Below are 114,454 nucleotides of genomic sequence, written 5' to 3'. Positions count from 1 at the left end.
GCTGCTCAGCGTTGCCAGCTCTGCATTCGCCGCACCGATGTCCGAAAAACAGCTGGCTGAGGTGGTGGAACGTACCGTTACGCCGTTGATGAATGCGCAGGCCATCCCGGGTATGGCGGTGGCGGTGATTTATCAGGGTCAGCCGCACTACTTTACCTTCGGTAAAGCCGATGTTGCGGCAAACAAACCCGTTACCCCACAAACCTTGTTCGAGCTGGGCTCTATAAGTAAAACCTTCACCGGCGTATTGGGTGGCGATGCCATTGCTCGCGGTGAAATATCGCTCGGCGATCCGGTGACAAAATACTGGCCTGAGCTGACGGGCAAACAGTGGCAGGGCATTCGCATGCTGGATCTGGCAACCTATACCGCAGGCGGTCTGCCGTTACAGGTACCGGATGAAGTCACGGATAACGCCGCTCTGCTGCGCTTTTATCAAAACTGGCAGCCGCAGTGGAAGCCGGGCACCACGCGTCTTTACGCCAATGCCAGCATCGGTCTTTTTGGCGCGCTGGCGGTCAAACCTTCCGGCATGAGCTATGAGCAGGCCATAACGACGCGGGTCTTTAAGCCACTCAAGCTGGACCATACCTGGATTAACGTTCCGAAAACGGAAGAGGCGCATTACGCCTGGGGATACAGCGACGGTAAAGCGGTCCACGTTTCGCCAGGAATGCTGGATGCGGAAGCCTATGGCGTGAAAACCAACGTGCAGGATATGGCAAGCTGGGTGATGGTCAACATGAAGCCGGACTCGCTTCAGGATAGTTCACTCAGGAAAGGCATTGCCCTGGCGCAGTCTCGCTACTGGCGCGTGGGGGCCATGTATCAGGGGTTAGGCTGGGAAATGCTTAACTGGCCGGTCGATGCCAAAACCGTGGTTGAAGGCAGCGACAATAAGGTGGCGCTGGCACCGTTGCCTGCGAGAGAAGTGAATCCACCGGCGCCCCCGGTCAACGCGTCCTGGGTCCATAAAACAGGCTCTACCGGTGGGTTTGGCAGCTACGTGGCATTTATTCCTGAAAAACAGCTCGGCATTGTAATGCTGGCGAATAAAAGCTATCCGAACCCGGCACGCGTTGATGCGGCATACCGTATTTTGAGCGCGCTGTAGTAAACATTGCCGGGTGGCGCTAACGCTTACCCGGCCTACAAAATCCCAGGGGTGGACGCCCGGCGAAACACACCGCATAAAAACCACATTTTCCTTGCCGTCATCTACACTTAACAAAAAACAGTAAGGAAACTCCTATGCGCATTCTGCCTGTTATCGCCGCGGTGACAGCCGCGTTTTTAGTGGTTGCCTGTAGTTCCCCTACCCCTCCGCCTGGCGTTACCGTCGTCACGCCTTTCGATGCACAACGCTTCCTTGGAACATGGTATGAAATCGCGCGCCTCGACCATCGGTTTGAGCAGGGCTTAGAGAAGGTCACTGCGAATTACAGCCCGATGGATGATGGCGGTATTCAGGTGATCAACCGGGGCTATAATCCCGATCGGGAGATGTGGCAGCAGTCGATTGGGAAAGCGTACTTCACGGGCGACCCGCGACGGGCCGCGCTCAAAGTCTCTTTCTTTGGCCCGTTTTATGGCGGCTATAACGTGATCGCGCTCGACAGAGAGTACCGTCACGCGCTGGTCTGCGGGCCGGATCGCGACTATCTGTGGATACTTTCCCGCACGCCAGCTATTTCGTCAGAAATGAAACAGCAGATGCTGGACGTCGCGACCCGGCAAGGGTTTGATGTGTCAAAACTCATCTGGGTAAAACAACCCCATTAATGGGTGCTGAGCTTCAGCCCAATAATCCCGGCCACAATCAAGGCGAGGCTGGCGATACGCGCCAGACTCGCTGACTCTCCCAGCAGCAGAATGCCGGTGATGGCGGCCCCCACCGCACCAATGCCCGTCCAGACGGCATAAGCCGTTCCCACAGGCAGCGAGCGCATCGCCCAGGATAACAGCATAATACTCACGATCATGGCGGTGACGGTAATGACGCTGGGCGTCAGACGGGTAAATCCGTGGGTGTATTTGAGACCAATCGCCCATACCACTTCGAGCAGGCCAGCAATAAAAAGAATGATCCAGGACATTTCAGGCTCCTTAACTTAATTCAAGTTGGGGCCGTCCCCGGTGAAAGAAACGCTTACGGGTCGTCCCGTAAGGCAGAGATTACGCCCCATATTGTGGTTAGCGTGCTATTTTTTTTCAATCATTTTTTGCTGAACACGTTAAGGCAAGAAATAGCCGCAGTATGGCGCGTAGTTCCGGCATTTAGCACTCATCCGACTTCTCTATGATGATGTGCTTTCTGATGGCAGGAAGCCAAACCACTAGCCGACTGCGAATAAAATATGTTCAAAATTCTCTTGATTGACCGTTGTCACTTCACCCGCACGGGGTTTGAAGCATGGCTCAATCATTCCGGTTTGTTCCCGGGACACTACGTTGTGACCGGGCTAAATAATCTGTTCCTTGCCAGGGAACACATTCTGCAATGGAAACCTACGCTGGTTATCGCCGATCTTTACGGCTTCAGGCAGGATATTCACCATTTTCAGCAGCTCTCATCGTTGCTGAACGCCAGTGAACGTTTACCGTTTATTTTGCTGCAATCGGGAGAGGAGCGCGGCATGACCGACTGGCTCGGACAGTTCCCGGTGTGGTCGTCGCTGTTGAAAAACGCCAGTCTCGAAGAAGTGGCGACGACTATCAACGACGCATTAATCTCGCGCGCCAGCGCTGACAGGCCAACGGCGGCTGCCCCCTTGCTGACCCGGCAGGAAGAGAAGGTCCTGACATTGTGGATGGACGGTGCAAGCAATCAAAAAATTGCCGCTCACCTGAGTATCAACGGAAAAACGGTCTATACCTACAAACGCAATATCCGCATGAAACTGCATATGGATACACGTTTTTCTCCGTTCTTATCCCTGCAGGAATCAGAAAGCTGACGGTACGAAACCCGGCAGGTCTCGTACCGTATGTTAATTACTGCTGAGCTTTTGTGGCCGCACCAGAGATTGCGCTACCACCTTCAGAAATATCCTGACCGACGCCACGCGTGGTATTACAGGCCGTTAATACTGAAGAAAGTACCAGAACTGAAAAGATCGCTGCAATTGTCTTCTTAACCATAATATCTTCCTTTTATAGCCAAAGTTGTTTTGTGTATAGCAACTTAAGAATAGACAAAATCCCGCCGATTGACGGAAAAGGAAGCGTTTTTAGGAAAATTAGAAGAACTTAACTGGCGGCGTGAGAAATGATATGACCGAGATCCTGGATATCTTGTCCCATTCCACGCGTGGTGTTACAGCCGGAAAGCAATGCACTGGAAAGCGCTAACAGAAGCAGAATTTTAACAGTACGTTTCATCATCCCTGCCTGCAAAAATCAGGCGCAGCGGGCGCTGCGCCTTCAATCATGACGTAAATTACTTCACGCGGGATACGTATTCGCCGGAGCGGGTATCCACTTTGATCACTTCGCCAGTCTGTACGAACAGTGGCACTTTAACCACGGCGCCGGTAGACAGTTTGGCTGGTTTACCGCCGGTACCTGCGGTATCACCTTTCAGACCTGGATCGGTTTCAACGATTTCCAGTTCTACGAAGTTTGGTGGGGTCACAGCGATAGGCTGGCCGTTCCACAGGGTCACGATGCACTCAGCCTGATCCAGCAGCCATTTAGCGCTGTCACCTACCGCTTTCTCATCAGCAGACAGCTGTTCGAAAGTGGAGTTGTTCATGAAATGATAGAACTCACCGTCGTTGTACAGGTAGGTCAGGTTCATATCAACAACATCAGCGCCTTCAGCGGAGTCAGTAGACTTGAAGGTTTTCTCAACACGGGTACCGGTCAGCAGACGGCGCAGCTTAACGCGTGCGAATGCCTGGCCTTTACCTGGTTTAACGAATTCGCTGGCTTCAACCGCGTACGGTTCGCCGTCCATCATGATTTTAAGACCAGCACGAAAATCGTTGCTATAGTACGTTGCCATAAGGCCCTCTAAATTTGTTAACTGGTAGCTAAGCCACAAAATGGCGCATATTGTAACCCTAAACACCCCGTCCAGAGAAGATTGGTTATCGCAACTTGCCGATGTAATCACCAGTCCTGATGAATTGCTGCGTCTTTTAGACCTCGATCAGCACCCAGAGTTGCTTGCAGGCCGCGAGGCAAAGCGCCTTTTCGCCCTGCGCGTTCCCCGTGCGTTTGTGGCACGAATGGAGAAAGGCAACCCCGACGATCCACTTTTAAAACAAACGCTTACTTCGCAGGATGAGTTTATCACCGCGCCGGGATACAGCACCGATCCGCTGGAAGAGCAGAACAGCGTGGTGCCTGGTTTACTGCACAAATATCTCAACCGTGCCCTGCTGCTGGTAAAGGGCGGCTGTGCGGTAAATTGTCGTTATTGCTTCCGTCGGCACTTCCCTTACGCCGAAAATCAGGGCAATAAACGCAACTGGCAGGTCGCGCTGGACTATATTGCCGACCATCCGGAGCTGGATGAGATTATTTTTTCCGGCGGCGACCCGCTGATGGCAAAAGATCACGAGCTGGACTGGCTGCTGACACAGCTTGAAGCCATCCCGCACATCAAGCGCCTGCGCATTCACAGTCGTTTACCGATTGTCATTCCGGCACGGATCACCGATGGGCTGGTGTCACGCCTGGAGCAGTCAAGATTGCAGGTGCTGCTGGTGAACCATATCAACCACGCGAACGAAATTGACGATGATTTTCGCGCGGCGATGGCGCGTCTGCGTAAAGCGGGCGTAACGTTGCTGAACCAGAGCGTGCTGCTGCGAGGCGTCAATGACAGCGCCCGCGTGCTGGCTGACCTGAGCAATGCCCTGTTTGATGCCGGAGTGATGCCCTATTACCTGCACGTGCTGGATCGCGTTCAGGGCGCGGCCCATTTCATGGTGACGGATGAAGAAGCCCGGCAGATTATGCGCGAACTGTTAACGCTGGTTTCAGGCTATATGGTGCCGAAGCTGGCACGCGAGATTGGCGGAGAGCCGAGCAAGACGCCGCTGGATTTGCAGCTGCGGCAACACTAAAAGGCAGGTGGCGCTACGCTTACCTGCCCTACGGGGTCCGGGCGCAGCGCCATCAGCAAGTTAACTCAGTTTGGGCACTTGTAGACCTGGCCGTTCATCTGGCTGGCGGTCGGCACGAAGCTGGACAGCATACTCTGCGTTGGGCTGCTCACGCCGTAAATCACGTTCCCGCCCATTGCCGCAGCCTGGTTACGCAGGGCATTCGCCGCACCGCGCATCGAGCCACCTTCTTCGCCATGCTGACCTGACATCCAGTTGCTTTGCTCACCGGTTGCCGTGCCTAACAGCTGGCATTCACTGCCAGGCTTATCTTCCACAAAGCGAACGCCCTGGCCCGCTGCCGACAGCTCATTGCTGGAGCTACAACCCGCCAGCAGCAATGCTGCCCCTACAATCCCTGCACAGACTTTTACGCGCATGTTATTCCTCGTTTTCAATAAGCTGGACAGTAGTTGTCCGTGTGTAAATCTTATACCTAAAAGATGACCAAAAGAAAAACCCCCGAGCATCTCTGCCCGGGGGTTTTTCACATTCTACGACGTAGAACGCATGATTACATCATGCCGCCCATACCGCCCATGCCGCCCATGCCAGCAGCACCTAAGTCAGGCGCATCGCCTTTAGGCAGGTCGGTCACCATGCACTCGGTGGTGATCATCAGACCAGCAACAGAGGCCGCGTACTGCAGAGCAGAACGGGTTACTTTCGTTGGATCCAGGATACCGAAGTCGATCATGTTACCGTATTCTTCAGTTGCTGCGTTGTAACCGTAGTTACCTTCGCCCGCTTTCACGTTGTTCGCAACTACAGATGGCTCTTCACCGGCGTTAGAAACGATCTGACGCAGAGGGGCTTCCATTGCGCGCAGCGCAACTTTGATACCTACGTTCTGGTCTTCGTTCTGAGCGGTCAGGCCAGCCAGTTTAGCGGCAACACGCACCAGCGCGACACCACCACCAGCAACCACGCCTTCTTCTACCGCAGCACGGGTCGCGTGCAGGGCATCGTCAACGCGAGCTTTTTTCTCTTTCATTTCAACTTCGGTCGCAGCACCGACTTTGATTACCGCAACGCCGCCTGCCAGTTTCGCTACGCGCTCCTGCAGTTTTTCACGGTCGTAATCGGAAGTCGCTTCTTCGATCTGCTTACGGATCTGACCTACGCGGCCCTGAATAGCGGCTTCTTCACCCACGCCATCGATGATGGTGGTGGTGTCTTTGTTGATCACAACGCGTTTCGCCTGGCCCAGGTCTTCCAGGGTCGCTTTTTCCAGCTCCATACCGATCTCTTCGGAGATGACGGTACCGCCGGTCAGGGTAGCGATATCCTGCAGCATCGCTTTACGGCGATCGCCGAAGCCAGGTGCTTTAACCGCAGCCACTTTCACGATGCCGCGCATGGTGTTAACCACCAGCGTTGCCAGCGCTTCGCCTTCAACGTCTTCAGCGATGATAACCAGCGGTTTGCCTGCTTTCGCAACGGCTTCCAGTACCGGCAGCATTTCGCGGATGTTGGAGATTTTCTTGTCAGCCAGCAGAATGAACGGGCTTTCCAGCTCAACAGCACCAGTTTCTGGCTTGTTGATGAAGTATGGGGACAGGTAACCGCGGTCGAACTGCATACCTTCAACCACGTCCAGTTCGTCTTCCAGACCGGTACCGTCTTCAACGGTGATCACGCCTTCTTTACCGACTTTGTCCATCGCTTCAGCGATCAGTTTACCTACGGTTTCGTCGGAGTTAGCGGAGATAGTACCAACCTGAGCAATGGCTTTAGAGTCAGAGCAAGGTACGGACAGCGCTTTCAGTTCTTCAACAGCGGAGGCGACAGCTTTGTCGATACCACGTTTTAGATCCATTGGGTTCATGCCCGCAGCAACGGCTTTCAGACCTTCGGTGATGATTGCCTGCGCCAGAACGGTCGCGGTGGTGGTACCGTCGCCTGCAGCGTCGTTCGCTTTAGAGGCAACTTCTTTCACCATCTGCGCGCCCATGTTTTCGAACTTGTCTTCCAGCTCGATTTCACGAGCTACAGAAACACCATCTTTGGTGATGGTTGGCGCGCCGAAGGATTTATCCAGCACTACGTTACGGCCTTTCGGGCCCAGGGTCACTTTAACTGCATCTGCCAGTACGTTTACGCCGCGGAGCATTTTTACACGAGCGTCGTTACCGAATTTTACGTCTTTAGCTGCCATGTTCTTATTTCCTCAAATTCTCGTGCGTAAATTACGCTTCAACAATTGCCAGAATGTCGCTCTCGGACATGATCAACACTTCTTCATTGTCGATCTTCTCGGATTTCACGCCGTAGCCATCGTTGAAAATTACGATGTCACCAACTTTAACGTCCAGCGGCTGCACAGTTCCGTTTTCCAGGATGCGGCCCTTACCGACAGCGATGATTTCGCCACGCGTTGATTTGGCTGCTGCAGAACCGGTCAGAACGATGCCGCCAGCAGACTTGGTTTCAACTTCTTTACGTTTGACGATCACACGATCATGTAACGGACGAATACTCATTGATAGCTCTCCTTTGAGAAAGTCATTATCAGTTATGGATGACGCCGGCCCGCATGCGGTTTTCCGACTAGTGCCCTGAGAGATGGGGATAGCTTTTTACCCCTTCAAGGGGGAGTTGAAAAAAAAATTTGCGAAAGTGTTACCATCGCCTCTCTTTTGGTACTGGCAGGGCGATGTCAATGAGTGGACTCAAGCAGGAGTTGGGGCTGGCGCAGGGCGTTGGCCTGCTCTCAACCTCCTTGTTAGGTACGGGCGTGTTTGCCGTACCCGCACTGGCGGCGCTGGCGGCAGGAAATAACAGCCTGTGGGCGTGGCCGGTATTGATTGTGCTGGTTTTCCCGATAGCCATTGTGTTTGCCATTCTGGGGCGGCATTTCCCCAGCGCGGGCGGCGTGGCGCACTTTGTCGGTCTGGCCTTTGGCGCACGGCTGGAGCGTGTGACCGGCTGGCTGTTTCTCTCCGTCATTCCGGTTGGCCTCCCGGCGGCGCTGCATATTGCGACAGGTTTTGGGCAGGCGCTGTTTGGCTGGCATCACGAGCAGCTGTTGCTGGCCGAGCTGGGGACGCTGGCTATCGTCTGGTGGGTGGGTTCACGCGGCGCCAGCTCCAGCGCCAACCTGCAGACGCTGGTTGCGGTGCTGATTGTCGCGCTTGTGGCCGCTATCTGGTGGGCGGGCGATATCACCGTAAAGGAGATACCCTTCCCGGCGGTAACAGACGTCGACCGCTCGCAGCTTTTTGCCGCCCTCTCCGTCATGTTCTGGTGTTTTGTCGGTCTGGAAGCCTTTGCCCATCTGGCGTCGGAATTTAAGCAGCCTGAACGTGATTTCCCCCGTGCGCTGATGATCGGCCTGCTGCTGGCGGGTACGGTCTACTGGGCGTGTACCGTGCTGGTATTGCACTTCCACGCGTTCGGCGCGGATCTCGCCGCCGCGGCATCGCTGCCGGGGATCGTGGTTGAACTGTTTGGCGTGAAGGCGCTGTGGATTGCCTGCGTCATCGGCTATCTGGCCTGTTTTGCCAGCCTCAACATTTATATCCAGAGCTTTGCCCGTCTGGTGTGGTCGCAGGCGCTGGATAAACCTGATAACCGCCTCGCGCGCCTGTCTAAACGCCAGCTGCCGCTGAATGCCCTGAATGCCGTACTGGGCTGCTGCGTGCTGAGTACGCTGTGCATTTACGCCCTGAAGATCAATCTGGATACGCTGCTGGTTTACGCCAACGGCATTTTTATTATGATCTACCTGCTGTGCATGCTGGCGGGATGCCGTTTGCTGAAAGGCCGTTATAAAGCACTGGCGGTTGTTGGGGGACTGCTGTGCCTGCTGTTGCTGGCGATGGTGGGATGGAAGAGTTTGTACGCCATCGTCATGCTGGCGGTGTTGTGGGTATTTTTACCGAAGCGCGATACGCGCCTGTAGAGCCCGGTAAGCGAAGCGCCACCGGGCAAATCAATCACCGATCGTCTTTATGGTCTAAACGGTCGTGCTGTTCATCCTTGCGCTGATACTCCCCTTCAAACGTGTCGCCTGGCCCGGTGCTGAACCCACCGCCGGGCATACGGCTAAAGCGCAGATGCGGCAGCAGCTTCATGGTCAGGTGCTTTTGCACCGGCGGCAGAAGCAGCAGAAGGCCGAGGAAATCGGTGAAGAACCCCGGCAGAATCAGCAGCAGCCCCGCAATAATCAACGATACGCTTTTGATCATCTCCGCCGCCGGGCTTTCGCCTGCGGCCATCTTCTGCTGCATTATCAGGAAATTTTTGAAACCCTGATTACGCACCAGCGACATGCCGATGACGGAGGTGAAAATCACCAGAATCAGCGTCAGCAGGACGCCCAGCACATGGGCAACCTGGATGAAAATGGAAATCTCAATGTAAACATAGAGAAAGAAAGCAATAAACGGTATCCAGCGCACTGGCATCTCCTGTGTGGCAGAGGCCATCGGGCCCCTGTCTGAATGTGTTCGCGACGCGCGTTTGTATGAGATGGTGACGGTTAGCGAAAATTCAATCAGTTTGCACGGATATTTTTTTTGGAAATATTAAAGCGGTGACCCATTTCACAGATTAATAATTATCATGGAATCGGCTCGATAATAAGTGATCCAGCTTACGGCAATTCGCTATCATCAGCATATGATCTCGAGCATCTGGCTGATTGAGGGAATAATCGTCGGCCAGAAAATATTCAAAACCACATATATACTGTGTGTTTAGTACAATCCATCGGCAGCTTGAAAAGAAGGTTCACATGTTAAACAACATTCGTATCGAAGAAGACTTGTTGGGTACCAGGGAAGTTCCAGCGGATGCCTACTACGGTGTTCACACTCTGAGAGCGATTGAAAACTTCTACATCAGCAACAGCAAAATCAGCGACATCCCTGAGTTTGTTCGTGGCATGGTGATGGTGAAGAAAGCCGCAGCACTGGCCAACAAAGAGCTGCAAACCATTCCTAAAAGCGCGGCAAATGCGATTATCGCAGCCTGCGATGAAGTGCTGAACAACGGCAAATGCATGGACCAGTTCCCGGTTGACGTCTATCAGGGCGGCGCGGGCACCTCCGTCAACATGAATACTAACGAAGTACTGGCAAACATTGGCCTGGAGCTGATGGGTCACCAGAAAGGTGAATACCAGTACCTGAACCCGAACGACCACGTTAACAAATGCCAGTCCACCAACGACGCCTACCCAACCGGCTTCCGTATCGCGGTGTATGCTTCCGTGGTGAAACTGGTGGATGCGATCAACCAACTGGGCGATGGCTTCCAGCGTAAAGCGGTTGAGTTCCAGGACATCCTGAAAATGGGTCGTACCCAGCTGCAGGATGCGGTGCCGATGACACTCGGACAGGAATTCCACGCGTTTAACGTACTGCTGAACGAAGAGACCAAAAACCTGCTGCGCACCTCCGAGCTGCTGCTGGAAGTGAACCTGGGCGCCACCGCCATCGGTACGCGTCTGAACACCCCGGATGGCTATCAGCAGCTGGCGGTACAGAAGCTGGCTGAAGTGTCCAACCTGCCGGTTGTGCCTGCAGAAGATCTGATTGAAGCGACATCAGACTGCGGCGCTTACGTCATGGTACACAGCGCTCTGAAACGTCTGGCAGTGAAACTGTCCAAAATCTGTAACGACCTGCGCCTGCTCTCTTCCGGTCCGCGCGCTGGCCTGAACGAAATCAACCTGCCAGAACTGCAGGCGGGTTCATCCATCATGCCGGCCAAGGTTAACCCGGTTGTGCCAGAAGTGGTGAATCAGGTTTGCTTCAAAGTCATCGGTAACGATACAACCGTTACCATGGCCTCTGAAGCGGGTCAGCTGCAGCTGAACGTGATGGAGCCAGTGATTGGCCAGGCGATGTTTGAATCTATCCACATCCTGACCAACGCCTGCTACAACCTGCTGGAAAAATGCATTAACGGCATCACAGCGAATAAAGAAGTCTGTGAGGGTTATGTCTATAACTCCATCGGGATCGTCACCTACCTCAACCCGTTCATCGGTCACCACAACGGTGATATCGTCGGTAAGATTTGCGCCGAAACCGGTAAGAGCGTACGTGAAGTAGTGCTGGAGCGCGGGCTGTTGACCGAAGCGGAGCTGGACGATATCTTCTCGGCCCAGAACCTGATGCACCCGGCATATAAAGCAAAACGATATACCGATGAAAGCGAACAGTAACCGTTCAGGCTAGGCTTCTTAAGGCACGTCACTTGTGACGTGCCTTTTTTCTTTTTAGGTGTTACCAAAATACAACAATTCAATATCAACTTGTTAATAAGCAAGGAAGGTCCTTATGTTTGGAGCAGAACTCGTCATCGTCTTGTTGGCGATTTATTTGGGAGCAAGGCTCGGGGGTATCGGCATCGGTTTTGCTGGTGGTCTCGGGGTGCTCGTTCTTACCCTTATCTTTCAGATTAAACCCGGCGCAATCCCGTTCGACGTTATCGAAATCATCATGGCAGTTATTGCCGCTATCGCCGCCATGCAGGTGGCAGGCGGTATGGACTACCTGGTGAGCCTGGCGGAGCGCATGCTGCGCCGCCACCCTAAATACATTACCTTCCTTGCTCCGCTGGTGACCTGGTTTATGACCATTCTCGCCGGTACTGGCCACACCGCTTTCTCCACGTTACCGGTGATTACCGAAGTGGCAAAAGAACAGGGTATCCGTCCGTCGCGTCCGCTCTCCATTGCCGTCGTCGCGTCCCAGATCGCCATTACCGCCTCGCCGATTTCCGCTGCGGTGGTCTTCTTCGCCGGTATTCTGGAGCCGATGGGCGTGAGCTACCTGACGCTGCTGGCGATCTGTATCCCGGTGACGCTGATTGCGGTGATGATTACCGCCGTTCTGTGCAACTTCCTCGGCGCTGAACTGAAGGACGATCCGGTTTATCAGGAGCGTCTGGCAAAAGGTGAAGTGAGCCTGCGCGGCAGCCAGGTCTTCGAACTGAAGCCACATGCGAAGCGCTCCGTGCTGCTGTTCCTGATCGGTATCGTCGCCGTCATGTTCTATGCGACCGCCATCAGCGATACCGTGGGCCTGATCCAAAACCCGGTCCTGCCGCGTAACGAAGCGATTGTGGTGTTCATGCTGACCATCGCGACGCTGATTAGCATCACCTGTAAAATTGATACCAGCGAAGTGCTGAACGCCAGCACCTTCAAATCCGGTATGAGCGCCTGCGTGTGCGTGCTGGGCGTGGCGTGGCTCGGTGATACCTTCGTGAAAGCGCACATCAGCGACATTCAGACCGTAGCAGGCGACCTGCTGCACAACTATCCGTGGCTGCTGGCGGTGGTGCTGTTCTTTGCCGCTACCCTACTTTATTCCCAGGCGGCGACCACCAAAGCGCTGATGCCTGCGGCACTGATGCTGGGCGTTACCCCGCTGACGGCGATTGCCTCTTTCGCGGCGGTTTCTGCCCTGTTCGTTCTGCCAACCTACCCAACGCTGCTGGCGGCGGTGGAGATGGACGACACCGGCTCAACCCGTATCGGCAAGTATGTGTTTAACCACGCGTTCCTGATCCCGGGCGTGGTCGCCATTTCGCTTTGCGTGATACTTGGCTTTATCATCGGCGGCGTGGTGCTGTAAACGGTGAGTGGTTGTAAAAATAGTTAAAATCGGGCCGCTCTGCGGCCCGTTTCATTAATGACCAATCGCCTTGCGTGATATAGTGAAGACTTTCGTGATGAGGAGGTCGACTTGTGAACACGCCTGATGCTGTTGTCGTACTGTGTACCGCCCCTGATGAAGCCTCTGCCCAGGACCTCGCCGCCAAAGTGTTGGCCGAAAAGCTGGCTGCCTGCGTGACGCTCCTCCCCGGCGCTACCTCTCTTTACTATTGGGAAGGCAAGCTGGAGCAAGAGTACGAAGTTCAGATGTTGCTCAAAACTAATCTGGCGAATCAGCAGGCTCTCCTGGACTGCCTCAAATCTCATCATCCATACCAAACCCCGGAGCTGCTGGTCCTGCCAGTAGTTCATGGCGATAACGACTATCTCTCATGGCTCAACGCTTCTTTACGCTGATCCTGCTGCTGTGCAGCACGTCAGCTTTTGCCGGGTTGTTTGACGCGCCCGGCCGCTCGAACTTTATTCCTGCCGACCAGGCGTTCGTTTTCGACTTTCAGCAAAACCAGCACGATCTTAATCTTACCTGGCAGGTGAAAGAGGGCTATTACCTCTATCGCAAGCAGGTGAGCATTACGCCTGCTCAGGCCAGCGTGGACGCATTACGGTTGCCCGCTGGCGAATGGCACGAGGACGAGTTCTACGGCAAGAGTGAAATCTACCGCCAGCGCTTAAGCATCCCCGTCACGGTGAATCAGGCGGATAAAGGTGCGACGCTGACCGTCACCTATCAAGGGTGCGCGGATGCCGGATTCTGCTATCCACCTGAAACAAAGGTGGTTCCGCTTAGTGAAGTGAAAGCGTCAGCCACGGTTCTTCCTCTTCCTTCGGGCGAGAAGCGTGAAGCTCCCGCTGACCTTCCGTTCTCCGCGCTGTGGGCCTTACTGATTGGTATTGGCATTGCCTTTACCCCCTGCGTGCTGCCGATGTATCCGCTCATCTCTGGCATCGTGCTGGGCGGTAAGCAACGGCTTTCCACCGCACGCGCTCTGCTGTTGGCCTTTATTTACGTGCAGGGTATGGCCCTGACCTACACGGCACTCGGCCTTGTGGTTGCCGCTGCCGGGTTACAGTTCCAGGCCGCACTGCAGCATCCTTACGTCCTTATTGGCTTGTCGGTGGTCTTCATCCTGCTGGCACTGTCGATGTTCGGCCTGTTTACCCTGCAGTTACCCTCGGCTTTGCAGACACGCTTAACGCTGATGAGTAACCGTCAGCAGGGAGGCTCGGCAGGCGGCGTGTTTGTAATGGGTGCCATCGCCGGTTTGATTTGCTCCCCTTGCACCACCGCACCGCTGAGCGCCATCCTGCTCTATATCGCCCAGAGCGGCAATATGTGGCTCGGCGGGGGTACGCTGTACCTCTACGCGCTGGGCATGGGCCTGCCGCTGATTCTGGTCACAGTTTTCGGTAATCGACTTCTTCCGAAGAGCGGCCCTTGGATGGAGACGGTGAAAACCGCGTTTGGCTTTGTGATTCTCGCGCTGCCTGTATTCCTGCTGGAACGCATTACGGGTGACGTGTGGGGCACTCGCCTCTGGGCGATGCTCGGCGTAGCATTCTTCTCCTGGGCGTTTATTGTCAGTCTGGGGGCAAAAAAAGCGTGGATGCGCCTGGTGCAAATCCTCCTGCTCGCCGCCGCGCTGGTGAGCGTGCGTCCTCTTCAGGACTGGGCGTTCGGCTCGCCGGTAGGCCAGACGCAGGCGCATTTGAACTTCATCCAGATTAAGAACGTTGATGGGCTCAACAGCGCGCTCGCACAGGCAAAAGGCAAACCGGTGATGCTCGATCTTTATGCTGACTGGTGCGTCGCCTGCAAAGAATTTGAGAAATACACCTTTAGCGATCCAGAGGTGCAAAACGCCCTGAAAGAGACTGTTCTGCTCCAGGCGAACGTGACAGCCAATAATGCGCAGGATAAGGCCCTGCTGAAGCAGCTTAACGTGCTCGGGCTTCCCACCATTCTGTTCTTCGATAAGCAGGGCCAGGAGCAGCCAGGGCAGCGTGTAACCGGGTTTATGGATGCAGCGGCATTTAGCGCGCATTTGCGCAATCGCCAACCGTAAACAACACTTTAAACGGGACAAACCGTTGGGAATAGCGGAGGAGATAACCGTGCAACGTGAAGACGTACTGGGACAAGCCCTGCAATTACTTGAGATTCAAGGGATCGCCAGCACCACGCTTGAGATGGTAGCCGACCGTATCGATTACCCCCTGGATGAACTTAAGCGCTTCTGGCCAGATAAAGAAGCGCTACTCTATGATGCCCTGCGCTATCTCAGCCAGCAGGTTGATGTCTGGCGCAGACAGCTGATGCTGAATGAAGAACTGACTGCGGAGCAAAAGCTGCTGGCGCGCTATACCGCCCTGACGGAATGTGTCAGCAACAACCGCTATCCGGGTTGTTTGTTCATCGCCGCCTGCACTTATTTTCCTGACCCTGGGCATCCTATCCATCAGCTAGCGGATCAGCAAAAACGGGCCGCGCATGACTTTACCCACGAACTGCTGACCACGCTGGAAGTCGATGACCCTGCGATGGTGGCTAAACAAATGGAGCTGGTGCTGGAAGGTTGCCTCAGCCGCATGCTGGTGAACCGTAGCCAGGCCGATGTGGATACGGCGCACCGCCTGGCGGAAGATATTCTGCGCTTTGCCCAGTGCCGTATGGGCGGAGCACTGACCTAAGCCAGCATGCCCGCCCAGGCGGAGACGAGCAGACACAGCGCCATCAGGCGCTGAAACCGCACCATCGCCACGGTGGTGCGAAAAATTCGGTTCACCGCTTTACCCAGCCACGCCCAGCACATCAAACAGGCTATTGAGATAAGCAGAAACCATAGCGCCATTAACGCAATATCCCGCAATGCATGGTCGCCAGCAGGGGTAAACAGACTGACGACTGCCAGCGCCATCATCCAGGTTTTGGGATTCACGATCTGCAGCAGCGCCGCCGCCTGAGCGGTGAATCGGATACGGTTCTCGGCGGAAAGACGGGTGGCCGGGGCGCGAAACAGCTGCCAGCTCATCCAGCTTAGCCACAGCACGCCTGCCCAGCTCATTATCTGACGTATCAGAGGATACTGACGCAGCACTTCTCCTGCGCCCGCGCCTGATAGCAGCACGATCGCACTGGCCGCTATACACCCGCCCAGAATCGCAGGTACGGTATTTTTTACGCCAAAGTGCTGGCTGTTCGTCAGCACCAGAATATTGGTTGGCCCCGGCGTAATGGAGGCGACAAATGCGAACAACAGAAAGGGTATCAAACTCACAGGTAGCTCCTTTTTATTAGAGCCATGAATGTGCCGTTATTTTTTGGAAACGTCTGGAAGGTTTGTGCACAACCGGCGGTAGTGTGCAGGAGAGATACGGTAAGCACGCTGAAACCATCGCCCCAGATGGCTTTGATCGGCAAAACCCACTGCGGCAGCCACATCAACGGGCTGGTCACCGCGCGCCAGCAGTTGTCGGGCCTTTGCCAGACGCAGCTGAATAAGCCATGCGTGGGGCGCCAGGTTGAACTCGCGCTTGAAACAGCGCGTCAGGGTAAAGCGATCCGTGCCCGTCTCGCGCGCAAGGTCTGACAGCCCCACATTCTCGCCGATATGGGCATAGAGATAGTCCCGCGCACGATGCGCCACGGCAGCGCTTTGTAACTGCGACGGCAGTTTCTTACGCCAGTGACAATGGGCGGTGATCCGGGAGAGCAGATTGTCCATTGTGCTCTGCTGAACGATTTTCATCTCGTCATTATGCAGGCTAGAGAATGTCTCACCGATAGCACGCACCAGCTGCGGCTCCCGCGTCAGCGTTTGAGCAAAGTGGAGTGAATAACTCCCGGGAGTCGATTCGTAAAGCCCCTGTAGCGCACCGGTAAGCCAGTGCTCATCAAGATAGAAGGTCAGATAGGTAAAACCGCCCTCTACAGGCGCATCTCCGTCGTGAATTTCTCCAGGCTCGAGGAGAAATGCGTCGCCCGGCTGGCTACAATGACGCTCACGGCGACAGTGAAACTGCTGCGTGCCGGAGAGGGTTATCCCTACCAGATAGCTATCGTGCCAGTGCGGATCAAAGGCATGCCCTTCGAAATGCGCTTTAATCGTCTCAATACCCGTATCTGCATGCTGACGCAGTTCGAGCCAGTCATTCGTCATACTGCCCTCCTCTTACTCTCAGCATTGCCGTATCACACAGGTACTGTCTGGAAGATTTGTGCATTTTCACGGCGAAAGCGGACAGATTGCCGCAAACTTAAGCAGTTGAACAGCTTTTCCCGAAATAATGTTGACGATCGAGCGTGATTGCGGTTTAATGCGCTCCGTTGCCCGGATAGCTCAGTCGGTAGAGCAGGGGATTGAAAATCCCCGTGTCCTTGGTTCGATTCCGAGTCCGGGCACCACTATTTAGAAAACCCAGCCTATGGCTGGGTTTTTGCTTTTCTGCGTTTATAAATCCCTTCTTTAGTAATCTTGTTTCTCTTTGCCGTTGGATCCCGCTTACCGGGCCTGTGGATTTCCAGGACAGATAAGGCGAAGCCGCCATCCGGCATGTTTTCTGACGCACAAAGCAAAAAACCCCGCACCTTTCGGTACGGGGTTCTTCTTATTTGATGCCTGGCAGTTCCCTACTCTCACATGGGGAGACCCCACACTACCATCGGCGCTACGGCGTTTCACTTCTGAGTTCGGCATGGGGTCAGGTGGGACCACCGCGCTAAAGCCGCCAGGCAAATTCTGTTAAATCTGTATCAAAGCTGAAATTTGATTGTCTGTTTCTCATCCGCCGAAACAGCTTCGGCGTTGTAAGGTTAAGCCTCACGGTTCATTAGTATCGGTTAGCTCAACGCATCGCTGCGCTTACACACCCGACCTATCAACGTCGTAGTCTTCAACGTTCCTTCAGGACCCTTAAAGGGTCAGGGAGAACTCATCTCGGGGCAAGTTTCGTGCTTAGATGCTTTCAGCACTTATCTTTTCCGCATTTAGCTACCGGGCAGTGCCATTGGCATGACAACCCGAACACCAGTGATGCGTCCACTCCGGTCCTCTCGTACTAGGAGCAGCCCCCCTCAATTCTCCAGCGCCCACGGCAGATAGGGACCGAACTGTCTCACGACGTTCTAAACCCAGCTCGCGTACCACTTTAAATGGCGAACAGCCATACCCTTGGGACCTACTTCAGCCCCAGGATGTGATGAGCCGACATCGAGGTGCCAAACACCGCCGTCGATATGAACTCTTGGGCGGTATCAGCCTGTTATCCCCGGAGTACCTTTTATCCGTTGAGCGATGGCCCTTCCATTCAGAACCACCGGATCACTATGACCTGCTTTCGCACCTGCTCGAGCCGTCACTCTCGCAGTCAAGCTAGCTTATGCCATTGCACTAACCTCCTGATGTCCGACCAGGATTAGCTAACCTTCGTGCTCCTCCGTTACTCTTTGGGAGGAGACCGCCCCAGTCAAACTACCCACCAGACACTGTCCGCAACCCGGATTACGGGTCTACGTTAGAACACCAGCCATTAAAGGGTGGTATTTCAAGGATGGCTCCACGCAGACTGGCGTCCACGCTTCAAAGCCTCCCACCTATCCTACACATCAAGGACCAGTGTTCAGTGTCAAGCTATAGTAAAGGTTCACGGGGTCTTTCCGTCTTGCCGCGGGTACACTGCATCTTCACAGCGAGTTCAATTTCACTGAGTCTCGGGTGGAGACAGCCTGGCCATCATTACGCCATTCGTGCAGGTCGGAACTTACCCGACAAGGAATTTCGCTACCTTAGGACCGTTATAGTTACGGCCGCCGTTTACCGGGGCTTCGATCAAGAGCTTCGCGTTGCCGCTAACCCCATCAATTAACCTTCCGGCACCGGGCAGGCGTCACACCGTATACGTCCACTTTCGTGTTTGCACAGTGCTGTGTTTTTAATAAACAGTTGCAGCCAGCTGGTATCTTCGACTGATTTCAGCTCCACCCGCAGGGGCTTCACCTACATATCAGCGTGCCTTCTCCCGAAGTTACGGCACCATTTTGCCTAGTTCCTTCACCCGAGTTCTCTCAAGCGCCTTGGTATTCTCTACCTGACCACCTGTGTCGGTTTGGGGTACGATTTGATGTTACCTGATGCTTAGAGGCTTTTCCTGGAAGCAGGGCATTTGTTACTTCAGCACCGTAGTGCCTCGTCATCACACCTCAGCGTTAAAAAGGTACCGGATTTACCTGGAACCTCCGCCTACATGCTTAAACCGGGACAACCGTCGCCCGGCTAACATAGCCTTCTCCGTCCCCCCTTCGCAGTAACACCAAGTACAGGAATATTAACCTGTTTCCCATCGACTACGCCTTTCGGCCTCGCCTTAGGGGTCGACTCACCCTGCCCCGATTAACGTTGGACAGGAACCCTTGGTCTTCCGGCGAGCGGGCTTTTCACCCGCTTTATCGTTACTTATGTCAGCATTCGCACTTCTGATACCTCCAGCATGCCTCACAGCACACCTTCAACGGCTTACAGAACGCTCCCCTACCCAACAACACATAGTGTCGCTGCCGCAGCTTCGGTGCATGGTTTAGCCCCGTTACATCTTCCGCGCAGGCCGACTCGACCAGTGAGCTATTACGCTTTCTTTAAATGATGGCTGCTTCTAAGCCAACATCCTGGCTGTCTGTGCCTTCCCACATCGTTTCCCACTTAACCATGACTTTGGGACCTTAGCTGGCGGTCTGGGTTGTTTCCCTCTTCACGACGGACGTTAGCACCCGCCGTGTGTCTCCCGTGATAACATTCTTCGGTATTCGTAGTTTGCATCGGGTTGGTAAGCCGGGATGGCCCCCTAGCCGAAACAGTGCTCTACCCCCGAAGATGAGTTCACGAGGCGCTACCTAAATAGCTTTCGGGGAGAACCAGCTATCTCCCGGTTTGATTGGCCTTTCACCCCCAGCCACAAGTCATCCGCTAATTTTTCAACATTAGTCGGTTCGGTCCTCCAGTTAGTGTTACCCAACCTTCAACCTGCCCATGGCTAGATCACCGGGTTTCGGGTCTATACCCTGCAACTTAACGCCCAGTTAAGACTCGGTTTCCCTTCGGCTCCCCTATACGGTTAACCTTGCTACAGAATATAAGTCGCTGACCCATTATACAAAAGGTACGCAGTCACACCACGAAGGTGCTCCCACTGCTTGTACGTACACGGTTTCAGGTTCTTTTTCACTCCCCTCGCCGGGGTTCTTTTCGCCTTTCCCTCACGGTACTGGTTCACTATCGGTCAGTCAGGAGTATTTAGCCTTGGAGGATGGTCCCCCCATATTCAGACAGGATACCACGTGTCCCGCCCTACTCTTCGAGTTCACAACCTGTGTGCTTTCGTGTACGGGACTGTCACCCTGTACCGTGCGACTTTCCAGACGCTTCCACTAACACACAAGCTGATTCAGACTCTGGGCTGCTCCCCGTTCGCTCGCCGCTACTGGGGGAATCTCGGTTGATTTCTTTTCCTCGGGGTACTTAGATGTTTCAGTTCCCCCGGTTCGCCTCGTTAACCTATGTATTCAGTTAACGATAGTGTGACGAATCACACTGGGTTTCCCCATTCGGACATCGCCGGGTCAAAGGTTCATATCACCTCGCCGGCGCTTTTCGCAGATTAGCACGTCCTTCATCGCCTCTGACTGCCAGGGCATCCACCGTGTACGCTTAGTCGCTTAACCTCACAACCCGAAGATGTTTCACTTCATGATTGCGAAAATTTGAGAGACTCGAACACACCTTAAAGATGTGTCGTTTCAATTTTCAGCTTGATCCAGATTTTTAAAGAGCAAAACTTCTTAATGCACTCAAAAGTACATTCAGAAGTTCATCATTCATCAGACAATCTGTGTGAGCACTGCAAAGGCAGGTTCTTTAAGGTAAGGAGGTGATCCAACCGCAGGTTCCCCTACGGTTACCTTGTTACGACTTCACCCCAGTCATGAATCACAAAGTGGTAAGCGCCCTCCCGAAGGTTAAGCTACCTACTTCTTTTGCAACCCACTCCCATGGTGTGACGGGCGGTGTGTACAAGGCCCGGGAACGTATTCACCGTAGCATTCTGATCTACGATTACTAGCGATTCCGACTTCATGGAGTCGAGTTGCAGACTCCAATCCGGACTACGACGCACTTTATGAGGTCCGCTTGCTCTCGCGAGGTCGCTTCTCTTTGTATGCGCCATTGTAGCACGTGTGTAGCCCTACTCGTAAGGGCCATGATGACTTGACGTCATCCCCACCTTCCTCCAGTTTATCACTGGCAGTCTCCTTTGAGTTCCCGGCCGGACCGCTGGCAACAAAGGATAAGGGTTGCGCTCGTTGCGGGACTTAACCCAACATTTCACAACACGAGCTGACGACAGCCATGCAGCACCTGTCTCAGAGTTCCCGAAGGCACCAATCCATCTCTGGAAAGTTCTCTGGATGTCAAGAGTAGGTAAGGTTCTTCGCGTTGCATCGAATTAAACCACATGCTCCACCGCTTGTGCGGGCCCCCGTCAATTCATTTGAGTTTTAACCTTGCGGCCGTACTCCCCAGGCGGTCGACTTAACGCGTTAGCTCCGGAAGCCACGCCTCAAGGGCACAACCTCCAAGTCGACATCGTTTACGGCGTGGACTACCAGGGTATCTAATCCTGTTTGCTCCCCACGCTTTCGCACCTGAGCGTCAGTCTTTGTCCAGGGGGCCGCCTTCGCCACCGGTATTCCTCCAGATCTCTACGCATTTCACCGCTACACCTGGAATTCTACCCCCCTCTACAAGACTCTAGCCTGCCAGTTTCGAATGCAGTTCCCAGGTTGAGCCCGGGGATTTCACATCCGACTTGACAGACCGCCTGCGTGCGCTTTACGCCCAGTAATTCCGATTAACGCTTGCACCCTCCGTATTACCGCGGCTGCTGGCACGGAGTTAGCCGGTGCTTCTTCTGCGGGTAACGTCAATTGCTGAGGTTATTAACCTCAACACCTTCCTCCCCGCTGAAAGTACTTTACAACCCGAAGGCCTTCTTCATACACGCGGCATGGCTGCATCAGGCTTGCGCCCATTGTGCAATATTCCCCACTGCTGCCTCCCGTAGGAGTCTGGACCGTGTCTCAGTTCCAGTGTGGCTGGTCATCCTCTCAGACCAGCTAGGGATCGTCGCCTAGGTGAGCCGTTACCCCACCTACTAGCTAATCCCATCTGGGCACATCTGATGGCAAGAGGCCCGAAGGTCCCCCTCTTTGGTCTTGCGACGTTATGCGGTATTAGCTACCGTTTCCAGTAGTTATCCCCCTCCATCAGGCAGTTTCCCAGACATTACTCACCCGTCCGCCGCTCGTCACCCGAGAGCAAGCTCTCTGTGCTACCGCTCGACTTGCATGTGTTAGGCCTGCCGCCAGCGTTCAATCTGAGCCATGATCAAACTCTTCAATTTAAGTTTGATGCTCGTGAATTAAACTTCGTAATGAATTACGTATGTTCACTCAGAGACTTGGTATTCATTTATTGTCCGAAGACATTAAGAATCCATGTCACTTTGAGTGCCCACACAGATTGTCTGATAAATTGTTAAAGAGCAGTGCAACGCGGCTTTCGCTCACCGTTGCGAGGTGGCGTATATTACGCTTTCCTCTTTCAGAGTCAACCCGTTATTTCAGGATTTTTTCTCTTCAACCGACTGGGCTGTTTGTGAAGTGATTCACATCCGCCGTGTCGATGGAGGCGCATTATAGGGAGTTCCCGAACGACCGCAACCGAAAAGTTGCAAAAAAATGACTGACTGCTGCATTCCCCAGCAAAACCCCGCCTTATACCCTTTTATGCACAAAGTTATCCACAATCATGCACGGATCCTGACGCGCTCCCACGAATTGAGCGGCAAGATCAACTATACTAGCGGCAAATACTTTCCTCTGTGCAGGCCCACCCTCATGACCACACAACGCCTCCCCCGTGACTGGCGTCTCCCTACCGCTGGGTTGATGCTGCTGGCAATTCTCTTTGCCAGTTTTACCCTGCATGCGCACTGGAACGCTTTTATCCAGTGGTGTCTCGCCACGCAAATTACGCTGCACCGTTATCTGGTGATGTATCTGCTGCAGCTGAATAACCATCAGTACAGCGGCGGATTATGGCTGTTAACGGGGGCTTTCCTTTATGGTGTCCTTCACGCCATCGGACCCGGGCATGGAAAATTCATTGTTACGACTTATCTGACTACCAATAAGGAAAGCGAGCTGGCCGCCCGGGTCGTCCCCTTCCTGGGCAGCCTGATGCAGGGCGTGAGCGCCATTCTGTTTGTCTTTATTCTGGCGGTTGGGTTTAACCTCGCCTCAGGGGATATCAGTACCAGCCGCTGGTATGTGGAAAAGATAAGCGCAGTGCTTATTGGCGCATTCGGCGCATTTGTCATTTACCAGGCGCTGAAGAGTCTGCGCCCGCGCAGGATGTCTGTATCTGCCATCAAGCCAATTCATCAGCACGATGAACACTGTGGCTGCGGCCATCACGGCGTAGGCACAGACCTGACGCAGGGCGACTGGAAAACCCGTCTGGGCGTGATTCTGGCGATTGGGGCACGCCCGTGCAGCGGGGCGATCATGATTCTGATGTTTTCGAACGCGCTGGGTATTGTCACCTGGGGGGTGGCCGCAGTCATGACCATGTCTTTGGGCACCGCGCTTTCTATCGTGGGACTTTCCCTGGCTGTACGGTACGCCCGCGAACGCACGGTGAGCTGGTTCGGAGAAAGCGCCTCATTAAGATGGCTGGTGCCGGCAGTCAAAATAGCCGGAGGGATAGTCCTGATCCTGTTCGCGACGGTGCTGTTCCTGACGGTGATCCCCATCAGTGCCAATGGCGACTACATCGCAGCCGGATGCTAATAAAAGAAAACCCGCCGTTGGCGGGTTTCTTTATTACTCGTTGATGCGTGGATGCTGATCCACCAGTCGGGAGCGTTTTTTCTGCAGCTCTTCAATCTCTGCGTCAATATCCTCAATCTTCTGCTCTACGTTGTCGTAGTGCTCACGCAGGATCTCTTTCGCTTCCTGGATATCCGATGCCGCAGGCGTTGCGCCTTTCAGAGGACGATTCGCCGTCTCCTTCATGGTAATACCGGTAATCAAGCCAATCACCGCGATCACCATCAGGTAATAAGCCGGCATCATCAGGTTCTGCGTGCTCTCTACCAGCGAAGCGGCAAGCGTCGGGGTCAGACCGGCAATCAGCACCGAGATGTTAAAGGCCGCGGCCAACGCGCTGTAGCGAATGTGGGTTGGGAACATCGCGGGCAGCGTTGAGGCCATCACCCCGATAAAGCAGTTAAGGATCACCGCCAGCATCAGCAGACCGGCAAAAATCAGCCCCAGCACATCGCTGTTAATCAGAATAAATGCCGGGATTGCCAGAGCAAACAGCGCGACGCTTCCCAGGATAATGAACGGTCGACGGCCAAAACGGTCACTCAACAGGCCCATAATCGGCTGCACAAACAGCATACCGACCATGATGGCGATAATAATCAGCACACCGTGATCTTCCGAGTAGTGCAGGTTATGCGACAGATAGCTCGGCATGTAGGTCAACAACATGTAGTAGGTCACGTTGGTCGAAATCACCAGACCAATACAGGTCAGCAAGCTGCGCCAGTGCTTAGTGGCAATCTCTTTGAACGATACCTTTGGACCATCCTGCAGCCCTTCGCGGTCACCCTGCTCCAGCTTATCGACGTGCTGCTGGAACGCAGGCGTCTCTTCAAGAGCATGACGCAGGTAGAGACCAATAATCCCCAGCGGCAGTGCCAGGAAGAATGGGATACGCCAGCCCCAGTCGAGGAAGTTCTCTTCCCCCACTACGGTTGAAATCAGCACCACCACGCCCGCGCCCAGAACAAACCCGGCAATGGAGCCGAAGTCCAGCCAGCTTCCCATAAAGCCGCGCTTACGGTCAGGAGAATACTCGGCAACAAAGATCGAGGCGCCGGTATATTCACCGCCCACGGAGAAGCCCTGAGCCATCTTACAAATCAGCAGCAGAATCGGTGCCCAAATGCCGATGGTGGCGTAAGACGGTATAAGGCCGATACAGAATGTACTGATCGACATAATGACGATGGTGATGGCAAGGATCTTCTGACGACCATATTTATCGCCGAGCATACCGAAGAACAGACCGCCCAGCGGGCGAATCAGGAAGGGAACGGAGAACGTACCCAGTGCGGCAATCATCTGCAGGCTGGGATCGGCCCCGGGGAAGAACACTTTACCTAACGCATAGGCCACAAAGCCGTAGACACCAAAATCGAACCATTCCATCGCATTACCGAGCGAGGCTGCGGTAATCGCTTTACGCAGCTTTGCGTCATCAATAATGGTGACGTCGCGAAGCGTGATGGGTTTAATCTTTTTCCTTCTCAGCATAGCTATCCTCGTTGACTCGGCCCTGTCTGTTTCACAGTCCAGTTTGCGTTCTGTGAACCATGGGATCCGCTCCATGCGAATCGCCTTATTCAAGCGTAGCAGGTTTACTTACATTGACGTTTTACGTCGATACAACCGAACCTGTTGACGCCTGCCTGGGCAGTTAATGACCTTTTTACCCTACCAGCGTTTATATTTGTGATCAACTTCACACATATTTTCGCGTCTGGTCAACTCAGTCAAATTTTTGTCAAGAAGCGCCAATAAGCACTTCCTTAACCAACCTAACGATCGTCCTGACGCGCGTCATTATTTCTTTCCTGACAGAAAAACAAACCACGTTAATTCACATCGGCTTTACATAAATTTTCACCTACAGGAACCGGCCTAAAAATTTACATTGAATATGTGACAAAGATAACTAAAACGATGTTTTATTTTCATTGAATCGTTATTCCAATGATCGCATGATAAATCCGAATTCAGCGTTTTAGGTGTTTCTGAATGAAGTTAATCGGAAGCACACATTTAATTATGTTACAGGATTATCGAAAAAAGACCGCCAGCAAAAAAGATCAATTCATTGAAATTATTGACCATTTTCTAACACCTGTCACCCGCCCTGCGGGATCCGATGTGAGGTTTGTCTATGAAAATTAAAGCCACGATAGAACGTATACCCGGCGGCATGATGCTGGTTCCGCTGGTACTGGGCGCCATCCTGAATACCCTTGCCCCTGATACCGGGGCTTATTTTGGCGGTTTCACAAAAGGCATGATAACGGGCACGGTTCCCATTCTTGCCGTCTGGTTTTTTTGTATCGGCGCATCCATTAATTTGCGGGCGACGGGTACCGTATTACGGAAATCCGGCACGCTGGTGATAACCAAAATAGCGGTAGCCTGGGCGGTAGCAATGATATGCGCGATGTTCATCCCGGAGAATGGAATTCAGACCGGGTTCTTCGCGGGATTATCGGTCCTGGCGATTGTCTCGGCGATGGATATGACTAACGGTGGATTGTACGCCAGCCTGATGAACCAGTACGGGACGAAAGAGGAGTCCGGCGCATTTGTGTTGATGTCTCTGGAGTCCGGCCCATTAATGACGATGCTGATCCTGGGGTCTGCTGGCCTGGCCTCGTTTGAACCCCACCACTTTGTCGGCGCGATCCTGCCCTTCCTGGTCGGTTTCGCCCTTGGCAATCTCGATCGCGATCTGCGTGATTTCTTCAGCAAAGCCACGCCGGTGCTGATCCCGTTCTTCGGCTTCGCGCTGGGCAACACCATCAATCTGAAGGTCATCCTCGATACCGGCCTGCTGGGTATTGTGCTGGGTGTCTCCGTAATTATCATTACCGGTATTCCGCTGATTATTGCTGACCGCGTAATCGGAGGAGGAAACGGTACGGCCGGCGTCGCCGCCTCTTCAGCCGCAGGGGCTGCCGTCGCAAACCCGGTGATTATTGCCCAGATTAACCCGGCCTTCGAACCGGTCGCCGCTTCAGCGACGGCACTGGTTGCCGCGAGCGTAATTGTCACCGCGATTCTGGTCCCCATCATCACGGCGCTGTATGCGAAACGCTACGCAAGTGCCCCCGAGCAGGATATCGAAAGAAAAGCGGTAGAACTCCGCCATTAACACACCGCACCAAACCATCCCCTCTCCCCTGCGGGGAGAGGGTTAGGGTGAGGGGTAAGGGATTTACCCAAAAATCTCTTCCACCATCCCGTCCACCAGCCGTTTTGCCGAACAGAGCCTCGGCATGCCCAGCGCGACGGTCTGCCAGTTTTGCGTCACTGACCAGCTCACCGGATGTTGATCCGCCTGACACCAGTCCCCCAGCCAGCCCAGCATGTCTTTATGATCGATTAAACCCGGCGAGGCTGGCGTTGTCAGCCACTGGTGATAGAAATGGCGGGTCGTGGGGGACGCGTTGATACCCCGTGCCAGATAGTTAGCCGCCATGCTGCGCAGGTTATCCTTAAGCATTGCCGCCACATCTTCATTCGCGAGGCGGCATGCGTCACCAAATGCCCCCCAGCGCAGCTCTTCCAGGACGATAAAACAGCGCCCGGCCAGGGACCAGCCATCATAATGCCCGGCCCGCCAGCGGGTAAAAATCTGCTCGCTATGCTCACCCGCCTGCACCGTCAGCCCGCGCTGGGTTAGCGCCTTCTCTTTATATGCTGCGCGTTGGGTAAAATGAGAAGCGAGTTCAGCGTACTGCTGCATCAGCCCGGGGGACTGCTGGGCGCGCGGGTGAGCCAGCTGGCGCAAAGCAATCAGTTTCTCTGCCATCAGCGTCAGCGCGAGATGACCCGGGTCAAGCATGCCTGCCAGTTTTTCCGCCAGCCCCAGGCGCAGCGCCGCATTTTCATTGAGCATACCCGCCATCGCCCAGGGGCGTAGCCGGGTATGCGTCATGATTTCCTGAGTCAAACGCTCACGAAACTGAAGCTGTTGTGGTCCCAGGTGAGGAAGACGCGCCGCGTCCACTCCCTGCACCAGATCGACCATAAATTTTGGATTAATACACTCCAGCGTTCGCCCGGGGCCGTCCAGTAGTGGTGTTGTCATGGTTGCTCTGCCGCGAATAGAGTTTGAATATCATCGCGTAACAGTCGGGTATCTTCCTGTATCCACGTCGCAGTAGTGATGCTTTGCTTCAACAGCTGGCAGAGCGCTCGGGTTGAATGCTCATTCTGTTGACGCACTGCGAGGCTATCACGCAAGCTTTCCTGTAACCCGGTCAGGCACAACGAAAATTCTGCAAAGAACGTTGCCATTCCTGCCGTAACAGAGACATCGACCTGCGCGGACAAAGCTTTACGTATTTGTTCACAAAACAGCTCAATATGTTGCTTAAATTTGTCATGTAGCTGCGCAATATCGATAACATAGCGCGTGCGCGTTTCCACATACTCATCCCAGCCCCAGCCCGGATTATTGAGCCATCGAGAGACCGTTTCTCGCATGCTGCTCCCGCCAGATGACGGCCCTGCCTGGCTGTCATCCTGCGCTATCGCATCATTAAACAGCGCCCGCGTATTAAAGTTAAGCTGGTGAGCCTGAAACGCCGGGAAACTGATTCGCGCCCGAAAACCCGCATGGCTCAGATGCTCTTTAATACGTGCTTCGATAGGTCGCATGGCTTCGTTCAGGGAACGCGCCAGCGTAGACTCAAGCTGGTCGAAGCGTAACGCCAGCTCCCGGCAGATTTTCGTCTGTGCATCCAGCATCACCTGCTCGCAGGAGGAGCGTAATTTACTTAGCGCAATCTGCGCCTGCCCTTCATCGTCCAGAACCAGCTGCTTCAGCACGTCACCGCGAAGGTTCTGCCGTTCGGTGCCTGGCAAATCAAGAATCGGGTGCGTGCTGAATACCTGGTCAATGGCCTGGTGAAGCGCGGTTTTTTGGGATCCCATAAAGTCTGCCGTGGCGTTCAGCGCCTCCTCAACTTCATGTTTCACCTCATCGCTCACCACGCACTGACGCGTCTGCAAAAGCGCCATGTCCTCTTCCAGACGAGCGATATTCAGCTCCAGCGCCTCAAAGGCCACCGTTAGCCCCTGATAGCGGAAATCGAGATACTCGCGGGCATTTTGCGCGTAGTTGAGCAGCTTATGCGAGGCCGAACGCAGCGCGTATAGCGAGGCGTTAGCATAGGCGGCGTGAATCAGTTTGCGTATCGGTTGCTCGAAGAGCGAATCTTCCCAGAGCAAATCGGCAGAATGTCGGATATGGTCGATATCGTCCAGGTCCGCCGTACGCCAGCGACGTCCGAGTGCCGCTTCGGCAAAATCCTGCACCCAGGGTTGCTCCTGATGATCCGGCAGTTGTCCGGAAGTACTCAGCTCGTAGCGCGCGCGGTTCGCCAGATACGCCCACATGGACGAAACGGGATAAATCTGGCCGGGCGAAATATTGCCTTTCATTAAAGTGCCGGAGATCATCGCCCGGATCTGTTCTTCATCGTCGCTATTGCGATCTTTCTGATCGAATTTATTAACCAGCGCATACAGCGGGACCGATTTTCCCGCTGCGGAAATGGCCTGGCGGACTTCTTCATCAGAGATGGATTTAAGCTGGGTATAATCCATCACGGCCAGCACCGCCGATGCGCGGGAGAGCTGCTCGCTGAGCATTTTTTGCAGATGCGGCTGTCCGGCCTCGTTCGGCCCGGGCGTGTCGAGCAGCGTCAGCTGTCCGAGGTGAGCATCCAGACCTGCAAGATGCACGAACTCCACTTCAATTACCGGGATATGTTCGATAGCCGCATATTCAGAGAACGGAAACTCCACACCTAACGCCTGGGAAAGCCTTACCAGGTCGTTGAGGCTTTTCAGACAATGAAATATCGGCTGCGCGCCCAGGTGATGCTTCTCAAAAGCCTCTCCTTTTTCAATGCGCTCCAGCAGCGTATTCATGTCTTTATCAATTTCCAGATGCTGGGCCAGCTTCCCGCGATCGTAATCGCATAGCTTTTTCTGGAGCAGTTGGATCAATTCATCAATGGGCGAAGCATGTGAGAAATGCAGCACCGGCTCCTTCTGACCCGGCGTGTGGCGAATCAGGGTAGGAAGCGCCGTCATTGGACGATTGCGGTTCGGTAACACTTCGGTACCCACAATCGCATTAATGGTGGTCGATTTCCCCGCTTTCATAGTGCCAACAATAGCCAGAACCATTTCCAGCCGGGTTATTTTACGTAATTCATTATTCAGCATCGCCTGCTGCGCTTCGACACCGCGCACACTAAAATGCAAAGGTAAAACGTTGTTCTTTTCACCCGTAATAGCAGCCGCGGTGCTCTCCAGCATCGCGGTCGGCATTGATTTCAAGGTATCGAGGTTTTGCTGGGCGAGCTGTAGCAAACGTTCAGCTTCCTGGCTTAATTCAAAAATGGTCTGTGTGTGCATGATAAAAGCCTTTCCTTAACGCAAATTTATTACTTTTATTAAGCCACTGGTATTAATTATGTTGTTCAGGCTTATATGATCACGTGTGGAAAACATGTTCGCCGAAATATAACTGATTGATGATAATCAGAAATAATTCGCCATCCTTGCATGGCGTGTATAGCTCCCCTCCTGGCCTGACGGCCAAAGGAAAAAAGCGTAGCCCAATTTTAAGAAACTTCAGGATATATCATCATTATTTCCCCCCTAAAAAGAGAGGTAATACCCCACTGCCATAAGATATGTAGAGCAGCGAAGTCCGGAGATAAATAACAATGTGTCGCTTCACCTTATCCGAAATGAAGGAACGTAGCAATTTGCTGCAATAAAATATTCGATATATTTATCGTCATTTCTTCCCACCGTGTTAATGAGGTAAGCATCGCTTAACTGACTGACAGGAAGTGTCACTCCCGATACGCTTTTTGCATTTTTTTAATTAACAATGTCACCGACAAACGTGTGGATTTGCGCTATACTTGCCGCCTTTTTCGGCACCCTGCCGTCATTTAGCTGGCACTTTCCGGCGCGTTTACACTTTTTGAGGATACCGATATGTCACTTCCACACTGCCCAAAATGCAATTCTGAATACACCTATGAAGACAATGGCATGTTCATCTGCCCGGAATGCGCTCACGAATGGAATGATGCCGAACCATCACACGACGCTGATGCACTTGTCGTAAAAGATGCGAACGGCAATCTGCTGGCGGACGGTGACAGCGTTACCGTCGTTAAGGACCTGAAGGTGAAAGGCAGTTCTTCCATGCTGAAAATCGGCACCAAAGTGAAGAATATCCGTCTGGTTGAAGGCGATCATAATATCGACTGCAAAATTGACGGTTTCGGTCCAATGAAACTGAAATCTGAATTCGTGAAAAAGAACTGATTTTTCACCTGCAGGCCCGGTAAGCGCAGCGCTGCCGGGCGCTTTTGCCGAATGCGCTACGCTTATCCGGCCTACAAAAAAAGAACTAAACTTAATGGGCTTTTCTTACGTGAGGTAAAGATTATGCCGTTAAGTCCCTACATATCTTTCGCCGGCAACTGCGCAGAGGCCACCGCCTTCTATCAGCAAGCCGTCGGCGCAGAACTTCTCTATAAAATCACCTTCGGCGAAATGCCAAAAAGCGATAACAGCGATGAAGGCTGTCCGTCCGGTATGCAGTTTCCGGATTCGGCTATCGCCCACTCCAACGTCCGCATTGCGGGCAGCGATATTATGATGAGCGACGGGATGCCGCCCGGCAGCAATGTGCAGTACGCGGGCTTCACGCTGGTTCTCGATACCCAGGACGTCAATGAAGGCAAACGCTGGTTCGACAACCTCGCCGCGGGCGGGAATATCGAAATGGCGTGGCAGGAGACCTTCTGGGCGCACGGTTTCGGCAGAGTCACCGACAAATACGGCGTGCCGTGGATGATTAACGTCGTTAAATCGTAGGCCGGATAAGCGCAGCGCATCTGGCAATCGCACCCGGTGGCGCTGCGCTGACCGGGCCTACGGTGATTGTCATCAAACTCCGCTCAACTCTTCAAACTCCCGCAACCTGCACTTAACCCAAATGTCACATTGATGCGCCAGCATGAGGCCACATTTATCGTGAGGCCCAGCACATGCAAACCGTCATCCGCGTCGAGAAACTGAGCAAGACCTTCAATCACAATAAGGCTCTGCATGCCGTTGATCTGACCGTCCAGCAGGGCGAAATGGTGGCGCTGCTGGGGCCATCCGGCTCAGGTAAATCTACCCTTCTGCGTCATTTAAGCGGTCTTATCACCTGCGATAAAACGCCGGAAAGTCGCGTCGAGCTGCTGGGTAATACCGTGCAGCGCGCGGGGCGTCTCGCGAGCGATATCCGCAAGAGCCGCGCCCAGACGGGCTACATCTTCCAGCAGTTCAACCTGGTGAACCGCCTGACTGTACTGGAGAACGTGCTGATTGGCGCGCTCGGCAGCACCCCGTTCTGGCGCACCTGTCTGCGCTGGTTCTCCCCTTCGCAGAAGCAGGAAGCCTTACAGGCGTTGACCCGCGTCGGCATGGCGCATTTTGCCCACCAGCGCGTCTCCACCCTGTCCGGTGGACAACAGCAGCGCGTCGCCATTGCCCGCGCCCTGATGCAAAAAGCGCAAATCATTCTTGCTGACGAACCCATCGCCTCGCTGGACCCGGAGTCCGCCCGCATCGTGATGGAAACTCTGCGCGACATTAACCAGAACGACGGCATTACCGTGGTGGTCACGCTGCATCAGGTGGATTACGCCCTGCGCTATTGCGAACGCATCGTCGCCCTGCGTCAGGGACACGTGTTCTTTGATGGCGCGAGCCATCAGTTTGATAACGAACGTTTTGACCATCTCTACCGCAGCATTAACCGCGTCGAAGAGAACGCGCAGGCTGCTTAATTAAACCCGATCCGAGGAAAGTACATGAGCTACAAAGCCGTTGCCGCGCTGGCCTTTACCAGCATGTTCAGCATCAGCACCCTGTTAAGCCCAGCGTATGCGGAAGAGCAGGAAAAAGCGCTGAACTTCGGCATTATTTCGACGGAATCACAGCAAAACCTGAAGCCTCAGTGGGAACCGTTCCTGAAAGATATGGAAACCAAGCTGGGGATCAAAGTGAACGCCTTCTTCGCCCCGGACTATGCGGGCATCATCCAGGGGATGCGCTTTAATAAAGTGGACATCGCCTGGTACGGCAACCTCTCCGCCATGGAAGCGGTGGACCGCGCGAACGGCCAGGTCTTTGCCCAGACCGTCGCGGCAGATGGCTCCCCGGGCTACTGGAGCGTGCTGATCGTCAACAAAGACAGCCCGATCAACAACCTCAACGACATGCTCGCTAAACGCAAAGAGCTGACCTTCGGCAACGGCGACCCGAACTCCACCTCGGGTTACCTTGTCCCTGGCTACTACGTCTTCGCCAAAAACAACGCCTCCGCCAGCGACTTCAAGCGCACGGTGAACGCCAGCCACGAAACCAACGCCCTGGCCGTGGCCAACAAGCAGGTGGATGTCGCCACCAACAACACCGAGAACCTCGACAAGCTGAAGACCTCCGCACCGGACAAGCTGAAAGAGATCAAGGTTATCTGGAAATCCCCGCTGATCCCCGGCGACCCGATCGTGTGGCGTAAAAACCTGTCCGAAAGCACCAAGGACAAGGTGTACGACTTCTTTATGACCTATGGCAAAACGCCGGAAGAGAAAGCGGTCCTGGAGCGTCTTGGCTGGGCACCGTTCCGCCCGTCAAGCGACCTGCAGCTGGTCCCGATTCGCCAGCTGGCGCTGTTTAAAGAGATGCAGGGCGTGAAGGACAACAAAGGGCTGAAGGACGAGGAAAAGACCAGCAAAGTGGCCGCGATTCAGGCCCAGCTTGAAGACCTTGACCGCCTGACCGCCGCGCTCGGCGCGATGACCAGCGTGAATAAAGCGGTGCAGTAGTGCCTTTCTCCCCCTCACCCTAACCCTCTCCCCATAGGGGAGAGGAGACTGCACGGTGCGGTCTTTTCCCCCTCGCCCCTTTGGGGAGAGGGTCGGGGTGAGGGGACATAAATCAAAGGAGCCAACATGCAAACCATCACCCTCCCACCGCCAAAGCGCAGCTGGTTCTCGCTCATAAGCTGGGCCATCCTGCTGGCGGTGCTGGTTATCTCCTGGAAGGGCGCGGAAATGGATCCGCTGCTGCTCTTCAAAGACGCTGGCAACATGGCGACCTTCGCCGCCGACTTCTTCCCGCCGGACTTCAGCCAGTGGCAGGATTACCTCAGCGAAATGGCGGTCACCCTGCAAATCGCCGTCTGGGGCACCGCGCTGGCCGTCGTTCTCTCTATTCCGTTTGGCCTGATGAGCGCCGAAAACATCGTGCCGTGGTGGGTATACCAGCCCATGCGCCGCCTGATGGACGCCTGCCGCGCCATCAACGAAATGGTCTTTGCAATGCTGTTCGTGGTCGCCGTCGGCCTGGGTCCGTTCGCGGGCGTCATGGCGCTGTTCATCCACACCACCGGCGTGCTCTCCAAGCTGCTTTCCGAGGCGGTCGAAGCCATCGAGCCTGGTCCGGTGGAAGGTATTCGTGCGACCGGCGCCAACAAAATCGAGGAGATCCTCTACGGCGTTCTGCCTCAGGTGATGCCGCTCCTGATCTCCTACTCCCTGTACCGCTTTGAGTCCAACGTCCGCTCCGCCACCGTCGTTGGCATGGTCGGCGCTGGCGGGATTGGCGTCACCCTGTGGGAAGCGATTCGCGGTTTCCAGTTCCAGCAAACCTGCGCCCTGATGGTGCTCATCATCGTTACCGTCAGCCTGCTGGATTTCCTCTCTCAACGTTTGCGTAAGCACTTCATCTGAGAAGCGAGGCTTTGTTTTCTATGCACTTATCCAGACATCCGACCAGTTACCCCACACGCTGGCAAGAGATTGCGGCAAAGCTCGAAGTGGAGCTGCGCACGCACTACCGCTGCGGGGACTACCTGCCCGCCGAGCAGCAGCTTGCCGATCGCTATGAAGTGAACCGACACACCCTGCGCCGCGCCATTGACCAGCTGGTCGAGCGCGGCTGGGTCCAGCGCCGTCAGGGCGTGGGCGTGCTGGTGCTGATGCGCCCGTTCGACTACCCGCTTAACGCCCAGGCGCGCTTTAGCCAGAACCTGCTGGATCAGGGCAGCCACCCGACCAGCGAAAAGCTGCTCTCGGTATTGCGCCCGGCCTCCAGCCACGTGGCGGACGCGCTGGGGATTCAGGAAGGCGACGACGTCATTCACCTGCGCACGCTGCGCCGCGTCAACGGCGTGGCGGTGTGCCAGATAGACCACTACTTCGCGGATCTCGCCCTCTGGCCCGTGCTGCAGAATTTCTCCAGCGGCTCGCTGCATGATTTTCTTCAGGATGCGACAGGCATTGCGCTCAAGCGCACCCAGACGCGCATCAGCGCCCGCCGCGCGCAGGCGAAAGAGAGCAAAGTGCTCGAAATCCCCAATATGGCCCCGCTGCTCTGCGTGCGCACCCTCAACCACCGTGACGGCGAGATCGACGCGACGGAATACTCCGTCAGCCTGACCCGCGCCGACATGATCGAATTCACCATGGAGCACTGAATGCACTTCGACACCGCCACCCGACAGCGCTGGATGTGCGTGCTGGCCCACAGCCAGCCTGCTGCGCTGTCTGCCCGCATGAACGCCCTTAGCCTGGCACCCGGGTACGACATCCTCCGCGCGCCGGAGATCGGCCTTGTGCAGATTCAGGCGCGTATGGGCGGTACCGGCGAGCGCTTTTTCGCCGGGGATGCCACCCTCACCCGCGCAGCGATCCGCCTGCACAGCGGCACGCTGGGCTACAGCTACGTGCTGGGGCGTGATAAAGCCCACGCCGAGCGCTGCGCGGTCATCGACGCGCTATTACAGGAACAACCCCATTTCCAGACGTTAATGGAAACCCTTATTGCCCCGCTGGAAGCCGACCGCGCCGCACGTATTGCCGCACGTCAGGCCGAAGTGAACACCAGCCGGGTCGACTTCTTTACGCTCGTTCGCGGAGACAACGCATGACGCTTCAACCTGCTTTTACCCTGGCCGTCCAGGATGCCCAACACAGTTTTCGTCGTCTGCTGAAAGCGATGAGCGAGCCGGGCGTGATTGTCTCGCTGCACCAGCTCTCCCAGGGCTGGCTGCCCCTGAATCTGGCCACCACCAGTGTGCTGCTGACCCTGGCCGACAACGATACTCCGGTATGGCTTTCGGGCACCCTCTCGAACGACATCGCCAGCCAGAACCTGCGTTTTCACACCAGCGCCCCGCTGGTTGAACAGCCGCAGCAGGCAATCTTTGCCGTGGCCGACGAACAAATCAGCCATGAACAGCTGAATGCCCTGAGCGAAGGCACCGCCGTCGCGCCGGAGACCAGCGCCACGCTGATTTTGCAGGTCTCAAGCCTCAGCGGCGGCCGTATGCTGCGCCTGACGGGAGCAGGAATCGCCGACGAGCGCATGGTCGCGCCGCAGCTGCCGGAGTGCATCATTCACGAGCTGACCGAGCGCCCGCACCCGTTCCCGCTGGGCATTGACCTGATCCTGACCTGCGGCGAGCGCCTGCTGGCAATCCCGCGGACCACCCACGTGGAGGTGTGCTGATGTACGTTGCCGTCAAAGGGGGCGAGAAGGCCATCGCCGCCGCCCATGCGCTGCAGGCGCACAGACGACGGGGTGATGAACAGCTGCCCGAGCTGAGCGTCGCCCAGATTGAACAGCAGTTAAACCTCGCGGTCGACCGGGTGATGACCGAAGGTGGCATTGCCGACCGCGAGCTCGCGGCGCTGGCCCTGAAGCAGGCCAGCGGCGATAACGTGGAAGCGATCTTCCTGCTGCGTGCCTACCGCACCACGCTTGCCAAACTGGCGGTCAGCGAGCCGGTGAATACGGCGGAGATGCGCCTGGAGCGCCGCATTTCTGCCGTTTATAAAGATATCCCCGGCGGCCAGCGGCTGGGTCCTACCTATGACTACACCCATCGCCTGCTGGATTTTACCCTGCTGGCGAACGGCGAAGCGCCGCAGCTCAGCACCTCTGACGCCGAACAAGAACCGTCTCCGCACGTCTTCAGCCTGCTGGCGAAACAGGGCCTGGCGAAAACGGAAGAGGATTCCGGCGCGCAGCCGGACGATATCACCCGCACGCCGCCGGTTTACCCGTGCTCGCGTTCGTCCCGCCTGCAGCAGCTGATGCGCGGCGACGAAGGCTATCTGCTGGCGCTGGCCTACTCCACCCAGCGCGGCTACGGGCGCAACCACCCGTTTGCCGCCGAAATTCGCAGCGGCTACATCGACGTTGAAATCGTGCCGGAAGAGCTGGGTTTTGCGGTGAACGTCGGCGAACTGCTGATGACCGAATGCGAAATGGTGAACGGTTTTGTCGCCCCCGAAAATGAAGACCCGCACTTTACCCGCGGCTACGGGCTGGTGTTTGGCCTCGGCGAACGCAAGGCGATGGCCATGGCGCTGGTCGACCGCGCCCTGCAGGCGCCTGACTACGGCGAACACATCGCTGGCCCGGCGCAGGACGAAGAGTTCGTGCTGGCCCACGCGGATAACGTCGAGGCCGCGGGCTTCGTCTCGCACCTCAAGCTGCCGCACTACGTCGATTTCCAGGCCGAACTGGAACTGCTGAAACGCCTGCAACGGGAGCGCAAAAATGGCTAACTTAAGCGGCTACAACTTTGCCTATCTGGATGAGCAAACCAAACGCATGATCCGCCGCGCCATTCTGAAAGCGGTGGCGATCCCGGGCTATCAGGTACCGTTCGGCGGCCGCGAAATGCCAATGCCCTACGGCTGGGGCACGGGCGGTATTCAGATCACCGCCAGCGTGATCGGTGAGGCGGACGTGCTGAAGGTGATCGACCAGGGCGCCGACGACACCACCAACGCCGTGTCGATCCGCAACTTCTTTCAGCGGGTAACGGGCGTCGCGACCACGGAAAAAACCGAAGACGCGACGCTGATTCAGACCCGCCACCGCATTCCGGAAACCCCGCTGGCTGAAGATCAGATTTTGATTTTCCAGGTGCCGATCCCGGAGCCGCTGCGCTTTATCGAGCCGCGTGAAACCGAAACCCGCACCATGCACGCCCTGGAAGAGTACGGGGTCATGCAGGTGAAGCTGTATGAGGATATCGCCCGCTTCGGCCATATCGCCACCACCTATGCCTACCCGGTGAAGGTCAACGGGCGCTACGTCATGGACCCGTCGCCGATCCCAAAATTCGATAACCCGAAGATGGACATGATGCCCGCCCTGCAGCTGTTCGGCGCCGGACGCGAAAAGCGTATCTACGCCGTCCCGCCTTACACGCGTGTCGAAAACCTGGATTTCGACGATCACCCGTTTACGGTGCAGGAGTGGGACGAGCCGTGCGCCATCTGCGGCTCCAAACACAGCTATCTGGATGAAGTGGTGCTGGATGACACGGGCAAACGGATGTTTGTCTGCTCCGACACCGATTTCTGCCGCCAACAGAGCGAGGCGAACGGCCAATGAAACCGCTGCTTTCGGTTAACAACCTGACCCACCTGTATGCGCCGGGCAAAGGCTTTAGCGACGTGTCGTTCAAGCTGTGGCCGGGAGAAGTGCTGGGGATTGTCGGCGAGTCCGGCTCAGGCAAAACCACCCTGCTGAAGTCCATCTCCGCGCGCCTGACGCCGCAACACGGCGAGATACTCTATCAGGGACACTCCCTCTACGGCATGAGCGAGGCCGAGCGCCGCCGCCTGCTGCGCACCGAGTGGGGCGTGGTGCATCAGCACCCGATGGACGGCCTGCGCCGTCAGGTCTCTGCGGGGGGCAATATCGGCGAACGCCTGATGGCTACCGGCGCGCGCCACTACGGCAACATCCGCGCCACGGCGCAGCGCTGGCTGGAGGAAGTTGAAATCCCCGCCTCGCGTATCGATGACCTGCCGACGACCTTCTCCGGTGGGATGCAGCAGCGCCTGCAGATCGCCCGCAACCTGGTGACCCATCCGAAGCTGGTGTTTATGGATGAACCCACCGGCGGGCTGGACGTCTCCGTGCAGGCGCGCCTGCTCGACCTGCTGCGCGGTCTGGTGGTAGAGCTGAACCTGGCGGTGGTGATTGTCACCCACGATCTGGGCGTTGCGCGCCTGCTGGCGGACCGCCTGCTGGTGATGAAGCAGGGTCAGGTGGTGGAAAGTGGGTTAACCGACCGCGTGCTCGACGATCCCCACCATCCGTACACCCAGTTGCTGGTGTCGTCCGTGTTGCAGAACTGAGGTTACTGCTGCCGGGTGGCGCTGCGCTTACCCGGCCTACGAATAGCGCACCTTGTAGGCCGGGTAAGGCAAAGCCGCCACCCGGCAACACGAACACCGCACCTTGTAGGCCGGGTAAGGCGAAGCCGCCACCCGGCAACACGAACACCGCACCTTGTAGGCCGGGTAAGGCGAAGCCGCCACCCGGCAAAACAAATCACGAGGCCAACATGATCCACGTACAAAACGTAAGTAAAACCTTTGTGCTCCACCAGCAAAACGGCGTGCGTCTGCCGGTGCTGCAAAATGCCTCTCTGGAGGTTAATCGCGGCGAATGCGTGGTGCTGCATGGCCACTCCGGCAGCGGAAAATCGACCCTGCTGCGCTCCCTCTACGCCAACTATTTACCCGACGAAGGCCATATTCATATTCGCCACGGCGATGAATGGGTCGACCTGGTACAGGCTCCCGCGCGGAAGGTGCTGGACGTGCGCCGCACCACGATCGGCTGGGTGAGCCAGTTTCTGCGGGTGATCCCGCGGATCTCCGCCCTGGACGTGGTCATGCAGCCGCTGCTGGATCTCGGCGTGCCGCGCGAAACCTGCGCCGCCAAAGCCGCCAGCCTGCTGACGCGCCTCAATGTGCCCGAGCGCCTCTGGCACCTTGCCCCGTCGACCTTTTCCGGCGGCGAACAGCAGCGCGTCAATATCGCCCGCGGCTTTATCGTCGACTACCCGATACTGCTGCTTGATGAGCCCACCGCCTCGCTCGACGATAAAAACAGCGCGGCCGTAGTGGCGCTGATCGAACAGGCCAAAGCGCGCGGGGCGGCGATCGTCGGGATCTTCCACGACGAGACCGTTCGCACCCGCGTCGCGGACAGACTGCACCCGATGGGGACTCCAGTATGATTATCAATAACGTCAAGCTAGTGCTGGAAAATGAAGTCGTTGATGGCTCGGTTGAAGTCCATGAAGGCGTTATTCGCGCCTTTGCGGAAACCCAAAGCCGTACCCCTGAAGCGATGGACGGCGACGGCGGCTGGCTGCTGCCGGGGCTGATCGAACTGCATACCGATAATCTGGACAAGTTCTTCACGCCACGTCCGAAGGTGGACTGGCCCGCCCATTCAGCGATGAGCAGCCACGACGCGCTGATGGTCGCCAGCGGCATCACAACCGTACTGGACGCGGTGGCCATCGGTGACGTGCGCGACGGCGGCGATCGTCTGGAAAACCTGGAGAAGATGATCAACGCCGTGGAGGAGACGCAAAAACGCGGCCTTAACCGCGCCGAACATCGTCTGCACCTGCGCTGCGAGCTGCCGCATCACACTACACTGCCGCTGTTTGAAAAGCTGGTAGGCCGCGAGCCGGTCTCGCTGGTCTCCCTGATGGACCACTCGCCGGGGCAGCGCCAGTTCGCCAATATTGAGAAGTATCGCGAATACTATCAGGGCAAATACTCGCTCAACGACGCAGAGATGGCCCGTTACGAGGAAGAGCAGCTGGCGCTTGCGGCACAGTGGTCGCAGCCTAACCGTCTCAGGATTGCCGCGATGTGTCGGGACCGTAATATCGCGCTGGCCAGCCATGACGACGCTACACACGATCACGTTCTCGAATCCCACCAGCTTGGCAGCGTGATCGCCGAATTTCCAACCACGTTCGAGGCGGCTGAAGCCTCCCGCAGGCACGGCATGAACGTGCTGATGGGCGCACCGAATATCGTGCGCGGCGGCTCGCACTCCGGCAACGTCGCGGCAAGCAAGCTTGCCTCTCTTGGCCTGCTGGATATCCTCTCGTCCGACTACTACCCCGCCAGCCTGCTGGATGCGGCGTTCAGGGTTGCCGACGACGAGAGCAACAGCTTTACGCTGCCGCAGGCGATTCGCCTGGTGACGAAAAACCCGGCCTCGGCGCTTAACCTTCACGATCGCGGAGAAATTGCCGAAGGGAAACGGGCGGATCTGGTACTCGCCCACCGCAGGGGCGAGCATGTTCATATCGACCACGTCTGGCGTCAGGGAAAGAGGGTGTTCTGATGGGAAGACTTATCTGGTTAATGGGGCCCTCCGGCTCCGGTAAGGACAGCCTGCTGTCCGCCTTACGGCAGCAGGAGCATCCGCAGCTGCTGGTGGCGCACCGCTACATTACCCGGGCGGCCAATGCGGGAAGTGAAAACCATATCGCTCTGAGCGAGCAGGAGTTTTTTACCCGTGCCGGGCAAAACCTGCTGGCGCTGAGCTGGCACGCTAACGGCTACTACTACGGGATCGGCATTGAGACCGATCTGTGGCTGCATGCGGGGTTCGACGTGCTGGTTAACGGCTCGCGGGCGCATCTTCCGCAGGCGCGCGCACGCTATGGAGCAGCCCTGCAGCCGGTCTGTCTGCAGGTTTCGCCGGAGGTCCTGCGCAGCCGGTTGCAGAGCCGGGGGCGTGAATCCGCCCGTGAGATCGACCAGCGGCTTGAACGTGCAGCCCGCTATACCCCGTCCGACTGCCACGTCCTCAATAACGACGGAAGTTTGCTACAGTCAGTCGAGACCTTTTTATCGCTTATCCGTCAGAAGGAGAAACAGCATGCCTGACTCCAGGCTTCGCCCCGCTACCGCCGACGATGCGCAAATCGTTTACGCGTTAATCTGCGAGTTAAAGCAGGCCGAGTTCGATCGCCAGGCGTTTCACTCGGGCTATCTTGCCAATCTGCAGGATCGCAATGTGCGCTATCAGCTTGCCGTACTGGACGGGCAGGTCATCGGCATGATCGGCCTGCACCTGCAGTTTCACCTCCATCACGCGCGCTGGATCGGCGAGATTCAGGAGCTGGTGGTGATGCCGCAGGCGCGTGGGTTAAAGGTAGGAAGTCAGCTGCTGGCCTGGGCGGAAGGGGTGGCACGAGAGGCCGGCGCGGAGCTGACCGAACTTTCCACCAGCGTGAAGCGCGTGGACGCCCATCGTTTTTACGTCCGTGAAGGATATACGCAGAGCCATTTCCGATTCACCAAACCGCTGTAGAGGTGCGTTATGAGTCTGACAATCACGTTAACAGGAACCGGAAGCGCGCAACTCGTGCCGGTCTTTGGCTGCGACTGCGCGGCGTGTCGCCGGGCGCGCCTGCAGGATAACTATCGCCGTCGTCCCTGTAGCGCGGTGGTCAAATTCAACGATGCGGTGACCCTGCTGGACGCGGGCATTCCGCACCTGATGGACGACTGGCCCGCAGGCAGCTTTCAGCAGTTTTTGCTGACCCATTACCATATGGATCACGTTCAGGGGCTCTTCCCCCTGCGCTGGGGCGTGGGCGCGACGATTCCTGTTTACGGTCCGCCGGACGAAGCAGGATGCGACGACCTGTTTAAACATCCGGGGATCCTGGATTTCAGCTACACGGTCGACCCCTTTGTCATGTTTGAGCTTCAGGGTATGCGGGTCACGCCGCTGCCGCTCAACCATTCGAAACTGACCTTCGGGTATTTGCTGGAGTCGGCCCACAGCCGCGTGGCCTGGCTGTCCGACACCGCCGGGCTGCCGGAAAAAACGGTGAAGTTCCTGCTCAACAATCAGCCGCAGGCGATGATTATCGACTGCAGCCACGAACCGCGCGACGAGACGCCGCGAAACCATTGCGATTTAAATACCGTGATGGCGCTAAACGAGGTGATTGGCTGCCCGCAGGTGATCCTGACGCACATCAGCCATCAGTTTGACGTGTGGATGATGGATAACCCGCTGCCCGACGGCATTGAAGCGGGGTATGACGGGATGGTGTTGGTGCTGGACTAGGTTTTCTCCCTCTCCCGTGGGAGAGGGTTGGGGTGAGGGCAACAGGCCGCACTTAACCTCGATCGTAATCGTCTTCTAACCTGCGCTCATCCTCTTCTAACCGACGCCTGTCGTCATCCAGCTGGCGCTGGCGCTCGTCTAAACGGCGGCGGCGGTCTTCGAGCTGCCGACGACGATCGTCGTACTGTCGACTGTCAATCTGACGGCTGCGGTCATAACGATCGTCGTCGTCATTGCTGCGGCTGCTGCTGGGGTTGTAGGCATCGTTGATCGCCTGCTGAATGTTGCCAATAGCATCATCAACAATGTCAGCATGAGCCAGTTGGCTGGTGAGTGACAGCAGACCAAATAACAGAGCAGTTGAGTAACGTTTCATAAGGCCAGACTCGCAGGTGAACTGGCTTTACGATAATCAACGGCAGAAAACGGGGGTAGCGGAGGAATCTCAAATTACCATGACCTTCCGCAGGGCCTGCGCCAGCTGCGCCCGCGTAAACGGCTTGCGCAATAACGGAACGTCCGGCAGCTGAGGATTATGCGTGGGTCGTAAATCCTGGCCGCTGATCAGCAGCACCGGAAGCTGCGGATAGTGACTGCGTACATGGCTAATCACCTCGGCCCCGCTCAGGCTTCCGGGCAACATCAGGTCGCTGATAAACATGCCAATATCCGGCGACGCCGCCAGCATGCTCAGTGCCTGCTCGCCGTTGTCCGCTTCCAGCGTCAGATAGCCAAGCTGATGAAGCTGCTCGCACAGGGTTTGACGGACATCCGCTTCATCCTCCAGCACCAGCACCAGACGCTCGCTCTCGACGGAAGCGGTGGCTGACAGCGCTTCATCCACTGCAGCGGCGGGCAGCACCGAGCGCGGGAGGTGAAGCCGCACGGTCGTTCCCTGTCCCGTCGCGCTTTCAATCTCCACGCGACCGCCGGACTGGCGCACAAAGCCGTAGACCATCGACAGGCCTAACCCGCTTCCGCTTCCGGTCTGTTTGGTGGTGAAGAACGGTTCAAAGACCCGGGATTTGACCTCCTGCGACATGCCGCTGCCGCGGTCAATGACCTCCAGCGCCACCATATCCTGCCTGCGCCCGTCGCTGCGGGTGACGCGCTGATTCCAGGTGCGAATTTTAATCACCCCGCTTTGCCCTTCCATCGCATCGCGCGCGTTCATCACCAGGTTGATGATGGCGTTTTCCAGCTGGCTGACGTCAATCCACGCGGGCCATGCCGGGGATTGCGCTTCAATTTCCAGGGTCAGGGTGGCGGGCAAGGAGTGACGCAGGAGTTCCCGGAGGTTCTCCAGCAGCGGCAGCATCTCTACCGCATGCGGCGTCAGGGATTGCTTGCGGGAAAATGCCAGCAGGCGCTGCGTCAGTAAGGCACCACGCTCGGCCGCCTTCAGCGCCCGGCTGATGCGCGGCGCGTCTTTTGATTCAGGGTCGGTGAGCTCAAGACTGCCGATGATCACCGCCAGCAGGTTGTTAAAATCATGCGCCAGCCCGCCCGTCAGCTGCCCTACGGCTTTCATTTTCTGGCTGTGCAGCAGCGCCTCTTCCAGCCCCTGACGCTCAATACGGTCGATCTCCATCTGCGTAGTTTTTTCTTTCAGCAGGCGCGTGGTGTGCTCAAGCGAGGCGGTGTTGCGGGCAAAAACGTTAAACGCGCGCGCCAGCTCGCCCAGCTCATCGCGCCGCTGGAGGGCGGGAACGGACACATCCTGCTCGCCGTGAGCAAGGCGCGACATCGCCCGGGAAATCGCCGTCAGGTTGGAGGCCAGATTGCGATAAATATACCAGCAGGCACACCCGGTGATGATCAGCGCCAGCACGGCGAAAATGGTGATAAATACGCTGATGGATTGCAGTTCGTGATGGCTCTGGGCGGTGCGAAGCCGGGAGGCCTGCGCCACCTGCTCCACGTACTGATTGATGTCGCCGTTGAGGATCGCCACCAGCGCCTTGATGTGGAACATATACCAGCTTATCGCCAGATCGCTCTCCTCCAGCTGCTTCGACAGCGGGGCGAGCTTACCTAGCTCGGCGTTAAAATCTGGCAAAACCGCCTTCACTACCGGCTGTGCGGCATCCCGGGGCAGCATCGCGGCTACGGCGTCCAGTTGCTGAACGGTCGCGCGCGGCGAGGGGGTGTCGATGGCAGCGGCGATCAGCCGGTCCATCTCCATCAGCTGCTGCGCATCCGGTACGTTGCTGTCAGAACGGCGGTTGATGTCCTGCAGATGGTGCAGGTAGCTCTGGCTTTGATACAGCGAACTCAGCAGCGCGTTACGTTCAAGATGGCGTCGCTGTCCGCGCTCCAGCATCTCCGTCACGCTCTGCTGTAATTCATTGCTTCTTTGAATAATACGCGCCACCAGGGCCGGCTCCTGCTGCGCCAGCGGCGCCTCCGCAAGCTGCTCCAGCGAATGGCGCAGGGCCATTTGCGTCTGCTTCAGGCGCTCGGCTTCCCCTTTATACTCGAGCGCCCCCACCACCTGCGAGAGCCGCACCGCCGCCGTCGCCACGTTGGCGGTATCGCGGGCCAGGTTCATGCTGCCGGTCATGTCGTCCAGCGTTTGCTGCTGCACCTGCTCCTGGATTTGACTGGCGTGACGAAAGCCAAGCACCGCCACGCCGCTCACCATCAGCGTCACGGCGACCACCAGCAGATTGAAAATCAGCAGGCGGCCTCGGGCGCTGGCGAAGAACGGGGGGCGTGATGGCATGGATTGAGGCTCCTTTGCGGTTTGGTGTCCCCTCACCCTAACCCTCTCCCCAAAGGGGCGAGGGAATGATTTGCTCCCTCTCCCTTTCAGGGAGAGGGCCGGGGTGAGGGTAATTCAATAACTGTGATCCACATTAGCTATTCATAACTATGACAAATATGAACAGCTTCTGACATTTTGCATTTACGCACCTGTGATGAAGTGCAGAAATCGGCATTCACAGGAGATCCGCCATGAGCAGAACCCCGGTATTAGAGATGCGCAGCATTGCCAAAACGTTTGGCAGTTTCCACGCGCTCAAGGGTGTGGATTTGACGGTTTTTCCCGGTGAGATCCACGCGCTGATGGGCGAAAACGGCGCGGGAAAAAGCACGCTGATGAAAATCCTCGCGGGGGCCTATACCGCGACCAGCGGCGAGATCCTGATCGACGGTCAGCCGTTTCACATTAAAGGGCCGAAAGATGCGCTGGCCGCAGGCATTACCCTGATTTATCAGGAGATGCAGCTCGCGCCCAATCTGACCGTAGCCGAAAATATCTTCCTCGGCAGCGAGCTGTCGCGCGGCGGGATGGTGCAGCGCAAAGAGATGGCTGCCCAGGCGCAGGCGGTGATTGACCGCCTCGGCGCACAGTTCAGCGCCACCGATCTGGTGATGAAGCTGACCATAGCCGAACAGCAGCAGGTGGAAATTGCCCGCGCGCTGCACCGCAACAGCCGCATTCTGGTGATGGATGAACCCACCGCCGCCCTCTCCTCGCGGGAAACGCATCGCCTGTTTGAACTGATTTTGCGCCTGCGCGATGAAGGGATGGCAATCATCTATATCAGCCACCGCATGGCGGAAGTGTATGAACTCTCTGACCGCGTCAGCGTCCTGCGCGACGGGCAGTACGTCGGCAGCCTGACGCGCGACAAGCTCAACGCCTCCGAGCTGGTGCGCATGATGGTGGGCCGCCCGTTAAGCGACCTGTTCAACAAAGAGCGTGATATTCCCCTCGGCAGCCCGCGTCTCAACGTCCACCACCTCACCGACGGTAAAAAAGTACAGCCCTGCAGCCTGCAGGTGCGTTCCGGTGAAATCGTCGGGCTGGCGGGGCTGGTCGGGGCCGGACGCTCCGAGCTGGCGCAGCTGATTTTCGGCGTGCGTAAAGCCACCGGCGGCATGATTGAGGTCGACGGCGAGCCGGTGGTGATCCACTCCCCGCGCGCGGCCATCGAAAACGGGATCGGTTTTCTCACCGAGAACCGCAAGGAGCAGGGGCTGTTTCTGGAGCTGGCGGCGCAGGAGAACATCACAATGGCGACGCTGGAGCGCGACGCCACCTTCGGCATGTTAAACCGCAAAAAAGCGCAGGCCATCTCCGATGACGCCATTGCCCTGCTTAACATCCGCGTGCCGCACGCTCAGGTGCGCGCGGGCGGGCTCTCGGGCGGCAACCAGCAGAAGCTGCTGATCTCCCGCTGGGTCGCCATCGGCCCGCGCATTCTGATTCTGGACGAACCCACGCGCGGCGTGGACGTCGGCGCGAAAAGCGAGATCTACCGCATCATGAACCAGATGGCGCGCAAAGGGGTGGCGATTTTAATGATCTCCAGCGAGCTGCCGGAAGTGGTGGGGATGAGCGACCGGGTGTACGTGATGCGCGAAGGCAGCATTGCGGGAGAGCTCCACGGGCGCGACATCTCTCAGGAAAACATCATGACGCTGGCAACCGGCGTGAACGACACTCATCATCAGGCGGTGTAACCATGACACATTCAACCAGTCCGCAGCAGGTGGCGAAATCCGCCTCCGCAAAAAAAATGCTGATGAGCGATCTGATGCAAACGGTCGGTATCCTGCCGATTCTGATCCTGATTGTGGCGGTATTTGGCTTTATCGCCCCTAACTTTTTCACCGAGAGCAACCTGCTCAACATTACCCGCCAGGCGTCGATCAACATCGTGCTGGCGGCGGGAATGACCTTCATCATTTTAACCGGCGGGATTGACCTCTCCGTGGGCTCTATTCTGGGCACCACGGCGGTGGCCGCGATGGTGGTATCGCTCATTCCCGAATTCGCCGGGCTGTCCATTCCCGCCGCGCTGATGCTCGGCATGGTGCTGGGCCTGTTTAACGGCGCGCTGGTGGCCTTTGCCGGGCTGCCGCCCTTTATCGTCACGCTCGGCACCTACACGGCGCTGCGCGGCGCGGCGTACCTGCTGGCCGACGGCACGACGGTCATTAACTCGAACATCAACTTCGAGTGGATCGGCAATAACTATCTCGGCCCAATTCCCTGGCTGGTGGTGATCGCCCTGGCGGTCATCGTGGTGTGCTGGTTCATCCTGCGCCGTACCACGCTCGGCGTTCACATCTACGCCGTGGGCGGCAACATGCAGGCGGCGCGACTGACCGGCATCAAGGTCTGGCTGGTGCTGCTGTTTGTCTACGGCATGAGCGGCCTGCTCTCCGGCCTTGGCGGCGTCATGAGCGCCTCGCGCCTCTACAGCGCCAACGGCAACCTCGGCACGGGTTACGAGCTGGATGCGATTGCGGCGGTGATCCTCGGCGGCACCAGCTTCGTCGGCGGGATCGGCACGATCACCGGCACGCTGGTCGGCGCGCTGATCATCGCCACCCTCAACAACGGCATGACGCTGATGGGCGTCTCCTACTTCTGGCAGCTGGTGATCAAAGGGGCGGTGATCATCATAGCGGTGCTGATCGACAAATACCGTACCCGACACCATCAAAGTGCATAACAACAACACCCTACAGCTTCGAGGAAAACCATATGCGTTTGAAACCGTTAGTAACTGCGCTCTGTGCTGGCGCACTGCTTGCCGCAACGCCGTTTGCGCAGGCAAAAGATCTGAAGTCCATCGGCGTGACGGTGGGCGACCTGGCCAACCCGTTCTTCGTGCAGATCACCAAAGGTGCCGAGCTGGAAGCGCGCAAGCTGGCGGGGGATAACGTCAAGGTGACGCTGGTCTCCAGCGGTTACGATCTGGGCCAGCAGGTGGCGCAGATCGACAACTTCATCGCCGCGAAGGTGGACATGATCATCCTCAACGCCGCAGATTCCAAAGGGATCGGTCCGGCGGTGAAGCGCGCGAAGGACGCCGGGATCGTGGTCGTGGCGGTTGACGTCGCGGCGGAAGGGGCTGATGCCACCATCACCTCCGATAACACCCAGGCGGGTGAGATGGCCTGTAAGTACATTACCGATCGCCTGAAAGGCAAAGGCAACGTGGTGATCATCAACGGACCGCCGGTCTCAGCGGTGCAAAACCGCGTGGAAGGTTGCCAGACGGAATTCAAAAAACATCCGGATATCAAGGTGCTTTCGGATAACCAAAACGCCAAGGGCAGTCGTGAAGGCGGTCTGGAAGTCATGACCTCCCTGCTGGCGGCCAATCCGAAGATCGACGGCGTGTTTGCGATTAACGATCCGACGGCGATCGGCGCCGATCTGGCCGCGAAGCAGGCGCAGCGCAATGAGTTCTTTATCGTCGGCGTGGATGGTTCACCGGACGGTGAGGAAGCGCTGAAGCGCGAAAACTCCCTGTTTGTCGCAACCCCGGCGCAGGATCCGCAGGTTATGGCGGCAAAAGCGGTGGAGATCGGCTATGACATTCTACAGGGCAAACCTGCGCCGAAAGCGCCTGTGCTGATCCCGGTGACGATGATCGATAAAAAGAACGTCGGTACCTATAAGGGTTGGACGGTTAAGTAACCCCTCACCCCGGCCCTCTCCCCAAAGGGGAGAGGGTGGTCAAGTTCCCTCTCCCCTTTGGGGAGAGGGTTAGGGTGAGGGGGAAGGTTTTGCACGTAACTCAAGGAGTCCCCATGAAACGCTCCGACATCAATGAAATTCTCGGCCACACGCGACAGTTCTTTTCCATGCATGACGTGCATCTCCCGCCGTTTGCCAGCTTTCCGCCAACGAAATGGCAGCAGCTTGACCAGGCCGCATGGCAGGAGGTGTTCGACCTCAGGCTCGGCTGGGACGTGACGGCGTTCGGCGGCAACAGCTTTGCCGCTGAGGGCCTGACGCTGTTTACGCTACGCAACGGCTCGCCCAACGGCGTGCCTTATGAAAAAGGCTATGCCGAAAAAATCATGCACGTGCGCGACGGCCAGGTGACGCCGATGCATTTTCACTGGCGCAAGCGGGAAGACATTATCAACCGGGGCGGCGGGAATCTGATTATTGAGTTATGGAATGCCGGGGCGCATGAAGAGACGGAAAACACCGACGTGACGGTCACCGTCGACGGCTGCCGTCAAACCCACGCGCCCGGCAGCCAGCTGCGCCTCACGCCAGGGGAAAGCATCTGCCTGACGCCCGGTCTTTACCACAGCTTCTGGGGCGAACGCGGCTTCGGCGACGTGCTGGTCGGGGAAGTGTCCTCGGTCAATGACGACGAGCACGATAACCACTTTTTGCAGCCCGTTGCCCGCTATAACAACATAGAAGAAGACGAGCCGGCGCTGCTGGTGCTGTGCAACGAGTACAACCTGTTTCGGATATAAGGGGTGAATGATGCCATTGATTTCTCTTGCCGACGGTCTTGCGCACGCCAGACAACACCGCTATGCGCTGGGCGCGTTTAACGTGCTCGACTCCCACTTCCTGCGCGCGCTGTTCGCCGCCGCAAAGCAGGAGCGCTCGCCGTTTATCATCAATATCGCCGAAGTGCATTTTAAGTACGTGTCGCTGGATTCCCTTGTCGAAGCGGTGAAGTTCGAAGCCGCCCGTCACGACATTCCCGTGGTGCTCAATCTCGACCACGGCCTGCATTTCGAGGCGGTGGTGCGCGCCCTGCGCTTAGGGTTCAGCTCGGTGATGTTCGACGGCTCTACGCTGAGCTACGAGGAGAACATTCGCCAGACGCGGGAAGTGGTGAAGATGTGCCACGCGGTGGGCGTCTCGGTGGAGGCGGAGCTGGGTGCAGTCGGGGGTGATGAAGGCGGCGCGCTTTACGGACATGCGGATGAAGCCTTCTTCACCGATCCGCAACTGGCGCGTGAATTTGTTGATTCAACCGGCATCGACGCGCTGGCCGTCGCCATCGGCAACGCACACGGCAAGTATAAAGGCGAGCCGAAGCTCGATTTCCCGCGCCTGGACGCCATTCGCCAGCAGACCGGGCTGCCGCTGGTTTTACACGGCGGCTCCGGGATTAGCGATGCCGACTTCCGCCGTGCCATCGAGCTGGGCATTCATAAAATCAATTTCTATACCGGGATGTCGCAGGCCGCGCTCGCCGCCGTGGAGCAGCGTATGGCAAAACGCCAGCCGCTCTACGACGAGTTTGCCGAGCTGCTGCTGGGGATAGAAGAGGCGATTACGGATACGGTCGCTGAACAGATGCGCATCTTCGGCAGCGCGGGGCAGGCATAATGGAACGTAAAGGGATCATTGCCGCAGGCAACATGCTGGTGGATCACGTCCACCAGATCGTGCAGTGGCCGGAGCGCGGCTGGCTGGCGGAAATCACCCACAGCGAACGCTCAACCGGCGGCGCGCCGCTCAACGTCCTGCTGACGCTGGCAAAAATGCACGTTGGCCTGCCGCTGCAGGCGGTGGGGCTGATTGGCGAAGATGCTGACGGGGACTACATTCTGGCGATGCTCGACCAGTACCACGTCAACCGCCAGCGCGTACAGCGCACCACCTTTGCGCCAACCTCCATGTCTCAGGTGATGACCGATCCCAGCGGACAGCGCACCTTTTTCCACTCGCCGGGGGCCAACCGCCTGCTGGATCTTCCCGCTTTCGATCGCTTAGACGGATCGATGAAGATCTTCCATCTCGGCTATCTCCTGCTGCTCGACAGCCTGGATATGCCCGATGACGAGTTCGGCACCCGCAGCGCGCGGCTGCTGGCGCAAATGCGCGACCAGGGGTATGAAACGTCGCTCGATCTGGTATCCCGCAAGGGCGACCCGCGCTACCAGCCGCTGGTGCTCCCTGCCCTTCGCCATCTCGACTATTTGGTGATTAACGAGCTGGAGGCCGGTGAGTTTAGCGGCCTGACAATGCGTGACGAAAACGACGCCCCGCACGTTGCCCATATCGCCGACGCCGCGGCGCAGCTGCTGGCGGCCGGCGTTCGCCAGCGGGTGGTTATCCACTGCCCCGAAGGCGCATGGGGAGAAGCGCCGGGTGAGCAAGGTCGTTGGATCCCGTCATGGATGCTGGAGCAGGAAGAGATTATCGGCAGCGTCGGCGCGGGCGATGCCTTTTGCGCAGGCTTTTTATACGGCTGCCATGAATCGCTCCCGCTCACGGAGAGCATTTATCTGGCGCACGCCTGCGCGCGGGCAAGCCTGCTGGCCGCCAATGCGATTGACGGCGCAAAAACGCTGGCCGAGCTGCAGGCGTTTATTCGCGAGAGCGTTTAATTTAACAATAATTGCGATATTTCATTACAGTTCTATGAATTTTACATCCCCGAACTACACTCTCTCCATCTGGCATATTCGGCGTGGGCAGCACACTGTCCGCACGCTTTTCCGAAATGAGATAGAAAGAGGACAAGGGAAAAATGTTCGCAGCCATCATCATCGGTATTTTCATTATCAGCGTTATTTATGCGCATTCACGCGGCAAAGAAAAACAGACGCTTTCTCGTCAGCTCTTCGACCATTCGACGTTCATGGCGCCCATCAATATGTTTATGACAGCGTTTTCTTCCCTGCCCGCCAGGCAGCCTTTCTTTGAAACAGAACGCTTCCCGGAATTAAATAAGCTGACGGAAAACTGGCTGGTTATTCGCGAAGAGGCCCTGCGTTTGCAGCATCATATTAAGGCGGCGGAAAATAATAACGACGCTGGCTTTAACACCTTTTTTAAACGCGGCTGGAAACGTTTTTATCTGAAGTGGTATGCCGATGCCCATCCCTCCGCGCAGTCTTTATGCCCGGTGACGACCCGGCTGGTAAGTGAAATCCCCTCGGTGAAGGCGGCCATGTTTGCCGAGCTGCCGGCGGGAGCGAAGCTTGGCAAGCACCGGGACCCGTACGCGGGCTCGGTTCGTTACCATCTGGGCTTATTCACCCCAAATGACGATCGCTGCTTTATTGAAGTCGACAGGCAGCGCCACAGCTGGCGGGATGGTGAAGCCGTTATTTTTGATGAGACCTACGTCCACTGGGCAGAGAATAAAACGGATCAAACGCGCATTATTCTCTTCTGCGATATTGAGCGTCCGATGAAATGGCGCTGGGCGCAGGCGGTTAACCATTGGGTGGGGACCACGCTAATGTCTGCAGCCAGCTCACCGAATGACGAGAATGACAGCACCGGCGGCATAAACCGCATCTTTAAATACGTTCATGCAGGTCGCGAGCGGGGGCAGCGTCTGAAAAAAAGAAACCGTAAGGCCTATTACGCCCTTAAGTATTTGTGCATCGCTGCAATCTTTGCCGCCATCATTGCTCCGGCAATAACGTAAGCCTTATGCCGCCTGCTCGGGCCGGCTCACGTCGGTGGCAAACACGTAACCCAGCCCGCGGATCGTTTTAATGAGTGCAGGCTGATGCGGGTTAGCCTCGATTTTCCTGCGCAGGCGCATGATCAGCACGTCAATCGTGCGGTCGAACACGTCTGCGCTTTCGCTGTGGGTCAGCTCGAGCAGCCGGTCACGGCTCAGCACCCGACGGGCATTTTGCGTGAGCGCCAGGAGCAGGCCGTACTCGCCCTGAGTTAAGGGCACGGGATTACGCTGCGGATCGCTCAGCTCGCAGCGGGTGGTATCTAGCGTCCATCCGTTAAACGCAATGCCCGCGACGGGTGCTGCGGGAGCTTCCGCCGCCAGCACGCCCGTACGGCGCAGCACCGCTTTCACTCGGGCAACCACCACGCGCGGGTTGAACGGTTTGCCAATATAATCGTCGGCCCCCATCTCCAGCCCCACCACCACGTCTGACTCACTCCCCAGCCCGGTTAACATCACAACCGGTAGCGCCGGGCGCTGCTTTTGCAGCTGCAGCAGAACCTGCAGGCCGTTGATATCCGGCAGCATCATATCCAGCAGCACCAGCGCGATATCCGGCTCCTGTTGTACCCGGCGCAGTGCATCCTGGCCGTTATGGCAGACAAGCACGCTAAAGACGTGCTCGCTCAGCACGTCCTGAAGCAGTTCGCAGACTGCCGTATCGTCATCTACCACCAGGATCGCCGGTTTCATCGTATGCTTCCGTCAGGGGATTATGTTAAGTCTGAACCATTCTGCCGTCGGCTCCAGTCAAAAGGTTTTTTCAGTGACGGAAATTCAACCCATGTCACATCCGCTGCCCTGTCGACACGTCAATTTTGACGATTGACTGCTTTTTGTCAGGGTTTTCACCGCGAAGGGACCGTAAAGTCAGGGTATACCCATACAAAAAACATGGCATAGAAGCTGCATAGTGAGTGCGAATGATTCGATTAACTGGAGCAGACTGATGAAAAAAGTCGTCACGGTTTGCCCTTATTGTGCCTCAGGTTGCAAGATCCACCTGGTGGTCGATAACGGCAAAATCGTCCGGGCGGAGGCCGCACAGGGGAAAACCAACCAGGGCACGCTATGCCTGAAAGGTTACTACGGCTGGGATTTTATTAACGATACCCAAATCCTCACCCCGCGCCTGAAAACCCCTATGATCCGCCGCGAGCGCGGCGGCAAGCTGGAAGCCGTCTCCTGGAACGAGGCGCTGGATTACGTCGCCACGCGCCTGAGCGCCATCAAGGACAAGTATGGCCCGGATGCCATCCAGACCACCGGCTCTTCCCGCGGGACGGGAAATGAAACCAACTATGTGATGCAAAAATTCGCGCGCGCCGTTATTGGTACCAATAACGTCGACTGCTGCGCTCGCGTCTGACACGGCCCATCGGTTGCAGGTCTGCACCAGTCGGTCGGTAACGGCGCAATGAGTAATGCCATCAACGAGATAGATAACACCGATCTCGTCTTCATCTTTGGTTATAACCCGGCGGATTCTCACCCTATCGTCGCGAACCATGTTATTCGCGCTAAACAGAACGGGGCGAAAATCATCGTCTGCGATCCGCGCAAAATTGAAACCGCGCGCATTGCGGATATGCACATTGCATTGAAAAACGGCTCGAACATCGCGCTGTTGAACGCAATGGGGCACGTCATTATTGAGGAGAACCTGTACGACCAGGCGTTTGTCGCGACCCGTACGGAAGGCTTTGAAGAGTACAAGAAAATAGTCGAAGGCTATACGCCGGAGTCGGTAGAAGCGATAACCGGCGTCAGCGCGCAGGAGATCCGCCTGGCGGCACGGATGTATGCCGGGGCAAAAACCGCTGCGATCCTCTGGGGTATGGGCGTGACCCAGTTCTACCAGGGCGTGGAAACCGTGCGCTCCCTGACCAGCCTCGCCATGCTGACCGGTAATCTGGGTAAAGCCCACGTTGGTGTGAACCCGGTGCGCGGTCAGAATAACGTCCAGGGCGCCTGCGATATGGGCGCGCTGCCGGATACCTATCCGGGCTACCAGTACGTGAAGTTCCCGGAAAATCGCGCCAAATTCGCGAAGGCCTGGGGCGTGGAAAGCCTGCCGGAACACACCGGGTACCGCATCAGCGAGCTGCCGCACCGCGCGGCGCATGGCGAAGTGCGTGCGGCCTACATCATGGGTGAAGATCCGCTCCAGACCGATGCCGAGCTCTCTGCGGTGCGTAAAGGGTTTGAGGATCTGGAGCTGGTAATTGTCCAGGATATCTTCATGACCAAAACCGCGGCGGCGGCGGATGTGATTTTACCGTCGACCTCCTGGGGCGAGCATGAAGGCGTCTACACGGCGGCGGACCGCGGCTTCCAGCGCTTCTTCAAGGCGGTCGAGCCGAAGTGGGATCTGAAAACGGACTGGCAGATCATCAGTGAAATCGCCACCCGTATGGGCTACCCGATGCACTACAACAACACCCAGGAGATCTGGGATGAGTTGCGCAGCCTGTGTCCGGACTTCTACGGCGCCACCTATGAAAAAATGGGTGAGCTGGGATACATCCAGTGGCCGTGCCGGGATGAGTCGGAGGCCGATCAAGGGACGTCCTATCTCTTTAAGGAGAAATTCGACACCCCGAACGGGCTGGCGCAATTCTTCACCTGCGACTGGGTCGCGCCCATTGATAAACTCACCGATGAGTATCCGATGGTGCTTTCCACCGTGCGTGAAGTGGGCCACTACTCCTGCCGTTCAATGACCGGCAACTGCGCCGCGCTGGCCGCGCTGGCGGACGAACCGGGCTACGCGCAAATCAACACCGCCGATGCGCAGCGCCTTGGTATTGAGGACGAGGCGCTGGTGTGGGTGAATTCGCGAAAAGGGCGGATCATCACCCGTGCGCAGGTCAGCGATCGTCCAAACAAAGGGGCGGTCTATATGACCTACCAGTGGTGGATTGGTGCCTGTAACGAGCTGGTGACCGAGAACTTAAGTCCGATAACCAAAACGCCGGAGTATAAATACTGCGCCGTCAACGTTGAGCCGATTGCGGATCAGCACGCCGCGGAACAGTATGTGATCGACGAATATAACAAGCTAAAAGCCCGACTGCGCGAAAGCGCAATGGGTTGAAGCCGTTAATTCATCGATGAATAAAGGGAGTGAAATATTCACTCCCTTTTTATTTCCGATTAACACATCAATAATATCAATTAATATTCTGGAAAGCGGCTCGCAGAAATAATGTAATTTTCGCGAAAAAGAATTACATCTTTGCATTTTAATTCAGAGAGATAAGATATTCGGCGGGTGCTTAAGACTTTCTGTCTTGAGCATTGTTGAGGGACAGAAAGTAGAAAGCCCCGGGAAATTTTCATTTACCCGAGGCTACTCCCTCAACTCCAACAAGTTGAGAGTAGCCTCTTATTCTTTTTTTGACAAGGAGTAAAAGGCATGACGCCATTAAAAACTGCGTTAGGCATCGTCTTTATTGTTTGCCTGACGATAGTGATCTTTACCTTTATTACTCGCGGCAGACTTTGCGAGTTTTCAATAAAGAGTGAACATCAGGAGGTGGCGGCTAAATTAGCCTGCAACCCAGGCTAACCTCTACGGGCGGAACAACGGTTCCGCCCGGCTTGTAGGATGCTGAGGTCTTAATGCACCCATTTTTTTCTTTTGCGCCCGCGATTATACTGCGCGGCGTGTACCCAGATGATAAGAATCCATGAAAGCCATTTTTCTGTTGTTAGTGTTTTTAACGTCTTTCGCCCGCGCGGAAGAGATAGGCAGCCAGTATCGGAAACAGGCGGAAGCCGGTGATGCGCGTGCCCAGTATTATCTTGCCGATACGTACTTCAGCTCCGGCGACAGCAAGCAGGCCGCGCTGTGGGCCGAGAAAGCGGCGAAAGGCGGCGATGTCGACGCCATGGGGCTGCTTTCGCAAATCCTCTTTACACAGGGCGATTACGCACAGGCCAAAGCCCTGGCCCAACAGGCAAACATTGCTGGCAGCAAACGCGGCGCGATCATGCTGGCGCGCATTCTGGTGAATACTCAGGCGGGGAAAACTGACTATCCCCAGGCCATCAGACTGCTGCAAACGGCAACCGAAGATATCGACAGCGACTCTGCGGTCGATGCGCAGCTGCTGCTGGGGCTGATTTATGCCAACGGCGTAGAGGTGGCGCAGGATGACGTGCAGGCCGCCTCGTGGTTCAAGCGCAGTTCAGCCCTTTCGCGAACGGGCTATGCCGAGTACTGGGCAGGAATGTTGTTCAGGCAGGGTGAGAAAGGCTTTATTACGCCAAATAAACAGAAAGCATTGTACTGGTTGAACCTGAGCTGTACGGAAGGGTTCGATACGGGATGCGAAGAGTTTGATGCGTTGAGCGGGGAGTAAAGTGCCGGGTGGCGGCTTCGCCTCACCCGGCCTACAAGACCCGTAGGCCCGGTAAGCGCAGCGCCACCGGGCTTAAGAGGTTACCGATCGGCAGTCTTATCAAAACGACCAAGCACCTCGCGTTCATATGCCAGCGCTTTTTTACGATCGAATTTGTGTTCCCACTTGGCGATAACCAGCACCGCCAGGGCATTCCCCACCACGTTCAGCGCCGTACGCGCCATGTCGAGAATACGGTCTACACCGGCGATAAATGCCAGACCTTCCAGCGGAATACCGACGCTACCGAGCGTAGCCAGCAGCACCACGAAGGAGACGCCCGGAACGCCTGCAATACCTTTGGACGTCACCATCAGCGTCAGTACCAGTACGATCTCCTGCCACAGAGACAGGTCAATGCCGTACAGCTGGGCAATAAAGATAGCGGCGATACTCTGGTACAGCGTCGAACCATCCAGGTTAAAGGAGTAGCCGGTCGGCACCACGAAGCTGGTGATCGACGCTGGCGCGCCGTAGGCTTCCATCTTCTCAATGATGCGCGGCAGCACGCTCTCAGAGCTTGCAGTGGAGTAGGCCAGAATCAGCTCATCTTTCAGGATACGAATCAGGATCCAGATGCTCAGCCCGCACAGACGCGCCACGATGCCCAGCACCACCAGCGCAAAGAACAGGATCGCGAAGTGCACCAGAATCACCAGCTTCGCAAGCGGCCAGAGGGAGGCAAAACCGAAGTTCGCCACGGTGACGGCGATAAGCGCAAACACACCTACCGGCGCGTAACGCATCACCATGTGGGTCACTTTAAACATGGTCTCGGAGATAGAGCGGAACACGGTCACCAGCGGTTCGCGGTGCGTCGCTGGCAGAGAAGAGAGCCCCAGACCAAACAGTACCGAGAAGAAGATAATAGGCAACATCTCGCCCTTCGCCATCGATGCCACGATGTTGGTCGGCACCAGCGACAGGATAGTGCCCATCAGGCCATGCGCGTGGCTCTGCACGTCAGCGGTCGTACTTTGGTATTTCGAAATATCCACCGTAGCCAGCTGCGACATATCAATCCCGGAACCCGGCTGGAACACGTTCGCCAGGGTAATACCAAGAATGATCGCAACCGTAGTGATCACTTCGAAATAGATAATGGTTTTCGCACCAATACGACCTAACTGCTTCGCATCGCCGACGCCCGCAATACCGACCACCAGCGTCGAGATTACAATCGGTACCACAATCATCTTGATCAGATGAATAAAGATATCCCCTGCCGGTGAAAGCAGGTTCGCAATCAGCCAGTCGCGGCTGTCGCTGTGATAGTGAAGGTAACTGCCCAGCAAGATGCCCAGCACAAGGGCAATTAAGATCTGCCAGGCCAGGCTGACTTTAACGTTTTTCATAGAAACTGACTTCCTCAATGAAGCGCCTTATTCACTCAAACTGCATGAATATGGGGACATACTGATAGGGTATGAATTGTGTTGCGTCGATTTATGGGATTTTTTAACGCGGCGTATGAGTATCATTTGCGCGGCCTGTTGCGCAAGCCTTAAAGAACGACGCATTTCACTCGTAAAAGCGTTCGTGACGGGAGTTTCTCCTGTTTCTGATAAATAACCTTTTGTTATAAAAACGCTTTTTTAAACATAAATGTGAATAATCGTCAGCATAAATTATTTTCCTTCAAAGTTTCATTCGCTCATTTTTCATACTCTTCAAACAATGCGTGATCTGTAGCCCAAATACTAAACAAAGCTTGTAAAGCCCCTACAATTAACGTTTTTGCGACATATTATTAACATCTTACAAGGAGAAAAAAAGCCATGAGCCAAATCCACAAACATGACATTCCCGCAAATATTGCGGACCGTTGCCTGATCACCCCGGAGCAGTACCACGAGAAATATCAGCAATCTATCACCGCCCCGGACATCTTCTGGGGTGAGCAGGGCCATATCCTTGACTGGATCAAACCTTATCAGAAGGTGAAGAACACCTCCTTTGCACCCGGCAATGTCTCCATTAAATGGTATGAAGATGGCACCCTGAACCTGGCGGCGAACTGCCTTGATCGCCACCTTGCCGAGCGCGGGAATGAGACGGCCATCATCTGGGAAGGCGATGACGCCTCGCAAAGCAAACATATTACGTACAAAGAGCTGCACCGCGACGTGTGCCGCTTCGCCAACGTCCTGCTGGAAAAGGGCATTAAAAAAGGCGATGTGGTCGCTATCTATATGCCGATGGTGCCGGAAGCGGCGGTGGCCATGCTGGCCTGCGCGCGTATCGGCGCGATTCACTCGGTGATTTTTGGCGGGTTCTCGCCAGAGGCGGTTGCGGGTCGTATTGTCGATTCCAGTTCAAAACTGGTGATCACCGCCGATGAAGGCGTGCGCGCCGGGCGCGGTATCCCACTGAAGAAAAACGTCGACGAAGCGCTGAAAAACCCGAACGTCAACACGGTCAGTAACGTCATCGTCCTTAAGCGTACCGGCGGCAAGATCGACTGGAACGAGGGGCGCGACCTGTGGTGGAGCGACCTGATTGAAAAAGCGAGCGACCAGCATCAACCGGAAGAGATGAACGCAGAAGATCCGCTGTTCATCCTTTATACCTCCGGCTCCACCGGTAAGCCGAAAGGCGTCCTGCACACCACCGGCGGCTATCTGGTCTATGCGGCCACCACCTTCAAATACGTCTTCGACTACCATCCAGGCGACATTTACTGGTGTACCGCCGACGTCGGCTGGGTTACCGGACACAGCTACCTGCTGTACGGCCCGCTGGCCTGTGGCGCAACAACGCTGATGTTTGAGGGCGTACCCAACTGGCCGACCCCGGCGCGTATGTGTCAGGTGGTCGACAAGCACCAGGTCAACATTCTCTACACCGCGCCAACGGCGATCCGCGCATTAATGGCGGAAGGCGATAAAGCCATCGAAGGTACGGACCGTTCTTCATTGCGCATCCTCGGTTCCGTGGGCGAGCCCATCAACCCGGAAGCCTGGGAGTGGTACTGGAAGAAAATCGGCAACGAGAAATGCCCGGTGATGGACACCTGGTGGCAGACCGAAACCGGCGGCTTCATGATCACCCCAATGCCGGGCGCCACGCAGCTGAAGGCCGGTTCCGCGACTCGTCCGTTCTTCGGCGTGCAGCCTGCGCTGGTGGATAACGAAGGCAACCCGCTGGAAGGGGCCACCGAAGGCAACCTGGTGATCACGGACTCGTGGCCGGGTCAGGCGCGTACCCTGTTCGGCGATCACGATCGCTTCGAGCAGACCTACTTCTCGACCTTTAAAAACATGTACTTCAGCGGCGACGGCGCGCGTCGTGACGAAGACGGCTATTACTGGATAACCGGACGCGTGGACGACGTGCTGAACGTCTCAGGCCACCGTCTGGGCACCGCTGAGATTGAATCGGCGCTGGTGTCGCATCCGAAGATTGCCGAAGCCGCCGTTGTCGGTATTCCGCACAACATTAAAGGCCAGGCGATTTACGCCTATGTCACTCTGAACCACGGTGAAGAACCGTCGCCAGAGCTCTATACCGAAGTGCGCAACTGGGTGCGTAAAGAGATTGGCCCGCTGGCGACGCCGGACGTGCTGCACTGGACCGACTCGCTGCCGAAAACCCGTTCCGGCAAAATTATGCGTCGTATCTTGCGCAAAATCGCGGCAGGGGACACCAGCAACCTCGGTGATACCTCAACGCTCGCGGATCCTGGCGTGGTGGAAAAACTGCTCGAAGAGAAGCAGGCCATCGCAATGCCATCGTAATCTTTTCTCCCTCTCCCCGTGGGAGAGGGCCGGGGTGAGGGCATCAGACCGCACCTTCCTCCCCTCACCCTAATCCTCTCCCCAAAGGGGAGAGGGGATAAAACAAACCAACCTTACCTCTGGAGACTTCTGTGATGAATAACGATATTTGTCAGCAGATAGAGAATAGTGCGCACTACAGGGAGCTCGTCGATAAGCGGCAACGGTTTGCCTTCACCCTTTCCATCATCATGCTGATTATCTATGTCGGCTTTATTCTGCTGATCGCCTTTGCGCCGCACTGGCTGGGCACCCCGTTACACGAGGGTACCAGCGTGACGCGCGGTATTCCCATTGGCATTGGCGTGATTGTGATTTCATTCTTGCTGACCGGCATCTACGTCTGGCGCGCGAACGGTGAATTCGATCGACTTAATAAAGCGGTACTGCAAGAGGTAAAAGCATCATGAAGAGAGTTCTGACGGCGCTCGCCGCCACGCTTCCCTTTGCCGCCCACGCGGCGGATGCCATTACCGGCGAGGTCCAGCGCCAGCCAACCAACTGGCAGGCCATTGTGATGTTCCTGATTTTCGTCCTGCTGACGTTGTACATCACTTACTGGGCCTCGAAACGCGTGCGCTCCCGTAACGATTACTATACCGCTGGCGGCAACATTACCGGCTTCCAGAACGGACTGGCGATTGCGGGTGACTTTATGTCCGCCGCCTCGTTCCTCGGGATCTCCGCGCTGGTCTACACCTCCGGCTATGACGGCCTGATTTACTCTCTCGGCTTCCTCGTCGGCTGGCCGATCATTCTGTTCCTGATTGCCGAGCGCCTGCGTAACCTGGGCCGCTATACCTTCGCCGACGTGGCCTCGTATCGCCTGAAGCAGGGGCCAATTCGCACCCTCTCCGCCTGCGGTTCGCTGGTGGTAGTGGCGCTGTATCTGATCGCGCAGATGGTGGGCGCGGGTAAATTGATCGAACTGCTGTTCGGCCTGAACTACCACATCGCGGTGGTGCTGGTGGGCGTGCTGATGGTGATGTACGTCCTGTTCGGCGGCATGTTGGCGACCACCTGGGTGCAGATCATCAAAGCGGTATTGCTGCTGTTCGGCGCCAGCTTTATGGCCTTTATGGTGATGAAGCACGTCGGGTTCAGCTTCAATAACCTGTTTACCGAAGCCATGGCGGTCCATCCGAAAGGGGAAGCCATTATGAGCCCGGGCGGGCTGGTGAAAGACCCGATTTCTGCCCTGTCGCTCGGTCTGGGCCTGATGTTTGGTACCGCAGGTTTACCGCACATTCTGATGCGCTTCTTCACCGTGAGCGATGCGCGTGAAGCGCGCAAGAGCGTCTTCTACGCCACCGGCTTCATGGGCTACTTCTATATCCTGACCTTTATCATCGGCTTTGGCGCGATCATGCTGGTGGGGGCAAACCCGGCGTTTAAAGATGCCGCGGGCGCGCTGATTGGCGGCAATAACATGGCGGCGGTGCATCTGGCCGACGCGGTGGGCGGTAACCTGTTCCTCGGCTTTATCTCCGCCGTGGCCTTCGCCACCATTCTTGCGGTGGTTGCAGGTCTGACGCTGGCCGGCGCGTCGGCGGTTTCGCATGACCTCTACGCCAACGTCTTCCGCAAAGGCGCGAGCGAGCGCGATGAGCTGAAGGTCTCCAAAATCACCGTGCTGGTGCTGGGCGTTGTGGCGATACTGTTAGGCATTCTGTTCGAGAAGCAGAACATCGCCTTCATGGTGGGGCTGGCCTTCTCGATTGCGGCAAGCTGTAACTTCCCGATCATCCTGCTCTCCATGTACTGGTCGAAACTGACCACCCGTGGCGCGATGATTGGCGGCTGGCTGGGGCTGCTGACGGCGGTGATCCTGATGATTCTGGGCCCGACGATCTGGGTGCAGATCCTCGGTCACGTCAGCGCCATCTTCCCGTATGAATACCCGGCGCTGTTCTCTATCGCCGTGGCGTTTATCGGTATCTGGGTCTTCTCGGCTACCGACAATTCGCCGGAAGGTAACCTGGAGCGCGAGAAATTCCGCGCCCAGTTTATCCGCTCACAAACCGGTCTCGGCGTTGAGCAGGGCCGCGCGCACTAAACGTTTCTCCCCGGCCATTCTGGCCGGGGAGCTTAAAACATCACCCACGCCACCAGCGGGGCAATCAGCACCATCACCACGCCTGAGAGCATCATCACCAGGCTCGCGACAACGCCCTCCTGCTGTCCCAGCTCATACGAACGCGCCGTTCCCGCCCCGTGCGACGCCGCGCCAAACCCCGCGCCTTTCGCCATTCCTTCCCGGATAGAAAGCCGCAGAAAGAGCATATCCCCCACCGCCATCCCAAAGACGCCCGTCACCACTACAAATAGCGCCACCAGATCCGGCTGCCCGCCGAGCGGTTTAGCGGCGGCCAGCGCAAACGGCGTAGTTACCGAGCGCACGGCCAGGCTGCGCTGAATTTCGTCGGGCAGCGTAAACAGTCTCGCCAGCCAGACGGAGCTGCACACCGCGACCACCGTGGCGGTGATCACGCCTGCGCTGAGCGACATCCAGTGGCGTTTGATAATCGCCAGGTTGTCGTAAACGGGTACCGCAAAGGCGATGGTCGCCGGGCCGAGCAGCCACAGCAGCCATTGGGATTCACCAATGTAGTTCTGCCAGGAGATGTGGCCGAAGACCAACATCAGCACCAGCAGGATCGGCGTGAAGACCAGCGGCATCAGCGGCAGCGCATGAAACCGGCGATACAGTCGCTTGTTGGCAAAGTAGATCACGAGCGTCGCAATCAGGCACAGGACGCTGATCTGAAAGTTAGTCATGTTTGTGCCTGCTGATTTCAAACCGGTAGACTTTATCCACGACCCAGGCGGTCGCCCCCAGCACCATCAGCGTACTCAGCGCGATCACCGCAAAGATTCGCCAGCCGTCCACCATCAGCAGTTGCGCATAGTTCACCACCGCCACCACCGCCGGAACAAAGAACAGCAGCATCTCCGCCAGCAGCCAGCGCGCCCCGGCGCGCACCCAGTTGAGGGGGATCACGCGACACAGAATAAGCGTCAGCATCAGCAGCATTCCCACCAGGTTGGCAGGCAGCGGCAGATGGAGCCAGCCGACAAGATATTCCGCGAAAACAAAAAGTCCCGCATAGAGCAGTACCTGAACAGGGACCTGGAGTCGTTGCACAACGGCAGGCGTAACACGGCTTAACGCCACGGCCATGGGGGTTTTCCTCAAAAATGAGACGAGGCGCCAGTATAGTGAGCGCACGGTGTGGACTGAAATGAATTAAAATCATCACAGGTATAGTTTCGAGGAATAATCATGGACATAAGAACGCTGCGCTATTTTGTCGAAGTGGTTCGTCAGCAAAGTTTTACCCGCGCAGCGGAGAAGTTGTTTGTTACCCAGCCCACCATCAGCAAAATGCTGAAAAACCTCGAAGATGAACTGAACTGTACCCTGCTGATCCGCGACGGGCGCAAGCTGCTGCTGACCGACACCGGACGCGTGGTGTTCGAACGCGGGCTGGCGATTCTGGCGGAGTTCCGCCAGCTGGAAGCCGAGCTGGACGATATTAATCATCTGACCAAAGGGGTGCTTCGCCTCGGCATTCCACCGATGGTCGGCATGATGATGGCCGGGCCGATTAGCCTGTTTCGCCAGCGTTATCCCGGCGTTGAGCTGAAGATTTCGGAGTTTGGTGGGTTAACCGTCCAGCAGGCCGTCACCAACGGCGAGCTCGACGTGGCAATGACCGCTCTCCCCGTTGAGGAAGAGAGCGGCCTGGCGACGCTTCCGCTCTTTAGCCACCCGCTGTGCGTGCTGGTGCCCCGCTCCGGCGACTGGCTGAAGAGGGAGTCGGTGAAGCCTGAACTGCTCGGCGAGCATCCTCTGCTGATCTACAACGAAGACTTCGCCCTCAGCCGCCAGCTGATGACGCTGTTTAACCAGCATAACGTCAAGCCACGCATTGCGGTGCGCAGCGGACAGTGGGATTTCCTGGCGGCGATGGTGCAGGCAGGCGTGGGGATTGCCATTCTGCCGCAGCCGATTTGCGAGCGTCTGGATAAAAACACGCTGCGCTGGATCCCGCTGGAGAGCGATCTGCACTGGCAGTTAGGGATGATCTGGCGTGAAGGGGTCTATTTGTCGCAGAGCGCGCAGGCGTGGCTGCAGTGTTGTGAGGGGTTTTGGGTGCGGTCTGAATAGTGCCGGGTGGCGGCTTCGCCTTACCCGGCCTACGGTTCAAACGTAGGCCCGGTAAGCGCAGCGCCACCGAGCAAAATCGCGCTACTGATTCTCTATCAACAGCGCTTCCAGCAGGTCCAGATCGTGCAGCAGCTTTTGCAGCGTCTCGTTGCTGATCTGGCGCGTGGCGCGCAGATGGTACAGCTCGGCACGCTCTGAGCGCAGCGCTGCCAGACGGAACCGGCGCTCCAGGTTCTCCTCCTGCAGCGAGCTTTCCACATCGTTACGCCCGTCCGCGCGGCGGCGAAGGTTACCAATTACGCGGGAACTCACTTCCGTCAGCAGCTGATTATCGATGTTCTCTTCCGCATCCGCGGCCAGACGCTCTTCCATTTTCTGGATGGCGACAATCGCCACTTCGGCGGTAGCCGCACGCGCAATGCGCTCTTCCTTGTGCTGCTGGGTCGAATCACCGACATCAATATGCTGGAGTAAAATCGGCAGCATAATCACGCCGACAAACAGTGAGAACAGAATGACGCCCGCCGCCAGGAACACCAGCTCGTAGCGCGCCGGGAAGACGTCGCCCGTGGGCAGCAGCAGCGGAATAGAGAGCACACCGGCAAGGGTGATCGCCCCGCGTACGCCCGCAAAAGAGGCGATCAGCAGTTCACGCGTTGTCCACGAGCCAAACTCCATCGGCTTTTTCTTCAGGAAGCGGACGCTGAAGTTTTTCATCGTCCACAGCCAGCCGAAACGCACCAGCATCAGCGCCAGGTAGATCAGCACGATGTCGGTAAACAGCATCCAGACCTCAACGTTCGGATCGGCTTCGGCCGCCACCAGCGAGGATTCCATAATGCCCGGCAGCTGCAGGCCCAACAGCAAGAACACCATGCCGTTAAAGACAAACTCCAGCATGGCCCAGGTGCTGTTTGCACGCAGACGCATGGCCAGCGGCGCGCGGCGCATCACGCCGGAGCGGGTGATAGTCATCCCTGCCGCCACTGCCGCCAGAATGCCCGACACGCCGATATGTTCGGCAATCAGATAAGAGGCGAACGGCAGCAGGAACAGCAGTACGATCTGCGTAGCGGGTTCATCGCCGCCCCAGCGGCTGAGGAAGCGCAGCGAGCGGCCGTACAGCCAGCTCACCACGAAGCCCGCGAGAATACCGCCAATCGCCACCTTGAAGAACTCCAGCGTCGCGCCGCCGACGGTAAAGACCATCGTGCCCATCGCAACGGCCACGGCAAACTTCAGGGCAACCAGGCCGGAGGCGTCGTTCATCAGCGCCTCCCCCTGTAAAATCCCCATAATTTTCTTCGGAATACGGCCTTCACCCACAATGCCGGACAGCGCCACGGCATCGGTTGGCGACAGCACGGCGGCCAGCGCAAAAGCCGGTATTAACGGAATGCCGGGTACCGTCCAGTAGATCAGAAAACCAATCCCGACGACGGTGACCACCACCAGCGCCAGCGCCAGGCCGAAGATCTCTCGCCCGTGCTCAAGGAATTCGCGCGTGGGCGTTTTCCAGCCATCGGCAAACAGCAGCGGCGGGATAAACAGCACGAGGAACAGTTCGGGGTCAAATTCCACGTGCAGGCCAAACGTCGGCCACGCCAGCAGCGCGCCGATGGCAATTTGCATTAATGGCAGGGGGACCTGAAAGGGCAGTACGCGTGTAACCACCCCGGATAGCGAGACCACAAGGGTCATGATGAGTATTGTGAAGAAGATTTCCATGCGTTCCCTGTTTGCTGTGTTGCTTATGTACTCCGGAAGGCGTCGTGCCTTTTATTCTATCTTCCCCAGAGTAACGCAAAAGGCAACAGGATGAGTCCTGAAAATAAAAACGGGCGGCCTGAGCCACCCGTTTTCGCATCAAAGGCCAATTTAGATTGCCCAGCCGCCCGCGTAAAACGCCACCAGCGCAACGGCAATCACAACGGTGCCAACGTTCAGCTTGCGCCACTCACCGGAGACCAGACGACCAATCACCAGCGACGCGAAGCCGATCATAATGCCGGTCACGATGTTACAGGTCAGCACGATAAAGACCGCGGTAATCAGGCCAGACATCGCGTCCACGAAATCCGCAAAGTCGATTTTCGCCACGTTGCTCAGCATCAGCAGGCCAACGTACATCAGCGCTGGCGCGGTCGCGTACGCCGGAACCAGGTAGGAGAGTGGAGAGAGGAACAGGATCAGCATGAACAACACGCCCACGGTGATCGCCGTCAGGCCGGTTTTACCGCCTGCCGCCGTACCCGCTGCGGACTCGATGTACACAGCCGCAGGCGCTGCACCCACCAGGCCTGAGAAGACGCTGCTCAGGGAGTCAGTTGTCAGCGCTTTGCCACCGTCAATAATCTGACCGTCTTTATCCAGCAGGTTCGCCTGACCGGCCACCGCACGAATGGTCCCGGTCGCGTCAAACACGGCGGTCATCACCAGCGCCAGCACGCTTGGCAGGATCACCGGGTTCAGCGCGCCGACAATATCCAGGCTGCCAATCAGGGAGTTGCCTTTGTCATCGCTCAGCGACGGCATGGCGAAGATACCGGAGAAGTGTACGGTTGGATCGAAAATCAGGCCGACAATAGAAACGCCGATAATGGTCAGCAAAATGCCACCCGGAACTTTCAGTTTTTCCAGACCGATAATCACCGCCAGGCCGATCAGCGACATAATCACCGGGAAGCTGGCGAAGTGGCCCAGCGCCACCGGCAGACCGTCCAGCGGGTTCTTGATGACCAGACCGACGCCGTTGGCGGCGATCAACAGCAGGAACAGGCCGATGCCGATGCCGGTACCGTGCGCCACGCCCTGCGGCAGGTTGCGCAAGATCCAGCTACGAATGCCGGTCGCTGAAATAACGGTAAACAGCACACCCATCAGGAACACCGCGCCAAGCGCAACCGGTACGCTGATGTGCTGGCCCAGCACCAGGCTGAACGCGGTAAACGCGGTCAGGGAGATGGCGCAGCCAATTGCCAGCGGCAGGTTCGCCCACAGGCCCATCACGATAGAGCCCACGCCGGCCACAAGACAGGTCGCTACAAAGACAGCCGCTGGCGGGAAGCCCGCTTTGCCCAGCATGCCCGGCACAACGATGACGGAATAAACCATCGCCAGAAACGTTGTCAAACCGGCAACGATCTCCTGGCGCACGGTGCTGCCGCGGGCCGAAATTTTAAACATGGCGTCAAGTGAACCGCCGGTACGCGCAGATGGCGTAGACATAGAAAACATCCCCTGAGAGTTTTTTAGGAAGTCCGTAAGCGAGGTGGAGACGCCGCTGCCAGCTAAACGTCAAATCCTTGTGTTGCGTTTGCGACGAAAGGGCGTCACAAAAAAAGCAAACGTTTAGCTCCGCGCTTACAAACGGGTGGTCAAATTAAGGCAAACGATTATCTAGCGTAATCCCCGCCCTTTTCAACTGAACTTTATCGTTTTTCGCTAAAATTCACTTATGATGCTGAAGAAATAAACAGAGGATGCGCAAACGTTATCGTCTATGCGCAATTTGTTTACATTTCAGTCCTCGCCCGGGATAGATAACGGCCCCCCTTGTTCCAGCGTTCTTTGCCAGCCAGGGCTGTTCTCAACTTTTGTCTTCCACGCCTGAATATGCGGCAGATTAGCGATACCGCCGCGTGCCAGCAGGGCAAAGATCGGGAAGCTCATCTGAATGTCGGCCATGCTGAGCGAATTCCCGGCAAACCAGCTGTTTTTGGCAAGATGTGACTCAATAAAGCGCGCATGGGTTTCAAGCTGCCGGTTGAGGTACGCTTTCTGCACCCCCTGCCCCAGCGCTTTGCCCAGGGTTCTGATACCAAACGGCACGGGTGGCTTGCCGAGGTTGTTGAAGACCAGCTTCATTAACAGCAGCGGCATCAGCGACCCTTCCGCATAGTGCAGCCAGAAGCGGTACTGCACCTTATGCGCCGGATCTAAAGGCTTAAGCCGCGACTCGGGATCGTACGTCTCCTGCAGGTACTCCAGAATGGCGCCTGACTCTGCGAGGATCAGTCCGTGATCTTCGATGACCGGTGATTTGCCCAACGGGTGCACCTTTTTGAGAGCCTCAGGTGCCAGCATGTTCTTTTCACGCTGATAGTGAACGATCTCATAAGGCAGACCGAGTTCTTCCAGCGCCCAGATTACGCGGTGCGAACGCGACTGGTTTAGGTGGTGTACCGTGAGCATGGCTTTCTCCTGTTATTCATACTTTTTAACTATAGAAAATTGAACAACACCGCGAAAAAAATTCGGCTAAAAACCGGTCAGCGACGCTGGCGAAAAAATGGGCCTTGCATAGAATTAAAGTGTCAGCACAATCCGGAACCTCCCCAACCAGCTCGACACGAGGGGTGCTGATGTCGGGGGAAACCCTCCCGTGAACCAGCGGGATAGAGAGAAAGACAAAGACCGGGAAAAACTAAAGCGCCCTTTGTGGCGCTTTAGTTCTTTATGTGCTTTTTGCGGGTGGTGCTTCGCTTACCCGGCCTACGTTCTCGGTTTGCTAGGCCGGGTAAGGCGCAGCCGCCACCCGGCGAACGGGCTACACCCACGCTCAATCTTCTTCCAGCAACCGCGCCCCCGTCCCCTGCTCGCCCAGTTTGTCCCCTGGGTTACGCAGCGGACAATCGCTGCGCGACAGGCAGCCGCAGCCGATACAACCATCCAGCTCATCGCGCAGCGCGACCAGCGTATGAATACGCCTGTCCAGCTCTTCACGCCACTGGGATGACAGCTCTTTCCACTCTTTCGGGCTCAGCGTGTGCCCTTCCGGCAGCACCCCAAAAGCCTCGCCGATCGTGGCCAGGGGAATTCCGATTCGTTGCGCAATTTTGATAATCGCCACGTAGCGGAGCACGTCGCGGGTATAGCGACGCTGGTTGCCGCCGTTACGGATGCTTTTAATTAACCCTTTGCTTTCATAGAAGTGGAGCGCCGATACCGCAACGCCGCTTCGCTTTGCCACTTCGCCGGGGGTTAAAAGCGCTTTAATTCGCGGCAATCTCTTTTCCATAAAACCTCTTTACCTCAAGTTAACTTGAGGAATTATACTCCCCCGCAGAGAAAACGACGAATTAACCGAGATAGTTGTATCTACAGAGGGGCAACCTTATGTCGCATCAGCAGATTATTCAGACGCTTATTGAATGGATTGATGACCATATCGACCAACCGTTGAACATTGATGTGGTCGCTAAGAAGTCGGGCTATTCGAAATGGTATTTACAGAGAATGTTCCGCACGGTCATGCATCAGACCCTGGGTGAGTACATTCGCCAGCGCAGACTGCTGCTGGCGGCGCAGGCGCTACGCTCAACGCAGCGGCCCATTTTTGATATCGCAATGGATCTTGGCTATGTGTCGCAACAAACCTTTTCCCGCGTGTTTCGCCGCGAGTTTGACCGCACGCCGAGCGACTATCGCCACCAGTTGAATTAATGAAACTCAGTGCAAAGGTTGCTGCTGCCAGGTCATAAATTCCTGGGGCGGCATCGCTTTCGCGAAGTGCCATCCCTGACAAAACTGGACGCCGCGCTTCAACAGCCAGCTCACCTGCTCTGCCGTCTCAACCCCTTCCGCAATGGTTTTCAGCCGCAGGCTTTGCGCCATCTCGATAATATGCTCAGCGATCAGGTGGCTGGTGCTGTTGGTCGTTAAGGTATCGATAAACGATTTATCGATTTTCAGAATATCCACGTTCAGCGAATAGAGGTTATGCAGGTTCGAGTAACCGGTACCGAAATCATCGATCGCGACTTCATAACCCGCCTGGCGGAAAGCCTGAATCACCGGCGTGGTTTTCGGCACATCGATAAAACCGCGTTCCGTCACTTCTATTTTGATTTGCTGCGCACGGACGGCGTAGTGGTGAGCCTTCTCGGAAATCATGGCGATCAGCCGCGAGGAGTGGAAATCCGTGGCAGACAGGTTAATCGAAATATAGAGATGCGGATGCTCGGCCAGGAAATGGCCCAGATCGTTGAACACCTCCTCAACGACATAGTCCGTAATCCGCTCGCTCATCCCCTCATTTTCCGCCAGCGGAATAAATTCAGCCGGGCTCATTACCTGCCCGTTAAAGCCTGGCCAGCGTAACAACGCCTCCGCGCCGACACAACGGTTTTTTTTGATATCAATAATCGGCTGATAGTGCACGCAAAGCTGTCGTTTGTTCAGCGCCCGGTGCAGTAAGCGCCCCGGCGAATTAAGCTCACGATGGGTACGGGACCATACCAGCAAAATAATAATGCTGCAGATCATGCCCAGCGGTAGCGTCAACGTCGTCTGGTGATAAAGCGTTTCATAAAAGCGTTTATTCGATGTCGACACAATGGCCGCAATCGGTCTTTTGGGAGATGTTACGATCGTATAAAAGCGGTTATCTTTTTGAAATACCGATTCCTTATCTCGAATCATCGAATTTAATAAAGAAACATTGGCTTTCTGGCTGACGGAAAAGAAAGCGTTGGTTACCGTGTCGTACACTCCCCACGACAGAGAATGATCCGCGGACATGACTTCGCTGTATGAAAGTGGATTGACGACCACCACATAATTTCCACGCTGCATATATGTCATTTTATAGCCAGTATAAAATGGGGTATCGCGATAATAATAGATAGCGACGTCAGGTTTACGCGTGTAATTAGCGGCAGGAATGGCGTAGGGCTGATCCGGTGTAAAAACAGTCGAACAAAGAAAATTCTGACCTTCAGCGTAAATTAAATCGGCGACAAACAGGCGGCCACGAACAACGTTCAGCATATATTGACGGTGTCCTGGCGTACAAAGCCCACCCTGATATTTTTCAGCCTCGTCCCGGGCCAGGTCAACCTGTTGAATAACCAGCTCTGTTTTGTCTAAAGCCAGCTCAGCAAATGTGCGTAGCTGGGCGCTTGTTTCAGACACGGCGCGTAGCTGGGCAAACCATAGCGCAAGCATCACAGGCAGCATAACTACCATGATGATCCCTACCACCCTGAGCATTTTGCGCCGCGCGCTACGATTCATTTCCCGCCCTATATCCCTGCATGTTGTACGCCTGTAGTAATGAAGGCCGGATGCTTTGTTAAACAGGTGATTACGTTGCATGAATCATGCGAAGTTAGCAACTGACTTTTAGTATTAAAAATCTTAAATTCCGTTATGACGATAATATTTTCCCGTAAGTTAAACTGTAAGTATTCGTTCCGTTTCAATTAAGGAAAATAATTATCCAGCCCGCCGGGGCGGGCGGGAAGATAACACAACAGACGATCGTTCATTAAGCTAAATGTCTGACAGCATGAAAAAAGTACAACTTCATCATGACGCTTTATGCTATTTGCTCTGGGGTACTGTGTTCGTTGATTTATAAATAATCAGTCTTCACCACAGTATTTTGAGTATTGGCGGAGAATAACGCCCCTCTTATAAAAACCGAATTTGCGGTATTCCCACTTGCCCGATGGGCGTTTTCGGCGCGTTGCGGGTTCACCTCCTCATGCGCCGAGGCCGGTCCTGCCTACAGAATCGCTTTTCCTGAGGAATAAAATCCTCTTTTTTGATCGCACAGGCACTGGCGAATAAATCAACAAATGTGATATAGTTCACACATATTTTGTAACGAGAAACACCGTTTCATTCAGTTCGTCTGTTTTGTAGAGGATGGGTTTTATGGCAACCATTACTACCAGCATGGTTCTCCTGCGCTGGCCGTTGTTAAGTGCGGTACTGATGTTTTTGGCCAGCACGCTGAACATTCAGTTTCGTAAATCTGACTATGCGGGTCTTGCTGTCATCAGCACCCTGCTGGGGCTGGGTGCGGCCTGCTGGTTTGCAACGGGTCTGCTTGGTATCACCCTGCTGGATATCGCCGCCGTCTGGGAAAATATTAAAGTGGTGATGGTTGAGGCGATGAGCCACACGCCACCAGACTGGCCGATGGTGATTACCTGATCCCTTACGGAATAAAAAAACCCAGACGATGGTCTGGGTTTTTTGTTTTAAGTACTCGGAAATCAGAACGGAATGTCGTCGTCGAAATCCATTGGCGGTTCGTTAGACGGCGCCGGAGCAGACTGCTGCTGCGGACGAGACTGTGCGCCGCCGCTGAACTGGTTGCCGCCCTGCGGCTGCTGAGGCTGACCCCAACCGCCCTGCTGCTGGCTCTGACCGCCACCCGCTGGTGCGCCACCGCCCTGACGGCCACCCAGCATCTGCATGGTGCCGCCGACGTTAACTACTACTTCAGTCGTGTACTTCTCAGCACCGGACTGATCGGTCCATTTGCGGGTACGCAGCTGGCCTTCGATATACACCTGAGAACCTTTACGCAGATACTCACCGGCCACTTCTGCCAGTTTGCCAAACAGCACAACGCGGTGCCATTCGGTCTGCTCTTTCATCTCACCGGTCGCTTTATCACGCCAGGATTCGGAAGTAGCCAGCGTAATGTTGGCAACTGCGCCACCACTCGGCATGTAGCGTACTTCCGGGTCCTGGCCCAGATTACCGACGAGAATCACCTTGTTTACGCCTCTGCTGGCCATGTTCGTGTCTCCTGAATACGTTTCTTAATAGTGTAAACGCGCGAGTGTACCATTTCCACGCGGCAATTTGCATAGTTGCGTAGTCGGTTCAGAAATCTCTCGCGGACTCGACATTGTTACACAGCCAATCAGAAAATGCATTCCAATACTGTATATTCAAACAGGTCAAATTGTGTCATAATTAGCCGTTTCTGACAGCCGTTTGTCCTTCAAACAAACCAGGCAATCCGTGTTCCAACCGGGAAAGGTGAATGGATAAGATCGAAGTTCGGGGCGCCCGCACCCACAATCTCAAGAATATCAACCTGATAATCCCTCGCGACAAACTCATTGTCGTGACCGGGCTTTCGGGGTCTGGCAAATCCTCACTGGCTTTCGACACCCTGTATGCCGAAGGACAGCGTCGTTACGTTGAATCACTCTCTGCGTACGCGCGTCAGTTCTTGTCGCTGATGGAAAAACCGGATGTCGACCACATTGAAGGGTTGTCCCCTGCTATCTCTATTGAGCAGAAATCTACCTCGCATAACCCGCGCTCAACGGTCGGTACCATTACCGAAATTCATGACTACCTGCGTCTGCTGTATGCCCGCGTGGGTGAGCCGCGCTGCCCGGACCACGACGTCCCGTTGGCGGCCCAGACCGTAAGCCAGATGGTGGACAACGTCCTGTCGCAGCCGGAAGGCAAGCGCCTGATGCTGCTGGCGCCGATCATCAAAGAGCGTAAGGGTGAGCACACCAAAACGCTGGAAAACCTGGCAAGCCAGGGCTATATCCGCGCCCGTATCGACGGCGAAGTGTGCGACCTGTCCGATCCGCCCAAGCTGGAGCTGCAGAAAAAGCACACCATCGAAGTGGTGATTGACCGCTTTAAGGTGCGCGACGATCTCGCCACGCGTCTGGCGGAATCGTTTGAAACGGCGCTGGAGCTCTCTGGCGGCACGGCCGTGGTCTCCGACATGGACGACCCAAAAGCGGAAGAGCTGCTCTTCTCCGCCAACTTTGCCTGCCCGATTTGCGGCTACAGCATGCGCGAGCTGGAACCGCGCCTGTTCTCCTTTAACAACCCGGCGGGCGCGTGCCCGACGTGTGACGGCCTGGGCGTCCAGCAGTATTTCGACCCGGACCGCGTGATCCAGAATCCGGAGCTGTCGCTGGCAGGCGGCGCCATTCGCGGCTGGGACAAGCGTAACTTCTATTACTTCCAGATGCTGAAGTCGCTGGCAGAGCACTACAAGTTCGACGTTGAAGCGCCTTGGGCCAGCCTGAGCCCGAACGTACACAAAGTGATCCTATTCGGTTCCGGTAAAGAGAACATCGAGTTCAAATACATGAACGATCGCGGTGATACCTCCGTGCGTCGCCACCCGTTCGAAGGGGTGCTGCACAATATGGAGCGCCGCTACAAAGAGACCGAATCCAGCGCGGTGCGCGAAGAGCTGGCAAAGTTCATCAGCAACCGCTCCTGCGCCACCTGCGAGGGTACGCGCCTGCGTCGCGAAGCGCGCCACGTGTTTGTGGAAAACACGGCGCTGCCGACCATCTCAGACATGAGCATCGGCCACGCGATGGACTTCTTCAACAACCTGAAGCTCTCTGGTCAACGCGCGAAAATTGCCGAAAAAGTGCTGAAAGAGATTGGCGATCGCCTGAAGTTCCTGGTGAACGTTGGCCTGAACTACCTGACGCTTTCCCGCTCGGCGGAAACGCTCTCCGGCGGTGAGGCTCAGCGTATCCGTCTGGCGAGCCAGATTGGCGCGGGTCTGGTAGGCGTGATGTACGTGCTGGATGAGCCGTCCATCGGCCTGCACCAGCGGGACAACGAGCGCCTGCTCGGCACGCTGGTCCACCTGCGTAACCTCGGCAACACGGTAATCGTGGTCGAGCACGATGAAGATGCGATCCGCGCGGCTGACCACGTCATCGACATTGGCCCTGGCGCTGGCGTACACGGCGGCCAGGTCGTTGCAGAAGGGACGCTGAAAGACATCATGGCGGTGCCCGAATCGCTGACCGGCCAGTACATGAGCGGCAAGCGTAAGATTGAGGTGCCAAAACAGCGCGTAGCGGCAGATCCGGAAAAAGTGCTGAAGCTGACCGGCGCGCGTGGCAACAACCTGAAAGACGTCACCCTGACGCTGCCGGTTGGCCTGTTTACCTGTATCACCGGCGTGTCCGGCTCCGGTAAATCGACGCTGATCAACGATACGCTGTTCCCGATTGCGCAGACGGCGCTGAACGGCGCGACGCTGGCCGAACCTGCGCCGTACCGCGACATCCAGGGTCTGGAGCATTTCGATAAAGTTATCGACATTGACCAGAGCCCGATTGGCCGTACGCCGCGCTCTAACCCGGCAACCTATACCGGCGTCTTCACGCCCGTACGTGAACTGTTTGCCGGTGTGCCGGAAGCGCGCTCCCGCGGCTATACGCCAGGACGTTTCAGCTTTAACGTGCGCGGTGGCCGCTGCGAAGCGTGCCAGGGCGACGGCGTGATCAAGGTTGAGATGCACTTCCTGCCGGATATCTACGTGCCGTGCGACCAGTGCAAAGGCAAGCGCTATAACCGCGAAACGCTGGAGATTAAGTACAAGGGCAAGACCATCCACGAAGTGCTGGACATGACCATCGAAGAGGCGCGTGAGTTCTTTGATGCCGTTCCTGCGCTGGCGCGTAAGCTGCAGACGCTGATGGACGTGGGCCTGACCTACATTCGTCTGGGGCAGTCGGCAACCACGCTGTCCGGCGGTGAAGCGCAGCGCGTGAAGCTGGCGCGCGAGCTGTCAAAACGCGGCACCGGTCAGACGCTCTACATTCTGGATGAGCCGACCACCGGCCTGCACTTTGCCGATATCCAGCAGCTGCTCGACGTGCTGCATCAGCTGCGCGATCAGGGCAACACTATCGTGGTCATCGAACATAACCTGGACGTGATTAAAACCGCGGACTGGATTGTCGATCTCGGCCCGGAAGGCGGCAGCGGCGGCGGTGAAATTCTCGTCTCCGGTACGCCAGAGACCGTTGCAGAGTGCGAAGCCTCGCACACCGCGCGCTTCCTCAAACCGTTGCTGTAATTGTCACACGGAGAGCTGCTGTCGGGTGGTTTCCGGCAGCAGCTCAACCGCCTGCTGATAGGACGCGTCCACCAGATAGTAAATTTGCGAGCCTGGAATCGTTCCGTCCAGATAGACGGTGCTCCAGTGCGCCTTATTGAGGTGCTTGCTCGGCCTCACGTCATCATGCTGCTGACGGAGTAAATCGGCCAGTTCAGGGCTGGTTTTCAGCGACGCCGCCGGACGGCCTTCCACCTCTTTCACCATCGCAAACAGCACATCCCCCACCTTAACCTGCGTGGCCTTCCAGTCGCTGTGGACGCTCTGCTCCGCGCCGGGCTTGCTCATGCAGTACTGAAGTATCTCCGAAATTGTCATCTTTATTCCCCTTGTAGCGTGGCGATAATTTTACGCGAACCACCGTGAATGCGATGCTCTCCCAGCCAGATCCCCTGCCACGTGCCCAGCAACAGCCGCCCGTTGTGGACCGGCAGCATCAACGATACGCCCAGCAAAGAGGATTTAATATGCGAAGGCATATCGTCTGCTCCCTCATAGTCATGCTCGTAAGGGGCGTTGTCCGGGACGCTCTTCAGAAAATGCCGCTCCATGTCAGACCGGACGGTGGGATCGCAATTTTCATTCAGCGTCAGAGAGGCAGACGTATGCTGAAGCAGCAGATGCAGCAAACCCGTTCTGACGCGCGACAGGTCGCGGAGTTGCCCGATGACTTCATCCGTCACCAGGTGAAATCCGCGTGGCTTCGCGCTTAAGGTCAGGGTCTGTTGGTACCACATAGGCTGCTCCATGATGAAAGATGAATCTTTCTAAGTGTGCAGCAAGAAGACGAAAGGTAAAACCCGCAGCAGCGAGATTTGATTAAAAAAGAGTCAAACTCGCTGCCAGGGACTCAGTACTCCGAGTTGACGATCACCTCTTCGCCAAACTTTCCGGCCATCGGCAGCGGTCGATAGGTTGAGTTAGACGCGCGTAACACCCTGATCCCTCTGGCTCCTGCATCCTGCGCGGCGGTAATGTCGTTATCCGAATCGCCATAAAACACTTTGATGTTTTTCTTTTCCAGCCACTGGATTTTGGTGTTTTGCCCCTCTTTGTCACCGGCAAAAATGACCGGGTTCATGTTGGCTGCCGGGATCTGGAAATCGTCCTGCAGTGTTCTGGAGACGGTTTCCGTTTTGGTCTGGCTACGACCGGTGACGAAATAAATACTGTCGCCACGCTTAACATGCATAGCAATTACCGCCCGGGCGACCTCTTTCGGAATGCTGTACTCGTCCCAGCCGTTATTCATCTTTTCCCAGAACTCCGGGTTCTTCAGATACGCTTCGCTGTCGGGAGAATACATTTTTTTGCCGCGCCAGAATCCTGGGCTTGAGAACAAGACGGTATCGTCAATATCGAAGCCCACGGCCATTGGTGGGCGCCCCATCAGGCTGTTTTCGATTTGGGCCACAGAGACCCAGTGAATGGGCGCCTGCTCGGCGAGAATGGCGGCGGTAGTGCCGGTGTAAAGCGGCGTCGGGGCGGAAGCTCGCGCGACGACGGCGCTGTTAAGTGAGAACAATAAGCAGGCGGCGCTGAGCGCCAGTGTGATTTTGCGCATATTTTCCCCTGAATATTCAGCTTGTTATCGTTTTATTTTGAGTGAATGGTCAAAAAACTATCCGACCATAACCCCAGCGGGAGGTGAAGGGAAGGAGTTTTTGCTTATGAAGCGGAATAAAAAGAAGACGATCACAAAGAGTGGATGAATGATGTAGGCCCGGTAAGGCGCAGCCGCCACCGGGCAAGATTTTCTGCGGCCTGATGCCCTCACCCCAGCCCTCTCCCACAGGGAGAGGGGGATAATAAGTAGTGAGTACTTACATCACAGCTGCAAACGCCTGTGCCACGCGGTGAACGTTGCCGGCATTCAGGCCCGCCACGCACATACGGCCGCTGGCGATCAGGTAGACGCCGAACTCTTCGCGCAGGCGATCGACCTGCGCCGTGCTCAGTCCGGTATAGCTGAACATCCCGCGCTGCTTGAGCAGATAATCAAAGTTATGCCCTGGCACAGCTTCTTTCAGGACATTAACCAACTCCTGACGCATCGACAGGATGCGCTTACGCATCGCCTCCACTTCGCCAAGCCAGGACGCTTTCAGCGTTTCGTCACCGAGAACCGTTGCCACCACCTGCGCACCAAAGTTTGGCGGGCTGGAGTAGATACGGCGCACCGTCGCTTTCAGCTGACCCAGCACGCGGCTGGCTGCTTCGGCGTCTTCACATACCACGGAAAGACCACCAACGCGTTCACCGTACAGGGAGAAGATTTTAGAGAAGGAGTTACTCACCAGAACAGGCAGCCCGGCGCTGGCAGCGGCGCGGATGGCATAGGCGTCTTCTTCCATACCTGCGCCAAAGCCCTGATAGGCGATATCGAGGAATGGGATCAGGTTACGGGCCTTCAGCACCTCAATCACCGCATCCCACTGGGCATTGGTGAGATCGGCACCGGTCGGGTTATGGCAGCACGGATGCAACAGCACAATACTGCGCTCCGGCAGTGTGTTCAGTTTTTCCAGCAGCGCATCAACGCGCACGCCGTTCGTTTCGCTGTCGAACCACGGATAGGTCGCCACCTTAAAGCCCGCGCCCTCGAAGATCGCAACGTGGTTTTCCCACGTCGGGTCGCTGACCCACACGCCTGAATCCGGGAAATATTTTTTCAGGAAGTCTGCGCCCACTTTCAGCGCGCCCGAGCCGCCCAGCGTCTGGATGGTCGCCACGCGTTTTTGCGCGAGCACCGCGTGATCGGCGCCGAACAGCAGCGGCGCGATGGTGTTGCGATAAGCGTTTAGCCCTTCCATCGGCAGATACAGAGAAGCGCCGTGTGGAACAGCGTTCAGACGCGCTTCGGCTTCAGCTACGGCTTTTAATTGAGGGATAATGCCATCCTCGTTGTAATACAGACCGATGCTGAGGTTCACTTTGTCGCTGCGAGGATCTTCTTTGAAACGCTCCATTAAGGAGAGGATAGGGTCGCCGGCATAGGCGTCAACTTTCTGAAACACGCGATGGTTCTCCGGAATTCGATGAGGCAGGGATTTCAACAATAAACCGGAAGCAGATGAAGGTCGAGAGCGATATCAGATCAGTTCCTGGATATATCGGCAAATGTGATCGATTCGCTCAGGCAGTGAGCCCTGCACGCGCAGAAAAGGAATATTTCGTGCCGATAGCTCTGCTTCATACCATACCTGCTGTCTGTGGCGAAACGCCTCGCCCTGCCGGGTGCCATCCTGTACAAACGGAAATTCATCTCCGCAAAGTACGACCAGTGCATAGTCTCGTTCAGCTAACTCCTTTAACGCCTGCGGCGCGCTGCCAAACTGATCGAGTGCGTAAAACAGGGTCGTTAAAGGTGACGTATCACAGACCAGATAAGGCGCCGTGCAGGCTAATGCTTCCCTGCGCACTTGCTCGCGGGCAATATGCAGCAAATCCTCCAGCTCCAGGATGCCGTTCTTCGCTTCCCAGTGTTCACGACCATACTCTGCAACGTACGGAACGTTAAGCGTCTGCGCCAGTGCCTTTGCTAGCGTGCTTTTGCCCGTCGATTCTCCACCTAATAAGCAGATACGAAAAACAAAGCTTCGGTACACCTCTGGGGACATCATCTTACGATAACGATGAACATCAGAACGGATGAGCGTTCCCGAAGGGGCCTCTGGTCCCTGTTGACGCTGGAGACGCACGTGCGCAACCGGTCGTCCGAAACGCTGGCTCAGGACAGTGGCAAACCCGTCTCCATAGTCTTCGGCAGTAAATACCGCCTCTGGCTGACAATGCAAAATGTCCTCACACAGCGTTGCAACATAATGCCGGTGAAGATCGTCATCAGCGTCATTCGGTGGCGGTGGCGCAAGGCCATTTGCAGCCAACACATGCGGCGAAAGCACGAGATGGCGACATTGTGGGAAGCGCGTTGTTAACCAGTTAAGCCGCTTTTCAGGTTCGTAACCGCGTATTTCCGGCGACGAATAGCTGATGATACAGACCGTCTCGCACTGCTCAAGTGCCGTATTGATAAGCGCTTCATGGCCTGCATGTAATGGTGCGAATTTGCCTACCACCAGGCCGTTGGTATACAGCGTCATTGCGCACGGATCTCCTTGCGCCACTGATACAGTCCGTGCCACGCATTAAACCAAAACACCAGATATAAACCGGCGGTCAGATACAGTTCTCTCGTCGCGTACAGCGGTACTGCCAGCGTGTTAACAGCAAGCCAGATGTACCAGTTTTCCAGACGCCGTCCCATCAACATAAACTGAGCAAGAATGCTGAATGTCAAAATGATGGAGTCCAGCCAGGGGGCCCATGCATTGGTATAGAGATGCAATATCCACCCGTACGCCGCTGCTACGCTTACGGCGCAGGCTAAAAGCATAAAAAAATGTCCCGGTCTGGTACGACGAACAGGCAAGACCTCTCCATGATTGCCTTTAAGCCAATGCAGCCAGCCGGTTATGCTCGTTATGATGAAAAAGAACTGCAGGGTAACGTCAGCATAAAGCTGCACAGAATAGAAGACCCAGGCATAAAGCCCGCTACCGATGATGCCAATCCACCACGTATGGATATTATTTCTGGCGGCCAGCCAGACGGAGAGAGCATAGGCCAGACATGCAGCGATTTCTGAAGGGGACATTATCCTTCCCTGGAATGAAATGTTAGTCGATGTATTTCATCGCCACCCGCGAGGTCAGACGCGTGATAAGTTCGTAAGCACTTACTTTTGTGATTTCAGCAATACGTTCAACAGGCAAACCTTCGCCCCACATCACCACATCGTCGCCAGGCTTATCCTGGGCTTCAGGCCCAAGATCGACACAAATCATGTCCATCGCCACGCGGCCGACGATCTTCACCTCGCGACCGTTGACCAGAACCGGCGTGCCCGACGGTGCGGCGCGCGGATAGCCGTCACCATATCCCATCGCCACCACGCCGAGACGGGTATCACGCTCGCTGGTCCAGGTACCGCCGTAGCCCACCGGCTCGCCCGCTTTATGATCACGCACGGCAATCAGGTTAGAGACCAGCGACATAACCGGCTGGAAGCCAAAGTCCGGCCCCCAGGGTTTGTTCTCCAGCGGCGACACGCCGTAGAGAATGATGCCCGGTCGCGCCCAGTCGAAATGCGACTGCGGCCACAGCAGGATCCCGCCGGATGCGGCGATCGATCGCATCCCCGGCTTGCCTTCGCAGAAGGTATTAAAGATATCCAGCTGGCGCTCGGTCGCACCGCACTCGGGCTCATCGGCGCGGGCGAAGTGGCTGACAATATTCACCGGCTGGCGCACGTTTTTACACCGGCATAAGCGCTGATAAAACGCTTCCGCACTTTCCGGACGCACGCCCAGACGGTGCATGCCCGTATCAAGCTTCATCCACACGGTCACCGGCTCGCTCAGTTCAGCGGTTTCGAGTGCGGCGAGCTGTTCTTCATTATGCACTGCCGTGTGAAGATGCTGGTCAGCAATGGTCGGCAAATCTGTGGCTTCGAAAAAGCCTTCCAGCAGCAAAATCGGTTGAGTAATCCCCCCCGCGCGCAGGCGAAGGGCTTCTTCAAGACGGGCGACGCCAAAGGCGTCGGCATCGGGGAGCGTTCGCGCGGTCTCAAGAAGACCGTGTCCGTAAGCGTTCGCTTTCACGACTGCAACGAGCTTGCTGGCGGGCGCCAGTTCACGCAGACGTTGCAGGTTGTGTCGCAGAGCGCGGCGGTTAATCACAACAGTTGCCGCTTGCATTTGAATTCCTTAGAAATTACTCATCATCATATTGAGGACCGGCATAGTTGTCGAAACGCGACCACTGTCCGTTAAAGGTCAGGCGCACCGTCCCGATCGGGCCGTTACGTTGTTTACCAATAATAATTTCGGCGATCCCTTTCAGGTCGCTGTTCTCGTGATAAACCTCATCACGGTAGATGAACATGATTAAGTCGGCATCCTGCTCGATGGAGCCGGATTCACGCAGGTCGGAGTTGACCGGGCGCTTGTCGGCGCGTTGTTCCAGTGAACGGTTAAGCTGCGACAGCGCAACGACCGGCACGTGCAGCTCTTTGGCTAGCGCCTTGAGCGAGCGGGAAATCTCGGCGATCTCAAGCGTACGGTTGTCGGAGAGCGATGGGACGCGCATCAGCTGAAGGTAGTCGATCATGATAAGGCCGATACCGCCGTGTTCACGGGCGATACGACGCGCGCGGGAACGGACTTCCGTCGGCGTCAGGCCGGAGGAGTCATCGATATAGATGTTACGTTTTTCCAGCAGAATGCCCATTGTGCCGGAGATGCGCGCCCAGTCTTCATCATCGAGCTGACCGGTACGAATGCGGGTCTGATCCACGCGCGAGAGCGACGCCAGAGAACGCATCATAATCTGCTCGGAGGGCATCTCAAGACTGAAAATGAGTACCGGCTTATCCTGCAACATCGCCGCGTTTTCGACGAGGTTCATCGCAAATGTCGTTTTACCCATCGACGGACGCGCCGCGACGATAATCAAATCCGACGGCTGCAGGCCGGCGGTTTTCTTGTTGAGATCGTCATAGCCGGTGTTTACCCCGGTCACACCGTCGTGCGGCTGCTGGAACAGCTGTTCGATACGGGCGACGGTGGCATCGAGCACATCGGCGATGTTTTTTGGGCCTTCGTCTTTATTGGCGCGGCTTTCCGCGATTTTAAAGACGCGGGACTCGGCAAGGTCGAGCAGGTCTTCGCTGGTGCGACCCTGCGGATCAAAACCGGCTTCTGCGATCTCGTTCGCCACCGAGATCATCTCGCGGACGACGGCACGTTCGCGCACGATATCGGCATAAGCGCTGATGTTCGCCGCACTTGGCGTGTTTTTTGACAGTTCCGCCAGATAGGCAAAACCGCCGCAGCTGTCGAGTTGCCCAAGACGCTCCAGCGATTCCGCGAGCGTAATCAGGTCGATCGGGCTGCCCGACTCCTGCAGACGCGCCATTTCGGTAAAGATATGGCGGTGCGGGCGGGTGTAGAAATCTTCCGCCACGACGCGCTCGGCGACGTCGTCCCAGCGTTCGTTATCCAGCATTAAACCGCCCAACACCGACTGTTCCGCTTCAATCGAGTGCGGCGGGACTTTTAACCCTGCGACCTGGAAATCACGCTCGCGAGGTTCAGTCTGTTTGTTGAAGGGTTTGTTTCCTGCCATAGTGAATGGAGTTACCGAGATAAAGAGTGGGTCGAAAGATTACCATATTTTTCTTACGGAGGGAGCATGGCAACGCGCATTGAATTCCAGAAACACGGTGGGCCAGACGTACTGAAAGCGGTAGAGTTCACCCCTGCCGCGCCTGGCGAAAACGAAGTACAGGTTGAAAACAAAGCCATAGGCATAAACTACATCGACACCTATATTCGCGGCGGTCTCTACCCGCCTCCGTCAATGCCGAGCGGCCTGGGCACCGAGGCAGCCGGTGTCGTCGTTAAAGTGGGCAGCGCGGTCAAACATATTAAAGAGGGCGACCGCGTGGTGTATGCGCAGTCTGCGCTGGGCGCTTACAGCTCCGTCCACAACGTTCCGGCGGATAAAGCCGCCCTGCTGCCTAACGCCATCTCCTTTGAGCAGGCGGCAGCCTCGTTCCTGAAAGGTTTGACGGTTTACTACCTGCTGCGCAAAACCTATGAAATCAAACCCGACGAGCAGTTCCTGTTTCATGCCGCAGCGGGTGGCGTCGGGCTCATCGCCTGTCAGTGGGCAAAAGCACTGGGCGCGAAGCTGATCGGCACCGTTGGAAATGCGCAAAAAGCGCAGCGCGCGCTGCAGGCGGGCGCCTGGCAGGTGATTAACTACCGTGAAGAGAGCATTGTCGAACGGCTGAAGGAGATCACTAACGGCAATAAGGTGCGCGTGGTGTATGACTCGGTTGGAAAAGACACCTGGGAAGCGTCGCTGGACTGCCTGCAGCGTCGTGGGCTGATGGTGAGCTTCGGGAATGCGTCAGGTGCAGTCACCGGCGTGAATCTCGGCATTCTGAACCAGAAAGGCTCGCTGTATGTAACTCGCCCTTCCCTGCAAGGATACATCACCAACCGGGAAGAACTTGAGGAAGCCAGCAACGAGCTGTTCTCGCTGATCGCCAGCGGCGTCATTAAGGTTGATGTGGCAGAGACGCAGAAATATCCGCTAACCGATGCGCAGCGCGCGCATGAGGTGCTGGAGAGCCGGGCAACGCAGGGGTCGAGTTTGTTGATTCCCTGAGTCCCAAAAAGAAATTGGGCTTCCCGTGGGAAGCCCTTTCTTTTTTTAGTTCGGCTGTATGTAGGGTACAGCTCGATGAATTCTTTAACGGCAGTCATAGTGACAGATTCGATAAGTAAATCCTATTCTGTTCTAAGCCATGCTGCCGGAAAAGTTACAACTATGTGACGAACCCCTCAATACCTTAGTAACGAAAGCGGTTATTGCGCTGATAACCGGGCACTTTTGGCGCTTTAATCGCCCGTATCACCCACACCACCGCCACGGCCAGCAGTAACCACGGCAGCAGTTTGATCGTCAGGGCAAACAGTCCGCCAATAAACATGAAGACCGTCGCCACAGCGATAGCCGCCAGAATGCCGAGCAGCGAGATGCCCGTTGCTAACAGCATGACAAAAAAGCCAATCACAAAAAGTAGTTCCAGCATGGTGCTCTCCCACGAGTTCCCGAATGATGCTGCAAACATTACAAGAATCATGCCAGACATAACCTGTTGTTCTTAAAGCAAAACGCCCCGCGAGAATTCGCAGGGCGTGGTGAATTTGACGAACTTTTAGCGAAAGTTATCGCTTGTCTGCCACTAGTCGCAACGCATGTTCCAGCACCTCAATATCTGCACCGGCTTTATGTGCGTTTTCGCTCAGGTAGCGACGCCACTGACGCGCGCCCGGAATGCCCTGGAACAGCCCAAGCATATGGCGGGTGATATGGCCGAGATACGTACCGTTGCTCAGCTCGCGCTCAATGTAAGGATACATCGCCCGCACGACGGCAACCGGATCGGTGTCTGCGCCTTCGATGCCAAAGATTTCGCGATCGACCGTCGCCAGAATGCCCGGATTCTGATACGCCTCGCGCCCAACCATCACCCCATCCATATGTTCAAGGTGCGCTTTGGCCTCTTCCAGCGACTTGATGCCGCCGTTAATGGACATCGTCAGGTGCGGGAAGTCACGCTTCAGCTGATAAACGCGCGGGTAGTCCAGCGGCGGGATTTCACGGTTCTCTTTCGGGCTAAGGCCGGAGAGCCAGGCTTTTCGCGCATGGATGATGAACATCTCACATTCGCCCTTTCCGGAGACCGTATTGATGAAATCGCACAGGAACTCGTAGCTGTCCTGGTCGTCAATGCCGATACGGGTTTTGACCGTTACCGGAATGGAAACCACATCGCGCATCGCCTTGATACAGTCCGCTACCAGCTGGGCATTCCCCATCAGACAGGCGCCAAACATGCCGTTTTGCACGCGATCTGACGGGCAGCCAACGTTAAGGTTGATCTCGTCGTAGCCGCGTTCTTCCGCCAGCTTCGCGCACTGCGCCAGCGCGGCCGGATCGCTGCCGCCCAGCTGCAGGGCAACCGGATGCTCTTCTTCGCTAAAGGCCAGATAGTCGCCCTTCCCGTGAATGATTGCGCCCGTGGTCACCATTTCGGTGTACAGCAACGTGTGGCGGGAGAGCAGGCGCAGGAAATAGCGGCAGTGTCTGTCCGTCCAGTCGAGCATCGGCGCAATGGAGAAACGGTGTGCGGGGAAAGTGGTCTGTGATTCTGACGACATGGCGAAGTTTTAAGCATCTGGTGGAAAGGGGCGCTACTATAGCACAAAGAAAAGCCGGAGGCGCAGCGCCTCCGGTGGACTTTAGAACGTCATGCTCAGCTGAGCTCCTGCGCCCCAGGTTTCGTCTTCACCGTACAGGCCCATAAGGTCAACATGCACGGTGCTAAACGGCGCGAAACCGACACCGCCGGTAAATACATTACTGTCGTTACCCTTTACGTCCGCGCGATAACCCGCACGCACCGCCAGCCAGCTGAGCGGCGTCACCTCGGCACCGACGCCAACATACTGCGACGTATCTTCGCTCTTGAAGCCTTTGGTTTCCGTCAGATCGCCATCGGCGGTCAGCGTCACCAGATCGTTGTGCCAGGCGGCACCGGCGGTCACCAGCGGACGGATCTGATAGGTGTCTTTATAGCTCACCACTTCTCCCGTACGGCCATTGCGGATACGGATATCTTTGGTGTCGATATCACGCGACATCAGGTTTTGTCCGCTTACGCCAACGGTCCAGTGTTCGCCGAAATCGGCCGCAATACCGGCATCCACGTTGAAGCCCGTATCGTCAGTACGGTAGCGGCTGTCGTTCCACTTGTTACTGTCGTAATCGTAGATTGAGGTGGTGTAGTTATAGACCCAGGTTTTTTGCAGTTTTGGTGTTACGCCCACGGAAACCGGGACGCCGCCGAGATCAAACTGACGGGCAACGGCAACACCGTAGTCGGAGACAATCGCCGCCCGGCCGGACGCCGTTGAGTTGAGGTTCTTGGTGATCTGATCCGTACCGTTCAGCGCAGCATCCAGCGCAACACCGGCCGCCACCACATTACTTCGTTGAATACCACGCAGATAATCAATGTCTTGCTGATCGATAGACGAGCTCACCCGGCCATGTGCATAACCTTTCGCCATGAAGGCGACGGAAAGGACATCGTTAGGGATACTCACCGCAAGCCCTGCACCAGCCGTTGCGCGTGCGGTTTTGCCTTTGAGATAGTCCAGCTCATCGGCCAGATCTTTGGCCGCGCCCTGGAATTGATTAATGGAACCTAACGGATTGGTAATAATTTCTCGTGGCGTAAGATTATCAACCACATCCTTGTAGTGATTAATTTTGTCGTTGATGGTATCAATCTCATCCTGAAGATTGTCTTCATCCGTCACCTGCACCCCAACGGCTGGCAAGATGACAGTCACATCATCGTCCGGTTTTGCCTTTGCCAGCAGCGCCGGGTTGATTAACGCCCCACTGCCATAGCTTCCCGACGCCACGCCGGTGCCACCCATGGCGTCGCTGCGTGATTCTGTCCAGGTATTGGCTGCTCCCGCCTGATTTGCCATAAACAAGGAAACAGCAATGCTAACCACCGAAAATTTAAAATTTTTTTTCACAGTATGCCCGTTATAGTCTGTTATGAAATAACCCCTGTCTGTTATCACCCAAACAGGAACGAACTATTGCTGTGAATAAGTAGTAAAAGACCCGCTATTTCTTTCCCTAAGTAAAACTCCCTTACGGCCTGTTATATTTTGTGACGGCCCTCAATATTTATAGAAGAGGAAATTATTTTTTCCCAGGTTTTCCATCATGCGGCCCAAAAAACTGTGGGGGATGGTCTACCCAGCGATCTTCCCGCGTGGCGGCATACACCGGGTTGAGGGGATAGTAGATGCGATTGTGCTTCTTGTTGGCCTCGCCTACGACCAGCAACCGCACCTCTTCCTCAGTGTTATTAATAAAGGTGTGGCAGATACCGGTTCCGGCAGGAAACCCCACGCTGTCACCCGGTTCAAGCTTCCATAAATAGCCATTAATCCACGCCTCTGGATAACCTTCGAGCACATAAATAAACTCTTCTTCATCGCTTTCCGCATGCGGATAGGACGTCCTGCGCCCGGGCGGTAAACGCTCATGATGGATACCAATGCGCCCGAGCCCAAGCTTGCGCGCCAACGGGGCGCCGATAGAAAAAAGCTCATCGCTATCTGGATAGGTCGAATCATCCGCGCCTTCCACGTCGCGCCAGTGCCGAATACAGTCAGGTCTTTTCATTAAGCATCTCCCGGTTTGCGATGGGTCAGGTATAGCACAGACTGGCGGATCTCGGCGTTTTTAGCAGAACATGATAAAGTGGGGGTTTTCCGTCCTATAACATCCGGGGTGCTAAATGGATAAGTCCACAAAAGAGCTGTTAGCGCAGGCCGAAAAGCTGTGTGCGCAACGCAATGTGCGCCTGACTCCGCAGCGCCTTGAAGTCTTACGTCTGATGAGCCTGCAGCAGGGTGCTATCAGCGCCTACGATCTGCTCGACCTGCTCCGCGAAAGCGAGCCGCAGGCGAAACCACCGACCGTCTATCGCGCACTGGATTTCCTGCTGGAACAAGGATTCGTGCATAAAGTTGAGTCCACAAACAGCTATGTATTGTGCCATCTGTTCGATCAGCCCACCCACACGTCGGCGATGTTTATCTGTGACCGTTGCGGCGTGGTGAAAGAAGAGGCTGCGGAAGGCGTGGAAGATATTATGCATACGCTGGCGGCGAAAATGGGTTTTGCCCTGCGTCATAACGTGATTGAGGCGCACGGGCTCTGTTCCGCGTGTGTGGAAGTGGAAGCCTGCCGTCATCAGGACGCCTGTCAGCACGACCACTCTATTCTGGTGAAGAAAAAGCCGCGTTAACGGCAAAAGAAAAGGCGGCATGGAGCCGCCCTGTGGGTTATTCAGCGTTACCAGCGGTAGTCGTTACGGGTTTCCCAGTCTTTGACTTCGTTTTCCGCCTGATCTTTCGCGTAGCCGTAACGTTCCTGAATTTTACCGACAAGCTGATCGCGTTTACCTTCAATGACGGTCATATCGTCATCGGTCAGCTTGCCCCACTTTTCTTTCGCTTTACCTTTGAACTGCTTCCAGTTGCCGCCGATTTCGTCTTTATTCATCATCGTGTCCTCTTAGTTAAGCGTCGGGTCGTAACGTCCGTTACGTTCTTTTCTGCTGGACGTGATAATTATTGTAGTTAAGGATTCGGCGGTTGATTTCATATTCGGAATCTTTAACCGTCACGATATATCGTGACGTGAAGAGAACCAGGTATCGTTTTGCCAGTGGCGGTGCCAGATAAACGCCAGCGACAACCCCCGCAGCAAGAGGAAGACGGCCAGGGCAAGCCACAAACCGTGATTACCCAGCCAGGGGAGCGTCAGCAGCGTCAGGCCAAACCCGGCCGCCGCGACAGCCATGCTGTTGCGCATTTCCGCTCCGCGCGTCGCACCAATAAACATGCCGTCCAGCAGATAACACCAGACGCCGACCACCGGTAAGATGACTTGCCAGATGAGATAGTGGCTCGCCAGCTCGCGCAGCGCAGGAAGAGACGTAAGCAATGCAACGATCTGCTCACCAAAGCACGCGTAAACCAGGCCAAACGCCAGCGCCACCAGCCCAGACTGACGGCAGGCTGCCCGCCAGACGTCCCAAAGCTGCCCGCTTTCGCGCGCGCCGTACGCCTGTCCGGAATGCGCTTCAACCGCATAGGCAAAACCGTCCAGCGCGTAGGCGGTAAAGGTCAGAAGCGTCATCAATACCGCATTGACCGCAACGATTTCTGGCCCCAGTCGAGCCCCGAAAACCGTCAGCGCGCCGAAGCAGAGCTGAAGCAGCAGCGAGCGCAGCATGATGTCACGATTGAGCGCCAGCAGCTTACGGATATTGCCGCGCCATGCGGTTTTGAGCAGCGCAAGGGAGATCCCGCGCATCGCCAGCACGCGCCAGACCATCCACAGACCAATGATAAAGGTTCCGTATTCGGCAATTGCCGTCGCCAGCGCCGCGCCCCGCACGTTCATATGCAGGCCCATTACCAGCCAGACATCCAGCACAATGTTGAGAAGGTTGCCTACCACCAGCAAAATCACTGGTGCACGGGCGTACTGCACGCCCAGTAGCCACCCGAGCAGAACCAGGTTAGCCAGCGAGGCGGGTGCGCTGAGCCAGCGGATTTCAAGGAAACGTCGCGCCTGCTCTAATACCGCCTCGCTGCCGCCAACAACATGGAGCGCAAGGTCGATCAGGGGCGTACGTAATAAAACGATTAACGCCCCCGCGCCAAGCGCGAGGATAAGCGGCTGCACCAGCGCGCGCGCCAGACGCAGCGGATCTTTCGCACCATAAGCCTGTGCGGTAAGGCCGGTGGTACTCATGCGCAAAAAGAGCAGCAGCATAAACAGGAAGCTGGTTGCCGTCGCGCCAATCGCCACGCCGCCAAGATAAACAGGCGAATCAAGATGACCAATAACGGCAGTATCGACCAGACCCAGCAAGGGAACCGTAATATTGGAGAAGATCATCGGCAGAGCAAGACGCCACAATGCCTTATCGGATGCCGTCAGCAGTGACATGAAAGATACCGGGAGTGGGGAATGAATCAGGCTACAGCGGTGCCATAGCCTGTCAGGAAGAGGTTACAGCCATTCACCGTTGCGGATCACCCCAACCGCCAGCCCTTCGATAGAGAAGTTCTGTTCGCGGAGATCGACCACAATGGGTGAAAACTCGCTGTTTTCAGGCAGCAACTGTACGCTGTTACCCTGTTTTTTCAGACGCTTAACGGTCACTTCGTCATCAATGCGCGCCACAACCACCTGGCCATTACGCACATCCTGCGTTTTGTGTACCGCAAGCAGATCGCCGTCAAGAATGCCGATGTCTTTCATCGACATACCGCTAACGCGCAGCAGGAAATCAGCGCTCGGTTTGAACATGCCAGGATCGACCTGGTAATGGCCTTCAATATGCTGCTGAGCCAGTAAAGGCTCACCGGCAGCAACACGGCCTATCAGCGGAATGCCCGTCTCTTCTTCCACCAGCAGGCGGATACCGCGTGACGCACCTGAAACAATCTCAATCACGCCTTTACGCGCCAGCGCTTTCAGGTGTTCTTCAGCAGCATTCGGAGAACGGAAGCCCAGACGCTGCGCGATTTCCGCACGCGTAGGTGGCATACCCGTCTGGCCGATATGATCCCGGATGAGATCAAACACCTCTTGTTGCCTGGTCGTTAACGCTTTCATTCCGCCCCCTGGGTGTATATACAGTTATGCTGTGAGTATATACAGTCAAAGGCGATTTTGGAACCAAAAACTGCACAAAAAACCAGGCACTTAATTATTCCTCGAGGCTCATCGGAAATGTGACCAAAGCAGCGTGACCCAGGTGATAACGGCAGTGATAATCGCCAGCAACACGGCAGCAGAGCCCATGTCTTTTGCGCGGCCAGAAAGCTCGTGGAAATCTGAACCAATGCGATCAACAACGGCTTCAATAGCGCTATTAAGAATTTCCACTATCATCACCAGAAGCACGGAACCGATAAGAAGTACGCGGGTAATAGCATCAACATCAAGGAAACAGGCGACGATCACCGCGATGATAGCGGCGACGCCCTCCTGGCGAAAAGCGGCTTCGTTGATCCACGCGGCACGGAAACCTTTCCATGAATAGCCGGCGGCTTTGATGATACGCGTTAACCCAGTGGTATTATTGGCCATTAAAAGAACCTTTTATTGGAAATAGCGTCAGTAACTATAGCTGTAGCGCGTTTCGCTACAGCCTGAAGTATGACGGGTAACAACAGAAATTTTGCGCGCTTTCTGTTATCCTTGCGCCGCAATTGCATTATTAACCAGAGGCTTTACATCGTTTATGTCCGGCTGGCCACGAATTTACTACAAATTACTTAATTTACCATTAAGCATCCTGGTAAAAAGCAAGTCTATCCCAGCAGAACCCGCGCTGGAGTTGGGGCTCGATACGTCACGTCCCATTATGTACGTTTTGCCTTATAACTCGAAGGCTGACTTACTGACGCTTCGCGCCCAGTGTCTGGCGCATGATTTACCCGACCCGCTTGAACCGCTGGAAGTTGACGGTACGTTGCTGCCGCGCTACGTGTTCATTCACGGTGGACCTCGCGTGTTTACCTATTACACGCCAAAAGAAGAGTCCATCAAGCTGTTCCACGACTATCTCGACCTGCACCGCAGCAATCCCGATCTGGATGTGCAGATGGTGCCGGTATCGGTGATGTTTGGTCGTCGTCCGGGCCGTGAAAAAGGTGAAGAGAACCCGCCGCTGCGCATGCTTAACGGCATCCAGAAGTTCTTCGCGGTCTCCTGGCTGGGACGCGACAGCTTTGTGCGTTTCTCTCCTTCCGTTTCGCTGCGTCGAATGGCGGACGAGCACGGTACCGATAAGATTATCGCGCAAAAACTGGCGCGCGTGGCGCGTATGCACTTCGCCCGTCAGCGCCTGGCTGCCGTAGGGCCGCGTCTCCCGGCACGTCAGGATCTGTTCAACAAGCTGTTGGCCTCCAAAGCGATTGCCCGCGCCGTTGAAGACGAAGCGCGCAGCAAGAAAATTTCGCATGAGAAAGCCCAGCAGAACGCCATTGCGCTGATGGAAGAGATTGCAGCGAACTTCTCTTACGAGATGATTCGCCTGTCCGATCGTATTCTCGGCTTTACCTGGAACCGCCTGTATCAGGGCATCAACGTTCATAACGCCGAGCGTGTACGCCAACTGGCGCATGATGGTCATGAGATTGTCTATGTTCCCTGCCACCGCAGCCACATGGACTACCTGCTTCTTTCCTACGTGCTCTATCACCAGGGGCTGGTACCGCCGCACATCGCTGCCGGCATCAACCTGAATTTCTGGCCAGCAGGTCCGATTTTCCGCCGCCTGGGCGCCTTCTTTATTCGTCGTACCTTCAAGGGCAACAAGCTCTACTCCACCGTGTTCCGCGAGTATCTGGGCGAGCTGTTTAGCCGCGGCTATTCCGTGGAGTACTTCGTGGAGGGCGGTCGTTCCCGTACCGGACGTCTGCTCGATCCGAAGACCGGCACGCTGTCGATGACCATCCAGGCGATGCTGCGCGGAGGAACCCGTCCCATCACGCTGGTGCCAATCTACATTGGCTATGAGCACGTGATGGAAGTGGGCACGTATGCTAAAGAGCTGCGCGGTGCGACCAAAGAAAAAGAGAGCCTGCCGCAGATGCTGCGCGGCCTGAGCAAGCTACGCAATCTCGGTCAGGGCTACGTGAACTTCGGTGAACCAATGCCGTTGATGACGTACCTGAACCATCACGTTCCCGAGTGGCGCGAATCCATCGATCCTATCGAAGCGATTCGCCCGGCCTGGCTGACGCCAACGGTCAACGGCATCGCGTCAGAGCTGATGGTGCGCATTAACAACGCCGGTGCGGCTAACGCCATGAACCTGTGCTGTACGGCGCTTCTGGCTTCGCGTCAGCGCTCGCTGACCCGTGAACAGCTCACGGAGCAGCTGGATTGCTATCTGGATATGATGCGCAACGTGCCGTATTCCGTTGATTCAACCGTGCCTTCTGCTACCGCCAGTGAGCTTATCGATCACGCGCTGCAGATGAACAAGTTTGAAGTCGAAAAGGACACGATCGGCGACATCATCATTCTGCCGCGCGAGCAGGCAGTCCTGATGACCTACTACCGCAACAACATCACCCATATGCTGATGCTGCCGTCGCTCATGGCCGCCATTATTACCCAGCATCGTCATATCTCCCGTCAGGAGCTATTGCGCCATCTTGAGACCATCTATCCGATGCTGAAAGCGGAGCTGTTCCTGCGCTGGAGTAAGGATGAGCTGGCGACAGAACTGGATAAGATGACGGAAGAGATGCGTCGCCAGGGGCTGATTACCCTGAACAACGACGAGCTGCACATCAATCCGTCACGCTCCCGCACCCTGCAGCTGCTGGCGGCCGGTGCGCGCGAAACGCTGCAGCGCTACGCCATTACGTTCTGGCTGCTGAGTGCGAACCCGTCTATCAACCGCGGTACGCTGGAGAAAGAGAGCCGGACGCTGGCACAGCGCCTGTCCGTTCTGCACGGCATTAACGCCCCTGAATTCTTCGACAAAGCGGTCTTCAGTTCTCTGGTCCTTACGCTGCGTGACGAAGGCTACATCAGCGATACGGGCGATGCCGAGCCGGAAGAGACGCTGAAGGTTTACCAGATGCTGGCTGAACTGATTACGTCGGATGTACGCTTGACGATTGAGAGCGCGACGCAGGGCGAGTAACACAATGCCGGGTTATTGCCCGGCCTGACGCCCTGGATAATAAAAAGGCCCGGTAAGCGCTTACGCTACCGGGCCTTATTTTTAGCCTTGTTAAATCACCGCATTTAGCTGAGCAGCGTAAAGGCAATCATCCCGACAATCGCACCCGTCGTGCCGAGGATGGTTTCCATCAGTGTCCAGGTTTTCAGGGTTTGCGCTTCGGTGGCACCGGTAAATTTACCGAACAGCCAGAAGCCCGCGTCGTTAACGTGAGAGACCACAATCGAACCGCCCGCGATACAGATAGACAGCGCTGCCATCTGCGCACCGGAGTAGTTCAGCTGTTCAATCACCGGCATCACCAGACCCACGGCGGTTAAACACGCCACGGTTGCGGAACCCTGGATGATACGCACCGCCGCAGCCAGCACGAAGCAGGTGACCGCAATCGGCAGGCCCATCCCGGTAAGCGCTTCGCCAAGAGCCGGGCCCACGCCGGAATCCACCAGAACCTGCTTGAACACGCCGCCGGCACCGATCACCAGCAGGATAATGCCCGCAGGCTGCAGCGCGGCACCGCAGATCTCCATCACCCGGTCTTTTGGCATCCCCTGACGCATCGCCAGGCCGTAAATCGCCACCAGACAGGCCACCAGGATCGCCGTGAACGGGTGACCGATGAACTCAAACCACTCGTAGGCGGTAGAACCGACCGGCACAAAGCGCGCTGCGATGGTTTTCAGGCCCACCAGCACCAGCGGCAGCAGGATCAGCGACAGGCTGAAGCCGAAGGACGGCATTTTGCCCTCGCCCAGGTGCGGCTCGGTGATGTCATCCGGAATATGCAGCTCAACGTAACGGCTGATGAAGTTGCCCCACAGCGGGCCGGCAATAATCATCCCCGGAATTGCCGCGCACAGGCCGATCAGGATCATCCAGCCAAAGTCAGCGTGCATCTGGGATGCGAGCAGCATCGGCGCAGGCCCCGGCAGCAGAAACGCTGCGGCCGCCGCCACGCCCGCAAACAGCGGAATAACCAGCTTAACGAGGTTAGTACCGGTATGGCGCGCCATGGAGAATGCGACGCTTATCAGCAGCACAACGGCCACTTCGAAGAACAGCGGCAGCGCGCAAATCAGACCGGCCAGACCAATCGCGTAGTGCGCGCGGCTGTGGCCAAAGGATTTCAGCATCTTGACAGCAATCTGGTCGACCGCGCCCGTCTCGTGCAAAATCTTGCCAAACATCGCGCCCAGCGCGACCACAATCGCCAGGAAGCCCAGCGTACCGCCCATCCCTTTTTCCATTGTCGCGGCGATCTTGTCGAGCGGCATACCGGAAAAGAGACCAGCACCAATAGAAACCACCATCAAAGCAACAAAGGCGTGCATACGCGCCTTCATCACTAAAAACAGCAGCAGCAATACAGAACCCACTGCCGTCAAAACTAGCGTTAATGTACTCAAAACTTACTGCCTTTTATTGATGACCTCGATGGTGCTGGCAACAACACCCTCCAGTGACTGATCGATATCAACCACTAAGACGTCTTTCTCGTCTTCACCCGGCTCCTGCAGCGCTTCGAACTGCGTTACCAGCATCTGGGTTTTGAAGAAGTGACCTTTACGCGCCTTCAGGCGGCTTTCAATCACCTCGAAATCCCCTTTCAGGTAGATGAAAGAGAGGTTCGGGTTGCCGTCGCGCAGCAGGTCGCGGTAGGTTTTTTTCAGCGCGGAACAGACGATCAGGGAAACTTTGTTGGTGCGCTGCATAGCGAACGCGGCATCGTTCAGCGCCTGCAACCACGGTTTACGGTCGTCATCGTTCAGCGGCTCGCCGGAGGCCATTTTCATGATGTTGCTGCGCGGATGGAGGAAGTCGCCATCAAGGAACGCAGCCTGGAGTTGATGCGCCACTTCGCTGGCTACGGCTGATTTCCCGCTACCGGAAACGCCCATCAGGACGTAGACGTGGTGATCGTGATTAGTCGTGCTCAAAGGGTGTCCCTCAGTCAATTGTTACGGGTAACAGTTATCGGTAACATTGTCCTGCCGGGGCAAAAGAGAAGCAATATCCAAACGTGCGCGAAGTGAATAAATGTGAGCTACTTCAAATTTGTCAGTTCAAATAGATCCACCCGGTGACAAGGTGAAACCTAAATCTAACATTTTCGGGGTCACCGTCTCGCCACGAATGCGCGCCAGCAGGCGTTCTGCGCCAATGCGGCCCATACGTTCACGCGGCGTCAGGACGCTCGCCAGACGTGGCTCCATCACCTGGCCAATATCGTGGCCGTGGAAACCGGCGATCGCCATATCATCAGGGATCTTCAGCCCCAGACGCTGGCATTCAAACGCCGCGCCGACCGCAAGGTCATCGTTGGTACAGAAAATACCGTCCAGTTGCGGATACTCGCGTCGCGCCTGACGCATCAGCTCAATACCCGACGTATAGGAAGAGGACTGCTCCACCATCACGCTGTACGGGGTTAAGTTCGCGTCGAGCATCGCCTGCTCGTATCCCTTCTGTTTGATGATAGTACGTTCATCAAGACGCGCACCCAGATAGGCGATATGACGATGACCACGGGCGATGATGGCCGCCGTCATCTGGCGCGCCGCTTCGAAGTTATCGAACCCAACGGCGATATCGAGGCACGGCGACTGGCTGTCCATCAGCTCCACCACCGGAATACCGGCCACTTCAATCATTTTGAGCGTGCGGGCAGTGTGGGTACGTTCGGTTAAAATCAGGCCGTCAATGTTCCAGGAAAGCATCGACTCAAGACGTTCCTCTTCGAGTTCCGGCTTGTACCCGTAGTGGGCGAGCATGGTCTGATAGCCAAAAGCATCGGTGACGCTTTCGATTCCACGTAATACTTCGGCGAAAACCTGGTTGGTCAGGGAAGGAAGCAGAACGCCCACCGCACGGCTGGTCGCATTGGAGAGAATATCGGGCGCGCGGTTGGGGATATAACCCAGTTCATCAAGGGCAGCGGCAATCTTGCCACGTAACGCCACGGAAACCTGTTCCGGGTTACGTAAAAAACGGCTGACCGTCATTTTGGTCACACCGACGCGATCGGCGACATCCTGAAGTACGGGGCGTTTCTTTTTCATCGTCCTGAGAAATCTTGAAGTGAGAGATTTGCTCAGTTTATCACGTACAAAGCTCAACCTTCCCCGTTTAAAGGGAAGGTTGAGTAATTATTTATACCGGCGGCAGGTCAAACAGCAGGATTTCACTTTCGCTGTCGGCATGCACGGAGAGCGCCTGCTCATCCCAGATGGCCAGACCATCGGCGGTGGTTGCTTTGGTGCCGTTGATGGACACTTCACCTTTCACCACCTGGATCCAGACGCGGCGGTTGGCGGCAATCTGATGAACAGACTGTTCGTCTTTCGCCAGCGCCCAGCGGTACAGCTCCATATCCTGATGCACTTTCAGGGAACCTTCACGCGCATCCGGGGAGAGCACCAGCTGTTTGCCCTGTTTCGCGTCGAAGCGGCGCTGCTCGTAGCGCGGCGTGATGCCGGTCTCTTCTGGAATGATCCAGATTTGATACAGGTGCAGTTTTTCCGTTTTGCTCGGGTTGTACTCGGAGTGACGCACCCCGGTACCCGCGCTCATAATCTGGAACTCGCCCGCCGGAACCTGCTCTTTGTTACCCATGCTGTCCTGGTGCTCAACCGCGCCTTCCAGCACATAGGTCAGGATTTCCATGTCTTTGTGCGGGTGGGTACCGAAGCCCTGGCCTGCATCAATCACGTCGTCGTTAATCACGCGCAGTGCGGAGAAGCCCATGAAGTTCGGGTCGTAGTAGTCGGCAAACGAGAATGAATGCCATGAGTCCAGCCAGCCATGATTCGCGTGACCACGTTCGTTTGCTTTGCGTAAGTAGATCATTGTTTCACCCTCAGTTCGTTTCGATGGAGTAAGTGTGGACGCAAACCGCCTGGGATCATAGAGGGTGAAAATTGACTCCTCTGTTCAAAAATTGTGAACAAGCGCAGAGGAGCCTTTTTTGCTTATTTCGCGAGGGTTATCGTGGCAGGAGAAGCCTGCTCGAAGGCCCGCTCAAGGATTTCGAGGTTGGTCAGAACGTCAGATTCCTTGACGTAATTCGGCGCGCCGGTTGTGAGGGTCTCAAACAGCGCATCGTAGACGCGGCCATAGTCGCCAATTTCCGGTTTCAGCTCTTCCCTGACCGTGACGCCCTCATCGTTCACATACTCCAGCACACCCACGGAATCATCCGCCGCAAAGCCCGGTTCACCGGGCATAATGTTGGCCTTCAGGCTGGTCTCCTGCTGGTCAATACCGTATTTGATAAACGAGCCTCGGGTGCCGTGAACGATAAATTTCGGATAGTCGATTTTTACCAGATGGCTGGTTTTGACGATGGCCTTCATGTCGCCGTAGAACAGCTGCGCTTCAAAAGTATCGTCCGGGTTGGCTTTGTTACGCAGGCTGCGGATGTCATACGCCACGTGGTCCGGGCGGCCAAACAGGGAGATGATCTGGTCCATGGTATGCACACCCAGACCATAGAACGAACCGTCCTGCGGCAGTCCGGGTTGCGTTTCCGCCACCGGACGGTAGTAATCGAAATGACTTTCGATTTCCACGATATCGCCGAGATTGCCGCTTTCAATCGCTTTTTTCGCCGTCAGGAAGCAGCTGTCAAAGCGACGGTTCTGATACGGCGTAACGGTCAGGCCTTTGCTTTTCGCCAGCGCGAACAGCTCTTTTGCTTCGGCGATAGTCGGGGTGAACGGTTTTTCTACCAGCACGTTTTTGCCCGCTGCGAGCGCGCGTTTGGCATAGTCAAAATGGCTGTCGGCGTGGGTGCAGACAACCACCAGCTTCACCTGCGGGTCGTTAAGCACCTCATCGAGATCGCTGGTGAAATGGATATGAGAATACTGCGGAGATTGCTCTTCCGGCTTCGCGCGGCGGCGATAGATATGGGCCACATGCCAGCTGTCTTTGCGGTTGAGAACATACGGCAGGTGGTAGCGGGTCGTACTTTTACCAAATCCAATAAATGCGCAATGTAGTGTCATAGCTCAGTCCTTTTGGAAGGTTACTGAGTCTAACCATAACAAAAAAAAAGCCAGCTAAAAGCTGGCTAAAGTAATACTGGAAGCAATGTGAGCAATGTCGTGCTTTCAGGTTCCCGTAGGGGTCTTCCTGAATGCAGAGCAATAATAATCATTCTCATTCGCACTTGTCCAATACTTTTTGCAAAAAATAGCGGTTGACTCAAATTTTAAAGTCATTGATGTTGGAAGGGACGTTTAACTGACTGAGGAACAAGGAATGAGTGAGATAGTGATACGCCATGCGGAACCGAAAGATTATGACGCCATTCGTCAGATCCACGCCCAGCCGGAGGTGTACCACAACACGCTACAGGTTCCTCACCCCTCTGAACACATGTGGCAAGAACGGCTATCCGACCAGCCCGGCATCAAGCAGCTCGTCGCCTGCATAGATGGTCATGTCGTCGGACATCTGTGCATCGCCATCGCGCAACGCCCACGCCGCAGCCATGTGGCTGATTTTGGGATTTGCGTAGGCGCACAGTGGCAAAACCGGGGCGTAGCCAGCGCGCTGATGCGCACCATGATTGATATGTGCGACAACTGGCTGCGCGTTGACCGCATTGAGCTGACGGTGTTTGTCGATAACGAGCCGGCGATTACGGTGTACAAAAAATACGGGTTCGAAATTGAAGGCACCGGCAAGCGCTATGCCCTGCGCAACGGCGAGTATGTGGACGCGTACTACATGGCGAGAATGAAGTGACACACTCCCCTCACCCCGGCCCTCTCCCCATAGGAGCGAGGGAGAAAAGACCGCACCGTGCAATCCCCTCTCCCCTATGGGGAGAGGGTTAGGGTGAGGGGAATAATTAATACCCCGCCGTCAAATCATCCACCGAACGCGGATCTGACGCGCCAAACAGCGCCCCGTCTGGCCCGACCATAATGCTCTGCGTACTGCCCATCGCCTCTTTCACCGCCACCTTCTGCCCACGCTGCTCAAGCAGCTTGATGGTGTCCGGGCTAAAGCCCTTCTCGACGCGCAGCTCGTCCGGCAGCCACTGATGGTGGAAACGCGGGGCGTTGGTGGCTTCAGCGACGTTCATCCCAAAATCGATGCTGTTCACCACCATCTGCAATACGGTGGTGATAATCCGGCTGCCGCCGGGGCTACCGGTTACCAGCCAGGTTTTCCCGTCTTTCACCACGATGGTAGGCGACATGGACGACAGCGGACGTTTCTTCGGCCCTACCGCATTCGCATCGCCGCCAACCAGCCCGTAGACGTTCGGCACGCCCGGCTTGGCGGAGAAGTCATCCATCTCGTTATTCAGCAGAATGCCGCTGTTGCCCGCCACAATCCCGGTGCCAAAGGTCGTGTTGAGCGTATAGGTCACCGCCACCGCGTTACCGTCTTTATCTACCACCGAGAAGTGGGTGGTCTGGTTGCTTTCATACGGCGCCAGCTTGCCGGGACGGATCTCGCTCGACGGCTTAGCCTTGTTGATATCGATCTGATCGGCAATAGATTTGGCATAGGCTTTGTTAGTCAGCGCCTGCCACGGTACCTTCACGAAGTCCGGATCGCCGAGATATTCCGAGCGGTCCGCGTAGGCGCGTTTTTCCGCTTCCGCCATCACCTGCATGGCATCCGCGCTGCCGAAGCCGAACTTGTGCATATCGAAGTTTTCAAGAATGTTGAGGATCTGCACGATGTGAATGCCCCCGGAAGACGGCGGCGGCATGGAGAAGACCTCGTAACCGCGATAGGTGCCGCTAATCGGCTCGCGCTCCACCGCCTTGTAGTCAGCCAGATCCGCTTTGGTGATGAGCCCCCCGTTCTTTTGCATCTCTTCTGCAATCTGGTCGGCAATCGCCCCTTTGTAGAAGGCGTCCGGACCGTGCTCCGCAATCAGCTCCAGGCTTTTAGCGAGGTTCTTCTGCACCAGCTTATCGCCCTTCTTCAGCGGTTCACCGTCTTTCCAGAAGATAGCCTTGCTGTTTTCGTGATTCGGAATGACTTCGCTACCGTAGGTTTTGAGGTCGTCTGCCAGCGCGTCATTCACCACAAAGCCCTCCCGCGCCAGCTTGATAGCAGGCTGTACCACCTTGTTCAGCGGCATCGTGCCGTATTTCTCCAGCGCCAGCGAGAAGCCCGCAACGGTGCCCGGCGTGCCGGACGCGAGATGCGAGGTCAGAGATTTTTTACTGTCCGGGTTCCCCTGGTCGTCGAGGAACATGTCCCGTGACGCCTGAGCAGGCGCCATTTCACGGAAGTCGATGGCGGTGGTTTTCCCGTCTTTGGTGCGCAGCATCATAAAGCCGCCGCCGCCCAGGTTCCCCGCCTGCGGGTGCGTCACCGCCAGCGCGTAGCCGACGGCGACCGCGGCATCCACCGCGTTACCGCCCTGCCTGAGAATATCGACGCCCACGCGGGTCGCCAGCGCATCCACGGATGCCACCATGCCGTGGGTTGCCCGCACGGGATGAAAAACATCTTCCTCCACGCCGTAAGAGACCGGAGGCGCCGCGGGCGGGTTGGCCGCCACGCTAAATGTACCGCCTGCCATCAGCGCGACGAGGGCGACCCAGCGCAAAAACGTTGGTTTCATGATTATTGTTCTCCAGGTGAAGGGATCCATATTCCCCGCTTAAGCCTGGTTCACAACTCCTAAAAAATCATCGTCATGGTGAAATCAGGGTAAACTTAAGAGAGACCTCAAAAGGAGGAAATGACAATGAAACGCTTGATGATTCTTACGGCGCTGATCCCGTTTGCCGCGCTCGCACAGCCACTCAACACCATGAACAACCCGAACCAGCAGGGTTATGTCATCCCGAGCCAGCAGCGTATGCAGACCGAGATGATGAGCCAGCAACAGCAGCAGAAAGGGATGCTTAATCAGCAGCTTAAAACGCAGACCCAGATGCAGCAGCAAAGCCTGCAAAATCAGATGAACGCCAACACCCAGCGCGTACAGCAGGGTCAGGTGCGCGAGCAGCCGCTACCGAATAAAAACGGCGGAATGTTAGGTGGAATGACGTCGTCAGGCAGCGGACAGCAGCATATGCTGCCGCCGCAGTCGAATGGCACTATGCTTAATCCGCAGAATTAAAGTCCGGGCCGATCAGGTCAATCGCATCGGTACAGATGCTGTCCACGCCCCAGCGCAGCAGTTCGGCCGCACGCTGGGGTTTATTAACTGTGTAGACCAGAATATGCAGACCCGCGTCTTTCAGCATCTTCACCCGCGCCTCATCCAGCAGCCTGTGATTGAGATGGATAGAGACACACGCCAGGCGCGTCGTTAGCTCGTGCCAGTCCTCGCGCCACTCGTCAAGCAGAAGCCCGCGCGGCAGTTCCGGCACGGCCGCCTGCGCAGCCTCCAGCGCATCGATTTCAAATGATGACAGCAGCGGCGCGGTCATCCCTTCCCACAGCTCGCGTGCGGCCAGGGCAATGACTTTGCCGGTCAGCGGCCCGGTGCCGGTGGTCGGTTTGATTTCGATATTGGCCATCATGCCGTGCTGGCGACAGCGATCGGCCACTTCCGCCAGCAGCGGCAGCGGTTCGCCTTTGAATTCGCCGCTGTACCAGCTTCCGGCGTCTACCTTCAGCAGATCGCGCCACGGCAGCTCGCCCGCCACGCCCCAGCCGTTGCTGGTGCGTTCGAGATTATCGTCATGCAGCAGGAAAATTTCGCCGTCTTTCGACAGCTTGGCGTCGAACTCGATCATCGTGTGACCGTAGCGCGCGCCAACGTCAATCGCCGCCAGCGTGTTTTCCGGCGCCAGCTTACCGCCGCCCCGGTGGGCGACGACGTGGGGATAAGGCCAGTTGCTCATACTCGTTGTCCTGTTTCACCGTCAAACAGGTGCAGATGGTTTTCCGGCAGGTGCAGCCACAGCGTGCTGCCTGCTTGCGGGCGCTCCTGATGCGCCAGGCGCACCACCATTTTTTGCTCGCCCCAGCGCCCGTGCGCCAGGTTATCTGCACCCAACATCTCCAGCGTGTCCATCACCAGCGGCACGCCGCCTTCCGCCTGAGAGGTTAAACCGATATGTTCCGGGCGGATACCGAGCGTCATCTTACGCCCGGCGTAGCCACGATAGTACCAGTTGATTGGCAATGCCATCCCGCTTTCCAGCTCAAAGTGCGAGCCCGCGCTGCTGATGCGCCCTTCAAGCAGGTTCATCGCCGGGCTGCCGATAAAGCTCGCCACAAAGCGGGTGGCCGGTTTCTCATAGACCTCCACCGGGGTACCAATCTGCTCGGCCACGCCTTTGTTCATCACCATCACGCGCTGGGCGAGGGTCATGGCTTCGACCTGATCGTGGGTAACGTACAGTGACGTGGTTTTCAGACGGCGGTGCAGTTGCTGCAGCTCGAGCCGCATCTGCACGCGCAGCTTGGCGTCGAGGTTAGAAAGCGGCTCGTCGAAAAGGAATACTGCCGGATCGCGCACGATGGCGCGCCCCATCGCCACGCGCTGGCGCTGGCCGCCGGAAAGCTCGCGCGGGCGGCGCTTCAGCAGGCCGTCCAGCTCCAGAATGCGGGCGGCTTCTTTCACGCGCTCCTCGATATGGCCTTTGCCCATGCCGCGGATTTTCAGCCCCCAGGCCATGTTCTCCTCCACGCTCATGTGCGGATAGAGAGCGTAGTTCTGGAAGACCATCGCGATGCCCCTGTCTTTCGGCTCCATCTCGGTGACGCGCTGGCGATCAATCCAGATATCCCCGGAGGTCACGCGCTCCAGCCCCGCCACCATGCGCAGCAGGGTGGATTTGCCACAGCCGGACGGGCCAACCATCACGATAAACTCCCCGTCCGCCACGTCGAGCGTGAGCGGCTGGATAACCTGGGTTTTGCCGTCCCAGCTTTTGGTTACTGCCTGAAGTTTTAAACCTGCCATCTTATTTCTCGCTATCGACCAGGCCGCGGACAAACGCGCGCTGCATGGCTAAAACAATGACTACGGGTGGGATAAGGGTCAGCAGCATCGCCGCCATCACCTGGTTCCAGAGGGTGGTGCCTTCGCCAGTGGCGATCATGCCTTTGATGCCCGCCACGGCGGTGCCGAGATTGACGTCCTGAATAATCAGCAGCGGCCACAGGTACTGGTTCCAGCCGTAGATAAAGGTGATCACAAACAGCGCCGCAAGGTTGGTTTTCGACAGCGGCAGCACGATGTCGCGGAAGAAGCGCATCGGCGAGGCGCCGTCGATGCGCGCCGCTTCAATCAGCTCGTCCGGCAGGGTCATAAAGAACTGGCGGAACAGGAAGGTGGCGGTCGCCGAGGCCATCAGCGGCAGGGTTAAGCCCGCGTAGCTGTCGAGCAGCTTCAGGTTGGCGATCACCTCCACCGTCGGGAAGATACGCACCTCTACCGGCAGCATCAGGGTGATAAAAATCATCCAGAAAAACAGGTTACGCAGCGGAAAACGAAACCAGACGATGGCGAAGGCCGAGAGCATCGACACCGTAATTTTGCCGACGGTAATGCCGAACGCCATGATGAAGCTGTTGAACATCATCAGCCAGAACGGCGCGCTGTTGGCGCCTACGCCCTGGGTCCAGATGGTCTTCATGTTCTCGAAAAGATGTCCGCCTGGGATCAGCGTCATCGGCGTATCGAACACCGCTTTGGTGTCCAGCGTGGCGGCGACAAAGGCCACGTACAGCGGGAACAGAATGACGATAATCCCTAAAATCAGCATGGTGTGGCTGAAAATCGTCAGCCCGCGACGGTTCTCAATCATTGGTAGCGCACCTTACTTTCAACATAGCGGAACTGCACCACCGTGAGGATGATGACGAGGAACATCAGCACCACCGACTGCGCGGCGGAGGCCGAGAGATCCAGCCCGGCGAAGCCTTCGCGGTAGATCTTATAGATAAGCGTGGTCGTCGCCTGTACCGGACCGCCTGCGGTCGCCGCATCGATCACCGGGAAGGTGTCGAAGAAGGCGTACACGAGGTTAACCACCAGCAGGAAGAAGCTCACCGGGGCGATCAGCGGCAGCGACAGCCTGAAGAAACGACGAATCGGCCCTGCGCCGTCAATCGCGGCGGCTTCCACCAGCGAGCGCGGGATGGACTGCAGCGCGGCAAAGAAGAACAGGAAGTTATAGCTGATCTGCTTCCACACCGAGGCAAACACCACCAGGAACATGGCCTGACCGCTGTTCTGGGCGTGGTTCCAGTCGTAGCCGAACTCTGCCAGGAAATGGGTAATCAATCCGCGACCGGGGTTAAACAGGAAAATCCACAGTACGGCGGCAACGGCGGGCGCCACGGCGTACGGCAGCAGCATCAGGGTCTGATAAATACGACTGCCGCGCACCACGTAATCCACCAGCGCGGCGAAAAACAGCGAGGCAACAAGGCCGCTGACGGTGACCAGCGCGCTGAACTTCATGGTCGTCCAGAAGGAGTCCAGGTAGTAGCTGTCATGGAACAGCGCGGTAAAGTTGTCCAGCCCGACAAACTGGCTGGAGAGCCCAAACGGATCGACGCTTTGTACCGAGTACCACAGCGCTTCGCCCGCAGGCCAGATAAAGAAGATAACGGTGATGACCAACTGGGGTGCGACCAACAGGTACGGCAGCCAGCGGGAGCGAAACACCGGACGGGATGATGACATTGAGATTGGGTTCCTGAACAATGCCGGGTGGCGGCTACGCCTTACCCGGCCTACAAAACATCCCCCTCACCCCGGCCCTCTCCCCAAAGGGGCGAGGGAGAAAAGACGGCTCCGCGCAGTCCCCTCTCCCCTATGGGGAGAGGGTTAGGGTGAGGGGCAGGTTTGATTACGATTTAGTCGACTGCTCAAAGCGGCGCAGCAGCTGATTCCCGCGCTCTACCGCAGAGTCCAGCGCCTGCTGTGGCGTTTTCTTCCCGGTCCACACGCTTTCCAGCTCTTCATCCACAATGGTGCGGATCTGCGGCATATTGCCCAGGCGCAGGCCTTTAGTGAACGGCAACGGCGGCTTGTTCAGCATCTGACGCGTTGCGATGTCCGCGCCCGGGTTCTTGCTGTAGAAGCCCTGCTCGCGGGTCAGGTCATAAGCCGCTTTGGTGATCGGCAGGTAGCCGGTCTTCTGGTGCCATTCGGCGGCGTTTTCAGGCTTCGCCAGGAAATCGAGGAACTCGGCCACGCCTTTATAGGTGCCCTTGTCTTTACCCTGCATCACCCACAGACTCGCCCCGCCGATGATGGCGTTCTGCGGCGCGCCCTTCACGTCAGCGTCGTACGGCATCATGCCCACGCCGTAGTTGAATTTGGCGTAGTGACGGATATCCGCCAGCGAACCGGACGAGGCGGTGGTAATGGCGCAATCACCGTTGTAGAACTTCTCGGTGGATTCGTCTTTACGCCCGAAGTAGCTGAAGTCGCCCTTCTTGTTGAGTTCTTCCAGCAGCGCAATGTGTTTCACCTGCTCCGGCTTGTTGAACTCCAGTACCGCATCGGTGCCGTCGAAGCCGTTGTTTTTGGTCGCCACAGGCAGGCCGTGCCAGGCGCTGAAGTTTTCAATCTGGATCCAGCCCTGCCAGCCGCTGGCGTAGCCGCACTTCATCCCTGCCGCTTTCAGCTTCGCGGTGTACTCCGCCAGGTCCTGCCAGGTTTTTGGCGGCTGCTCCGGGTCTAAACCGGCTTTTTTGAAGGCGTCTTTGTTGTAGTACAGCACCGGCGTGGAGCTGTTAAACGGCTGAGACAGCAGATGTCCGGTTTTGGAGTCGGTGTAGTAACCCGCTACGGTCGGCACAAACTGCGACTCGTCGAAGTTGATGCCCGCTTCTTTGAACACTTCATAGACCGGCTTGATGGCTTTGGAAGCCATCATGGTGGCGGTACCCACTTCATAAACCTGTAACAGCGCAGGTGCGTTACCGGTACGGAAGGCGGCAATGCCCGCGCTCAGGCTCTGCTCGTAGTTACCTTTGTACACCGGCACAATTTTGTAATCCGGATGGGTGTCGTTGAAACGCTGCGCCAGGGAGTCAACTTCTTTACCTAACTCCCCTTCCATGGAATGCCAGAACGGAATGGTCGTCACAGCCATTGCGTTCGTCGCAAAAGCCAGACCCAGTGCCAGACCCAAAGCTGTGTGTCGTAACGATGTCATTGTCATCTCTCTTATTGTGCCGGATGCGCGATATCACGCGTTTTATGCTCGCGAGGTAACATGACATGCTCGAATGACAGAAAAATAACTGTTTGTTTACAGATGAGTGACAGCCAGGCGTCAGGGGGATGATGGTTGTGTGAAGGGGTTGGATGGTTGGATGGGGTCTGGTGCCCTCACCCCGGCCCTCTCCCACGGGGAGAGGGAGAAAACACTAAAAAAGGCAACTTGCGTTGCCTTTTTGCTTTTACCTATCCGCCCAGATACGCGCTCCGCACCGCTTCGTTCGCCAGCAGCGCATCGCCGGTATCTTCCAGCACCACGCGGCCGTTCTCCAGCACGTAGCCACGGTCAGCGAGCTTCAGCGCCTGGTTGGCGTTCTGCTCGACGAGGAAGATGGTCATCCCCTCTTTACGCAGCTGCTCGATGGTGTCGAATATCTGCTGGATGATGATCGGCGCAAGACCAAGCGACGGCTCGTCCAGCAGCAGGAGACGCGGCTGGCTCATCAGCGCGCGGCCAATTGCCAGCATCTGCTGTTCACCGCCGGACATGGTGCCCGCACGCTGAATGCGACGCTCCCACAGGCGCGGGAAGAGTTCGTACACCCACTTGATGCGGGTCTGGTATTCATCGCGGTGGGCGAAGAAACCGCCCATCGCCAGGTTCTCTTCCACCGTCATGCGCGAGAATACGCGACGCCCTTCCGGGACAATCGCCACCGCCTCACGCATGATTCTGGCGGTCTGCCAGTCGGTAATGTCTTTCCCATCGAACACAATCCGCCCGCTGGTAGCGCGCGGGTCGCCGCACAGGGTGCCGAGCAGCGTAGTTTTACCCGCGCCGTTGGCACCAATCAGGGTGACGATTTCACCCTGATTGATATGCAGGCTGACGTCGTGCAACGCCTGGATCTTGCCGTAGTGCGCGTTGACCTTGTCGAACGTTAACATCGCTTTTTCCATCTTATGCCTCACCCAGGTATGCGCGGATCACGTCCGGGTTGTTGCGGATCTCTTCCGGCGTGCCGTTTGCCAGCGGCGTGCCCTGGTTGACCACGTAGATACGGTCCGAAATACCCATCACCAGCTTCATGTCGTGCTCAATCAGCAGGATGGTGGTGTCGTGGTGATCGCGCAGTTCGGCAATCAGCTCGTCCAGCTCTTTGGTCTCTTTTGGGTTGAGGCCTGCCGCCGGTTCGTCGAGCATGAGGATTTCCGGCTGGGTCACCATGCAGCGCACAATCTCCAGACGACGCTGGTCGCCGTAGGCCAGATTGCTCGCCTGACGGTTGGCGTGCTGCAGCAGGCCAATTCGATCGAGCCAGGTGGCGGCGCGATCGAGCGCTTCATCCTGGGCACGGCGGAAGGCCGGGGTTTTCAGCAGACCGGAGAACAGCCCGGTTTTCAGCTGCTGATGCTGCGCGACCAGCAGGTTCTCAATCACCGTCATCTCGCGGAACAGGCGCACGTGCTGGAAGGTACGCACCACGCCCATGCGGGCAATCTGCTGGCCCGGCAGCCCTTCAAGATGCTTGTCGCGCAGCATGATGGTGCCGCCCGTCGGCTTGTAAAAACCGGTCAGGCAGTTAAAGACCGTGGTTTTCCCCGCGCCGTTCGGGCCAATCAGGGAGACAATCTCTTTCTTGTGCAGATCCAGTGACACATTGTTGACCGCCAGCAGGCCGCCAAAACGCATCATCAGACCGTTAACGGATAATAATGGCTGACTCATGCCTGCTCTCCTTTCGCCTGAGTGCGTTTCAGCTTCAGCTGTGGACGAGTCATCGGCAGCAAGCCCTGCGGACGCCAGATCATCATCAGCACCATCAAACCACCCAGCATCAGCATGCTGTATTCGTTAAAGTCGCGCATCAGCTCGCGCGAGACCACCAGCAGGATGGCCGCTAGGATAACGGCGAACTGCGAGCCCATCCCGCCGAGCACCACAATGGCCAGCACAAAGGCGGATTCGGCAAAGGTGAACGACTCCGGGCTAACGAAGCCCTGACGGGCGGCAAACAGCGTACCGGCGAAACCGGCAAACGCGGCGCTGATGGTGAACGCGGTCAGCTTGATGCGGGTCGGGTTCAGGCCCAGGGAGCGGCAGGCAATCTCATCTTCACGCAGCGCTTCCCACGCTCGGCCCAGCGGCATGCGCAGCAGACGGTTAATCACGAACAGTGTGATCACCACCAGCAGCAGCGCCACCAGATAGAGCCAGATTACGCGGTCGGACGGGTCATACTTCACGCCGAAGAAGTTACTGAAGGTATCCCAGCCGCCTTCACGGGCGGTACGGCTGAACTCCAGGCCGAAGAAGGTTGGCTTCGGGATCTGGCTGATGCCGTTCGGGCCGCCGGTCACTTCGGTGTTGTTCAGCAGCAGGATACGGACGATTTCACCAAAGCCTAAGGTCACAATCGCCAGATAGTCACCGCGCAGGCGCAGTACCGGGAAGCCGAGCAGGAAGCCCGCGGCGGCAGAGACCAGCCCCGCCAGCGGCAGGCAGGTCCAGAAGCCGAGGCCGTAATAGTGGTTCAGCAGCGCGAAGGTGTAGGCGCCGATGGCGTAGAAGCCGCCGTAGCCCAGCACCAGCAGGCCAGAGAGCCCCACCACCACGTTCAGACCGAGACCGAGGATCACGTAGATCATGGTCAGGGTAGCGATATCCACGGTTCCACGAGACACCACGAACGGCCACGCCACGGCGGCCACCAGCAGCGCCACGAGGAACAGCTTCTGCTTAACGGTAGACCCGTCGATGGCCGGCAGAACGAACTTCGGCCCGGAGACGTTTTTCAGCGACTTCTGGAACAGCGGACGCAGCAGCTGGAACAGGAACACGACGGCAGTGCCGATAAACACCCACTGCCAGCGGATGTCGGGGGCGGAATCCACCACCAGCTTCGTCCCGTCCAGACCTAACTGGACGCCCATAAAGACGCCTGCCAGCACGAAGAACATGGCCGCAGAGAGCAGCGCCATTGCAAAATGCATCGGTTTCATACTTTCTCTACCTCCGGACGGCCCAGAATACCGGTAGGCATAACCAGCAGAACCAGAATCAGCAGGGCAAACGACACCACATCTTTATATTCCGTGCTCAGATACGCCGAGGAGAGCGCTTCCGCCACGCCCAGAATCAGGCCGCCAATCATCGCGCCCGGAATACTGCCGATACCGCCCAGCACCGCCGCGGTAAAGGCTTTCATCCCGGCCATAAAGCCGATGTACGGATTTATCACGCCGTAGAACTGGCCGAGCAGCACGCCCGCTACTGCCGCCATCGCGGCGCCAATCACGAAGGTCAGGGCAATCACGCGGTCGGTGTTGATGCCGAGCAGGCTCGCCATCTTCAGGTCTTCTGCGCACGCGCGGCAGGCGCGTCCCATCCGCGAGTAGCGGATGAACAGCGTCAGAGCAAGCATCGCAATAAAGGTCACGACCCAGATAACCAGCTGCATGGTGGTGATAGACGCCGCGAAGTTTTCACTGGCCCCCACAATCCACTGGCCGTTAAACAGGCTTGGTAGCGCCACGTCGCGCGAGCCTTCGGTCAGGCTGACGTAGTTTTGCAGGAAGATCGACATCCCGATGGCGGAAATCAGCGCAATCAGACGCTTGGAGCTGCGCACCGGCCGATAGGCCACGCGCTCGATGCTCCAGCCGTAGGCGCTGGCAATCACAATCGCGCCGACAAACCCGGCGGCAACCAGCAGCCAGCTGCTGTCGATGCCCATCATCATCAGGGCGGCGATGATCATAAAGGAGACGTAGCTACCGATCATGTAGACCTCGCCGTGGGCGAAGTTAATCATGCCGATAATGCCGTAAACCATCGTATAGCCGATGGCAATCAGCGCGTAGGTGCTTCCCAGCGTGACGCCGTTAAACATCTGCTGCAGGAAATAGAGAAACTGCTCGGACATATGCAAACCTTTTTATACCCGCCCGTCATGCCGGGCGGTGGGATAATTATTTGGCGGCCGAGGATGACCCGTCGGCGTGCCACTTAAAGACACCAAACTCAAATCCCTTCAGATCGCCTTTCTCATCCCAGTTCAGCGGCCCAATCACGGTGTTCGCCCCGTGTGCTTTTAAATCTTTCACCAGATCCAGCGGTTCTTTGCTGCCGGTACGCTCCAGCGCGGTGGCCAGAGACTGCACGGCGGCGTAGGTGATCCAGACGTACGGACCACTCGGATCTTTCTTCTGCGCCTTGAGCGCATCCACGATAGCCTTGTTGGCCGGATCCTGGTCATAACGTTTTGGCATCGTCACCAGCATGCCTTCGGCAGACTCCCCGGCGATGTTTGACAGGGAGGCATTGCCCACGCCCTCTGGCCCCATAAACTGGGTTTTCAGGCCGGTGGCGCGCGCCTGGCGCAGCATCTGGCCCATCTCCGGGTAGTAGCCGCCGTAGTAAACAAAGTCGATATTCTCTTTTTGCAGGCGGGCGATCAGCGCGGAGAAGTCTTTCTCACCGGCGGTAATACCGTCAAAGAAGACGATGTTTGCGCCGCCTTTTTTCAGGCCGTCCTGAACGGAGCGCGCCAGGCCTTCGCCGTACTGCTGCTTGTCATGAATAATGGCTATACGCTGCGGCTTGACGGTCTCAAGGATGTATTTGGCGGCGGTAGGCCCCTGAGAGGAGTCCAGCCCCGCGGTACGCATAATGTGCTGATAGCCGCGCTGGGTCAGCTCAGGGTTAGTGGCGCCAGGACTGATCATCAGAATGCCTTCGTCTTCGTAGATATCAGACGCGGGCTGGGTGGACGACGAGCACAGGTGGCCGATCACATACTGGATGCCGTCGTTGACGATTTTGTTGGCGACCGCGACGGCCTGTTTCGGATCGCAGGCGTCGTCATATTCCACGCCCACCAGCTTGTCGCCTTTGATGCCGCCCTTAGCGTTGATGTCTTTGATGGCCTGGCGCGCGCCGTTGAACTCCATGTCACCCCACTGGGCAACAGGGCCGGACATCGCTCCCACTACCGCAACTTTGATGTCCTCCGCCATGGCGGCATGCGAGATCGACAGTGCGACCATCCCCGCGATTAACGTCTTCGCGTTCCTTCTCATCTCTGAATCCCCATTCGTGATGTCGTGTTTATATTTTGTTTTATTATGGTTAAAAAGCATTCTGTACTTTTAATGAACAACGCTATTTTTACCAGTGCCTTTAATGGTTTAGCGCAGGTTTTTGTCAAAAACCAGACTAAAATCTCTATTTTTCAGGCGATTAAGCAAAGATAATATTCTGAAATCAAGCGGAGATAAACAAATAAAAGTACAGTTTGCAGCATAAAATAACGGTACAAAGCGCCGAATAAATCACTACCATTCAGGTTAAAATTCTGCTTATTTTTCGATCCATGTGTTTTCAAACTGCCCATTGCGTTGCCAAAAAACTAATCACCTGGTTAATGAGAATAAAAAGAGGAAGCCGCTGAGTGAATAAATTGAGTACACTGCCTCTACTCAATTTGATTTGGACAAGTAGCTAATGAAACTGACTATCGTGCGTCTGGTGACCTTTAGCGACCAGGATCATATCGACCTGGGCAAGATCTGGCCGGAATATTCCCCTTCGTCGCTGCGCGTGGATGAGACCCACCGCATTTATGCCGCGCGTTTTAACGAGCGCCTGCTGGCAGCGGTTCGCGTCACCCTGAGCGGTACAGAAGGGGCGCTGGACTCGCTGCGCGTGCGTGACGTTACCCGTCGTCGCGGCGTGGGCCAGTATTTAATTGAAGAAGTGATTCGCGAAAACCCGAGCGTGACCTCATGGTGGATGGCCGACGTGGGCGTAGAAGACCGCGGCGTGATGGCGGCGTTTATGCAGGCGTTAGGGTTTACGGCGCAGGAAAGCGGGTGGGAGAAACGCTAAAAGAAAGCCGGGTGGCGGCTGCGCCTTACCCGGCCTACGAGGTGCTCATTGTAGGCCCGGTAAGCGAAGCGCCACCGGGCAAAAGAGGGGGCAGTGCGGCCTGATTTGTGCGGTCTGATGCCCTCACCCCGGCCCTCTCCCACGGGGAGAGGGTGCAAACACTAAAATGGCAACCTTACGGTTGCCATTTGCGTTTATTTGGCGTCTGTCGCCGTGCCGTTAGCATGCCAGTCAAACACGCCGAACTCGAAGCCCTTCAGGTCGCCCTTCGCGTCCCAGGAAAGTGGCCCCATAACGGTCTCAACCGTGTTCGCTTTCAGCCAGGTGGCAATTTCAGCCGGATCGGCTGACTGGTTCAGGCCTGCCTGCAGAGACTGCAGCGCCGCATAGGTGGTCCAGACGAACGCGCCGCTTGGATCCTGTTTCTTCGCCTTGATGGCATCTACGATAGGCTTGTTCGCAGGGACCTGATCGTAGTTCTTCGGTTTGGTCACCAGCAGGCCTTCAGCAGATTCACCCGCGATGTTAGACAGAGAAACGTTCGCCACGCCTTCCGGGCCCATAAACTGGG

109 protein-coding genes, 1 tRNA gene and 3 rRNA genes (2 of these 113 cut by a window edge) are annotated in these 114,454 nt (G+C 56.4%); 52 read left to right on the top strand and 61 right to left on the bottom strand.

Features of this window, described 5'->3' with window-relative positions; genetic code table 11:
- Together V1587_RS04685 and V1587_RS04680 are read left to right on the top strand one after the other, a co-directional pair.
- On the top strand, window positions 1-1,114 hold the 3' portion of the coding sequence (locus tag V1587_RS04685; protein ID WP_367187917.1) for a cephalosporin-hydrolyzing class C beta-lactamase ACT-173. Its footprint begins 29 nt before the window's first position; 1,114 of the gene's 1,143 nt are visible here — the last part of the coding sequence; its start codon lies beyond the left edge, outside the window; it ends in the stop codon at window positions 1,112-1,114.
- 137 nt (window positions 1,115-1,251) lie between these two features.
- Complete coding sequence (locus V1587_RS04680) at window positions 1,252-1,782, top strand: lipocalin family protein (RefSeq protein WP_371899621.1); 531 nt, start codon at window positions 1,252-1,254, stop codon at window positions 1,780-1,782.
- Here V1587_RS04680 and sugE read toward each other — a convergent pair.
- Complete coding sequence (sugE, locus tag V1587_RS04675) at window positions 1,779-2,096, bottom strand: quaternary ammonium compound efflux SMR transporter SugE (RefSeq protein WP_371899622.1); 318 nt, start codon at window positions 2,094-2,096, stop codon at window positions 1,779-1,781. The two genes, V1587_RS04680 and sugE, sit on opposite strands and share 4 nt — an antisense overlap.
- A gap of 261 nt (window positions 2,097-2,357) precedes the next feature.
- On the opposite strand from sugE, the gene V1587_RS04670 reads away from it, so the two are divergent.
- Window positions 2,358-2,957, top strand: a complete 600-nt coding sequence (locus tag V1587_RS04670; protein ID WP_371899623.1) for a LuxR C-terminal-related transcriptional regulator — start codon at window positions 2,358-2,360, stop codon at window positions 2,955-2,957.
- 37 nt (window positions 2,958-2,994) lie between these two features.
- Here the strand turns inward: V1587_RS04670 and ecnB are convergent, their stop codons facing one another.
- The 3 genes from ecnB to efp form a co-directional block, all read right to left on the bottom strand.
- Complete coding sequence (gene ecnB / locus V1587_RS04665; RefSeq protein WP_003025482.1) at window positions 2,995-3,141, bottom strand: lipoprotein toxin entericidin B; 147 nt, start codon at window positions 3,139-3,141, stop codon at window positions 2,995-2,997.
- A gap of 108 nt (window positions 3,142-3,249) precedes the next feature.
- Window positions 3,250-3,381, bottom strand: coding sequence for an entericidin A/B family lipoprotein (locus V1587_RS04660; RefSeq protein WP_024907352.1), 132 nt, complete (start codon window positions 3,379-3,381; stop codon window positions 3,250-3,252).
- A gap of 58 nt (window positions 3,382-3,439) precedes the next feature.
- The gene (gene efp / locus V1587_RS04655; protein WP_010427766.1) at window positions 3,440-4,006 is read right to left on the bottom strand and encodes an elongation factor P; all 567 of its coding nucleotides are present in this window, start codon (window positions 4,004-4,006) and stop codon (window positions 3,440-3,442) included.
- Window positions 4,007-4,046: 40 nt separating this feature from the next.
- Between efp and epmB the strand changes: the two genes are divergently transcribed.
- A complete protein-coding gene (gene epmB / locus V1587_RS04650) occupies window positions 4,047-5,075 on the top strand; it encodes an EF-P beta-lysylation protein EpmB (protein WP_371899624.1) in 1,029 nt (342 codons plus the stop codon).
- A gap of 65 nt (window positions 5,076-5,140) precedes the next feature.
- Here epmB and V1587_RS04645 read toward each other — a convergent pair whose 3' ends face one another.
- From V1587_RS04645 to V1587_RS04635, 3 genes are all read right to left on the bottom strand, one after another.
- Entirely contained in the window at window positions 5,141-5,494 is a 354-nt protein-coding gene (locus V1587_RS04645; RefSeq protein ID WP_023310115.1) for a DUF4156 domain-containing protein, read from the bottom strand.
- Between the two features lie 134 nt (window positions 5,495-5,628).
- Window positions 5,629-7,272, bottom strand: a complete 1,644-nt coding sequence (gene groL, locus V1587_RS04640; RefSeq protein WP_023310114.1) for a chaperonin GroEL — start codon at window positions 7,270-7,272, stop codon at window positions 5,629-5,631.
- A gap of 31 nt (window positions 7,273-7,303) precedes the next feature.
- Window positions 7,304-7,597 (bottom strand): co-chaperone GroES, encoded by a 294-nt coding sequence (locus V1587_RS04635; protein WP_003855929.1) that lies wholly within the window; start codon window positions 7,595-7,597, stop codon window positions 7,304-7,306.
- 179 nt (window positions 7,598-7,776) lie between these two features.
- Between V1587_RS04635 and yjeH the strand changes: the two genes are divergently transcribed.
- On the top strand, window positions 7,777-9,018 hold the full coding sequence (gene yjeH, locus V1587_RS04630; protein WP_371899625.1) for an L-methionine/branched-chain amino acid transporter: 1,242 nt from the start codon (window positions 7,777-7,779) through the stop codon (window positions 9,016-9,018).
- Window positions 9,019-9,052: 34 nt separating this feature from the next.
- Here yjeH and V1587_RS04625 read toward each other — a convergent pair whose 3' ends face one another.
- Window positions 9,053-9,517 (bottom strand): FxsA family protein, encoded by a 465-nt coding sequence (locus V1587_RS04625; RefSeq protein ID WP_025758222.1) that lies wholly within the window; start codon window positions 9,515-9,517, stop codon window positions 9,053-9,055.
- 335 nt (window positions 9,518-9,852) lie between these two features.
- Here V1587_RS04625 and aspA point away from each other — a divergent pair, with 335 nt between their 5' ends.
- The 5 genes from aspA to V1587_RS04600 all read left to right on the top strand — a co-directional run bounded on the left by aspA (window position 9,853) and on the right by V1587_RS04600 (window position 15,435).
- Window positions 9,853-11,289, top strand: coding sequence for an aspartate ammonia-lyase (gene aspA, locus V1587_RS04620; protein ID WP_003855923.1), 1,437 nt, complete (start codon window positions 9,853-9,855; stop codon window positions 11,287-11,289).
- A 115-nt stretch (window positions 11,290-11,404) separates the two neighbouring features.
- Entirely contained in the window at window positions 11,405-12,706 is a 1,302-nt protein-coding gene (locus V1587_RS04615) for an anaerobic C4-dicarboxylate transporter (protein ID WP_024907357.1), read from the top strand.
- A 113-nt stretch (window positions 12,707-12,819) separates the two neighbouring features.
- Entirely contained in the window at window positions 12,820-13,143 is a 324-nt protein-coding gene (gene cutA / locus V1587_RS04610; RefSeq protein WP_014168278.1) for a divalent cation tolerance protein CutA, read from the top strand.
- Window positions 13,119-14,810 (top strand): protein-disulfide reductase DsbD, encoded by a 1,692-nt coding sequence (locus V1587_RS04605; protein ID WP_395314519.1) that lies wholly within the window; start codon window positions 13,119-13,121, stop codon window positions 14,808-14,810. Before cutA ends, V1587_RS04605 begins: the two co-directional genes overlap by 25 nt.
- A gap of 49 nt (window positions 14,811-14,859) precedes the next feature.
- The gene (locus V1587_RS04600; protein ID WP_032641387.1) at window positions 14,860-15,435 is read left to right on the top strand and encodes a transcriptional regulator; all 576 of its coding nucleotides are present in this window, start codon (window positions 14,860-14,862) and stop codon (window positions 15,433-15,435) included.
- Here the strand turns inward: V1587_RS04600 and V1587_RS04595 are convergent.
- On the bottom strand, window positions 15,432-16,022 hold the full coding sequence (locus V1587_RS04595) for a LysE family translocator (RefSeq protein WP_371899627.1): 591 nt from the start codon (window positions 16,020-16,022) through the stop codon (window positions 15,432-15,434). The two genes, V1587_RS04600 and V1587_RS04595, sit on opposite strands and share 4 nt — an antisense overlap.
- A 36-nt stretch (window positions 16,023-16,058) precedes the next feature.
- On the bottom strand, window positions 16,059-16,904 hold the full coding sequence (locus tag V1587_RS04590) for an AraC family ligand binding domain-containing protein (protein WP_371899628.1): 846 nt from the start codon (window positions 16,902-16,904) through the stop codon (window positions 16,059-16,061).
- A 169-nt stretch (window positions 16,905-17,073) separates the two neighbouring features.
- On the opposite strand from V1587_RS04590, the gene V1587_RS04585 reads away from it, so the two are divergent.
- Window positions 17,074-17,149 (top strand) — tRNA-Phe (locus tag V1587_RS04585).
- Between the two features lie 212 nt (window positions 17,150-17,361).
- Here the strand turns inward: V1587_RS04585 and rrf are convergent.
- From rrf to V1587_RS04570, 3 genes are all read right to left on the bottom strand, one after another.
- Window positions 17,362-17,477 (bottom strand): 5S ribosomal RNA (rrf, locus tag V1587_RS04580).
- 76 nt (window positions 17,478-17,553) lie between these two features.
- Window positions 17,554-20,458 (bottom strand): 23S ribosomal RNA (locus V1587_RS04575).
- Between the two features lie 199 nt (window positions 20,459-20,657).
- Window positions 20,658-22,197: ribosomal RNA gene (locus tag V1587_RS04570) — 16S ribosomal RNA — on the bottom strand.
- The 16S, 23S and 5S rRNA genes sit together here, the layout of an rRNA operon.
- Window positions 22,198-22,693: 496 nt before the next feature.
- On the opposite strand from V1587_RS04570, the gene V1587_RS04565 reads away from it, so the two are divergent.
- Entirely contained in the window at window positions 22,694-23,647 is a 954-nt protein-coding gene (locus V1587_RS04565) for a nickel/cobalt transporter (RefSeq protein ID WP_371899519.1), read from the top strand.
- A gap of 33 nt (window positions 23,648-23,680) precedes the next feature.
- Here V1587_RS04565 and proP read toward each other — a convergent pair whose 3' ends face one another.
- Complete coding sequence (proP, locus tag V1587_RS04560; RefSeq protein ID WP_371899520.1) at window positions 23,681-25,183, bottom strand: glycine betaine/L-proline transporter ProP; 1,503 nt, start codon at window positions 25,181-25,183, stop codon at window positions 23,681-23,683.
- Window positions 25,184-25,832: 649 nt separating this feature from the next.
- Here proP and kdgT point away from each other — a divergent pair.
- Window positions 25,833-26,825 (top strand): 2-keto-3-deoxygluconate transporter, encoded by a 993-nt coding sequence (gene kdgT / locus V1587_RS04555; RefSeq protein WP_395314518.1) that lies wholly within the window; start codon window positions 25,833-25,835, stop codon window positions 26,823-26,825.
- Window positions 26,826-26,888: 63 nt separating this feature from the next.
- On the opposite strand, the gene V1587_RS04550 is transcribed toward kdgT, so the two are convergent.
- A complete protein-coding gene (locus V1587_RS04550; RefSeq protein ID WP_371899522.1) occupies window positions 26,889-27,764 on the bottom strand; it encodes a diguanylate cyclase regulator RdcB family protein in 876 nt (291 codons plus the stop codon).
- Complete coding sequence (crfC, locus tag V1587_RS04545) at window positions 27,761-30,106, bottom strand: clamp-binding protein CrfC (protein WP_371899523.1); 2,346 nt, start codon at window positions 30,104-30,106, stop codon at window positions 27,761-27,763. The genes V1587_RS04550 and crfC overlap by 4 nt, the downstream gene beginning before the upstream one ends.
- 594 nt (window positions 30,107-30,700) lie before the next feature.
- Between crfC and V1587_RS04540 the strand changes: the two genes are divergently transcribed.
- The 16 genes from V1587_RS04540 to phnP all read left to right on the top strand — a co-directional run bounded on the left by V1587_RS04540 (window position 30,701) and on the right by phnP (window position 42,700).
- Window positions 30,701-31,036 carry a zinc ribbon domain-containing protein YjdM gene (locus V1587_RS04540; RefSeq protein ID WP_023334217.1) on the top strand — a complete coding sequence of 112 codons (336 nt, stop codon included), beginning with the start codon at window positions 30,701-30,703 and terminating at the stop codon, window positions 31,034-31,036.
- A 123-nt stretch (window positions 31,037-31,159) separates the two neighbouring features.
- On the top strand, window positions 31,160-31,591 hold the full coding sequence (gene yjdN / locus V1587_RS04535) for a VOC family metalloprotein YjdN (RefSeq protein ID WP_371899524.1): 432 nt from the start codon (window positions 31,160-31,162) through the stop codon (window positions 31,589-31,591).
- 173 nt (window positions 31,592-31,764) lie between these two features.
- Window positions 31,765-32,553: a phosphonate ABC transporter ATP-binding protein gene (gene phnC, locus V1587_RS04530; RefSeq protein ID WP_371899525.1), complete on the top strand. Its 789-nt coding sequence runs from the start codon at window positions 31,765-31,767 to the stop codon at window positions 32,551-32,553.
- Between the two features lie 24 nt (window positions 32,554-32,577).
- On the top strand, window positions 32,578-33,594 hold the full coding sequence (gene phnD, locus V1587_RS04525; RefSeq protein ID WP_371899526.1) for a phosphonate ABC transporter substrate-binding protein: 1,017 nt from the start codon (window positions 32,578-32,580) through the stop codon (window positions 33,592-33,594).
- A 126-nt stretch (window positions 33,595-33,720) separates the two neighbouring features.
- On the top strand, window positions 33,721-34,500 hold the full coding sequence (phnE, locus tag V1587_RS04520; RefSeq protein WP_023334213.1) for a phosphonate ABC transporter, permease protein PhnE: 780 nt from the start codon (window positions 33,721-33,723) through the stop codon (window positions 34,498-34,500).
- Between the two features lie 20 nt (window positions 34,501-34,520).
- Window positions 34,521-35,246, top strand: coding sequence for a phosphonate metabolism transcriptional regulator PhnF (phnF, locus tag V1587_RS04515; RefSeq protein WP_371899527.1), 726 nt, complete (start codon window positions 34,521-34,523; stop codon window positions 35,244-35,246).
- A complete protein-coding gene (phnG, locus tag V1587_RS04510; protein ID WP_371899528.1) occupies window positions 35,247-35,699 on the top strand; it encodes a phosphonate C-P lyase system protein PhnG in 453 nt (150 codons plus the stop codon). It begins immediately after the preceding gene.
- Entirely contained in the window at window positions 35,696-36,280 is a 585-nt protein-coding gene (gene phnH / locus V1587_RS04505) for a phosphonate C-P lyase system protein PhnH (RefSeq protein WP_371899529.1), read from the top strand. Before phnG ends, phnH begins: the two co-directional genes overlap by 4 nt.
- Entirely contained in the window at window positions 36,280-37,344 is a 1,065-nt protein-coding gene (locus V1587_RS04500) for a carbon-phosphorus lyase complex subunit PhnI (RefSeq protein WP_371899530.1), read from the top strand. The genes phnH and V1587_RS04500 overlap by 1 nt, the downstream gene beginning before the upstream one ends.
- The gene (locus V1587_RS04495) at window positions 37,337-38,182 is read left to right on the top strand and encodes an alpha-D-ribose 1-methylphosphonate 5-phosphate C-P-lyase PhnJ (RefSeq protein ID WP_395314517.1); all 846 of its coding nucleotides are present in this window, start codon (window positions 37,337-37,339) and stop codon (window positions 38,180-38,182) included. Before V1587_RS04500 ends, V1587_RS04495 begins: the two co-directional genes overlap by 8 nt.
- Complete coding sequence (phnK, locus tag V1587_RS04490; RefSeq protein WP_371899531.1) at window positions 38,179-38,934, top strand: phosphonate C-P lyase system protein PhnK; 756 nt, start codon at window positions 38,179-38,181, stop codon at window positions 38,932-38,934. The genes V1587_RS04495 and phnK overlap by 4 nt, the downstream gene beginning before the upstream one ends.
- Window positions 38,935-39,143: 209 nt before the next feature.
- Window positions 39,144-39,824, top strand: a complete 681-nt coding sequence (gene phnL, locus V1587_RS04485) for a phosphonate C-P lyase system protein PhnL (protein WP_371899532.1) — start codon at window positions 39,144-39,146, stop codon at window positions 39,822-39,824.
- Window positions 39,821-40,957, top strand: a complete 1,137-nt coding sequence (gene phnM, locus V1587_RS04480; protein ID WP_371899533.1) for an alpha-D-ribose 1-methylphosphonate 5-triphosphate diphosphatase — start codon at window positions 39,821-39,823, stop codon at window positions 40,955-40,957. The genes phnL and phnM overlap by 4 nt, the downstream gene beginning before the upstream one ends.
- Complete coding sequence (gene phnN / locus V1587_RS04475) at window positions 40,954-41,505, top strand: ribose 1,5-bisphosphokinase (RefSeq protein WP_371899575.1); 552 nt, start codon at window positions 40,954-40,956, stop codon at window positions 41,503-41,505. Before phnM ends, phnN begins: the two co-directional genes overlap by 4 nt.
- Complete coding sequence (gene phnO / locus V1587_RS04470) at window positions 41,498-41,932, top strand: aminoalkylphosphonate N-acetyltransferase (protein ID WP_371899534.1); 435 nt, start codon at window positions 41,498-41,500, stop codon at window positions 41,930-41,932. The genes phnN and phnO overlap by 8 nt, the downstream gene beginning before the upstream one ends.
- Before the next feature lie 9 nt (window positions 41,933-41,941).
- Window positions 41,942-42,700, top strand: coding sequence for a phosphonate metabolism protein PhnP (phnP, locus tag V1587_RS04465; RefSeq protein WP_371899535.1), 759 nt, complete (start codon window positions 41,942-41,944; stop codon window positions 42,698-42,700).
- Window positions 42,701-42,752: 52 nt separating this feature from the next.
- On the opposite strand, the gene yjdP is transcribed toward phnP, so the two are convergent.
- Together yjdP and V1587_RS04455 are read right to left on the bottom strand one after the other, a co-directional pair.
- The gene (yjdP, locus tag V1587_RS04460; RefSeq protein WP_033144428.1) at window positions 42,753-43,076 is read right to left on the bottom strand and encodes a DDRRRQL repeat protein YjdP; all 324 of its coding nucleotides are present in this window, start codon (window positions 43,074-43,076) and stop codon (window positions 42,753-42,755) included.
- A gap of 69 nt (window positions 43,077-43,145) precedes the next feature.
- Complete coding sequence (locus V1587_RS04455; RefSeq protein ID WP_395314516.1) at window positions 43,146-45,425, bottom strand: ATP-binding protein; 2,280 nt, start codon at window positions 45,423-45,425, stop codon at window positions 43,146-43,148.
- A 233-nt stretch (window positions 45,426-45,658) separates the two neighbouring features.
- On the opposite strand from V1587_RS04455, the gene V1587_RS04450 reads away from it, so the two are divergent.
- The 7 genes from V1587_RS04450 (at window position 45,659) to lpxO (ending at window position 52,872) form a co-directional block, all read left to right on the top strand.
- Window positions 45,659-47,173: a sugar ABC transporter ATP-binding protein gene (locus V1587_RS04450; protein ID WP_371899537.1), complete on the top strand. Its 1,515-nt coding sequence runs from the start codon at window positions 45,659-45,661 to the stop codon at window positions 47,171-47,173.
- 2 nt (window positions 47,174-47,175) lie between these two features.
- A complete protein-coding gene (locus tag V1587_RS04445) occupies window positions 47,176-48,171 on the top strand; it encodes a ribose ABC transporter permease (RefSeq protein ID WP_234651745.1) in 996 nt (331 codons plus the stop codon).
- Window positions 48,172-48,203: 32 nt separating this feature from the next.
- A complete protein-coding gene (locus tag V1587_RS04440) occupies window positions 48,204-49,145 on the top strand; it encodes an ABC transporter substrate-binding protein (RefSeq protein ID WP_021242935.1) in 942 nt (313 codons plus the stop codon).
- 113 nt (window positions 49,146-49,258) lie between these two features.
- Window positions 49,259-49,945: a D-lyxose/D-mannose family sugar isomerase gene (locus V1587_RS04435; protein ID WP_371899538.1), complete on the top strand. Its 687-nt coding sequence runs from the start codon at window positions 49,259-49,261 to the stop codon at window positions 49,943-49,945.
- A gap of 10 nt (window positions 49,946-49,955) precedes the next feature.
- Window positions 49,956-50,816, top strand: a complete 861-nt coding sequence (locus V1587_RS04430) for a ketose 1,6-bisphosphate aldolase (protein WP_048226469.1) — start codon at window positions 49,956-49,958, stop codon at window positions 50,814-50,816.
- Window positions 50,816-51,820 carry a carbohydrate kinase family protein gene (locus V1587_RS04425; RefSeq protein ID WP_371899539.1) on the top strand — a complete coding sequence of 335 codons (1,005 nt, stop codon included), beginning with the start codon at window positions 50,816-50,818 and terminating at the stop codon, window positions 51,818-51,820. The genes V1587_RS04430 and V1587_RS04425 overlap by 1 nt, the downstream gene beginning before the upstream one ends.
- Before the next feature lie 143 nt (window positions 51,821-51,963).
- Complete coding sequence (gene lpxO / locus V1587_RS04420) at window positions 51,964-52,872, top strand: lipid A hydroxylase LpxO (RefSeq protein ID WP_371899540.1); 909 nt, start codon at window positions 51,964-51,966, stop codon at window positions 52,870-52,872.
- Window positions 52,873-52,875: 3 nt separating this feature from the next.
- On the opposite strand, the gene V1587_RS04415 is transcribed toward lpxO, so the two are convergent.
- Window positions 52,876-53,607 (bottom strand): response regulator, encoded by a 732-nt coding sequence (locus V1587_RS04415; protein ID WP_262752520.1) that lies wholly within the window; start codon window positions 53,605-53,607, stop codon window positions 52,876-52,878.
- A gap of 256 nt (window positions 53,608-53,863) precedes the next feature.
- Here V1587_RS04415 and fdhF point away from each other — a divergent pair, with 256 nt between their 5' ends.
- The 3 genes from fdhF to V1587_RS04400 all read left to right on the top strand — a co-directional run bounded on the left by fdhF (window position 53,864) and on the right by V1587_RS04400 (window position 57,281).
- Window positions 53,864-56,011, top strand: a complete 2,148-nt coding sequence (fdhF, locus tag V1587_RS04410; protein WP_371899541.1) for a formate dehydrogenase subunit alpha — start codon at window positions 53,864-53,866, stop codon at window positions 56,009-56,011.
- Window positions 56,012-56,332: 321 nt separating this feature from the next.
- Window positions 56,333-56,485, top strand: a complete 153-nt coding sequence (locus V1587_RS04405; protein WP_008500037.1) for a Hok/Gef family protein — start codon at window positions 56,333-56,335, stop codon at window positions 56,483-56,485.
- A gap of 121 nt (window positions 56,486-56,606) precedes the next feature.
- Window positions 56,607-57,281 (top strand): tetratricopeptide repeat protein, encoded by a 675-nt coding sequence (locus V1587_RS04400; protein WP_371899542.1) that lies wholly within the window; start codon window positions 56,607-56,609, stop codon window positions 57,279-57,281.
- Window positions 57,282-57,361: 80 nt separating this feature from the next.
- On the opposite strand, the gene gltP is transcribed toward V1587_RS04400, so the two are convergent.
- A complete protein-coding gene (gene gltP, locus V1587_RS04395; protein ID WP_045909183.1) occupies window positions 57,362-58,675 on the bottom strand; it encodes a glutamate/aspartate:proton symporter GltP in 1,314 nt (437 codons plus the stop codon).
- Window positions 58,676-59,098: 423 nt separating this feature from the next.
- Here gltP and acs point away from each other — a divergent pair, with 423 nt between their 5' ends.
- The 3 genes from acs to actP all read left to right on the top strand — a co-directional run bounded on the left by acs (window position 59,099) and on the right by actP (window position 63,152).
- A complete protein-coding gene (gene acs, locus V1587_RS04390) occupies window positions 59,099-61,057 on the top strand; it encodes an acetate--CoA ligase (RefSeq protein ID WP_371899543.1) in 1,959 nt (652 codons plus the stop codon).
- 134 nt (window positions 61,058-61,191) lie between these two features.
- Window positions 61,192-61,506, top strand: a complete 315-nt coding sequence (locus V1587_RS04385) for a DUF485 domain-containing protein (RefSeq protein ID WP_371899576.1) — start codon at window positions 61,192-61,194, stop codon at window positions 61,504-61,506.
- Window positions 61,503-63,152 carry a cation/acetate symporter ActP gene (actP, locus tag V1587_RS04380; RefSeq protein WP_371899544.1) on the top strand — a complete coding sequence of 550 codons (1,650 nt, stop codon included), beginning with the start codon at window positions 61,503-61,505 and terminating at the stop codon, window positions 63,150-63,152. The genes V1587_RS04385 and actP overlap by 4 nt, the downstream gene beginning before the upstream one ends.
- A 32-nt stretch (window positions 63,153-63,184) precedes the next feature.
- Here the strand turns inward: actP and V1587_RS04375 are convergent, their stop codons facing one another.
- A complete protein-coding gene (locus V1587_RS04375) occupies window positions 63,185-63,874 on the bottom strand; it encodes an LrgB family protein (RefSeq protein ID WP_395314515.1) in 690 nt (229 codons plus the stop codon).
- Window positions 63,867-64,277, bottom strand: coding sequence for a CidA/LrgA family protein (locus tag V1587_RS04370; RefSeq protein ID WP_021242769.1), 411 nt, complete (start codon window positions 64,275-64,277; stop codon window positions 63,867-63,869). Before V1587_RS04370 ends, V1587_RS04375 begins: the two co-directional genes overlap by 8 nt.
- Window positions 64,278-64,379: 102 nt before the next feature.
- On the opposite strand from V1587_RS04370, the gene V1587_RS04365 reads away from it, so the two are divergent.
- Window positions 64,380-65,267, top strand: coding sequence for a LysR family transcriptional regulator (locus tag V1587_RS04365; protein WP_024906729.1), 888 nt, complete (start codon window positions 64,380-64,382; stop codon window positions 65,265-65,267).
- Between the two features lie 81 nt (window positions 65,268-65,348).
- On the opposite strand, the gene V1587_RS04360 is transcribed toward V1587_RS04365, so the two are convergent.
- The 4 genes from V1587_RS04360 to soxR all read right to left on the bottom strand — a co-directional run bounded on the left by V1587_RS04360 (window position 65,349) and on the right by soxR (window position 70,287).
- A complete protein-coding gene (locus tag V1587_RS04360; RefSeq protein WP_008503391.1) occupies window positions 65,349-66,995 on the bottom strand; it encodes a Na+/H+ antiporter in 1,647 nt (548 codons plus the stop codon).
- 150 nt (window positions 66,996-67,145) lie between these two features.
- Window positions 67,146-68,495: a guanine/hypoxanthine transporter GhxP gene (gene ghxP, locus V1587_RS04355; RefSeq protein ID WP_029740208.1), complete on the bottom strand. Its 1,350-nt coding sequence runs from the start codon at window positions 68,493-68,495 to the stop codon at window positions 67,146-67,148.
- Between the two features lie 294 nt (window positions 68,496-68,789).
- Complete coding sequence (locus V1587_RS04350; protein WP_395314514.1) at window positions 68,790-69,461, bottom strand: glutathione S-transferase family protein; 672 nt, start codon at window positions 69,459-69,461, stop codon at window positions 68,790-68,792.
- 367 nt (window positions 69,462-69,828) lie between these two features.
- Entirely contained in the window at window positions 69,829-70,287 is a 459-nt protein-coding gene (gene soxR / locus V1587_RS04345) for a redox-sensitive transcriptional activator SoxR (RefSeq protein WP_008503388.1), read from the bottom strand.
- Between the two features lie 98 nt (window positions 70,288-70,385).
- Between soxR and soxS the strand changes: the two genes are divergently transcribed.
- Complete coding sequence (gene soxS / locus V1587_RS04340; protein WP_008503387.1) at window positions 70,386-70,712, top strand: superoxide response transcriptional regulator SoxS; 327 nt, start codon at window positions 70,386-70,388, stop codon at window positions 70,710-70,712.
- Window positions 70,713-70,718: 6 nt separating this feature from the next.
- Here the strand turns inward: soxS and V1587_RS04335 are convergent, their stop codons facing one another.
- On the bottom strand, window positions 70,719-72,284 hold the full coding sequence (locus V1587_RS04335; RefSeq protein WP_371899546.1) for an EAL domain-containing protein: 1,566 nt from the start codon (window positions 72,282-72,284) through the stop codon (window positions 70,719-70,721).
- Between the two features lie 645 nt (window positions 72,285-72,929).
- Here V1587_RS04335 and V1587_RS04330 point away from each other — a divergent pair.
- The gene (locus V1587_RS04330; RefSeq protein WP_008503385.1) at window positions 72,930-73,211 is read left to right on the top strand and encodes a YjcB family protein; all 282 of its coding nucleotides are present in this window, start codon (window positions 72,930-72,932) and stop codon (window positions 73,209-73,211) included.
- A gap of 62 nt (window positions 73,212-73,273) precedes the next feature.
- Here V1587_RS04330 and ssb1 read toward each other — a convergent pair whose 3' ends face one another.
- Window positions 73,274-73,804, bottom strand: a complete 531-nt coding sequence (gene ssb1, locus V1587_RS04325; protein WP_023310055.1) for a single-stranded DNA-binding protein SSB1 — start codon at window positions 73,802-73,804, stop codon at window positions 73,274-73,276.
- A 251-nt stretch (window positions 73,805-74,055) separates the two neighbouring features.
- Between ssb1 and uvrA the strand changes: the two genes are divergently transcribed.
- The gene (gene uvrA / locus V1587_RS04320) at window positions 74,056-76,878 is read left to right on the top strand and encodes an excinuclease ABC subunit UvrA (RefSeq protein ID WP_045328845.1); all 2,823 of its coding nucleotides are present in this window, start codon (window positions 74,056-74,058) and stop codon (window positions 76,876-76,878) included.
- Between the two features lie 3 nt (window positions 76,879-76,881).
- Here uvrA and V1587_RS04315 read toward each other — a convergent pair whose 3' ends face one another.
- The 8 genes from V1587_RS04315 to dnaB form a co-directional block, all read right to left on the bottom strand.
- Window positions 76,882-77,235: an MmcQ/YjbR family DNA-binding protein gene (locus V1587_RS04315; protein WP_371899547.1), complete on the bottom strand. Its 354-nt coding sequence runs from the start codon at window positions 77,233-77,235 to the stop codon at window positions 76,882-76,884.
- 2 nt (window positions 77,236-77,237) lie between these two features.
- Window positions 77,238-77,654, bottom strand: a complete 417-nt coding sequence (locus V1587_RS04310) for a secondary thiamine-phosphate synthase enzyme YjbQ (RefSeq protein WP_045909174.1) — start codon at window positions 77,652-77,654, stop codon at window positions 77,238-77,240.
- A 113-nt stretch (window positions 77,655-77,767) separates the two neighbouring features.
- Window positions 77,768-78,481: an acid phosphatase AphA gene (aphA, locus tag V1587_RS04305; RefSeq protein ID WP_045909173.1), complete on the bottom strand. Its 714-nt coding sequence runs from the start codon at window positions 78,479-78,481 to the stop codon at window positions 77,768-77,770.
- A gap of 259 nt (window positions 78,482-78,740) precedes the next feature.
- Window positions 78,741-79,934 carry an aromatic amino acid transaminase gene (tyrB, locus tag V1587_RS04300; RefSeq protein WP_371899548.1) on the bottom strand — a complete coding sequence of 398 codons (1,194 nt, stop codon included), beginning with the start codon at window positions 79,932-79,934 and terminating at the stop codon, window positions 78,741-78,743.
- Window positions 79,935-80,009: 75 nt separating this feature from the next.
- On the bottom strand, window positions 80,010-81,020 hold the full coding sequence (locus V1587_RS04295; protein ID WP_371899549.1) for an AAA family ATPase: 1,011 nt from the start codon (window positions 81,018-81,020) through the stop codon (window positions 80,010-80,012).
- Window positions 81,017-81,574, bottom strand: coding sequence for a nicotinamide riboside transporter PnuC (gene pnuC / locus V1587_RS04290; RefSeq protein WP_023293520.1), 558 nt, complete (start codon window positions 81,572-81,574; stop codon window positions 81,017-81,019). The genes V1587_RS04295 and pnuC overlap by 4 nt, the downstream gene beginning before the upstream one ends.
- A 22-nt stretch (window positions 81,575-81,596) precedes the next feature.
- The gene (alr, locus tag V1587_RS04285) at window positions 81,597-82,676 is read right to left on the bottom strand and encodes an alanine racemase (RefSeq protein ID WP_047059583.1); all 1,080 of its coding nucleotides are present in this window, start codon (window positions 82,674-82,676) and stop codon (window positions 81,597-81,599) included.
- A 16-nt stretch (window positions 82,677-82,692) separates the two neighbouring features.
- Window positions 82,693-84,105, bottom strand: a complete 1,413-nt coding sequence (gene dnaB / locus V1587_RS04280; protein WP_023310046.1) for a replicative DNA helicase — start codon at window positions 84,103-84,105, stop codon at window positions 82,693-82,695.
- Between the two features lie 66 nt (window positions 84,106-84,171).
- Between dnaB and V1587_RS04275 the strand changes: the two genes are divergently transcribed.
- Window positions 84,172-85,155 carry a quinone oxidoreductase gene (locus V1587_RS04275; RefSeq protein WP_371899550.1) on the top strand — a complete coding sequence of 328 codons (984 nt, stop codon included), beginning with the start codon at window positions 84,172-84,174 and terminating at the stop codon, window positions 85,153-85,155.
- A gap of 184 nt (window positions 85,156-85,339) precedes the next feature.
- On the opposite strand, the gene pspG is transcribed toward V1587_RS04275, so the two are convergent.
- The 4 genes from pspG to V1587_RS04255 form a co-directional block, all read right to left on the bottom strand.
- Window positions 85,340-85,582, bottom strand: a complete 243-nt coding sequence (pspG, locus tag V1587_RS04270; RefSeq protein WP_371899551.1) for an envelope stress response protein PspG — start codon at window positions 85,580-85,582, stop codon at window positions 85,340-85,342.
- A gap of 136 nt (window positions 85,583-85,718) precedes the next feature.
- Window positions 85,719-86,714, bottom strand: a complete 996-nt coding sequence (gene dusA, locus V1587_RS04265; protein WP_371899552.1) for a tRNA dihydrouridine(20/20a) synthase DusA — start codon at window positions 86,712-86,714, stop codon at window positions 85,719-85,721.
- Window positions 86,715-86,795: 81 nt separating this feature from the next.
- Window positions 86,796-88,106, bottom strand: a complete 1,311-nt coding sequence (locus V1587_RS04260) for a conjugal transfer protein TraF (RefSeq protein ID WP_371899553.1) — start codon at window positions 88,104-88,106, stop codon at window positions 86,796-86,798.
- Between the two features lie 172 nt (window positions 88,107-88,278).
- On the bottom strand, window positions 88,279-88,767 hold the full coding sequence (locus tag V1587_RS04255; protein WP_371899554.1) for a cupin domain-containing protein: 489 nt from the start codon (window positions 88,765-88,767) through the stop codon (window positions 88,279-88,281).
- A gap of 115 nt (window positions 88,768-88,882) precedes the next feature.
- Here V1587_RS04255 and zur point away from each other — a divergent pair, with 115 nt between their 5' ends.
- A complete protein-coding gene (zur, locus tag V1587_RS04250; RefSeq protein WP_008503369.1) occupies window positions 88,883-89,395 on the top strand; it encodes a zinc uptake transcriptional repressor Zur in 513 nt (170 codons plus the stop codon).
- A gap of 47 nt (window positions 89,396-89,442) precedes the next feature.
- On the opposite strand, the gene V1587_RS04245 is transcribed toward zur, so the two are convergent.
- The 4 genes from V1587_RS04245 to V1587_RS04230 form a co-directional block, all read right to left on the bottom strand.
- Complete coding sequence (locus tag V1587_RS04245; RefSeq protein WP_024906712.1) at window positions 89,443-89,652, bottom strand: CsbD family protein; 210 nt, start codon at window positions 89,650-89,652, stop codon at window positions 89,443-89,445.
- Window positions 89,653-89,772: 120 nt separating this feature from the next.
- Window positions 89,773-91,110: an MATE family efflux transporter DinF gene (dinF, locus tag V1587_RS04240; RefSeq protein WP_371899555.1), complete on the bottom strand. Its 1,338-nt coding sequence runs from the start codon at window positions 91,108-91,110 to the stop codon at window positions 89,773-89,775.
- Between the two features lie 63 nt (window positions 91,111-91,173).
- Entirely contained in the window at window positions 91,174-91,782 is a 609-nt protein-coding gene (gene lexA / locus V1587_RS04235; RefSeq protein WP_045909165.1) for a transcriptional repressor LexA, read from the bottom strand.
- A gap of 108 nt (window positions 91,783-91,890) precedes the next feature.
- Window positions 91,891-92,259, bottom strand: coding sequence for a diacylglycerol kinase (locus V1587_RS04230; protein WP_047653110.1), 369 nt, complete (start codon window positions 92,257-92,259; stop codon window positions 91,891-91,893).
- A gap of 154 nt (window positions 92,260-92,413) precedes the next feature.
- Between V1587_RS04230 and plsB the strand changes: the two genes are divergently transcribed.
- A complete protein-coding gene (plsB, locus tag V1587_RS04225; protein WP_371899556.1) occupies window positions 92,414-94,834 on the top strand; it encodes a glycerol-3-phosphate 1-O-acyltransferase PlsB in 2,421 nt (806 codons plus the stop codon).
- A gap of 104 nt (window positions 94,835-94,938) precedes the next feature.
- Here plsB and gntU read toward each other — a convergent pair whose 3' ends face one another.
- The 5 genes from gntU to V1587_RS04200 form a co-directional block, all read right to left on the bottom strand.
- Window positions 94,939-96,279 (bottom strand): gluconate transporter, encoded by a 1,341-nt coding sequence (gene gntU / locus V1587_RS04220; RefSeq protein WP_014833577.1) that lies wholly within the window; start codon window positions 96,277-96,279, stop codon window positions 94,939-94,941.
- 3 nt (window positions 96,280-96,282) lie between these two features.
- A complete protein-coding gene (gene gntK / locus V1587_RS04215; protein ID WP_008503362.1) occupies window positions 96,283-96,810 on the bottom strand; it encodes a gluconokinase in 528 nt (175 codons plus the stop codon).
- A gap of 126 nt (window positions 96,811-96,936) precedes the next feature.
- Complete coding sequence (gene gntR / locus V1587_RS04210; RefSeq protein WP_021242747.1) at window positions 96,937-97,932, bottom strand: gluconate operon transcriptional repressor GntR; 996 nt, start codon at window positions 97,930-97,932, stop codon at window positions 96,937-96,939.
- 91 nt (window positions 97,933-98,023) lie between these two features.
- Complete coding sequence (locus tag V1587_RS04205) at window positions 98,024-98,719, bottom strand: pirin family protein (protein WP_000639796.1); 696 nt, start codon at window positions 98,717-98,719, stop codon at window positions 98,024-98,026.
- Between the two features lie 122 nt (window positions 98,720-98,841).
- Window positions 98,842-99,879, bottom strand: a complete 1,038-nt coding sequence (locus V1587_RS04200) for an oxidoreductase (RefSeq protein WP_371899557.1) — start codon at window positions 99,877-99,879, stop codon at window positions 98,842-98,844.
- A 256-nt stretch (window positions 99,880-100,135) separates the two neighbouring features.
- Here V1587_RS04200 and yhhY point away from each other — a divergent pair, with 256 nt between their 5' ends.
- The gene (yhhY, locus tag V1587_RS04195; protein ID WP_371899558.1) at window positions 100,136-100,624 is read left to right on the top strand and encodes an N-acetyltransferase; all 489 of its coding nucleotides are present in this window, start codon (window positions 100,136-100,138) and stop codon (window positions 100,622-100,624) included.
- A 106-nt stretch (window positions 100,625-100,730) separates the two neighbouring features.
- Here yhhY and ggt read toward each other — a convergent pair whose 3' ends face one another.
- Complete coding sequence (ggt, locus tag V1587_RS04190) at window positions 100,731-102,473, bottom strand: gamma-glutamyltransferase (RefSeq protein WP_371899559.1); 1,743 nt, start codon at window positions 102,471-102,473, stop codon at window positions 100,731-100,733.
- 126 nt (window positions 102,474-102,599) lie between these two features.
- On the opposite strand from ggt, the gene V1587_RS04185 reads away from it, so the two are divergent.
- Window positions 102,600-102,977: a DUF2756 family protein gene (locus V1587_RS04185; protein WP_371899560.1), complete on the top strand. Its 378-nt coding sequence runs from the start codon at window positions 102,600-102,602 to the stop codon at window positions 102,975-102,977.
- Here the strand turns inward: V1587_RS04185 and ugpQ are convergent.
- From ugpQ to livK, 10 genes are all read right to left on the bottom strand, one after another.
- Window positions 102,961-103,707 carry a glycerophosphodiester phosphodiesterase gene (ugpQ, locus tag V1587_RS04180; protein ID WP_371899561.1) on the bottom strand — a complete coding sequence of 249 codons (747 nt, stop codon included), beginning with the start codon at window positions 103,705-103,707 and terminating at the stop codon, window positions 102,961-102,963. The genes V1587_RS04185 and ugpQ overlap by 17 nt on opposite strands.
- Window positions 103,704-104,774: a sn-glycerol-3-phosphate import ATP-binding protein UgpC gene (locus V1587_RS04175; RefSeq protein ID WP_371899562.1), complete on the bottom strand. Its 1,071-nt coding sequence runs from the start codon at window positions 104,772-104,774 to the stop codon at window positions 103,704-103,706. Before V1587_RS04175 ends, ugpQ begins: the two co-directional genes overlap by 4 nt.
- A 1-nt stretch (window position 104,775) precedes the next feature.
- Window positions 104,776-105,621, bottom strand: coding sequence for a sn-glycerol-3-phosphate ABC transporter permease UgpE (gene ugpE, locus V1587_RS04170; RefSeq protein ID WP_371899563.1), 846 nt, complete (start codon window positions 105,619-105,621; stop codon window positions 104,776-104,778).
- Window positions 105,618-106,505 carry a sn-glycerol-3-phosphate ABC transporter permease UgpA gene (ugpA, locus tag V1587_RS04165; RefSeq protein ID WP_033144396.1) on the bottom strand — a complete coding sequence of 296 codons (888 nt, stop codon included), beginning with the start codon at window positions 106,503-106,505 and terminating at the stop codon, window positions 105,618-105,620. The genes ugpE and ugpA overlap by 4 nt, the downstream gene beginning before the upstream one ends.
- Before the next feature lie 166 nt (window positions 106,506-106,671).
- Window positions 106,672-107,988 (bottom strand): sn-glycerol-3-phosphate ABC transporter substrate-binding protein UgpB, encoded by a 1,317-nt coding sequence (gene ugpB / locus V1587_RS04160; protein ID WP_021242738.1) that lies wholly within the window; start codon window positions 107,986-107,988, stop codon window positions 106,672-106,674.
- A 251-nt stretch (window positions 107,989-108,239) separates the two neighbouring features.
- A complete protein-coding gene (livF, locus tag V1587_RS04155; protein WP_008500102.1) occupies window positions 108,240-108,953 on the bottom strand; it encodes a high-affinity branched-chain amino acid ABC transporter ATP-binding protein LivF in 714 nt (237 codons plus the stop codon).
- A 1-nt stretch (window position 108,954) separates the two neighbouring features.
- Complete coding sequence (livG, locus tag V1587_RS04150; protein ID WP_024906698.1) at window positions 108,955-109,722, bottom strand: high-affinity branched-chain amino acid ABC transporter ATP-binding protein LivG; 768 nt, start codon at window positions 109,720-109,722, stop codon at window positions 108,955-108,957.
- Window positions 109,719-110,996 carry a high-affinity branched-chain amino acid ABC transporter permease LivM gene (locus V1587_RS04145; RefSeq protein WP_371899564.1) on the bottom strand — a complete coding sequence of 426 codons (1,278 nt, stop codon included), beginning with the start codon at window positions 110,994-110,996 and terminating at the stop codon, window positions 109,719-109,721. The genes livG and V1587_RS04145 overlap by 4 nt, the downstream gene beginning before the upstream one ends.
- The gene (livH, locus tag V1587_RS04140) at window positions 110,993-111,919 is read right to left on the bottom strand and encodes a high-affinity branched-chain amino acid ABC transporter permease LivH (RefSeq protein WP_008500099.1); all 927 of its coding nucleotides are present in this window, start codon (window positions 111,917-111,919) and stop codon (window positions 110,993-110,995) included. The genes V1587_RS04145 and livH overlap by 4 nt, the downstream gene beginning before the upstream one ends.
- Window positions 111,920-111,965: 46 nt before the next feature.
- A complete protein-coding gene (livK, locus tag V1587_RS04135; RefSeq protein ID WP_371899565.1) occupies window positions 111,966-113,075 on the bottom strand; it encodes a high-affinity branched-chain amino acid ABC transporter substrate-binding protein LivK in 1,110 nt (369 codons plus the stop codon).
- A gap of 424 nt (window positions 113,076-113,499) precedes the next feature.
- On the opposite strand from livK, the gene panM reads away from it, so the two are divergent.
- Window positions 113,500-113,883: an aspartate 1-decarboxylase autocleavage activator PanM gene (gene panM, locus V1587_RS04130; RefSeq protein WP_023334145.1), complete on the top strand. Its 384-nt coding sequence runs from the start codon at window positions 113,500-113,502 to the stop codon at window positions 113,881-113,883.
- Window positions 113,884-114,077: 194 nt separating this feature from the next.
- Here the strand turns inward: panM and livJ are convergent, their stop codons facing one another.
- Window positions 114,078-114,454 carry the 3' end of a branched chain amino acid ABC transporter substrate-binding protein LivJ gene (livJ, locus tag V1587_RS04125; protein ID WP_072163886.1) on the bottom strand. Its footprint extends 724 nt past the window's final position, so the window shows 377 of its 1,101 coding nt (coding positions 725-1,101); the start codon falls outside the window, past its right edge; its stop codon occupies window positions 114,078-114,080.

The organism is Enterobacter sp. ECC-249 (genome assembly GCF_043965265.1).
Classification (GTDB): Bacteria; Pseudomonadota; Gammaproteobacteria; order Enterobacterales; family Enterobacteriaceae; genus Enterobacter; species Enterobacter quasiroggenkampii.
Note: the sequence above shows the minus strand (reverse complement) of the source record. Positions and strands in the feature narration are given on the sequence as shown.

Excerpts from the sequence above, each read along its gene's own strand:
- V1587_RS04680 (WP_371899621.1), top strand. The coding sequence starts at position 1,252 with ATGCGCATTCTGCCTGTTATCGCCGCGGTGACAGCCGCGTTTTTAGTG.
- sugE (WP_371899622.1), bottom strand. The coding sequence starts at position 2,096 with ATGTCCTGGATCATTCTTTTTATTGCTGGCCTGCTCGAAGTGGTATGG.
- V1587_RS04670 (WP_371899623.1), top strand. The coding sequence starts at position 2,358 with ATGTTCAAAATTCTCTTGATTGACCGTTGTCACTTCACCCGCACGGGG.
- ecnB (WP_003025482.1), bottom strand. The coding sequence starts at position 3,141 with ATGGTTAAGAAGACAATTGCAGCGATCTTTTCAGTTCTGGTACTTTCT.
- V1587_RS04660 (WP_024907352.1), bottom strand. The coding sequence starts at position 3,381 with ATGAAACGTACTGTTAAAATTCTGCTTCTGTTAGCGCTTTCCAGTGCA.
- efp (WP_010427766.1), bottom strand. The coding sequence starts at position 4,006 with ATGGCAACGTACTATAGCAACGATTTTCGTGCTGGTCTTAAAATCATG.
- epmB (WP_371899624.1), top strand. The coding sequence starts at position 4,047 with ATGGCGCATATTGTAACCCTAAACACCCCGTCCAGAGAAGATTGGTTA.
- V1587_RS04645 (WP_023310115.1), bottom strand. The coding sequence starts at position 5,494 with ATGCGCGTAAAAGTCTGTGCAGGGATTGTAGGGGCAGCATTGCTGCTG.
- groL (WP_023310114.1), bottom strand. The coding sequence starts at position 7,272 with ATGGCAGCTAAAGACGTAAAATTCGGTAACGACGCTCGTGTAAAAATG.
- V1587_RS04635 (WP_003855929.1), bottom strand. The coding sequence starts at position 7,597 with ATGAGTATTCGTCCGTTACATGATCGTGTGATCGTCAAACGTAAAGAA.
- yjeH (WP_371899625.1), top strand. The coding sequence starts at position 7,777 with ATGAGTGGACTCAAGCAGGAGTTGGGGCTGGCGCAGGGCGTTGGCCTG.
- aspA (WP_003855923.1), top strand. The coding sequence starts at position 9,853 with ATGTTAAACAACATTCGTATCGAAGAAGACTTGTTGGGTACCAGGGAA.
- V1587_RS04615 (WP_024907357.1), top strand. The coding sequence starts at position 11,405 with ATGTTTGGAGCAGAACTCGTCATCGTCTTGTTGGCGATTTATTTGGGA.
- V1587_RS04605 (WP_395314519.1), top strand. The coding sequence starts at position 13,119 with ATGGCTCAACGCTTCTTTACGCTGATCCTGCTGCTGTGCAGCACGTCA.
- V1587_RS04590 (WP_371899628.1), bottom strand. The coding sequence starts at position 16,904 with ATGACGAATGACTGGCTCGAACTGCGTCAGCATGCAGATACGGGTATT.
- V1587_RS04565 (WP_371899519.1), top strand. The coding sequence starts at position 22,694 with ATGACCACACAACGCCTCCCCCGTGACTGGCGTCTCCCTACCGCTGGG.
- proP (WP_371899520.1), bottom strand. The coding sequence starts at position 25,183 with ATGCTGAGAAGGAAAAAGATTAAACCCATCACGCTTCGCGACGTCACC.
- kdgT (WP_395314518.1), top strand. The coding sequence starts at position 25,833 with ATGAAAATTAAAGCCACGATAGAACGTATACCCGGCGGCATGATGCTG.
- V1587_RS04550 (WP_371899522.1), bottom strand. The coding sequence starts at position 27,764 with ATGACAACACCACTACTGGACGGCCCCGGGCGAACGCTGGAGTGTATT.
- crfC (WP_371899523.1), bottom strand. The coding sequence starts at position 30,106 with ATGCACACACAGACCATTTTTGAATTAAGCCAGGAAGCTGAACGTTTG.
- V1587_RS04540 (WP_023334217.1), top strand. The coding sequence starts at position 30,701 with ATGTCACTTCCACACTGCCCAAAATGCAATTCTGAATACACCTATGAA.
- yjdN (WP_371899524.1), top strand. The coding sequence starts at position 31,160 with ATGCCGTTAAGTCCCTACATATCTTTCGCCGGCAACTGCGCAGAGGCC.
- phnC (WP_371899525.1), top strand. The coding sequence starts at position 31,765 with ATGCAAACCGTCATCCGCGTCGAGAAACTGAGCAAGACCTTCAATCAC.
- phnD (WP_371899526.1), top strand. The coding sequence starts at position 32,578 with ATGAGCTACAAAGCCGTTGCCGCGCTGGCCTTTACCAGCATGTTCAGC.
- phnE (WP_023334213.1), top strand. The coding sequence starts at position 33,721 with ATGCAAACCATCACCCTCCCACCGCCAAAGCGCAGCTGGTTCTCGCTC.
- phnF (WP_371899527.1), top strand. The coding sequence starts at position 34,521 with ATGCACTTATCCAGACATCCGACCAGTTACCCCACACGCTGGCAAGAG.
- phnG (WP_371899528.1), top strand. The coding sequence starts at position 35,247 with ATGCACTTCGACACCGCCACCCGACAGCGCTGGATGTGCGTGCTGGCC.
- phnH (WP_371899529.1), top strand. The coding sequence starts at position 35,696 with ATGACGCTTCAACCTGCTTTTACCCTGGCCGTCCAGGATGCCCAACAC.
- V1587_RS04500 (WP_371899530.1), top strand. The coding sequence starts at position 36,280 with ATGTACGTTGCCGTCAAAGGGGGCGAGAAGGCCATCGCCGCCGCCCAT.
- V1587_RS04495 (WP_395314517.1), top strand. The coding sequence starts at position 37,337 with ATGGCTAACTTAAGCGGCTACAACTTTGCCTATCTGGATGAGCAAACC.
- phnK (WP_371899531.1), top strand. The coding sequence starts at position 38,179 with ATGAAACCGCTGCTTTCGGTTAACAACCTGACCCACCTGTATGCGCCG.
- phnL (WP_371899532.1), top strand. The coding sequence starts at position 39,144 with ATGATCCACGTACAAAACGTAAGTAAAACCTTTGTGCTCCACCAGCAA.
- phnM (WP_371899533.1), top strand. The coding sequence starts at position 39,821 with ATGATTATCAATAACGTCAAGCTAGTGCTGGAAAATGAAGTCGTTGAT.
- phnO (WP_371899534.1), top strand. The coding sequence starts at position 41,498 with ATGCCTGACTCCAGGCTTCGCCCCGCTACCGCCGACGATGCGCAAATC.
- phnP (WP_371899535.1), top strand. The coding sequence starts at position 41,942 with ATGAGTCTGACAATCACGTTAACAGGAACCGGAAGCGCGCAACTCGTG.
- yjdP (WP_033144428.1), bottom strand. The coding sequence starts at position 43,076 with ATGAAACGTTACTCAACTGCTCTGTTATTTGGTCTGCTGTCACTCACC.
- V1587_RS04455 (WP_395314516.1), bottom strand. The coding sequence starts at position 45,425 with ATGCCATCACGCCCCCCGTTCTTCGCCAGCGCCCGAGGCCGCCTGCTG.
- V1587_RS04450 (WP_371899537.1), top strand. The coding sequence starts at position 45,659 with ATGAGCAGAACCCCGGTATTAGAGATGCGCAGCATTGCCAAAACGTTT.
- V1587_RS04445 (WP_234651745.1), top strand. The coding sequence starts at position 47,176 with ATGACACATTCAACCAGTCCGCAGCAGGTGGCGAAATCCGCCTCCGCA.
- V1587_RS04440 (WP_021242935.1), top strand. The coding sequence starts at position 48,204 with ATGCGTTTGAAACCGTTAGTAACTGCGCTCTGTGCTGGCGCACTGCTT.
- V1587_RS04435 (WP_371899538.1), top strand. The coding sequence starts at position 49,259 with ATGAAACGCTCCGACATCAATGAAATTCTCGGCCACACGCGACAGTTC.
- V1587_RS04430 (WP_048226469.1), top strand. The coding sequence starts at position 49,956 with ATGCCATTGATTTCTCTTGCCGACGGTCTTGCGCACGCCAGACAACAC.
- V1587_RS04425 (WP_371899539.1), top strand. The coding sequence starts at position 50,816 with ATGGAACGTAAAGGGATCATTGCCGCAGGCAACATGCTGGTGGATCAC.
- lpxO (WP_371899540.1), top strand. The coding sequence starts at position 51,964 with ATGTTCGCAGCCATCATCATCGGTATTTTCATTATCAGCGTTATTTAT.
- V1587_RS04415 (WP_262752520.1), bottom strand. The coding sequence starts at position 53,607 with ATGAAACCGGCGATCCTGGTGGTAGATGACGATACGGCAGTCTGCGAA.
- V1587_RS04405 (WP_008500037.1), top strand. The coding sequence starts at position 56,333 with ATGACGCCATTAAAAACTGCGTTAGGCATCGTCTTTATTGTTTGCCTG.
- V1587_RS04400 (WP_371899542.1), top strand. The coding sequence starts at position 56,607 with ATGAAAGCCATTTTTCTGTTGTTAGTGTTTTTAACGTCTTTCGCCCGC.
- gltP (WP_045909183.1), bottom strand. The coding sequence starts at position 58,675 with ATGAAAAACGTTAAAGTCAGCCTGGCCTGGCAGATCTTAATTGCCCTT.
- acs (WP_371899543.1), top strand. The coding sequence starts at position 59,099 with ATGAGCCAAATCCACAAACATGACATTCCCGCAAATATTGCGGACCGT.
- V1587_RS04385 (WP_371899576.1), top strand. The coding sequence starts at position 61,192 with ATGAATAACGATATTTGTCAGCAGATAGAGAATAGTGCGCACTACAGG.
- actP (WP_371899544.1), top strand. The coding sequence starts at position 61,503 with ATGAAGAGAGTTCTGACGGCGCTCGCCGCCACGCTTCCCTTTGCCGCC.
- V1587_RS04375 (WP_395314515.1), bottom strand. The coding sequence starts at position 63,874 with ATGACTAACTTTCAGATCAGCGTCCTGTGCCTGATTGCGACGCTCGTG.
- V1587_RS04370 (WP_021242769.1), bottom strand. The coding sequence starts at position 64,277 with ATGGCCGTGGCGTTAAGCCGTGTTACGCCTGCCGTTGTGCAACGACTC.
- V1587_RS04365 (WP_024906729.1), top strand. The coding sequence starts at position 64,380 with ATGGACATAAGAACGCTGCGCTATTTTGTCGAAGTGGTTCGTCAGCAA.
- V1587_RS04360 (WP_008503391.1), bottom strand. The coding sequence starts at position 66,995 with ATGGAAATCTTCTTCACAATACTCATCATGACCCTTGTGGTCTCGCTA.
- ghxP (WP_029740208.1), bottom strand. The coding sequence starts at position 68,495 with ATGTCTACGCCATCTGCGCGTACCGGCGGTTCACTTGACGCCATGTTT.
- V1587_RS04350 (WP_395314514.1), bottom strand. The coding sequence starts at position 69,461 with ATGCTCACGGTACACCACCTAAACCAGTCGCGTTCGCACCGCGTAATC.
- soxR (WP_008503388.1), bottom strand. The coding sequence starts at position 70,287 with ATGGAAAAGAGATTGCCGCGAATTAAAGCGCTTTTAACCCCCGGCGAA.
- soxS (WP_008503387.1), top strand. The coding sequence starts at position 70,386 with ATGTCGCATCAGCAGATTATTCAGACGCTTATTGAATGGATTGATGAC.
- V1587_RS04335 (WP_371899546.1), bottom strand. The coding sequence starts at position 72,284 with ATGAATCGTAGCGCGCGGCGCAAAATGCTCAGGGTGGTAGGGATCATC.
- V1587_RS04330 (WP_008503385.1), top strand. The coding sequence starts at position 72,930 with ATGGCAACCATTACTACCAGCATGGTTCTCCTGCGCTGGCCGTTGTTA.
- ssb1 (WP_023310055.1), bottom strand. The coding sequence starts at position 73,804 with ATGGCCAGCAGAGGCGTAAACAAGGTGATTCTCGTCGGTAATCTGGGC.
- uvrA (WP_045328845.1), top strand. The coding sequence starts at position 74,056 with ATGGATAAGATCGAAGTTCGGGGCGCCCGCACCCACAATCTCAAGAAT.
- V1587_RS04315 (WP_371899547.1), bottom strand. The coding sequence starts at position 77,235 with ATGACAATTTCGGAGATACTTCAGTACTGCATGAGCAAGCCCGGCGCG.
- V1587_RS04310 (WP_045909174.1), bottom strand. The coding sequence starts at position 77,654 with ATGTGGTACCAACAGACCCTGACCTTAAGCGCGAAGCCACGCGGATTT.
- aphA (WP_045909173.1), bottom strand. The coding sequence starts at position 78,481 with ATGCGCAAAATCACACTGGCGCTCAGCGCCGCCTGCTTATTGTTCTCA.
- V1587_RS04295 (WP_371899549.1), bottom strand. The coding sequence starts at position 81,020 with ATGACGCTGTATACCAACGGCCTGGTGGTAGGCAAATTCGCACCATTA.
- pnuC (WP_023293520.1), bottom strand. The coding sequence starts at position 81,574 with ATGTCCCCTTCAGAAATCGCTGCATGTCTGGCCTATGCTCTCTCCGTC.
- alr (WP_047059583.1), bottom strand. The coding sequence starts at position 82,676 with ATGCAAGCGGCAACTGTTGTGATTAACCGCCGCGCTCTGCGACACAAC.
- dnaB (WP_023310046.1), bottom strand. The coding sequence starts at position 84,105 with ATGGCAGGAAACAAACCCTTCAACAAACAGACTGAACCTCGCGAGCGT.
- V1587_RS04275 (WP_371899550.1), top strand. The coding sequence starts at position 84,172 with ATGGCAACGCGCATTGAATTCCAGAAACACGGTGGGCCAGACGTACTG.
- pspG (WP_371899551.1), bottom strand. The coding sequence starts at position 85,582 with ATGCTGGAACTACTTTTTGTGATTGGCTTTTTTGTCATGCTGTTAGCA.
- dusA (WP_371899552.1), bottom strand. The coding sequence starts at position 86,714 with ATGTCGTCAGAATCACAGACCACTTTCCCCGCACACCGTTTCTCCATT.
- V1587_RS04255 (WP_371899554.1), bottom strand. The coding sequence starts at position 88,767 with ATGAAAAGACCTGACTGTATTCGGCACTGGCGCGACGTGGAAGGCGCG.
- zur (WP_008503369.1), top strand. The coding sequence starts at position 88,883 with ATGGATAAGTCCACAAAAGAGCTGTTAGCGCAGGCCGAAAAGCTGTGT.
- V1587_RS04245 (WP_024906712.1), bottom strand. The coding sequence starts at position 89,652 with ATGAATAAAGACGAAATCGGCGGCAACTGGAAGCAGTTCAAAGGTAAA.
- dinF (WP_371899555.1), bottom strand. The coding sequence starts at position 91,110 with ATGTCACTGCTGACGGCATCCGATAAGGCATTGTGGCGTCTTGCTCTG.
- lexA (WP_045909165.1), bottom strand. The coding sequence starts at position 91,782 with ATGAAAGCGTTAACGACCAGGCAACAAGAGGTGTTTGATCTCATCCGG.
- V1587_RS04230 (WP_047653110.1), bottom strand. The coding sequence starts at position 92,259 with ATGGCCAATAATACCACTGGGTTAACGCGTATCATCAAAGCCGCCGGC.
- plsB (WP_371899556.1), top strand. The coding sequence starts at position 92,414 with ATGTCCGGCTGGCCACGAATTTACTACAAATTACTTAATTTACCATTA.
- gntR (WP_021242747.1), bottom strand. The coding sequence starts at position 97,932 with ATGAAAAAGAAACGCCCCGTACTTCAGGATGTCGCCGATCGCGTCGGT.
- V1587_RS04205 (WP_000639796.1), bottom strand. The coding sequence starts at position 98,719 with ATGATCTACTTACGCAAAGCAAACGAACGTGGTCACGCGAATCATGGC.
- V1587_RS04200 (WP_371899557.1), bottom strand. The coding sequence starts at position 99,879 with ATGACACTACATTGCGCATTTATTGGATTTGGTAAAAGTACGACCCGC.
- yhhY (WP_371899558.1), top strand. The coding sequence starts at position 100,136 with ATGAGTGAGATAGTGATACGCCATGCGGAACCGAAAGATTATGACGCC.
- ggt (WP_371899559.1), bottom strand. The coding sequence starts at position 102,473 with ATGAAACCAACGTTTTTGCGCTGGGTCGCCCTCGTCGCGCTGATGGCA.
- V1587_RS04185 (WP_371899560.1), top strand. The coding sequence starts at position 102,600 with ATGAAACGCTTGATGATTCTTACGGCGCTGATCCCGTTTGCCGCGCTC.
- ugpQ (WP_371899561.1), bottom strand. The coding sequence starts at position 103,707 with ATGAGCAACTGGCCTTATCCCCACGTCGTCGCCCACCGGGGCGGCGGT.
- V1587_RS04175 (WP_371899562.1), bottom strand. The coding sequence starts at position 104,774 with ATGGCAGGTTTAAAACTTCAGGCAGTAACCAAAAGCTGGGACGGCAAA.
- ugpE (WP_371899563.1), bottom strand. The coding sequence starts at position 105,621 with ATGATTGAGAACCGTCGCGGGCTGACGATTTTCAGCCACACCATGCTG.
- ugpA (WP_033144396.1), bottom strand. The coding sequence starts at position 106,505 with ATGTCATCATCCCGTCCGGTGTTTCGCTCCCGCTGGCTGCCGTACCTG.
- ugpB (WP_021242738.1), bottom strand. The coding sequence starts at position 107,988 with ATGACATCGTTACGACACACAGCTTTGGGTCTGGCACTGGGTCTGGCT.
- livF (WP_008500102.1), bottom strand. The coding sequence starts at position 108,953 with ATGGAAAAAGCGATGTTAACGTTCGACAAGGTCAACGCGCACTACGGC.
- livG (WP_024906698.1), bottom strand. The coding sequence starts at position 109,722 with ATGAGTCAGCCATTATTATCCGTTAACGGTCTGATGATGCGTTTTGGC.
- V1587_RS04145 (WP_371899564.1), bottom strand. The coding sequence starts at position 110,996 with ATGAAACCGATGCATTTTGCAATGGCGCTGCTCTCTGCGGCCATGTTC.
- livH (WP_008500099.1), bottom strand. The coding sequence starts at position 111,919 with ATGTCCGAGCAGTTTCTCTATTTCCTGCAGCAGATGTTTAACGGCGTC.
- livK (WP_371899565.1), bottom strand. The coding sequence starts at position 113,075 with ATGAGAAGGAACGCGAAGACGTTAATCGCGGGGATGGTCGCACTGTCG.
- panM (WP_023334145.1), top strand. The coding sequence starts at position 113,500 with ATGAAACTGACTATCGTGCGTCTGGTGACCTTTAGCGACCAGGATCAT.